The following is an 86,418-nucleotide window of genomic DNA, read 5'->3' as shown; positions in this document are numbered from 1 at the left end:
CTGCCGGCCCGCGCGGTGCGGGTGGGGCGGCAGCGGCGCCGGGCGGCGGCCGGTCAGGCGTCGGTGGAGCCGTCCAGGTTGACGTAGGCGTAGAAGACGCCGATGTCGTAGCCGTCCTTCTGGGTGTTGAAGGTGGCGGTGAGGTCGGTGTCCCCGTTGCGCAGGTACGGCGAGATGTCCCAGCGGTTGGAGTCGTAGCCGAAGTTGTTGCGGTTGTACGGGTTGCGGACGAACTGGTCCTCCGGGGTCAACTCCTCGATGGTGGAGTTGAAGGCGTCGTTCGGCGCGTGGTTGATGTCGGAGAACAGCGTCTCGGGCCCGTTGGTGGACTTGACCGACAGGGTGTCGCCGGTCCACTTGAGGTCGCCGTCGTAGACCACCCAGCCGAGCTTGCCGTGGAGCTGACCGCTCTGCGGCGTCTGCAGCCCCGCGAGCTTGATCTGCCGCGTCGGGCTGTCCGGCAGCTCGACCTGGAAGCCGTCCCACAGGTGGATGTGCCGCATCGGCTTGCAGTCGTTCTCGTACGCGACGACGATCGTCCAGCCGCCCCAGCTGTGCGGCTTCACCACCGAGTCCATGTTGGCGACGGTGTAGGTGCCGTTGCCGGCGTTCCTGACCAGGTCGGTGATGTCGGCGGAGGCCTGGTAGCTGCTCTCCACGTCGGTGGTGATGTAGCCGATGGACGGCTGGTCGTTGGCGATGTCCCGGTACTGCTTCTCGCCCGGGACCTTGAGGTACACCTCGTCGATCTGGTTCTCCGGCAGCACGGTGTCGCCGATGCCGCGGGTGCCGCCCCAGTACAGCCGGGCGTACTTGACCTTGGAGCCGTCGATCAGGCCGAGGTCGGCGGAGCTGGCGGAGTAGATCGGGTCACCGAGCGGGCCGATGGAGCCCGGGTCGATGTTGATGTACTTCATCTCGTACTTGTTGTTGATCGGCATGCTGCCGAGGCCCTTGCGGGCGTCCTCGCAGGGCGGCTGCTCCGGGTCGAGGGGTGCCTTGGTCTCGTCACAGGTCATCAGCGAGTTGCTGATCCTGGTGACGGAGCCGTGGAAGTCGCCCTGGAAGCGGGTGGTGAACGGCAGCGGGTTCTCGGAGATGGTCTCGGCGCGCGGGTGCGGGTTCGACGAGCCGGAGCCGGAGCCACGGGCGTCGGCGATCGGGGTGGCCAGCAGCTGGCTCGCGACGGCGGCGAGGGCGGCGCCCGCGACGACGGTCCGGCGGGCGAGCAGACGGGCCGCGGCGGCGCGGCTGACAGCGGAGGAGGGCATGGGATCCTCTCGGGACGGAACGGACGAGCACGCCCATCGGACCACAACCGTCCGTCACAGGATCTTCACATACCGCCATTGGGGAAACGATCCACCCGAGCGGACGGCCCGCTGTCATCCGATCGAACGACAGCGGGCCCGAAGGTGTTTGAGCCGCTCAGGCGCTCAGAGCACCTGGAGGTTCTTGCGCAGCTCGAACGGTGTCACCTCGGAGCGGTACTCCTCCCACTCCTGCCGCTTGTTGCGCAGGAAGAAGTCGAAGACGTGCTCGCCGAGGGTCTCGGCGACGAGCTCGCTGCGCTGCATCAGGTCGATCGCCTCGCCGAGGTTCTGCGGCATCGGCTGGATGCCGAGGGCGCGGCGCTCGGAGTCGGTCAGCGCCCAGACGTCGTCGTCGGCGCCCGGCGGGAGCTCGTAGCCCTCCTCGATGCCCTTGAGGCCGGCCGCGAGGGTGACGGCGTAGGCGAGGTACGGGTTGCAGCCGGTGTCCAGGGAGCGGACCTCGATCCGGGTGGAGCCCTGCTTGCCGGGCTTGTACATCGGCACCCGGATCAGCGCCGAGCGGTTGTTGTGGCCCCAGCAGATGTAGGACGGGGCCTCGCCGCCGGCGCCGGCGGTGCGCTGGGAGCCGCCCCAGATCCGCTTGTAGGAGTTCACCCACTGGTTGGTGACGGCGGCGGTCTCGGCGGCGTGCTTGAGCAGGCCGGCGATGAAGGAGCGGCCGACCTTGGAGAGCTGGTACTCGGCGCCGGTCTCGTGGAAGGCGTTGCGGTCGCCCTCGAACAGCGACAGGTGGGTGTGCATGCCCGAGCCGGGGTGGTCGGAGAACGGCTTGGGCATGAAGCTGGCGTGCACGCCCTGCTCCAGCGCGACCTCCTTCATGACCAGACGGAAGGTCATGATGTTGTCGGCGGTGGACAGCGCGTCGGCGTAGCGCAGGTCGATCTCCTGCTGACCGGGGGCGCCCTCGTGGTGGGAGAACTCCACCGAGATGCCCATCGACTCCAGCATGGTGATGGCCTGTCGACGGAAGTCGTGGCCGACCCCGCGCGGGGTGTGGTCGAAGTAGCCGGACTGGTCGGCGGGGATCGGCGGGGTGCCGTCGCCGGGCAGGTTCTTCAGCAGGAAGAACTCGATCTCGGGGTGGGTGTAGAAGGTGAAGCCCTGGGCGGAGGCCTTCTCCAGGGTGCGCTTGAGCACGAACCGGGGGTCGGCGTAGGACGGCGAGCCGTCGGGCATCAGGATGTCGCAGAACATCCGGGCGGTGCCGGGGGTCTCCGAGCGCCACGGCAGGATCTGGAAGGTGGTCGGGTCCGGCTTGGCGATCATGTCGGACTCGTAGACCCGGGCGAAGCCCTCGATCGCCGAGCCGTCGAAGCCGATGCCCTCCTCGAAGGCCTGCTCCAGTTCGGCCGGAGCCACCGCGACCGACTTCAGGAACCCGAGCACGTCGGTGAACCACAGCCGGACGAACCGGATGTCACGCTCCTCAAGCGTCCGAAGCACGAACTGCTGCTGCTTGCCCATGGGGACAGTCTCACCTCTGCTCTTTACGCTCGTGTTACGCCCGGAAGACCCCCGGACGCGACTGCCCCCATCATGGCCGATCACCGCGCGGGACGGCAGTCCGGACCCTGGTCCGACCCCCCGGACAGCACATTGCGTCAGTTCGACGATTACACTCGGGGGCATGCCCAATCTCCGTCTCGCCCTGAGCCAGATCGACCCCTGGGTCGGTGACATCGCCCGCAACAGCGATGAGGTGGTGCGCTGGACCAGGCAGGCCGTGGAGGCCGGCGCCCAGCTGGTCGCCTTCCCCGAGATGGCCCTGACCGGCTACCCCGTCGAGGACCTCGCCCTGCGCAGTTCCTTCGTCGAGGCGTCCCGGGGCGCGCTGGTCGAGCTGGCCGGGCGGCTGGCCGCCGACGGGCTGGGCGAGGTGCCGGTGGTGGTCGGCTACCTCGGGCGCTCCGAGCACGCCTCGCCGAGGTTCGGCCGCCCGGCCGGCTCCCCGCAGAACTGCGCCGCCGTGCTGCACCGGGGCGAGGTGGTGACCCGCTTCGCCAAGCACCACCTGCCCAACTACGGCGTGTTCGACGAGTACCGCTGGTTCGTCCCGGGCGAGCAGCTGCCGGTGCTGCGGCTGCACGGAGTGGACGTCGCGCTGGCCATCTGCGAGGACATCTGGCAGGACGGCGGCCGGGTCACCGCGGCCCGCGAGGCCGGGGCCGGGCTGCTGCTGGTGGTCAACGGCTCGCCGTACGAGCGGAACAAGGACGACCAGCGGCTGGAGCTGGTCCGGCGCCGGGCCGCCGAGGCGGGCTGCCCACTGGCCTACGTCAACATGGTCGGCGGCCAGGACGAGCTGGTCTTCGACGGCGACTCGATCGTGGTCGGCGCGGACGGCGAGGTGCTGGCCCGCTCCCCGCAGTTCGAGGAGCACCTGCTGGTGCTGGACCTCGACCTGCCGGCCGCCGGCGACGACCACACCGACGGCCTGCTGCTGAGCGACGGGCTGCACCTCGTCCGCACCGACCTGGGCGGCGAGCCGCAGGCCGCGCCCGCGCACGCCCCGGCCCCCGAGGTGGCGCCGCGGCTGTCCGACGAGGCGGAGATCTGGGCCGCGCTGGTCTCCGGCACCCGGGCGTACGTCACCAAGAACGGCTTCCGGTCGGTGCTGATCGGCCTCTCCGGCGGCATCGACTCGGCGCTGGTGGCGGCCATCGCGGTGGACGCGATCGGCGCCGAGAACGTGTACTGCGTCTCGATGCCGAGCCGCTACTCCTCGCAGCACTCCCGGGACGACGCGGCCGAGCTGGCCCGCCGGACCGGGCTGCACTACCGCACCGTCTCCATCGCCCCGATGTTCGACGCCTACCTGGGCGCGACCGAGCTGACCGGCCTGGCCGAGGAGAACCTGCAGTCCCGGCTGCGCGGCACCCTGCTGATGGCGATCTCCAACCAGGAGGGGCACATCGTGCTCGCGCCCGGCAACAAGAGCGAGCTGGCCGTCGGCTACTCGACCCTGTACGGCGACTCGGTGGGCGCGTTCGGGCCGATCAAGGACGTCTACAAGTCGCTGGTCTTCCGGCTGGCCCACTGGCGCAACGAGGAGGCCGGGCGGCGCGGCGAGGTGCCGCCGATCCCGGAGAACACCATCTCCAAGCCGCCGTCCGCCGAGCTGCGGCCGGACCAGAAGGACAGCGACTCGCTGCCCGACTACGACCTGCTGGACAGCGTGCTGGCCCGCTACATCGAGGGCGACGAGGGGCGGGACGCGATCGTCGCGGCCGGCTTCGACCCGGCCGTGGTGGACCGGGTGGTCCGGCTGGTCGACACGGCCGAGTACAAGCGGCGGCAGTACCCGCCGGGCCCCAAGATCTCGGTCAAGAACTTCGGCCGGGACCGCCGCCTGCCGATCACCAACCGCTGGCGGCGGGGCTGAGGGCCCCTAGTTGAACCGGTAGGTGGCGGCCACCGCGAGGTGGTCGCTGCCGTCCCGGGGCAGGGTGCGGGAGTCGACCGGCGCGAGGCCGCCCTTGCTCATGATCTGGTCGATCCGGGCCATCGGGAAGGACGCCGGCCAGCTGAAGCCGAAGCCGTCCCCGGCGGCGCCCTGGGCCGAGCGCATCTGCGAGGTGACCGGCGCCAGGCTGCGGTCGTTCATGGTGCCGTTGAGGTCGCCGAGCAGCAGGACCTTCTTCACCGGCTCGGCCTGGATCGCGTCGCCGAGCGCCTGCGCGCTGACGTCCCGCTGGTCGACGGTGAAGCCGCCCTCGGCCTTCAGCCGCACCGACGGCAGGTGCGCGACGTACACCGCGACCGGGCCCTGCGGGGTGGCGACCTGGGCCCGGAACGCCCTGGTCCAGCCCATCTTGAGGTCCACCGGCGAGACTCCGCTGATCGGGTACTTCGACCAGAGGCCGACCGTCCCTTCCACCTCGTGGTACGGGTACGCCTCGGCGAGCCCGCTCTCGTAGTCGCGCAGCGGCCTGCCGGCCAGTTCCTGGAGGGCGACGATCTGGGCGCCGGAGGCCACCAGGCCGCGGACGGTGCCCGGCACGTCGGGGTTGGCGGCGGCGACGTTGTGGCTGACCACCGTCCAGTCGCCGGTGCCGCCGCTCTTGTCGCTGAGCAGGCCGCCGAACAGGTTGAGCCAGATCGCGACGGGCAGCAGCAGCGCGATCAGCGCGGTGGCGGAGCGGCGCAGCAGCGCGGGGACCAGCAGCACCGGGACGGCCAGGCCGATCCAGGGCAGGAAGGTCTCCAGCAGGCTGCCGAGGTTGCCGGCGCTGTTGGGGACGTCGGCGTGGAGGGCCATCAGCAGGGCGGCGAGCACGGCCAGCACCGCGACGACCAGGCCGCGCCGCCAGGTGGTGGCGCCGCGGCCGTCCCGGCCCCAGTGCCGCAGGCCCAGGAATCCTCCGGGACGGCCCGCGGGGGCCGGGGCGCCCGCCTCGCCCCAGGGGCCGGCCGTGCTCCGGTCGGTCCTGTCCGCCTGCGTCATCCGTGGCTCCCGTTGTTCGTGCCGTCGCCGGTCCGGTGTCCGGCCCGTGCGGTACGGGCGGGTGCCGGACTGGTGCCGGTTTGATCGGATACCCGGCTCAGCCTATGCCGGGACAGACGCGGGGCCGTCGGAGCGGGTTCCGGCGTGGCCCGGTTTGGTGAGCCAGGCCACGCCGGGCGCGGGTCGGACACAGGTCGGTGCAGGTCGCTGCGGGCACGGGACCGGGGCGCGGGGTCCGGGGCGCGGGAGCGCGTTCAGCCGCGGGAGCCGGAGGCCGCGTGCGGCGCCAGGCCTTCGAGCAGCGAGTCGACCATCCGGCGGGCCAGGTCCGGGTCCTCCAGGTCGGAGTCGTCCCAGAGGATGCTGCGGTACAGGATCGGGCCCATCAGCATGTCGCCGAGGAGCTCGACGTCGAGGTCGGTCCGCAGCACGCCCTCGTCCATGGCGCGGCGGATCAGGGCGAGCCCCGCCTCCCTGCGGGGCTTGATCACCCGGTCGCGGTACGCGCTGTACAGGTCGGGCAGACTCTGCATCTGGCCGAGGGCGGCCTTGAGCACCCAGCGGGAGCGCTTGGCGAGGCCGCGCCGGCGCATGTAGTCGACCATCTCGATCAGGTGGTCCCGGGCGGTGCCGTCGGTCGGCGCGGGCATCGGGACTTCCAGCCGGCTGACCACGTCGACCAGCAGGGCCTCCTTGTTGGGCCAGCGCCGGTAGATGGTGGCCTTGCCGACGCCGGCCGCGGCGGCGATGCCCTCGATGGTGAGCTCGGACAGCGCGGTGCCGCCGGCCATCAGGTCCTCGACGGCGGCGAAGATGGCCTGCTCGGCGGCCTCGCTGCGCGGGCGGCCGCGGCGTACGGCGGCGCAGGGCTGTCCGGCCCCGGCGGCCGGGGTGTCCGTCTTCATCCCCGCTGTACTCCCTCGCTGTCCGCGTGGCGCACGAGCGCCGTTCCGTTTCCGATGGTGGTCCGTGGACCGGGTTCCGATGGTGGTCCGTGGACCGGGCCGGGTGGCGGCCGCCGTCCTGGACCTCGGCCCTGCCGCCCGGGGATCCACCCGGGTGACAGGGCCATTGTCGCTCAGCGCGATCGCGGGTCAGGCGTCCGCGGCCACGGCCTTGCGGCTCTGGTCGGGCTGCTCGGCGGCCTTCCCGGCCGGGCCGCCGGGGGCGGCCGACCGGCGCGGCAGCAGGAACCAGGCGATCAGCGCGCCGACCACCGTGATGCCCGCGGAGAGCGAGGCCACCACGTGCATGGCGCTGACGAAGGCGTCGTCGGCCGGGCCGATCAGCGCGGCGCCCTTGGGGCCCATCCGCTCGGCGATGGCCAGGGTGGCCTCCAGCGACTCGCCGGCCTTGCCGCGCAGGTCGTCGGGCAGCTGGTTGAGCGTGTCGGCCATGCCGTCGCGGTAGACGGTGGAGAGCACCGCGCCGAGCACGGCGACGCCGAGCGAGCCGCCGACCTGGCGGAAGGTGTTGTTGACGGCCGAGCCCGCGCCGGCCTTCTCGCGGGGCAGCGAGGCCATGATCGCGACGGTGACCGGCGGCATGACGTGCGCCATGCCGGTGCCCATCAGCAGGCCGAGCACGATCAGCACCCAGATCGGCGTGTCGACGCCCAGCAGGGTGTAGCCGACGAAGCCGACCGCGATCAGCAGCATGCCGACGGCGGCGGTGGCGGCGACGCCGAAGCGGTCGACCACCAGCCGGGCCCGCGGCGCGAACAGCAGCTGGGCGACGGCCAGCGGCAGCATCAGCAGGCCGGCCTGGAGCGCGCTGTAGCCGCGCACGCTCTGGATGTAGAAGACGCCGAAGAAGGAGACGCCCATCAGCGCGAAGAAGACCACGCCGACGACCACGACGGAGGCGCTGAACACCTTGTTGCGGAACCAGGTGACGTCCAGCGCGGGGAAGCGGGTGCGGCGCTCGAACCAGACGAAGGCGGCCAGCGCCAGCACGCCGATCAGCGTCGGCACCCAGGCCTCGGCGGCGGTGAAGTCGGCCAGCTCGCCGCCCTTGATGATGCCGTAGATCAGCGCGACCAGGCCGATGATCGACAGCAGCACGCCTATCGGGTCGAGCTTGCCGGGGTTCGGGTCCTTGGACTCGGGCACCAGGACGACCATCGCGATCACCGCGACGATCACGATCGGGACGTTGACCAGGAAGACCGAGCCCCACCAGAAGTGCTCGATCAGCAGGCCGCCGGTGATCGGGCCGATGGCGATGGCCAGGCCGACCGCGCCGGCCCAGATGCCGATCGCCTTGGGCTGCTCGGAGCGCTCGAACACGTTCATGATGATGGCCAGCGTGGCGGGCATCGCGAGCGCGGCACCGACACCCATCAGGGCGCGGTAGCCGACGAGTTCACCGGGCGAGGCGGCCAGCGCGGAGAGCAGCGAGGCGATGCCGAAGACCACCATGCCGCCGAGCAGCGCACGCTTGCGGCCGAAGCGGTCGCCGAGCAGGCCGGAGGTGAAGAGCAGCCCGGCGAACACCAGGGTGTAGGAGTTGATCGACCACTCCAGGTCGCTCTGGCTGGCGCCGAGCCCGACCGGCGCGGGGGTCGCGATGGTCTTCATCGCGACGTTGAGGATCGAGTTGTCGAGGACGACGACGAGCAGGGCGAGCACCAGGGTGCAGAGGATCGCCCAGCGGCGGCGGTGGATGGCTTCCGGCACGCGGGGTGGCGCGGCTGCGGTGGTCATTGGTCTTCCCGTCCGTGGTGGTGTGGCACTGGCGGGCAATTCCGAGCCATGGTCGTCTCGTAACCCCCCGGCACCAGGGTAGCGGCCATTTCGATACGAGACGAATCCGTTTCGTAAAAACGCGGCAAAGCCCGCCGGCCGGCGGCCGGTGTGCCACAGATCGCACCCGCGCGCCTGCACGCCCCTTTGCGCGCACGCCGGGGCGTGCAAGCATGGAGGTGATCCGGGGACGCCGTACGGCGCCACGAGACGACAACCCTTCAGGAGTCCGTTCGATGAACGCTTCTTCGCCTTCGCCTGCCCAGAACCAGGCGGCGACCGCCACCCTCTACGGCGGGGTCACCAACCGCCGCATCACCGTCCGCGACCTCGCCACCGCCAAGCAGCGCGGCGAGAAGTGGTCGATGCTCACCGCCTACGACGCCCTCACCGCCGGGGTGTTCGACGAGGCCGGCATCCCCGTCCTGCTGGTCGGCGACTCCGCCGGCAACTGCCACCTCGGCTACGAGACCACCGTGCCGGTGACCATGGATCAGATGGTGATGCTCTCCGCCGCCGTCGTCCGCGGCACCAAGCGCGCGATGATCGTCGCCGACCTGCCGTTCGGCTCCTACCAGGAGTCCCCCGCGCAGGCCATGCGCAACGCGGCCCGGCTGATGAAGGAGGCCGGGGTCGGCGCGGTCAAGCTGGAGGGCGGGGAGCGCAGCGCCCGCTCGATCGAGCTGCTGGTCGAGGCCGGCGTCCCGGTGATGGCGCACATCGGCCTCACCCCGCAGTCCGTGCACGCCTTCGGCGGCTACCCCGTGCAGGGCCGCGGCGACGAGGCGGCGCACCAGCTGCTGCGCGACGCCAAGGCCGTCCAGCAGTCGGGCGCCTTCGCGGTCGTGCTGGAGGCGGTGCCGGCCGAGCTGGCCGCCCAGGTCACCGAGCAGCTGACCATCCCGACCGTCGGCATCGGCGGCGGGCCCGACACCGACGCCCAGGTCCTGGTCTGGACCGACATGGCCGGCATGACGGCGGGCCGGGTGCCCAAGTTCGTCAAGCAGTACGCCGACCTGCGGACCGTCCTCGGCGACGCCGCCCGCGCGTTCGCCGAGGACGTCCGCGGCGGCGCCTTCCCGGCGGCGGAGCACAGCTTCCACTGACGGCCCCCGACGGCCCCGCTCCCCCGCCCGGGGAGCGGGGCCGCTGCCGTGCCCGCTCCCCCGGTGACAGCGGTCTGACAGCGCGGCGCCGGGCCCGCCCCCCTCATGACAGCCCGCTGACAGCAGGGCCGGACAGCCTGGGGGCATGACACGAATCGCCACCGCCCCGAACGACCGGGGTACCGCCGCGGGCAACGCCGTCGAAGTCCGCGGCATCGTCAAGCACTACGGCACCACCAAGGCCCTCGACGGGGTCGACCTCACCGTCCGCGAGGGCACCGTGCTCGGCGTGCTCGGCCCCAACGGCGCCGGCAAGACCACCCTGGTCCGGGTCCTCTCCACCCTGATCAAGCCCGACGCCGGCACCGCGTTCGTCGGCGGCTACGACGTCCTGCGCCAGCCCAAGCAGCTGCGCCGCACCATCGGCCTCACCGGGCAGTACGCCTCCGTCGACGAACTCCTCTCCGGGTACGAGAACCTCTACCTGATCGGCCGGCTGCTCGACCTCCCCCGCCGCGAGGCCAAGGCCCGGGCCACCGAACTGCTGGAGCGCTTCTCGCTCACCGAGGCCGCCAAGCGGACCGCCAAGACCTACTCCGGCGGCATGCGCCGCCGCCTCGACCTGGCCGCCAGCATGATCGGCCGCCCCAAGGTGCTCTACCTGGACGAGCCCACCACCGGCCTGGACCCGCGCACCCGCAACGAGGTCTGGGACGAGGTCCAGCGGATGGTCGCCGAGGGCAGCACCGTGCTGCTCACCACCCAGTACATGGAGGAGGCGGAGCAGCTCGCCGACGAGCTGACCGTCATCGACCGCGGCCGGGTGATCGCCAACGGCGGCGTGGCCGAGCTCAAGGCCAAGGTCGGCGGCCAGACCCTCCAGATCCGCGCCGCCCACCCGGCCGAGCTGCCCGAGATGGCCCGCTGCCTGCACGACCGCGGCATCACCAGCGCCACCGTCTCCACCGACACCGGCCTGCTCGCCGTGCCGATCACCGACGACGAGCAGCTGACCACCGTCATCGGGGTGCTCGGCGGCCGCGGCTTCGCGATAGCCGGCATCGACACCAAGGTGCCCAGCCTCGACGAGGTCTTCCTCGCCATCACCGGCAAGCCCGCCGACACCGCGGACGCCGCCCCCAGCCTCGCCAAGGAGCCCGTCGCATGACCACCGCCACCATCGCCCCCGCCCGGGTGGAGGACTCCCGGGTCGGCCTGTCCGGCACCTTCCGCCACGTCGGCGCGCTGACCCGGCGCAACCTGATGCGGATCAAGGCCGACCCGGAGTCGATGTTCGACGCCGTGCTGATGCCGGTCATCTTCACGGTGCTGTTCGTCTACGTCTTCGGCGGCGCCGTCTCCGGCAACCAGGACTCCTACAAGCAGTACATGATCCCCGGCCTGCTCGGGCAGACCGGCCTCACCCTCGCGATGGCCGTCGGCACCGGCCTGAACAGCGACTTCCAGACCGGCGTGATGGACCGCTTCCGGACCCTGCCGATCGGCCGGGCCTCCGTCCTGCTCTCCAAGATGGCCGCCGAGACCTGCCGGGCGCTGCTCTCCTTCGTGATCCTGATCGGCTTCGCGATGTGCATCGGCTTCGAGGTGAAGACCGGTCCGCTGGAGGTCGTGGCCGCGGTCGGCCTGTCGCTGGTGTTCGGCATGTCGATCGTCTGGGTCTCGATGCTGCTGGGCATGGCGCTGCGCAGCGCCCAGGCCGTCCAGGGCGTGGCCATGCTGGTCCTGATGCCGATGCAGTTCGGCAGCTCGATCTTCGCGCCGACCGACACCATGCCGGGCTGGCTCCAGGCCTTCACCAAGGTCAACCCGCTGTCGGCGCTCGCCGACGCCTCCCGCTCCCTGCTCAACGGCCAGGGGCCGCTGGCCCACCCGGTGATGGTCGTGCTGATCTGGTCGGTGGCCACCACCGCGATCTTCGCGCCGCTCGCCGTCGCCCGCTTCCGCAAGCGGACCTGAGAACGGCCGCCGGCCCTCCGCGGGGGAGGGCCGGGGGGCGACCGGCCGGCACCAGGGGACGGGGCCGGCCGACGGAACGGCTGACCGGTGACCAGGGACGGGCGTCGGTCAGCCGATCCACTCGTGTCGGCTGACCGGTGACCAGGGACGGACGCCGGTCAGCCGATCCACTCGTACATCCGCTCCCGGACCTGTTCCGGGGTCAGGCCCTCGCCGGCGGTGTGGGCGGCCTCGAACGCGGCGTCGCCCAGCAGGGCCCGCAGGGAGGCCGCCGCCCGGCCGCGCTCGACGCGGTCCAGGTAGCCGCCCTTCGGACCGTTCAGCATGTGGTGCGCCCCGTGCAGCACGGTGGCCTGCCGGGCCCGCTCCAGGTCGCCGTCGCGCTCGGCGAAGGAACGCAGCACGCCCACCACCGCGGGCACCACCATGACCGTCATCTGCTCGCCGAAGCCACTGGTGCTCGCCGTCTGACGGAGCAGCGTCCGCCCCTCGCGCAGCGCCGCGAGCCCCTCGTCCGGCCGGCCCGCCCGGGCGGTGATCCAGCCCCGGGTGGTGGTCAGCATCCCGGTCACGATCCCGGGGGCGAAGCTGCCGACGCTGGTCGCCTCCATCCGGTCCAGCTCGGCCAGCGCCTGCTCGTGCTCGCCTCGCAGCATGTGGACGCCGCAGAGTGTGAGGCCGCCGAACAGCAGCGCGCCGGTGGAGGAGTGGTCCGCGCTGTGGGAGTCCAGCCCGGCCAGCGCCTCCCGGATGATCCGCTCGCCGTGCTCCATGTCCTGCTCCAGCAGGGCGGAGCCGAGGTTCACCCGCAGCATCGGCACCTCGTGCGGTGTCCCCAGCTCCTCGGCCAGCTCGATCGCCCGCTCGTACGCTGCGGCGGCGGCCGCCGGATCGCCCCGGTTGGCCAGCGACTCGCCCTGGGCCGCCAGCGCCTGGGAGACCCCCCAGAGGTTGCCGGCCCGCTCGTACAGCTCCAGGGAGCGCGCGCCGTCCAGGATTCCCTGGTCGGCCCCGCCCGGCCAGTCGTTCAGCATCTTGGCCCGGAGCTGCAGGATGAACGCGAGGTCGTTCGGCCCGCCGTGCTCCTCGCAGCCGCGGACGGCGTCGTCCAGCAGGCTCTTCATCAGCTCCAGCCGGCCGGCCAGGAACGCCCCGAACACCCGTATCAGGCCCGGGAACCGGTAGGCCTGCGGCAGCTCCGGGGTGTAGACGTCCAGCAGCTGCTCCGCGACGGCGATCGCCACCGGGTTGCCGAGCACGTCCAGGTTCCCCTCGAACATGCCCATCAGCCGGTACATCGCGAGCAGTCGGCGGGCCTCCTCGACGACCCCTTCGGGCATCGGCAGGCCGTAGGAGAGCACGTCCCGCTCCAGCGGTACGGGCGGCTGCGGGCCGAACGGATCCGGCCCGAGCGCCGCGACGGCGTCGTACCAGCCGCGGGCCTCCATGCTGTAGCCGCGCAGCGACCAGTACCAGCTCATGCCGAGGGTGAGGACCAGCGACTGCTCCTCGTCCGCGAGGTCGATGGCGCGCCTCAGCGCGGCCCGGACGTTGTCCAGCTCGCGCTCCAGCACCGTCAGCCAGTGCAGCTGCTGGGGGCCGTGCATGTTCAGGAAGGCGGTGGCGACGACGCTCCGGAAGTGCGCCAGGTGGCGGGCCCCGGTCGCGTCGCGCTCCTCCTCGGACTCGGCGAGGCGCTCGGTCGCGTACTCGTGGATGGTCTCCAGCATCCGGTAGCGCGGCAGGCTGCCGTCGTCCAGGTCGGCGACCAGCAGGGACTTGTCGACCAGCGACAGCAGCAGGTCGGCGACCTCCCCGCCGACCACCTCGGTGCCGTCGGCGCAGATCGCCTCGGCGTCCTCCAGCTGCCAGCCGCCGGCGAACACCGAGAGCCGGCGCAGCACCGCCCGTTCGCGCTTGCCCAGCAGGTCCCAGCTCCAGTCGACCACCGCGCGCAGGGTCTGCTGGCGCGGCAGCAGGGTGCGGCTGCCCGCGGTGAGCAGGGCGAACCGGCCGTCCAGGCGGTCGGCGATCTGGCGCGCCGTCATCACCCGCAGCCGGGCGGCGGCGAGTTCGATGGCCAGCGGCAGGCCGTCCAGGCGGCGGCAGATCTCGGCGCAGGCCGCCGGGTCGGTGTCCGGGTCGAAGCCGGGGCGGGCGGCGGTGGCGCGCTCGGTGAGCAGGCGCAGCGCCACCGGGTCGGGCAGCGGCTCGACCGGCAGCACGGTCTCGCCGGGCACGCCGAGCGGCTCCCGGCTGGTGGCGAGCACGGTCAGTTCGGGGCACTCGGCGAGCAGGACGTCGGCGAGGTCGGCGGCGGCCTGGATCAGGTGCTCGCAGTTGTCCAGCACGAGCAGCATCCGGCGGTGGCCGCAGTGCTCGACCAGCCGGCGGACCGGGTCCTCGGCGCGCTTCTCGATCACCTCGGCGACCATGCCGCCGCTGTGCAGCACGATCTCGCGCAGGCCGAGCGCGGAGACGACGGCGGCGGGCACCGCGTCCGGGCTCTCCAGCGGGGCGAGTTCGGCCACCCAGACGCCGTCCGGCCAGTGCCCGGCGGACTGCTCGGCGCGGCCTGCCTCGATCGAGAGCCTGGTCTTGCCGGAGCCGCCGGGGCCGGTCAGGGTGATCAGCCGACTGTTCGTCAACGTTCCGCGCAGCGCGGCGAGATCGCCCTCGCGGCCGACGAAGCTGGTCAGCCGGCCGCGCAGGTTGCCGCCGACGCGCGGGGGCTGGAGCGCCCCGGACCGTTCGGCGGCCGGCGGGGCCGGTATGGGCTCCGGCGCGGGCACGGTCGCGGGCGCGGTCGGCGCGGGGGCCGGTTCGACCTCGGCCGGGGTCAGCAACGTGGCGTACAGGGCCTGGAGTTGGCGCCCCGGGTCGACGCCGAGCTCGTCGGCGAGGGCGCGCCTGGTCCGTTCGTAGTGGCGCAGCGCCTCGGCGGTGCGGCCGCTCTCGTGCAGCGCCCGGATCATCAGCTGTTGCAACGGCTCGTCCAGCGGCTGCCGTTCGCAGAGCTCGGTGAGTTCGGCGACCAGTTCGGCGGCCCGGCCGAGCCCGAGCTCGGCGGTGATCCGGTGGCGGCGGGCCTCCTCGCGCTGGGTCTCCAGCCGGGCGGCCGGGCCGCTGCGGTCCGGCAGGTCGGCCAGGGCGGGGCCGCGCCACAGCGCCAGGGCGGCGCGCAGCCGGTCGGCGGCGAGCGCGTGGTCCCCGGTGTCGAGGGCGCGGCGGCCTTCGGCGCCGAGCCGCTGGAACTCGGCGAGGTCGGTGGCCGGGTCGGTCAGCCAGTACCCGGCCGGGCCGGAGCCGATCTCGTCCCGGCCGACGGTCCGGCGCAGCCGGCCGACCAGGGTCTGGAGCGCGGCGGAGGAGTCCTGGGGCGGCTCGGCCTCCCACACCTCGTCCACCAGCAGGTCGGCGGGCACCGGGCGGCCCTGCCGGAGGGCGAGCGCGGTGAGCAGTGCCCGCAGCCGGGCGCCGCCTAGCGGCACCGGGGTGCCGTCGTCGTGGTGGGCCGTCGTGGTCCCGAGGATGCCGTAGTACACCGGTCCATTCTGGTCGATGGGCGGCGCTCGGGGCGCACAATTGTCCAGGGGCCCCTCACCGGCGGCGGAACCCGGACGGGGCCCTCGGACGTTCACCCGGGACGGCTTGTCCGGTCACCGGCCCGCCCGGCATGATCGATCCCCTGCCCGCTTTTCCTCGGACACCCGGAGCACCCACACCATGACCTTCGCCGCCACGCAGCGCTCACGCAGCGAGGACCGCCGGATCAGCCCGGTGTTCTGGGTGCTCCTCGCCGTCCTCGCCACCTCCGGCTGGGCGGTGTACTCGGGCTACGGGAACGCCTCGTTCGGCGTGTTCCTGTTCGTGGTGGCGGGCTGGATGGTCTCGCTGTGCCTGCACGAGTACGCGCACGCGCGCACCGCGCTGCACGGCGGCGACATCAGCGTCGGCGCCAAGGGCTACCTCACGCTCAACCCGCTGAAGTACACCAACGTGCTGCTCAGCTTCGTGCTGCCGATCGTGTTCGTGATCATGGGCGGCATCGGCCTGCCCGGCGGCTCGGTCTGGATCGAGCGGGACCGGATCCAGGGCCGGCTCAAGCACAGCCTGATCTCGGCGGCCGGGCCGCTGGTGAACGTGGTGTGCGCGGCCCTGCTGCTGGTCCCGATCGGCGCCGGCTGGCTGGACGACCCGGCGGTGCACGCGGTCTGGAACGGCTACGAGCTGAACGTCTCGCCGTTCGCGGCCGCGCTCGGCTTCCTCGGCCTGCTCCAGCTCAGCGCCGCCCTGCTGAACCTGCTGCCGGTGCCCGGCCTGGACGGCTACGGGATCGTCGAGCCCTGGCTGTCCTACAAGACCCGGCGCGCGGTCGAGCCGTTCGCGCCGTACGGGCTGCTGGCCGTGTTCGCGCTGCTGTGGCAGCCCGAGGTGAACTCGTTCTTCTTCGGGGTCATCCACGACCTGATGAGCCTGTTCGGCGTGGACCAGGACTACGCGACGCTCGGCCGGTACCTGTTCAGCTTCTGGAAGAACTAGCCGACTAGCCCTGCTCGGCTGCCGCAGCGGCGGCCGTGGCCTCGGCGATCTTCGCGCGGCGGCGGTTCATCCAGAGCACGTTGCTCGCCACACCGGCCATCGGGAGCCAGATCAGGCCCAGCCAGAAGCCCTGGGTCAGCGAGACCACGGCGGCCGCCAGCGCGAGGACGACGACGATCAGGGCGAAGAGGGACGTGCGGGGCATGGCGGGAGGCTCCTAGGGCCGGGTGCGGTCGGCCGGGTTGCGGCCGCACCCATTGTCGCCGACCTCACCTCCGGAACTGGTCCAGGGGTGAGGCCGACACGGCTCGACCGGATCTCGGAGCGGCCGGTCCCGAACGGTCCGGTCCCAGACCGTTCGCTCCCGGACCGTCCGATCTCAGACGGTCCGGTCTCAGACGTCCGTCACCCGCAGGCCCGCGTGGGCCTTGTAGCGGCGGTTGACCGAGATCAGGTTGGCCACCAGCGACTCCACCTGGTGCGCGTTGCGCAGTCGGCCCGCGAAGATCCCCCGCATGCCGGGGATCCGGCCGGCCAGCGCCTGCACGATGTCGGTGGCGGCCCGCTCCTCGCCGAGCACCATGACGTCGGTGTCGATCTGCTCCACCGACTCGTCCTGGAGCAGCACCGCCGAGAGGTGGTGGAAGGCGGCGGTGACCCGGGAGTCCGGCAGCAGCGCGGCGGCCTGCTGGGCGGCGCTGCCCTCCTCCGGCTTCAGCGCGTACGCGCCCTGCTTGTCGAAGCCGAGCGGGTTGACGCAGTCGACCACGATCTTGCCGGCCAGTTCCTCGCGCAGCGCGGTCAGGGTCGCGGCGTGCCCGTCCCAGGGCACCGCGACGATCACCACGTCGCTCTCCCGGGCGGCGGTGGCGTTGTCGGCGCCACGCACGCCGCGGCCCAGTTCGGCGGCGGAGGCCTCGGCCCGGGCCGCGTCGCGCGAGCCGATGATCACCTGCTGGCCGGACTTGGCCAGTCGCAGGGCCAGGCCGCGCCCCTGGTCGCCGGTGCCGCCGAGGACACCGATCACCAGCTGTGAGACGTCCGGCAGTTCGTGGGCCGGGTTTGTCGCTGAATCGAGGGAAGTCATGGGCCGATCCTGTCAAACCCCCGGCCGGACGCGACATTGTGGGCCGCATGGACGCGGTGAGAGTTTCGGCACTCCGGCAGCACCTGGCGGGCACCGGCTGGCTGGAGGCGGTCGGCGGCTTCGCCGGGTCGCTGCGGCGCTCGGTGTCGCGGCGCGGGGCCGGCGAGCTGCTGCTGGTCGGCACCGAGGCGTACGAGCCCTGGCATCTGGCCGCGCACCTGGCGGACGAGGCCGCCTGGTCGGCCGTCCCCCGACTGGTGCCCACCCTGCTGCGGCACGCTCCGCCGGCCGGCGCCCCGACGCACCTCGCGCACGGCCTGCGCCGGCTCACCGCGGCCGGGCGCGGCGCCACCGTCCTGGTGGTGGCGCCGGAGGCGGCCGGCCCGACACTGCTGGAACGGGTGCAGGACGCCCGCCGGCACGGCGCGACCGTGCTCGCACTGGACGGCGCCGCCCCCGCCGAGCCGGGCGACCTCGGCGGGCTCGCGCACGAGCGGCTCGCCGTCGGCACCGCCGACGAGGAGCCCTTCGACCTCGCCCAGCACCTGGTCAGCGCCGCCGCCGGGCGGTCCCCGGGCCGCCGCACCGCGCTGGACCGGCTCGCCGAACTCGCCGGCCGGCTGACCGTACCGCCCGCGATCAGCCGCTGGTAGTCCGGGCCGGGCCCGGCCCACCCCGGCCCACCCCGGCCCACCCCGGCCCGGCCGTGACGGCCGGACGCCGACCGTGACGGCCGTGTGCCGGGCTGAAAAACCCTTTGCGAACCCGGCGGCCCGCGTTCGAGGATGCTGGTTCGTGAACGACGACGAACCCCCGCATCCCCCCGGCACCTCCGGACGGTCTCGCACGCTGCTGCGCTCGCTCGCGCCCGACCTCTCGCCCTGGCGCGCCTCCCGCGACTTCCGCTTCCTCTGGCTCTCCGGCTGCGTCACCAGCTTCGGCAGCTACCTGACCTACGTCGCCGTACCGATGCAGATCAAGGAACTGACCGGTTCCTCCTTCGCGGTCGGCCTGATCGGCGCCTTCGAGCTCGTCCCGCTGATCGTCTTCGGCCTGTGGGGCGGCGCCCTCGCCGACGCCCTGGACCGCCGGAAGCTGGTGCTGCGCGCCGAGGCCGGGCTGGGCCTGCTCGCCGGCCTGCTGCTGCTCAACGCGCTGCTGCCGTCCCCGCTGCTCTGGCCGATCTACCTGGTCGCCGCGCTGGTCGCGGCCTGCGACGGGTTGCAGCGCCCGGCCCTGGACTCGCTCACCCCGCGGATCGTCCCGCACCAGCACCTGACCGCCGCGTTCGCGCTCAACTCCCTGTACCGCAACGCCGCTTCGGTGGCCGGGCCGGCGCTGGCCGGCGTCGTGGTGGCGTTCTCCGGGGTGGGGACGGCGTACGCGCTGGACGTGCTCACCTTCGCCGCCTCGCTGCTGCTGCTCGTCCGGATCCGGGCGGTGCCGCCGGCCACCGGCGCCGAGCGGCCGTCGGTGCGGGCGGTGCTCACCGGCATCCGGTACGCGTGGAGCCGCAAGGACCTGCTCGGCACCTACACGATCGACCTCTGCGCGATGCTGTTCGCCTTCCCGGTGGCCGTCTTCCCCTTCCTGGCCTCCGAGTTGGGCGCGGACTGGGCGCTCGGCCCGATGTACGCGGCCTCCGCGGCCGGCGCCCTGCTGGTCGGGGCGACCAGCGGCTGGACGTCCCGGATCCACCGGCACGGCCGACTGCTGGTGGTCGCCGCCGTCGGCTGGGGCGCGGCCATGGCCCTGGCCGGCCTGTCCGGGAGCATCTGGCTGGTGCTGCTCGGCCTGGCGCTGGCCGGCGGCGCCGACGAGATCAGCGGGCTGGCCCGCTCGACCATGTGGAACCAGTCCATCCCGGACGAGGTGCGCGGCCGGATGGCCGGCGTCGAACTGCTCAGCTACTCCGTCGGCCCCCAGCTCGGCCAGGTCCGGGCCGGCACCATGGCCGGGCTGGTCGGCGTCCGCGCCGCCGTCTGGAGCGGCGGTCTGATCTGCGTCGTCGCCGTCGTCGTGGTGGCCGCCGCGCTGCCCAAGCTGCTCGCCTACGACGACCGCACCGACCCGCACACCGCCGCCGTCCGCGCCGGGCACGAGCGCGCGGAGCGCGAGCGGGAACAGCAAGGCGAACGGGAGGCCGCCGCGGCGACGGACTGACGCCGACTTGCTGACGGCGCCGGCTTGACGGCAGAAAGCCGGACGCCGCCCCGGCCGCTACTCGCCGCCGCCGTCCTTCGGCGTGTCGTTCCAGCGCTCGTCCCCCTGCCGCCACTCCCGGTTGCGCTCGTCGGCGAGTTGCAGGGCGTGCGCGGCCTCCTCCGGGCTGTCGTACGGGCCGAGGCGGTCCTTGGCGGGGCACTCCGGCCCCTCCTCGACCTTGCCGTGCTTGATGCAGTAGAACCACTCGCCGGGCTTTCCGGTCGGCTTGCGGTGGAATCCCAGGGGCATGGTGCCCTCCCGTCGACGCGTTGGGGTCGTACCGATCATTCCCCGGCCGGGGCCTCCGCGCACACCGCCCGGGCGCGCCGGGGGCGGCCGTTAGACTCGCGGCCATGGCTCTCGTACCCGGCATCCAGTCCCCCACCCGCAAGGTCCCGGCGCACATCGCGCGCCCCGAGTACGTCGGGCGGCCCGCCCCGACGCCGTACACCGGGCCCGAGGTGCAGACCGCCGAGACGATCGAGAAGATGCGGATCGCGAGCCGGATCGCCGCCCAGGCGATGGCGGAGGCCGCCAAGCTGATCGCCCCCGGCGTCACCACCGACGCGCTGGACGCCGTCGCCCACACCTACATGTGCGACCACGACGCGTACCCGTCCGACCTCGGCTACCGCGGCTTCCCCAAGTCGGTCTGCACCTCGATCAACGAGGTGATCTGCCACGGCATCCCGGACTCGACCGTGCTCCAGGACGGCGACATCGTCAACATCGACGCCACCGCGTACATCCACGGGGTGCACGGCGACCTCAACGCCACCTACCTGGTCGGCGACGTCGACGAGGAGTCCCGGCTGCTGGTCGAGCGGACCCGCGAATCCCTCGACCGGGCGATCAAGGCCGTCAAGCCCGGCCGTCAGATCAACGTGATCGGGCGGGTCATCGAGTCCTACGCCAAGCGCTTCGACTACGGCGTGGTGCGGGACTTCACCGGGCACGGCATCAACACGTCGTTCCACTCCGGCCTGATCATCCCGCACTACGACAGCGAGCGGGCCACCGAGGTGATCAAGCCGGGGATGACCTTCACCATCGAGCCGATGCTCACCCTGGGCACCTACGACTACGAGATCTGGCCGGACGGCTGGACGGTCGTCACCAAGGACCGCAAGCGCACCGCCCAGTTCGAGCACACCCTGGTGGTCACGGCGGACGGCGCGGAGGTCCTCACCCTGCCGTGACCCCGGCCGGGCGCCGGGCGGCCCCTGGAAACCGCCGAGCCGCCGAGCCGCCGAGCCGTGGGGCGCCGGTTCAGCCGATGAGCCACTGCTCCTCGGCGACGGCGCCCACCTCGGTGCAGGCGTCGGTGAGCACGTCCAGGACGCGCAGCGGGTCCGGCAGCGGCTGCTCGGGCCCGCGCAGCCACCGCACCTGCGAGCCGTCCGGCAGCGCGGCCGGCGGCAGCAGGGTGTACGAGCCGCGGCAGTGCCAGCGCAGGCCGGGGTGCTCGGACATGGTGTCCGGGGTGGAGTCGAGGACGCTCGGCCACCACTCGTCCTCGTCCTGCGGGGTGCCCCGGGTGGCGGTGAAGAACAGGTAGCGGTCCTCGCCGACGGCGGCGACCGGGCCCTCGACGCCCCGCTCGGTCAGCCGTTCCAGGGCCAGCCGGCCGGCCTCGACCGGGACGTCCAGCACGTCGTGGGCGCGCCCGGTGGCGGTGATGAAGTTGGTCTGCGGATCGCGGGCGAGCCAGCGGGCGAGCTGCTCGGGATCGGTGGTGGCCTGGGTCTGCCAGGCGAAGGAGACCGGGTGCTGGGCGGGGGCCGGACAGGCCACCCGGTCGCAGGAACAGCGGTAGCCGGCCGGATGCGCGGCCGGCGCGAGCGGGAATCCGGCGCGCACCGCGCCGAGCAGCTGATCGAGTCGGGCGGCGGGGCCGTCCACGTCACCCGACCGGGCCCGCTGACGCTCACGCTTCTGCCACCAGGTCGTCCACCTGCCGCCGGCTTCCATCGGGCCCCTTCCGCGCACTGCCGTACCTGGTGCGGCACAGCGTTCGACGTACCACTCCGACGCAACGCACAGCGCCCCCCGCTGCTTCCCGGGGCGGTGCTCGGCCCTGCTGTCCACGCCCTGCCGACCGGGAACCGGGGTCACCGGAGGGCCGACGCCCGGGTCACGGTACGCAGTCGCGGCAGCACGCTGTCCGCGCCAGGTCGGCCGGAGGGCGCGCGGATCCGCGCCCCGCCCGGCCCGTACGGGGCCCGCTGACCCGGGTGAACCCCGGGGGCGTAACAGGAAGGATAAGGGTGCGCGGGGCCTCCGGATGACCGGGGGCGGTGCCTCTCCGGTCACACTCCCCGCACCCGGCAGGATCCGCCGGACGGGCCCCGGGCGTGTGCGCCGGTCACCCGTGCGGAGGTGAGACCCTGGTGGGGTGAAGAGCGCGGACACCGAATTCGTCGGCGGCCCCCTGGACGGCCGCATCCTCCCCATCCCGCTGGGGCCGATGTTCGGCGTGCCGAAGACCTACAAGGTGCCGGTCCCCGCGCACGGCGACTCCCCCGCGCGCACACTGGTGTACGTCCGGTCCAAGCAGGTGCGGGGCATCAGCTGGCACTGGCGCTACGAGTTCGACGAGGCGGCCACCGCCCGCGCGTCCGGCTGACGGCCGCGCCGCCCGCACCGGCCGCCGCCCCCAGCCTCCCCGGGAGGACGGCATGGCGAGAACGGCACGGCACCCCCGCAGCCGCCCCCAGGCGGTCGCGCACCACAACCGGCAGGTCGCCGGCGTCACCGGGGCGCTGCTGGTGGCGGTGTGCGTCTACACCGTGGCGATCGGCCCGAACGGCTGGCTCTGGTTCGGCTGGGCGGTGCTGCTGCTCGCCTGCGTGGCCCTGTTCACGGTCCACCCCTGAGCAGCCGCACCGCCTGTGCCCAGCCCCCCACGGCGGTCAGTCCTCCTCGGCGAGGATCAGGTAGAGCTTCTTGCGCGCCTCGGTGAGCACCGTCAGGCCCTTGGCGCGCTGCGCCTCGGTGCCCGTCGCCATCACCTGGCGGATCGCCTGGTCGACCGCGGCCAGCGCCTGGCCGACCTCCTGGACGGCCTCCCAGTCGACCTCCCGGCCGGCCTCCGCCCACGGCTCGGCGGGCCCCGCCTCGGCCTCGGCCCGGCCCGCCTCGGTGAGCGACACCAGCCGCTTGCCGCCGACCTCCTCCGCGGTGATCAGGCCCTCCTCCTCCAGCAGTTGGAGGTTGGGGTAGATCGAGCCCGGGCTCGGCCGCCAGGCCCCACCCGTCCGCTCGGAGATCTCGGCGATCATCTCGTAGCCGTGCATCGGCCGCTCCTTGAGCAGCGCCAGCAGCGAGGCCCTGACGTCCCCGCGCCGCGCCCGGCCGCCGCGCCGCCCGTGCGGACCGCCGCGGCGCCCGCCGTGCCCGCCGAAGCCGTGCCCGAACGGACCGCCCATCGGCCGCCCGGGCCCACCGCCGCCGAACGGCGGCGGGCCGAAGCCGCCGAAGGCCTCCCGGCCCTCGAACTCCCGCCCGTCGAAGTCCGGCCCCGGCCCGCGGCGCCAGCCACCGCGCGGGCCCTCGCCGCTGAACCGCATTCCCGGATTTCCTCGGTTTCCTGAGCGCATGGCGCTCACCTCCTCGTTCACCGAGCCAGTCGAGTTACTGTCTCGATAGCTCGACGATATATCGGCGACTGTCGCTCGTCAACGGATTCCGACACGAACGGCGCACCGGCGCCCCACCCCACCGCCCGGGCCCCGTCCGGCCGCTACGGTGACGGGCATGGCCGGTGAACGAGACCTCGCGAAGCTGCTGCACGGGATGCGCCCGCTGCTCAACCCGGGGCGGTACGTGTACTGCACGCTGCCCGCCAAGGTGCCCGCGGGCATGCGGCCGGTGGTGACCGTCGCCGAACCCGAAGGGGTCACGGTCGTCGTCGCCCAGGAGGAGGCCGACGCGCTCGGGCTGCGCTACGAGTACGTGGCGGCCTGGATCACCCTGCAGATCCACTCCGCCCTGGAGGCCGTCGGCCTCACCGCGGCCGTCGCCGGGCGCCTCGCCGAGGAGGGGATCAGCTGCAACGTGGTGGCCGGCTTCCACCACGACCACCTGTTCGTCACCGCCGACGACGCCGACCGCGCCGTCCGGGCCCTGGAGGAACTGGCCGGCCGCTCCGCCTGACGACGCCGCCGAGTGGCCGCCCCCGCACGGCCCTCCGACACTGGGAACGGCTGCCCGGCCACCCCGGCCGGCCGGCCCCCACCGGAAGGAGACGGCCGCCATGGCCACCTGCGTCACCTGCGGCAACGACTACTGGCTCGCCTTCGAGATCAAGACCATCACCGGCGACACCTACACCTTCGACAGCTTCGAGTGCGCGATGGAGAAGCTCGCGCCGCGCTGCGAGCAGTGCCAGGTCCGCATCGTCGGCCACGGCGTCGAAGTGGCCGGCCGCTTCTTCTGCTGCGCCAACTGCGCCCGCGTCAACGGCGGCCTCGGCGACCAGATCCGCGACGCCGTCGGCGCCCGCCCCGCGTAACGGCGGGAAGCGGAACAGTCGGCCTGTACCCCCGGTTCTGTCTCCCGAGCCGCTCGCGCGACCGGGGCGGCCCCACGACAAAGGCCCCCTGACCTGCGGCTTCGCAGATCAGGGGGCCTCAGTCAAGCTAGGGCGGCGGAAGAGTCGGCCTGTACGCCGGGTTCTGTCTCCCGGGGTGCTCGCGCGGCCCGGGGAGGCGGCCATCCATCTAGGACTGCCGTTGCCGACAGCCTCGTGCGGTCTACCCGCGGACTCGGGCGAGCAGCCCTCAGTCATCCGCGCACGGCGCCCGAGGGCGCCGATCTTGACCTTGCTCCAGGTGGGGTTTACCGAGCCGGCCGAGTCACCCCGGTCGCTGGTGGTCTCTTACACCACCGTTTCACCCTTACCCGCCGCCGAAGCGGTGGGCGGTCTGTTTTCTGTGGCACTGTCCCGCGGGTCACCCCGGGTGGGCGTTACCCACCACCCTGCTCTGTGGAGCCCGGACGTTCCTCGGCGGGTCAAGGACCCGTCGCGGCCGCCCGGCCGGCTCTTCCGCCGTAGTGGTCATCGTAGCCGCTCGGGTGGGGCCTCCCGTACACCGGAGCGGACCACGGGCGGCTCGCCGCCGAGGCGGGCGGCCACCCGGACGGCGGTCGCGGTCGCCCACGGGGTGGTGGTCGCCAGGCCGAGGAGGAGGATCGCGGCGCCCAGGCCCACCAGGATCCACCAGCCCGCGTGGCTGGCCGGGGCGAAGCCCGTCGCCACCGGGCCGACCACGGCCGAGGTGACGACCGTACCGATCACCGCCACCCCCAGCGACTGGCCGATCTGGCGGCTCGTCGAGGCGACCGCCGCGGCCACCCCCGCCTGGGCGCGCGGCATGCCGGAGACGGCCGCGTTGGTGATCGGCGCGTTGACCATGCCGAAGCCGAAGCCGAACAGCGCGTACGCCGCCAGCAGCAGCGCCGCCGGGGAGTCGGCGGCCAGCCTGGTCAGCAGCAGCCCGCTCGCGACCAGGCCCAGCCCGGCCGCCACCAGCGGGCCGCGCGGACCCCGACTGCCGACGATCCGGCCGGACAGCGGCGCACAGACCAGCATCATCGCGGCCATCGGCAGCGTCCACAGGCCCGCCTCGAACGGGTCGTAGTGCCGGACGTTCTGCAGGTAGAGCGTGTTGAGGAAGAGGAAGCCGCCCAGGGCCGAGAAGGCGCAGACCGCGGTGACGGTGGCGCCGGTGAACGGCGCGCTGGCGAAGAACCGCGGGTCCACCAGCGGCTCGGCCACCCTCCGCTCCCACAGCGGGAAGGCGACCAGCGCGGCCACGGCGGCGACCGCCAGGACGAGGATCAGCGGGGACGTCCAGCCGCTGCCCGGGCCCTCGATGATGGCCGCGGTGCCGCAGCCCAGCAGGACGATCATCAGCAGCTGCCCGACCGGGTCCAGCCGGCGCGGCCGGGGCGAGCGCGACTCCGGGACGTAACGGGCGGTCAGGAGCATCGCGACCACGGCGACCGGAACGTTGATCAGGAAGATCGACGGCCAGCCCGCGCCCTCCACCAGGAAGCCGCCCAGCAGCGGGCCGAGCGCCATCGAGATGCCGACCACACCGCCCCAGACGCCGATCGCCCGGGCCCGCTCCTTCGGGTCGGTGAAGGTGTTGGTGATGATCGACATCGCCACCGGGTTCAGCATCGAACCGCCGACCGCCTGCAACGCCCGGAACGCCACCAGCCACTCCAGGCTCGGCGCCAGACTGCACAGCAGCGAGCCGAGCGCGAAGCACAGCAGCCCGGTCTGGAACACCCGGCGGCGGCCGAAGCGGTCGGCCACCGAGCCGAACAGCATCAGCAGCGAGGCCAGGACCAGGGTGTAGGCGTCGATGATCCACTGCAGCCCGGACGCCGGGGCGTCCAGATCCCGCTGGATCGCCGGCAGGGCGATGTTCACCACGGTGTTGTCCAGGCCGACGATGAACAGGCTCAGGCAGCAGATCGCCAGGACGAGCAGTCGGCGGCGGCGCCCCGGGGCGACGGAGGGCTGGGCTTCGGGCACGGGACCGATCCTCCCACCTGGGCGGTGCTCGGGGGCCGTGTGACGGACCGTCCGGGTGGCGGCGCCGGGCGGGCGCCGGGGGCGTGTGGAAGCGGAGGGGGTCAGACGGCGGCGAAGCGGACGGTGCGGGTGAGCGGGTCGGCCTGCGTCAGCCGGACCCGGATCAGCCCGCCAAGCGGCAGCACCGCCCCGGGATCGGCGCCGTCGCAGCGGGCCCGGACGGCGGGCCGGCGCAGCTGCACCGTGCCGGCCGCGGGCCGCCGCTCGTCCACGTCGATCACCACGGCGGTGAAGTCCTCGCCCTCCCGGCCGGCCAGCAGCTCCGCCTCCACCAGGTCCACGCAGGCCCGTTCGACCTCGGCCGCGCGGCGGTCCCCGCTCGCCATCAGGCCCGGCACGGCGGGCAGCGCCTCCCGCGCCCAGTCCGGCACCTCCTCCCCCGCCGCCACAGCCGCGCACACCTCCTGCGCGAAGCGGTCGCCGAGCCTGCGCAGCGGCGCGGTGCAGTGCGCGTACGGCGCGGCGAGCGCGGCGTGGCCCGGGTCGGCCGGGGCGGGCAGGCCCCGGGACTCGTCGAAGGCGTGGTAGCCGGCGCCGCGCAGCAGGCCGGTGCACGCGTTGAGGAAGGCGGCGTCCATCGGCGCGTCCGGGTCCAGCGAGCGGATCAGCTCCGGGTACGGGAGCGCCTGCGGCCAGTCCACGTCCAGCGCGGCGGCGATCCGGCGCAGCCGCTCGTACGCGGCGGCGGGCGCGGCGGGCAGGGTGCGCAGCAGGCCGACGCCCGCGTCGAGCATCAGGTCGGCCGCGGCCAGGCCGGTGAGCAGCGAGATCTGCGCGTTCCAGCCGTCGGCGGGGCCGGGCGCGCGGTAGCCGAGGACGTAGCCGTGCAGGGTCTCCTCGACCTCCTGCTCGGGCACCGGGAGGCTGATCCCGCCCCGCGCGCGCTCCTGCTCCTCGCGCAGCCGGCCGACGGTGGCGAGCAGGGCGAGCTGTTCGTCGGCGCCGCCGAGGTCCACCGCGCGCTGGACGGCCGCGTAGTCGAGGCGGCGGTGCGAGCGGACCAGGGCGCGGCGCAGGTCGGCGAGCACCACGGCGCCGTCGGCGTCCAGGTCCAGCTGCCAGAGCAGGGCGGGCCGGGGCTCGCCGGGCAGCAGGCTGGCGGCGTCCTCGGAGATCCGGGCGGGGTGCAGCGGGACGCGGTGGTCCGGGAAGTACAGGGTCTCGACCCGGCGGCGGGCCTCGGCGTCGATGGCGCCGCCCGGGCGGACGAAGGCGGCGACGTCCGCGATGGCGTAGTACACCCGGTAGCCGCCGCCGGAACGGTGGAGCAGGTGCATGGCCTGGTCGAGGTCGCGCGAGCCGGGCGGGTCGACGGTGAACAGCGGCAGGTCGGTGGCGTCGTGCTCGGGCAGCCGGGGGCGCTCGGCCGCCTCCTCCGCCTCGGCCAGCACCGGCTCCGGCCACTCGGTGTGGATCTCCAGGCGGGCGCGGAGTTCGGTCAGTTCGGTGTTGATCCGGGCGGAGTCGGCGGCCTTGACGCGCAGTTTTCGGCGAGGCATGCAGGCAGCGTAGGGCGAATCGGGTGATTCCGGACGGATCACCCCGCCGGACGCGCCGGGCGGCCGGGCGGCCGGTGCTGCCGGTGCTGCCGGTACCACTGGGCGGCCGGTGCTGGTGGGCTCAGCGCCCCAGCAGCGACTTCAGGTCCTTGCCCGCGAGCACGACGGCGTCGTCGTAGCCGCCGGTGGCCAGCCGGAGCATGAAGGCCACCGCGTCGTCCGGGTGCGGGTCGGTGTACGGCTCGCCGTTGTAGTCCAGGAACAGCAGCATCGCCTCGAAGGCGGTGCGCTTGTTCCGGTCGATCAGCGGGTGGTTGCGGGACAGGCTCTGGCCGAGGGCGGCGGCCTTGGTCCACGGGTCCGGGTAGGCGTCCCCGCCGAACAGGCTCGCCTGCGGGCGGGCGATCGCCGAGAGCAGGCCGCCGAGGTCCCGGATGTTCTCCGGCCCGCCGGCCAGGTAGGTGACGTCCTCCAGGTCCAGGTACTCGGTCACAGGTCCTTGAGCCTCTCCAACGTCTCCGCGTTGGCGGCACGGATCCGGGCGACCATGGCGGCCCGGCGCTCGGACCGGCTCTGCTGGCCGGGCTCCTGCGACTGATCGGTGAGCGCGTCCGGCACCTCGGACTGGCGGACCTCGAAGGCCAGCTCGGCGGTGTCCGACCCGGCCGGGGCCTCGGTCACCCGCACCCGCCCGGCCATCACGGCCTCGGCGGCGGCCCGCACCGCGAACTCCAGGGCCTGCCGGGTCTCCGCCGGCAGGCCGGCGGGCAGGCGCACGGACAGGGACTCCTCCACGGCGTCGTCGTCGCCGGGCACCAGGTCCAGGGGTCGCAGGGTCATCTCGCTCACTCTCCTCGCTGCTCACCGTAGTGGCGAACGCCGGGCGGCCCCACCGGATTTCCACCCCCGGGCGGGGTGGGGTCCGGGTGTGAGCACTCGTAGGCTGGGGTCAAGTGGTCGTTCACGAAGGGGGTTCGGGCAATGGGTGCGGTGAAGGTGACCGGGGCGGCGGTGTCGGGGGTGTTGGCGGCGACGGGGGCGCTGCACGCGGTGTGGGCGGTGACGCCGTGGCCGCTGCGGACGCCGGAGGAGTTCGCGGACACCGTGGTCGGCGCGGGCGACGGACCACCGTCCCCGGCGGCCTGCGTCGCGGTGGCGGGGCTGCTCGGGACGGCCGCGTACCTGGTGGGGGCGGAGGCCGGGGTGCTGCCGGCGGTGGGACCGCGGCGGCTGCGGCGGGCCGGGGTGCGGGCGGTGGCCGGGGTGATGCTGGCGCGCGGCGCCGGCGGCCTGGTGCTGTTCGGGAGGGCCGTCGAGCGCTCGGAGCGGTTCAAGCGGCTGGACACCCGGTACTACTCGCCGCTCTGCCTGGCGCTGGCGGCCGGGACGGCCGTGGTCGCGGGGGCCGGCGGCGCCGAGTAGCCGCGGCCGGGGCAACCGTCTCGGGGCCGGACAGGCAGGACGGGCCGCCCGGGGCAGGCCGGTTTTGCGTAGGGTGGCGGGGTTCATCCGCCACAGAGTGTTGAGGAGTCCGCTGTGCTGGTGCTGTTGCCGCCTTCGGAGGGCAAGGCCGCGTCCGGGGACGGGGTGCCGGTGGCGCTCGACCGGCTGTCGCTGCCCGGGCTGACGGCCGCGCGCGGCGAGGTGCTGGACGCGCTGGTCGGTCTCTGCCGGGGTGACGAGGACACCGCCGCGGAGGTGCTGGGGCTCAGCCCCGGGCTGCGCGGCGAGATCGCCCGCAACGCCGGGCTGCCGGCGGCGGGTGCCCGTCCGGCGGGCGAGGTGTACACCGGGGTGCTGTTCGACAACCTGGGTCTGGCCACGCTGGACGCGGCCGCGTACGGCCGGGCCGAGCGGTCGCTGCTGGTCTTCTCCGGTCTGTGGGGCGCCGTACGGATCTCCGACCGGATCCCGCCCTACCGCTGCTCGATGGGCGTGAAACTGCCCGGCCCGGGGGCGCTCGGCGCGTACTGGCGGGGCGCGATGGCGTCCGTGCTGCCGGAGGCGGCGGACGGGCTGGTGCTGGACCTGCGCAGTTCGGCGTACGCGGCGGCGTGGAAGCCGGCCGGCGAGGTGGCGTCCCGGACGGCGACCGTCCGGGTGCTCCAGGAGCGCAACGGCAAGCGCACGGTCGTCAGCCACTTCAACAAGGCGACCAAGGGGCGCCTGGTGCGGGACCTGCTGGTCGCGGGGATCGAGCCGAAGACGCCGGGCGAGCTGCTGGACGCGTTGCGGGGCCTGGGGCACCGGGTGGAGCTCGCTGCCGAAGGCACGGCGCGCAAGCCGTGGCAGCTGGACGTGGTGGTCACCGAGGTGCACTGAGCCCGCTCCGGGGGGCGGTCCCCCGCACCGCTCCCCCGGAGCTAGGCGTTCAGCGCAGGTGCGAGGTGTCGTTGAGCAGCCGCAGCGAGGCGTTGCCGTCCGCGTAGTACTGGACGGCGCAGAACGAGGCGGCGGACAGCTCCATCCGGTACAGCGCGTCCGGCGGGGCGCCGAGCGCCAGCCGGACCAGCGTCTTGATCGGGCTGACGTGGGAGACCACCAGCACGGTCCTGCCGGGGTGCCGGGCGATGATCTTGTCCCGGGCGACGCCGGCCCGGTGGGTGAGCGTGGTGAAGCTCTCCGTGCTGCCGGTGGGCTTGGCCTTCGCCGAGCCGAGCCAGGCCGCCAGGTCCTCCGGGTGGCGCTCCTGCACCTCGGCGAAGGTCAGGCCCTCCCAGTCGCCGAAGTCGACCTCGCGCAGCCCGTCCTCGTACCGGACCTCCAGGCCGAGCCGGGCGGCGACGATCTCGGCGGTCTCCCGGGTGCGGCGCATCGGCGAGGCCACCACGACCTGGATGCTGCCGCGGGCGGCCAGTTCCTCGGCGGCCCGCGCGGCCTGCCAGCGGCCCTTGTCGGACAGTTCCGGGTCGCTGCCGCCGCTGCCGGAGAAGCGCTTCTGCGGGGTCAGCGCGGTCTCGCCGTGGCGGAGCAGGACGAAGGTGGTCGGGGTGCCGAGGTCGGCGGGGGCGGCCCAGCCCGCCTTGGGGGCGGCGGTCTCCAGCGGCGGCTCGTCCACCACCGCGGCGGCCCGCGGCCTGGGCTCCCACTGGCGGCCGGCCTTGCCCGCGTCCATCGCCTCGTTGGCGAGCCGGTCGGCGTCCTTGTTCCGCTCGCGCGGGATCCAGGTGTACGTCACCCGGGCGCGCGGGAGGATCGTGCGGGCCTCGGCGGCGAGCGGCTGCATGTCGGGGTGCTTGATCTTCCAGCGCCCGGACATCTGCTCGACGACCAGCTTGGAGTCCATCCGGACGTCCACCGAGGCGTCCGGGTCGAGCTCCCGGGCCGCCTTGAGGCCGGCGATCAGGCCCTTGTACTCGGCCACGTTGTTGGTGGCGTGGCCGATGAACTCGGCGGCCTCGGCGATGATCTGCCCGGTGTCGCCGTCCCGGACCACCGCGCCGTAGCCGGCCGGCCCCGGGTTGCCCCGGGACCCGCCGTCCGCCTCGACGATGAAGCGAGCCGCCACCGGGTCAGGCGCCCGAATCGGCGGTGCGGACCAGGATCCGCGAGCAGTTCTCGCAGCGGACCACCTTGTCGGCCGGCTCGGCCTTGATGGCGTTGAACTCGGTGATGGAGAACTCGGTGCGGCAGCCCTCGCAGCGGCGCTGGTAGAGGCGGGCCGCGCCGACGCCGCCCTGCGTCTGGCGCAGCTTGGTGTAGACCTTCAGCAGGTCGGCGGGGACGACGGCGGCGACGGTCTCGCGGTCCCGCTTGACCTTGTCGGCCTCGGTGTCGATCTCGGCGAAGGCGGCGTCCCGGCGGGTCTCGGCCTCGGTGAGGACGACGGTGGAGTGCTGCAGGCGCGCGGTCAGCTCGGTGACCCGGGTCTGGGCGCTCTCCAGCCGCTCCATGACCTCCAGCACGATCTCCTCCAGGTCGCCCTGGCGCTTGGCCAGCGAGCCGATCTCGTGCTGGAGGTTCTCCAGGTCCCTCGGCGAGGTGATCGCGCCGGAGTCCAGGCGCTGCTGGTTGCGGGCGGACCGGGCGCGGACCTGCTCCACGTCCTGCTCGGCCTTGGTCAGCTCACGCGTGGTGTCGCCCTGCTGGGCCTCGGCGGCGACCACCAGGTCCTTGAGCGCGGTGTGGTCGGCGGAGGCCTTCTCGATCTCGGCGTGCTCGGGCAGGCTCCGGCGCCGGTGGGCCAGCTGGTCGAGCTTCGAGTCGAAGGCCTGGAGGTCGAGCAGGCGGATCTGGTCGGCGGGCGCGGCGTTCAAGGGGAAGGCTCCTGTGAATCGGGTCAGGCGGTGAAGGACATGGGGGCGTGCGCGGTCCACGGGTCGGTGACCCGGTGGGAGACCTTGGTCTCCACGGCCCAGCCGCGCCGGTCGGCGGCGGTGTGCAGGGCCCGCTCGGCCAGGGCGAGCCAGGGCCACTCGGTGGCCCAGTGCGCGGCGTCGACCAGGGCGACCGGCGCCGCCTCGGCGGCCTCGGACGCGGGGTGGTGGCGCAGGTCGGCGGTGAGGTAGGCGTCCACCCCGGCCGCCCGCACCTCGGCGAGGAAGCTGTCGCCCGAGCCGCCGCACACCGCGACCCGGCTCACCAGCCGGTCCGGGTCGCCGGAGACCCGGACGCCCGCGGCGGTGGCCGGCAGGCCCTCGGCCACCTGCGCGGCGAAGGCCGACAGGGGCAGCGGGGGCTCCAGCAGGCCGATGCGGCCGGTGCCGCGGCGGCCCAGCGGGTCGGTCGGGTCCGGCACCAGCGGGCCGGTCACCCGCAGGCCCACCGCCTCGGCGAGCGCGTCAGAGACGCCGGGGTCGGCGTGGTCGGCGTTGGTGTGTGCGACGTGCAGGGCGATGCCGTTGCTGATCAGCGTGTGTACGACCCGGCCCTTGAAGGTGGTCGCGGCGACGCTGGTGGTGCCGCGCAGATAGAGGGGGTGGTGGGTGACCACCAGGTCGGCGCCCCACTCGACGGCCTCGTCGACGACCGTCTGCACGGGGTCGACGGCGAACAGCACGCGGCCGACCTCGGCCTGGGGGTCTCCGCAGACCAGGCCGACGGCGTCCCAGGCCTCCGCCCACTGCGGCGGGTAGACCTCTTCGAGCGCGGTGATGACGTCGGACAGTTTCGGCACCTGTCGAGACTACCGTGCGCGCGGGGGCGGTCGGGCCTCGGCCGTTCGGCGACCTGGGCGGCGGGGCGGCGGCAGCGGGGCGGCCGGTGCAGCGGGGATGCGGTGGCGGCGCGGTTCGGACACGGGTGCCGATGGCGTACGGACGCGCGTCAATCTGCGGTGGGGGCGCCCGGGAGGGGCCGGCGCCGGTCGCACGCGCCCGCGCGCCCGGCGCCCACTGCTCACACGGGAGCCCTCGCACGAATTCGAAACCGCTTCCTGATCACCCTTACGAGTGAAGTGACCGGCTCTACGTTGAGCCACTCCCGCCTCGAAAGTAACTTCAGTCCTGCGAACGGGAGTTGCCCCGACAGTTGCCCCGACCGGGGGTCGGGAAGGCGCTCCGCCGGACACGGGCCCTGGCGAGACCGGGCCCGGGGCGGGCACGGCCGGGGCTCCTGCCCCAGGCGCGGCACCGCCGTACCAGGGCGGTGCGCCGCACCGGGGCGGCACGCCACACCGAGGCGGCACTCCCGTTCAGGGGCGGCACTCCCGCTCCTTCCGAGGAAACCGATCAGGCCGGGCCGCACGCCCGGGTGCCGGAGCAGGTGGGCACCCGCGGGCGGCGGACGAGACGAAGGGATGTGGTGGCGAATGGCGGCGGGCACATCGCTGCGTACGGCCGGGGGCGGGGAATCGGCGGGCCACGGGCCGGATGCGGCCGGACCGTGGCCGGAGACGACGCGGGCGGCGCTGGCGGAGGCCGGCGGCCGGGGAGGCGGCGGCGACTGGGAGGTCGCCGCCGGGGGCTTCTGGTGCACGGCCAGGCCGCCCGCGTCGGTTCCACTCCCGGAGCAGGGCTGGAAGCTCCACGTCAGCGCGGCCTCGGCGGCGGGCGAAGCAGTGCTCGCGGCCGTCGTACGGGCTCTCGCCGACGACCCGTGCCCGTTCAAGTTCGCCGCCGGGGAGCAGCGGCTGCGCGAACTCAACTCCCGTAACAGCGATCGGGGTTCGGCGGGAAAGTTCATCACCGTCTACCCGGCCGACGACGCCCAGTTCCGGCGGCTGGCCGCCGGACTCGACCGGGCCACCGCCGGACTGCCCGGGCCCGTCGTACTCTCCGACCGCCCCTACCGGCCCGGCAGCCTGGTCCACTACCGGTACGGCGCCTTCGCGGCCCGCGCCGAGCTCGGCCACGACGGGGAGTACCGGTCCGTCCTGCACGGGCCGGACGGCGAACGGGCCGAGGACGTGCGCGGCGCCTCCTACCGGGCGCCGTCCTGGGCCAGCGACCCGCTGGAGACCGGTGCGGCCCGGCCGGAGGTGAAACGCGGCACGGGCGTGCTGCTCGCCGAGCGGTACGCGATCACCGCCGCCGTACGGCACAGCACCAAGGGCGGGGTCTTCCTCGGCCGGGAGGCCGCGAGCGGCGCCGAGGTCGTGGTCAAGCAGGCCCGCGCACACATCGAGATCGACCGGGCCGGCACCGACGCCCGCGACGCCCTGCGGCACGAGGCCGCCCTGCTGACCCGGCTGGACGGGCAGGGCCTGGCACCCCGCCCGATCGAACTGATCGAACGGGACGACTCCGTCTTCCTCGTGCAGGAACGAATCGCCGGACAGCCGCTCGGCGCGTGGGTCGCCGCCCGGCTGCGGCGCGACGGCAGCCCCGACGTCGACTGGGCCGACGCCGGACCGGTCGCGCACGCCCTCCTCGACCTCGTCGAACGGGTGCACGCCCAAGGACTCGTCCTGCGCGACCTCTCCCCCGGCAACGTGATGGTCCGCCCCGACGGCCGCCTCCGGCTCGTCGACCTCGAACTCGCCGCCGAAACCGGCCGCCCCGCCGGCTCCGCCGGCACCCCCGGCTACCGCGCCCCCGAACAGGGGCCCGGCCGGCTCGGCCTCGTCCACGACGGCACCTGCGTCGCCGACCCGGCCGTCGACCTGTACGCCCTCGGCGGCCTGCTCTTCCTCCTCGCCACCGGCCACGACCCGCTGCTCCCGGACGACCTGCCCCGGGCCCGCCCGGTCACCGAGCGCCTCGGCCGCTGGCTCGCCCTCGCCGCCCGCACCGGCACCACCGCCCGCCGCCTCGCCCCCGCCGTCCTCGGCCTCCGGGCCGAACAGCCGGGGCAGCGCTGGAGCCTCGCCCAGGTCAGGGCGGAACTCGCGGGCGAAGCCACTGCTGATGCCCGGCGCGGCGATGACACACGCCCGGGCGGGGCTCCCGGTGCCACGCACGGGCATGAGACCACCACCGCCGTCACCCCCCTGTGGCAGGCCCCGAACCGGCGGACCGCGCACACCGGGCACCCCGGCGGCCCCCATGCCACCGGCCCGACCGGCGACGCCGCCACCGCACCCCCGCAGCGAGCCGCCGACGGCAGTGCCGCGCCCGCCAGGGCCGGTGCCATGCGGGCCGCCGCCGCTCCGCCGTGGCGCGCTGCGGCCCACCGGGCCGCGCCCGCCGAGCACTCCGCCGACGCCCACGACGACCGTTCCGCGACCGACCCGACCGACCCGACCGCCGCGACCGGCGGCCCCCGGGCTGCCGTCCGACCCGACGGCGCCGCTGCGGACGCCGCCTGCCGCGCGTCGGCCGGCCTCCTCGACCGGGTGCTGTGCGACGGCCTGCGGCAGCTGGCCGTCACGGCCACGCCGCTGCGGCGGGACCGGTTGTGGCCGGTCGTGCCCGCCGGGGAGCGGACGGATCCGTGCAATGTGCAGCACGGCGCCGCCGGAGTGCTGGCGGTGCTGGCGCGGGCGGTGGCGGCGGAGGGCCTGCCGGGCGAGGTGCGCGCGGAGGCCGCGCGGACGGCACGGACGGCCGCCGGGTGGATCGAACAGCGCCTGGCCGCCGAGCCGGCGGTGCTGCCCGGGCTGCACTTCGGGCGGTCGGGGACGGCCTGGGCGCTGCTGGACGCCGCCCGGGCGCTGGGCGACGACGCGCTGGCCGTTCGGGCCGCCGCGCTCGCCCGGCGGATCCCCGTCGAGTGGCCCAACCCCGACGTCTGCCACGGCGCGGCCGGCTCCGGGTTCACCCAACTCCGCTTTGCGGCCGAAGGCTTCACCGCCGAAGCCGCCGGCGACCCGGCCTTCCTCGACCGCGCCGCCCACTGCGGCCACGCCCTGCTCGCCGCCGCCCGGCACGAGCCGTACGGGCGGGTGTGGCCGGTGCCGGCGGACTTCGACTCGGCGCTCGCCGGGATCACCCACCTCGGCTTCGCGCACGGCGTGGCCGGTGTGGGCGCCTTCCTGCTGGCCGCCGCCGAGGCGACCGGCGACCGCGACCTGCTCGCCGGCGCCGTCGAGGCCGGGCACACACTCGCCGCGACCGTCCGCTGGGACGCGCCGCGCGAGAGCGCCTGGTGGCCGCAGAGCGCGGACGATCCGGACCGCGTCAGGCTGGCGCACTGGTGCAGCGGCTCGTCCGGCGTGGGCACCTTCCTGCTGCGGCTCTGGCGGGCCACCGGCGACGCCACCGCGCACGGGCTGGCGCTGGCCGCCGGGCGGGCCGTACTGGCCGGGCGCTGGCACGGCGGGGTGAGCGCCTGCCACGGCCTGGCCGGCGACGGCGAGTACCTGCTCGACCTCGCCGAGGCCGCCGATGTCGCCGATGTCGCCGACGGGCAGGAATTCCGTTCCGGCGCCGAGGAGTTGGCGCAGCTGATCGCTGCCCGGTCGGCGCTGCGGGGCGGCCTGCTGGTGCTGCCGGACGAGACCGGGACGGGCTGCGCGGCCGGCTACGGCACCGGCGCGGCGGGAGCGTTGGCCTTCCTGCTGCGGCTGCGGCACGGCGGCCCCCGGCTCTGGGTGGATCCGGTGCCGCCCGCCGTACGCCGGTCCCAGGGTGCGGCAAGCGGGGTGAGCGGGGCATGAACGTGGCCACCCGGACCGTCGCGCAGGCGCTGCGCCGACTGAGTTTCACCTTCGCCGCCGACGGCGGTCACGCCGCCTGCCTCGCCTCGGCCGCCGACGGCGGCTGGTACGTGGAGAGTTGGCGGCTGCCGTCGGACGGCGGGCCGGCCACTCCGCTCGCGTTGCCGCTGCCCGGCAACCGGTCGGAGAGCCTGCGTTCGCAACTGGTCGCGCTGCCGGACGGCTCGGTGCTGGTCTGCCGGCACGACGGCGAGCGGCACGACCTGGTCCGCCTCTCGTACGGCGAGAACGGCGCCGTGGAACAGCAGGTGGCCACGATCCGGATGCCCGGGCTGCGGCTGCTGCCGATCCCGACGCCCCCCGGGGCCGGTCCTCGGACGCCGGTGGCGCTCGCCCTCGGGACGGACACCCGCCCGGCGACCACCGCCTGGCTGGTGCGGACGGACGGCAGCGAGCCCGAACGGGTCGCCGAGATCCCGGGGTTGCACGGCGGCGGCGCCTGGCTGGACCACGCCGGGGCGCTGCTGGCGCTGGACCGGGTGAACGCGGGGCTCGTCCGCACCGTGGTGCTGGACCTGCGCAGCGGCACGACCACCCCGCTGCTGGAGATCGGCGAGCGCAGCAACGACCGGCTGGTGCTGTTCGACCCGGACAGCCGGTTCGCGATGGTGCGCAGCGACGCACCGGGCACCGACCGGCTCGGCTGGGGCGTGCTGGGCGGCGGCGAACCGCTGCGGTTCCCGGAGTGCCTGCACGTCGCGGGCATGTTCCTGCGGCCGGTCGCGCTGCGGCGGACGGCGGACGGCCCGCAGGTGGCGGTGCAGGTCGACCACGGCGCCGGCTCCGCGCTCGCCCTGTGGCGGGCCGCCGCCGGCCGGCTGGACCAGCTGCCGGTACCGCCCGGCCGGCTCGGCGCGGTCGGCCACTGGGGCGGGGCGGCGCTGCGGCTCCCGTACTCCTCGCCCGACCACCCGGCGGCGCTGGCCGCCCTGGACGTGGACGCGCTGCTGGCACACGGCCCGGCGAAGCCCGGGTCCGGCCCGATGCCGATGCCGCTGCCACTGCAACTGGCGCCGCTGGGCTCCGGCCTGCCCGGCCCGTGGCGGGACACCGTGCTGCCCTGGCAGCCCGGCGGTCCGCGCACCCCCCGCACCCAGCCGCCGGGTTGGCGGGTGGACGGCAGCACCGCACCCGGGGACGGCGGCCGCTGGCAGCCCGCGCAGAGCCTCGAACTCGCCGGCCCGGCCGGGCCGTTGGAGGCCGTGGTGTACGGCGGGGACACCTGGCTGAGCAGCCCGCACCTGGTGCTGGCGCTGCACGGGGGCCCGGCGGACGCCTGGCGGCTGGAGTTCGACCCGGCCCTTCAGCGGATGGCCGCCGAGGGCCTGGCCGTGATCGCACCGAACCAGCGCGGCTCCACCGGCTACGGGGTGGCGCACGCGATGGCCATCCGGGGCGCCTGGGGCGGGCCCGACCTGGACGACGTGCTGTACCTGCTGGACGGCATCGCCGGCCAGCGCGCGGCGCTCGGGCTGGAGCCGCCGGCCCTGTTCGGGGTCAGCTACGGCGCGTTCCTGGCGCTGCTGGCGGCCGCGCACGCGCCGGCCGAGCAGGTGTCCCGCTGCGCGGTGGTCGCGCCGTTCCTGTCCGGCGCCCGGCTGCTGGCCGAAGCGGCGGCCCCCGTACGGGCGTTGACCACCCGGCTGGCCGGCGACGAGCCGATCACCGACGCCCGTGGCCCGCGCGACGTCCTCCAGCTGGCGCACCGGCTGAGCGCCCCGCTGCTGGTGGTGCACGGCAACCGGGACGAGGTCGTGCCGGTGAGCCAGTCCCGTTCGCTGCGGCACGAGTTGCTGCGGATCGGCCGGGTCGAGGGCGCGGACTTCCGGTACGTCGAGGCGGCCGGATCGGGCCACGAGGTGCTCGCCGAGGAGGGCGCGGCCGTGCTGCACGAGCTGCTGGCCGCCTTCCTGCGGACCGGCCGACCGGGCTGACCGGAGCCCCGACACCTCGGTACGTCGACACCTCGACTCCTCGACTCCTCAGGACGTCGGCACCTCGACATCTCAGGACGTCGACACCTCACCACACAGACTCCCGGGCCCGACGCGGCCCGGGGCACCACCCCGGCGCGGCGGACCGAGCCGCCCGGGGGCGACACCCGATGCCCGCAGGCAGATCGCGGCGGGCGTAGTTCCAGGGGAGGAACCCGATCATGGAGAACATGGTGGACTTCGAGACCGACCTCGCGGCGCTGCAGGACCTGCCGGAGACCGAGTCCGTCGAGCTGACCGGCCACGGCGCCGGCTGCCAGTACACCTGTCTCATCCTCACCTGCCTGATCTTCACCAACAGCTGATCCAGGCGGTGAGCCGTGGGTGCCGTCCCCGCCTGTCCGGACTGGCGGGGACGGCACCGTCCGTTTCCCTGCACGTGCCCGCCCGCCCCCCCTACCCAACGTTCTGACGTTCCGACGGGAGCTCCGACTTGCCCCGCCGCCCCACCGGCTGGACCCTCGCACTCGGCATCGCCCTGCCGGTCGAGGCCGCCACCACGCTCGCCCTGCCCGCCGCGCTCGCCGCGGCCGTCGACGCCACCCTCGGCCACCGGCCCGGGCCCGGCGCCTTCGTACGGCTCGCCCTCGTCCTGGGCGTGGCCGCCGCAGCCAATGCCACCGCCGCCGCGGCCGGCCCGGCCTGCTCCGCCGAGGCCACCGCCGCCCTGCGCGGGCGCCTCGTCCGCCACCTGCTCACCCTCGGACCCGGCGGCCGGCTCCGCCACGGACCACCGCCCGGCGACCTCGCCGCCCGCCTGCTGGGCTCGGCCGGCGACGCGGGCGGCCGACTGCCCGCCGTCCTCGGCGCGGCCACGGCGCTGCTCACCTCGGCGGGCGCGATCGTCGGGCTCGGGCTGCTGTCGCCGTGGCTGGCGCTCGCCTTCTTCGCGGGCGTCGTCCCCGGCGTGGTGCTGATCCGGCTCTTCCTGCGCGAGGCCGGGCCGGTGTTCGCCCGCTACCAGGAGGTCCAGGCCGACCTTGCCGCCCGGCTCAGCGGCGCCCTCACCGGACTGCGCAGCATCCACGCCGCCGGTGCCGAACAGCGCGAGGCGGCAAGGGTGTTGGCGCCGCTTCCGGAGCTTGCCGCCGCCGGGCGCGCGCTCTGGGCGGCGCAGCGGCGCACCGCCTGGCAGGCCACCCTGCTGATCGCAGTGGTCGAGGTCGCGGTGCTCGCCACCGCCGGGGCGCTCCTCGCCGACGGCGCCCTGGCCCCCGGCACTCCGTCCCCCGGCACCCTGGCCCCCGGGGCGCTCGCCGCCGCGGCCGGCTGGGCTGCCCTCGGCGCGGGACTCTTCGAGCAGGTCGAGGCGCTGGTCGCGGTGGCGCACGCCCGCGCCGGGCAGGCCCGGACCGACGAACTGCTGGCCGTCCGCCCGGCCGAACCCGGCCTGGCGGCCCTCCCCGTCGGCGGCTACGGGGAGGTCGTCCTGCGCGGCGTGGTGGTGCGCGACGGCGACCGGGTGCTGCTCGGCCCGCTCGATCTGACGATCCCCGGCGGCCGCACGGTCGCACTGGTGGGGCGCTCCGGCTCCGGCAAGTCGCTGCTGGCCGCGCTGCCCGGGCGGCTGCTCGACCCCGACGAGGGCGCCGTACTGATCGACGGTGTCCCGGTGGACGCGCTGGCCCCGTCCGAACTGCGGCACGCGGTCGGCTACGCCTTCGCCCGGCCCGCCCTGGTCGGCCGTACGGTCCGCGACGCGCTGGCCGGCGCCGGCCCAGCCGAGGCGGCGGCCGCCCGCGCGGACGGCTTCCTCCAGCGGCTGCCCCGGGGCTGGGACACCCCGCTCGACGAACTCCGGCTCTCCGGCGGCGAACTGCAACGCCTCGGCCTGGCCCGGCTCCTGGCCCGGCCCGCCCGGGTCGTCGTCCTCGACGACGCCACCTCGGGACTGGACCTCGCCACCGAGTACCAGGTCAGCGAGGCCCTCGACCGCGCCACCCTCGGCCGCACCCGGCTGGTGGTCGCCCACCGCGCCGGGGTCGCCGCCCGCGCCGACCTCGTCGCCTGGCTCGACGCCGGCCGCCTGCGCGCCCTCGCCCCGCACACCACCCTCCTCGCCGACCCCGACTACCGCGCCGCCCTGTCGGACACCGCCCTCCAGACGGCCTCCGCCTGATGGCCCGCCACCGCGCCCCGTCCGACGGCGGCGCAGGAAGTCGGCCCGATCGACTTCCCACGCAACCGCCCGCCCCGGCGCCCGGCACGAGAAGTCGGCATCGCCGACGGCCCGCAACGGCCGGGGCCCCGCGCCGGCCCGGCGCGGGCCGAATGCCCGGCACCGGAAGTCGGCGGCGCCGACTTCCCGCGTCCGCCTCCCCCGGATGGGCGCTGCTGTTCCGGCAACTGGCCGTCACGCGCGGGCCGCTGCTCCGCCTGCTCGGCTGGTCCGGGGTGGAGGCGCTGCCGCCGCTGCTGTCCGGGCTGTTCGTCTCGGCCGCCGTCGACCAGGGGTTCCTGGCCGGGCGGCCGGGGGCCGGGGTGGCCTGGCTGGCCGGGTTCGGCGCCGCGATGGCCGTCCGGGCCTACGCGGCGCGGGCCGGGTTCCCGCACCTGGCGGGGGTGGTGGAGCCGTTACGGGACGCCCTGGTCGAGCGGGTGGTCCACAGCGCGCTCGCCCGGCCGTCGGCGGATCCGGCCGAGGTCGCCCGGCTCGCCGAACAGGTGGAGTCCGCACGGCAGTTGACCGCCACTCTGCTACGCACCCTGCGCGGCGTCGGGGTCACCCTGGTCGCCGCCCTGGCCGGCCTGGCGCTGCTGGCGCCCGCCGTCCTGCCGCTGGTCCTGCTGCCGCTGCTCGCCGCCGGATTCCTCTTCTTCCGTCTGCTGCGCCCGCTGGTGGCGCGGCGGAGGGCGGTCGTGCTCGCCGAGGAGCGGCTGGCTGCCGAGGCGGGGCGGGCGCTGCACGGGTTGCGCGACGTGCAGGCCACGGGCACCCGGGAGCAGGTCGCCGAGGCGCTGACCGGGGCCGCCCGGGCGAGCGCCGCCGCCGCCCGCGCCCTGGGCCGGGCTTCGGCCCTGCGCGCGCTGGTCGTGGCCCTCGGCGGTCGGCTGCCCGTCCTGGCCGTTCTCGCCGCCGCGCCGTGGCTGCTCGCCCGCGAGGCCCTGACCCCCGGCGAACTGCTCGGCGTCGCGACCTATCTGCTGCAGCAACTCGACCCGGCGGTCAGGACGTTGGCGGGGACGGTCGGCGGCTGGCTGCTCAACCTCGCCGTCGTCCTGGACCGCCTGGCCGCCACCACGATCGACCCCCCGGCGGACGCCGCCCCCAGCACGCTGCCCGGGAGAGCCCCGGGGCAGGAGCCGGAGGTGCGGGTCAGCGGGTTGGGGTTCGGGCACGGCGGGGCCGGGGCGCCGGTGCTGGAGGGCCTGGAGTTCGGGTTCGGGCCCGGGGAGCACGTGGCCGTGGTGGGGGTGAGCGGGGCGGGGAAGTCGACGCTGGCGGCCCTGCTGGCCGGGGTGCTGGCGCCGGCGGGCGGGGCCGTGTCGGTGGGCGGGGTGCGGCCGGACGGGCTGGCGGGGGCGGCGCGGGCGCGGCTGGTGGCGCTGGTGCCGCAGGAGGCGTACGTGTTTCCGGGGCCGGTGCGGTCCAACCTGACCTGGCTCTCCCCGGAGGTCACGGAGGAGCAACTCGCCCGTGCCGTCAGCTTGCTGGGGGCCGATCGACTGGTCGCGCGGCTGGGCGGCCCGGAGGCCGTCCTGCGCGATCCGGGCGTGTTGTCGGGCGGGGAGCGGCAGTTGCTCGCGCTGGTGCGGACGTATCTGTCGCCGGCGCCGGTCGTGGTGCTGGACGAGGCGACCTGCCACCTGGACCCTCGTACGGAGGAGCGGGTCGAGCGGGCGTTCGCCGCCCGGCCCGGGACTCTCGTCGTGGTCGCGCACCGGATCAGCTCGGCCCTGCGCGCGGACCGGGTGCTGCTGCTGGACGGCGGGCGGGGGGTGCTCGCCCGGCACGGCGATCTTCAGGTGCTGTCCCCGCTGTACCGCGAGTTGGTCGGTCACTGGCTGGGTTCGACGGCAGGTCGCGCGTCATGATCTCGATAGGATCTCGTCCGTTCCGGCCGTTATGGTGGCCGGGGCACGGGCCGCGATCACCGGCTGTGGCGCGTACCGAGCGCCCGATCGGGGACCCGACCGCGCGCCGCCAAGCGCCGGCCGGGCGCCGATGACCTGCACCCTCCGCACGGAAAAGACGATTTCTGATGTCCGACACCCTCACCGACACCACCGGACCCACGGCCAACGGGACCGACGCCGACGAGAGCACCGCCTGGGACGCCTCGTCGCACGGCCGGCACCGGGGCCGGTCCGCCGCCGACGACAAGCCCGAGGCCGACCCGCACGGCCGGCACCGCGCCGCGGCGGACCGGGGCTGAGCACACCCACACCGGGAGGGCCCGTCGGGGGGAGCACCCCCCGGCGGGCCCTCGTCGCGTCCTGGGTCCTGGGTTCGGGGTCCCGGGTCCTGGGTCCTGGGTTCGGGGTCCCGGGTCCTGGGTCCTGGGTTCGGGGTCCCGGGTTCGGGGAGGGCGCGCGGCTCAGCGCCCCAGCGTCACGACCGTCCGCAGCGCCTCGCCGCTGCGCATCTGGGCGATCGCCTCGTTGACGTCCGACAGGTCGACGCGGTGGCTGATCATGCCGTCGAGGTCGATCCGCCCGGCCCGCCACAGGTCGACGACCAGGGCGATGGTGCGGGCCACCGGCGCCCCGCCGTAGAGCGAGGGCAGCAGGCGCTTCTCGTTGAAGAACAGCTCGCCCATGGTGAACTGCGCGAGGTCGTCCTGCGCGCCGGCGCCGATCACCACGACCGCGCCGCCGCGTCGGGCCGCGTCGTAGCCGGCCCGGACGGTCGCGGACCGGCCGACGGCCTCGAAGACGTAGTCGAAGCCGCCGCCGGGCAGGCCCTTCGCCGTCGCCTTGAGGTCCTCGGGGGCGATCGCCTCGGTCGCACCGAAGGCCAGTGCCCGCTCGCGGCGCGAGACGACCGGGTCGACGACGGTGATCCGGGCGGCGCCGCAGACCCGGGCGCCCTGCACGGCGGCGACCCCGACCCCGCCCGCGCCGATCACCGCGACGGAGGCGCCGGGTTCGACCCGGGCGGTGTTGACGGCGGCGCCGACGCCCGTGGTCACCCCGCAGCCGATCAGCGCGGCGGCCTCGTACGGCAGGTCGGCGGGCACCTTGATGACGGCGTCCGCGGCGACCACGACCTCCTCGGCGAACGCCCCGGTGCCGTAGAACCCGGAGGCCTCGACCGCCGCGCCGCCGTCCTCGAAGCGGAAGCCGGGCGCACCGAGCCGCCGCAGGCTGGCGATGCACAGGTGGCCGCGGCCCCGCTCGCAGTGCGCGCAGCGGCCGCAGGGCGCCATCCAGCAGAGCACCACGCGGTCGCCGGGGGCGAGGCCGGTCACGCCCTCACCGACCTCCACGACCTCCCCGGCACCCTCGTGCCCGGGGACGAACGGCGCGGGCTGCGGCAGGACGCCGCTCATCGCCGAGAGGTCGGAGTGGCAGAGGCTGGCGGCGCGCATCCGGACCCGTACGGCGCCCGGCCCGAAGCCGACGGCCGTCACGTCCTCCCGGACGTCGAGGGTCTCCTGGCCGGTCTTGTGCAGGACGGCTGCGCGCATGGGGCTGCTCCCGGTGTGCCTCGTGTGCTCGGTTTCCACGGTCGGGCCCGATTCTGACACGGGCGACCCGACCCGACTAGAACACGTTCCAGGGCCGCTGTGGTCCACCCCTCTACCGTCGAGTAGGGTCCGGGTCGAACGCGTTCGCGCACGTCCCGAGCCCGAGGAGCACCGTCATGTCCGACCTGCTGGAGAGTGTCCACCCGGCGGCCGAGGTGCTGGCGGCGTTCGAGGCGGCCACCGGGTTCATGCCGGTGGACGAGGGGCTGGCGCTGTACGCGGCGGCGGTGACGGCGGCGCGGCGCACCGGGCTGCCGCTGCTGGAGATCGGCACCTACTGCGGCCGCTCGGCGGTCCTGCTGGCGGCGGCCGCCCGGGAGGCCGGGACGACCGCGCTGACGGTGGACCACCACCGCGGCTCGGAGGAGCAGCAGCCCGGCTGGGAGTACCACGACCCGACGCTGGTGGACCCGGAGGTGGGGCTGATGGACACCCTGCCGCGGTTCCGCCGGACGCTGCACGCCGCCGGGCTGGAGGAGCACGTGGTGGCCCTGGTGGGCCGCTCGCCGCGGATCGCGGCGCTGTGGGGGCGGCCGCTGGCCCTGGTGTTCATCGACGGCGGGCACACCGACGAGCACGCGACCGGCGACTACGAGGGCTGGGCCCCGCACCTGGCGCCGGACGGGCTGCTGGTGGTGCACGACGTGTTCCCGGACCCGGCGGACGGCGGCCAGGCCCCGTACCGGGTGTACCTGCGGGCGCTGGCCGAGGGCTTCGAGGAGGTCTCGGTGACGGGCTCGCTGCGCGTCCTGCGCCGGACCGCCGCGAGCTAGCCGCCCGCCCTAGCCGCCCACCGCCCGATCCGCCGCCCGATCCGCCGCCCGATCCGCCGAGCGGCCCCACAGCCCTGCACGGATGCTCTAACGTCGTGCCGGAGCTGTCGGGCGGAGGTTCGAACGGTACGGTGTCCGCGCAGCACCAGGCAGAGCATCGGCGGACGGTGGGGGCTAACGGTGGGGGCTAGCGGCACATGACGGACCAGCACAACACCGCTCCGGCAGTCTGGGACCCCACCGCGCGCGGCGGCGCGGGCGGCTGGGTGCGCGGCCCGCAGCGACCCGCCGAGCCCACCCCGGCGCAGCCCACCCCCGCTCAGCCCACCCCCGCTCAGCCCGCCGCCGGCGCCGTCGGGGACCAGGGCCCGCCGCTGGGCGCCCGCCCGTACCTGGCCGCCCCGCAGCCGCCGTCCGTGCCGCCGCCGGCGCCGTTCCCCTCCCGCGCGTCCGCGCAGACCCCGGGCCCCGGCTACGTGTCCGGCGAGGCCCCCGGCCCCGGCTACGTGTACCCGCCGCAGCCGCCCGCCGGCCCGCAGCAGCCCCCGTACGTCCCGTACCAGGGACAGCCCGACTACCCCGCCGCTTACCCCGCCGACCACCCCGCCGACCACCCCGTCGGCTACGAGGACCTGGACGACGAGGACCGCCCGAGCAACCGGAAGGCGCCGCTGCTGATCGGCTTCGCGCTGCTCCTGGTGGTGGCGGTCGGCGGCGGCCTGCTGGTGGCCGCCCGGAACAGCGGCGACAAGAAGGACCAGGCCTCGCCCGCCCCGCCGTCCGCCTCCGCGACGTCCACCGGGAACCCGTCGGCGGGCCCGGCGCCCACCGGTACGGACGCCGCGCCGAACGGCGCCACCGACCCGGCCTCGTCCGCCGCGGCGCCGTCCCCGACCGCGAGCGGTGCCGGCGCCAACGCCAAGACGCAGGCGCAGGCCCTGGACGGCCTGCTCACCGAGGGCGAGAGCGCGAAGGCCCCGATCGGCAGCGCGGTCGCCAAGGTGAGCAGCTGCCCGGCGAAGGCCGACATCGAGAGCGCGGCGCAGGTGTTCGACAACGGCGCCAAGCAGCGCGACGGACTGCTGCGCAAGCTCGCCGGGCTGAGCGCCTCCGACGTGCCGGGCGGCGCGGACGCGATGGCGTCGCTGAAGTCCGCCTGGCAGCTGTCGGCCGACATCGACCGGGCGTACGCGAACTGGGCGCGGGCGGTCGCCGGCCAGGGCTGCTCGGGCTCGGCCCCGAACACCGCCGACAAGAAGCGGGCCGACGAGCTCAACCCGCAGGCCACCCAGGCGAAGAAGGACTTCGCGGGGAAGTGGAAGCCGATCGCCGACACGTACGGCCTCACCCCGCGCACCCAGGACAGGATCTGATCCACCCGTGACCGGCCCGAACTCCCGCCCGCCCCGCCGTTCCACCCTGCTGCGCGCCACCACGGCGGTGGGCGCGGCCGTTCCGCTCTGCCTGGCGAGCTGGCTGGGCTGGCAGTCCCTCGGCCACTCCGCCGCGGTGGGCGGCACCGCCGCACCGGCCACCTCCCCGACCGGAACCGCCACGCCGGGCACCACCGCACCGGAAGCCACCACCCCGGAAGCCACCGCACCGGAAGCCACCGCACCGGAAGCCACCGCACCGGGAACCACCACGCCGGGAACCCCCGCCCCAGCCCAGACGCCGAACACGCCCGCCCCGTCGGACACCCCGGTCTCCCCCACCGCGCTCGCCGGCCGCACCATCCTGCTCGACCCCGGCCACAACCCCGGCAACTCCGCGCACACCGCCGAGATCAACCGCCTGGTCGACATCGGCAACTCCCGCAAGCAGTGCGACACCACCGGCACCGAGACCAACTCCGGCTACACCGAGGCCGAGTACGCCCTGGACGTCTCCCACCGGGCCCGCGCCATCCTGGCCGCCCGCGGCGCGACGGTGGTGCTGGTGCAGGACGGCGACCGCCCGTGGGGCCCCTGCATCGACGAGCGCGCCCGGGCCGGCGCCGACGCGCACGCCGACGTGGCGCTGTCGGTGCACGGGGACGGCGGTCCGGCGGGCGGCAGCGGGTTCCACGTGATCCTCCCGGCGAAGGTGGCGGCCGGGAAGGCGGACAACGCGGCGATCGTCGAGCCCTCGCGCCGGCTCGGCCTGCTGCTGCGCGAGCACTTCCGCGCCGCGACGGGCGAGCCGTACGCGGACTACACCGCGAGCGACGGCCTGGACACCCGCTCCGACCTGGGCGGCCTGAACCTGTCCACGGTGCCGAAGGTGTTCATCGAGTGCGGTAACATGCGCAACCCGGTGGACGCCAAACGGATGACGGATCCTCAGTGGCGGCAGCGGGCGGCCCAGGGGATCGCCGACGCGCTGACGGCGTATCTGACCACCCGGTAAGGGAGTTGGGCCGGGGCGGCGGACGGCGTGCGCGCCGCCCGGGTCGCGCCTTTGGCAACGACTTCGCCCCATTCCCGGTCCCGCCGTGCACCGGCGGTGCGGTTGGGCCTAGGCTTCTGGTCCGTTCGGGAGTTTCGGCCGGTCAGCCCGACCGCACGAACCGCCGTCCACGACACGTCAACGAGGGGAACGTTAGTGAATCTGCGCGCTCTCACCAGGGGAGACGCCGCCGTCGCCGGCGCGGCCGTCCTGCTCTTCATCGCCTCCTTCCTGCCCTACTGGACGGTGGACTGCACCGGCCGGTACTGCGGCGACACGTCGCAGAACGCGTGGAGCACCCAGTTGTTCCCCATCCTGCCGTCGATCTACCTGCTCGGCATCGCCGCCGCGGTGCTGATCCTGCTGCACCGCTTCCAGGGCGAGGCCGCGGCCGGGCGCCAGGTGCTCGGCCTGCGGCTGGACCAGTGGGGCATCGCCTTCGCCGTCGTCGCGCTGTGGACGGCGCTGTGGTCGCTGGGCGGCGGCCCGGCCGGCGGCAGCTTCGGGCACGGCTTCGGCGCCTGGCTCGGCCTCATCGCGCTGATCGTGCTGGCCGGTGCGGCCGCGGCCGCACCGCTGGTGCCCGCGCTGAAGGCCCCGCTGGTCGCCGACCGTCCGGCGGCCGTCCCCTACCAGGGCGGCTACCCGGCCCCGGGCCAGCCCGGCCAGCCGGCGCAGCCCGGCCAGTACGGCTACCCGGCCCCGGGCCAGGACCCGAACCAGGCCCCGGCGTACGGCGCCCAGCCGGGTGGCTACGGCTACCCGGCGGCCGGCCAGGCCCAGCCGGTGCAGGCCGGTCAGCCGCAGGACACGGCCGCCGCCCCGCAGCCCGTCCCGGCCGCGCAGCCGCAGCCGACCCCGGCCGCCCCGGCGGCCGACTTCGCACCGTTCTGGTTCGCCGTCCCGGCCCCGCGCTCGCTGGCGTCGAAGGACAACCCGGCGGGCGCCCCCGTCGGCGAGCTGGTGCCCGGCACCTGGTACCTGGCGGTCGAGCAGCGCGGCAGCGCGCTGGTCGCCCAGCTGCAGGACGGCACCGTCGGCCTGCTGGCCGACACCTCGGGCATCCAGCGCGGCTGACGCCCCCGCCAGTACGACGAAGGGGTGGGACCGGATCTCTCCGGCCCCACCCCTTCGCGTTGCCCGTACGGGCCTCAACCGTCGTACGGGCCTCAGCCGTCCGTACCGGCATCGGCCACGGCTACGGGCCTCAGCAGCAGTCCTGGACCACCAGCCCGGCGGGCAGCTGCTCCCCGCCGAAGACCGCGACCGTCGCCGGGTCGCCGCCGAGCGCGGCGACCGCGAGCAGCAGTGCGCCGGCCGTCCAGGTGGTGCGCTCCTCCGGCCAGACGGCGTCGTCCTCGAAGACGTACCCGGTCCAGTAGGAGCCGTCCTCGTGCCGCAGGTGCTTCTGGATCCAGCGCAGGATCTCCACGGCGCGGTCGGAGCGGCCGATCGCCCAGAGCGCGAGGGCGAGTTCGGCGCTCTCGCCGCCGGTCACCCACGGGCGGTCGCTGACGCAGCGCACGCCGAGGCCGGGGACGACGAAGCGGTCCCAGTCCCGGTCGATCCGTTCCAGCGCCGCGTCGCCGCGCAGTCCGGTGCCGAGCACCGGGTAGTACCAGTCCATCGAGTAGCGGCCCTTGTCGAGGAACCGCTCGGGGTGGTGGGTGATGGCGTGCCCCAGCCGGCCGGCGGCGAGCTCCCAGTCGGGCTGCGGCTCCTCCAGGTACTCGGCGATGGCCAGCCCGCAGCGCAGCGCGTGCAGCATGCTGGACGAGCCGGTGAGCAGCGCCTCGTCGGTGGCGGTGCCGTCCTCGTCGAGGCGCCAGGCGATCGGGCCGCCGGGCAGCCGCTGGCCGACGATGAAGTCCAGGGCGCGCCGGACGACGGGCCAGATCCAGTCCAGGAAGGCGTCGTCGCCGGCGCTGAGGTGGTGGTGCCAGACGCCGACGGCCACGTAGGCGCAGAAGTTGGTCTCCTTGGCCCGGTCGGTGACGGCGCCGTCGGTGTAGGCGGCGTACCAGGAGCCGTCCGGGTTCTGGGTGGCGGCGAGCCAGCGGTAGGCGGCCTCGGCGGCGGCGTGCTCGCCGGCGGTGTCGAGGGCCATGGCGGCCTCGGTGTGGTCCCACGGGTCGAGGTGGTGGCCGGCGAACCAGGGTATGGCGCCGTCGGGGAGCTGTTCGGCCAGGATGCTGCGGACGGTGCCGGCGGCCTGCTCGGCGTCGAGCACCCCGTCGAGCAGCAGTGCCTCGGGGACGGCGGCGGTCATGCGTCCACGCGCCCGGGCTCGGTCCGCCGCGGCTTGGACGCGTAGGCGACGAAGCTCTTGCCGATGACCGGGTTGAGCGCCCGTTCGGCGGCCTTGGTGAGGGTGCTGATCACCGGGGTGCCGACGATGTCCCAGACCAGCAGCTGGTGGTAGGCCTTGACCGGCAGCGCCTTGTCGTTGTTCACGCCGACCGCGCACTTGATCCACCAGTACGGCGAGTGCAGCGCGTGCGCGTGGTGGGTGCCGTAGGGCTCCAGGCCGGCGTCCTTGAGCTTGCCGAGCAGTTCGTCGCCCCGGTAGATCCGGATGTGGCCGCCCTCGACCTCGTGGTACTCGTCGGACAGCGTCCAGCAGATCTTCTCGGGCAGCCAGCGCGGCACGGTGACGGCGAGCAGCCCGCCCGGCTTGAGCACCCGGAACATCTCGTTGAGCACGCCCTTGTCGTCCGGTATGTGCTCCATCACCTCGGAGATGATGATCTTGTCGAAGTAGTCGTCCTCGAACGGCAGCGCCAGCGCGTTGCCCTCCATCGCGACCGCCGACGCGCCCTCCGGGGCCTCGCCGGCCTGCTCCATCGCGGCGAACCACTTCTGGACCTCGGCGATCTCCTCGGCGTTCTGGTCGAGGGCGATCACGTTGGCGCCGCGGCGGTAGCACTCGAACGCGTGCCGGCCCCCGCCGCAGCCCAGGTCGAGCACCCGGTCGCCGGGGGCGAGCGGGAAGCGCGAGAAATCGACGGTCAGCACTGCAGGGCTCCCATTCCTTTTGCTACCAAGCGGACTTGACGCCGCGTCAGTTCGATCCGCTACCGCTCCGCACCGGGCGGCCGGGGCCGCCGGGCGGGCGCCGCGCAGGGCGGCCGGAGCGACTCAGGGCACGTACCGCCAGCCCGGCCCGGAGCGGGCCCGGGCGCCGGCCCCGGTGGCGATCGCCGCCCGGTAGGCGTCGGCGGTCAGCTCGGCGGCCCGCGCCCAGGTGAACCGGGCCAGCACCCGCTCCCGGCCGGCCGCGCCGAGCCGGGCGCGCAGCCGCGGGTCGTCCAGCAGCCGGCCGAGCGCCGCCGCCAGCCGGTCCGGCTCCCCCGGCGGCACGGCCAGGCAGGTCTCCCCGTCCGGCCCGGCCACCTCGGGGATCGCGCCGCCGGTGGTGGCGACCAGCGGGGTGCCGGTGGCCATCGCCTCGGCGGCGGGCAGCGAGAAGCCCTCGTACAGCGACGGCACGCAGGCCACCTCGGCCGAGCGGTAGAGGTCGACCAGCTCCTGGTCGGTCAGGCCGCTGCGGAACTCGATGTGGTCCGCCAGCCCGAAGCGGCGCACCGCCTCCGCCACCGGGCCGTCCTCCTTCTGCGGCTTGCCGACCACCACCAGGTGCGCGGGGCGCTCGGTGCGCACCTTCGCCAGCGCCTCGACCAGGAACACCAGGCCCTTGAGCGGGACGTCCGCGCTGGAGGTGGTGACGATCCGTCCGGGGACGCGGGCGATCTCCTCGGAGGGCGACCAGAGCCGGGTGTCGGCGCCGATCGGCACCACCGAGATCGCGCCCGGCGCGGCGCCCAGGTGCTCGGCGATCTCGCGCTGCGAGGTGCCGGAGACGGTGATCACGTGGTCCAGCCGGGCGGCGACCCGGCGCTGCATCCGGGTGAAGGCGTACCAGCGGCGCAGCGACAGCCGCTTGACCCGGGTGGTGGCCGCGTCCAGCTCCAACTGCCGGTCCACGGTGATCGGGTGATGGATCGTGGTGACCAGCGGGAAGCCGTGCCGGGCCAGGCCGAGCAGGCCGTAGCCGAGCGTCTGGTTGTCGTGCACCACGTCGTAGCGGCCCTTGTGCCGGGCCAGGTACTGGCGGGCGCGCAGCGAGAAGGTCAGCGGCTCGGGGAAGCCGCCGGTGCGCATGGTGGCGAACTCCAGCACGTCCACCGGACTGCGGAACTCGCCGCGGGCGGGCGTGCGGAACGGGTCCTCGGCGCGGTAGAGGTCCAGGCTGGGCAGCTCGACCAGGCGCACCGAACCGGGGCCGTCGACCTCGTCCAGCACCGGGTACGGCTGGGCACCGATCACGTCCACGTGGTGGCCGAGCCTGGCCAGCTCACGGGAGAGGTGGCGCACGTACACGCCCTGACCGCCGCAGAAGGGGTCCCCGCGGTACGACAGCAGGGCAATCCGCAGCGGCTGCGCGGTCATCCTCGGGCCCTCATCTCTAGCTGCTATTCCTGTGCTGCTGCTGTCTCTGCGTTGGCGACGGCGCTGCCGCCGGTCGCTAAAGTAGATCAGGTTTCAGTGGCTGTGGAACTCGTCATCGACCATGTGAACAATGAGAGACCTCGAAGATACCGGCCCGTAGCTTTCCCTCAGGAGCCAGGGCTGGTGATTCCCGCCACGCCGACCCTGCCGACCTTGTGGAGCACGCCGCCACCCCCGCGCCCCGGGAGCACTCCTTGCCGCCGCCGACCACCTCCACGAGCCCCACCACCCCGCCCCCCGCGCAGCCGGGCGAGCCGCCGCTGACCGCCCGCCAGGCCGAACGCCGGCGCCGGATCCTGCGGGCCGCCACCGCCCTGGCCGCCCGCGGCGGGTACGAGGCGGTGCAGATGCGGGAGGTCGCGGAGACCGCGCAGGTCGCCCTCGGCACGCTCTACCGGTACTTCCCGTCCAAGGTGCACCTGCTGGTCGCGGTCATGCTGGAGCAGTTGCAGGGCCTCCAGGAGCACATCCGGCGCCACCCGCCGACCGACCCCGAACCGGCCCCGCGGGTCGCCGACACGCTCACCCGCGCCTTCCACGCACTCCAGCGCGAACCGCTGCTCGCCGAGGCGATGGTCCGGGCGCTGTCCTTCGCGGACCGCTCCGTCGGCGCCGAGGTGGACCAGGTCAGCACCGCCACCGGCCAGCTCATCCTGGACGCCATCGGCCAGTCCGGGCCACCCAGTGAGAGCCAGCGCGCGGCCGTCCGGGTGATCGAGCACACCTGGCACTCCGCCCTGGTCGCCTGGCTCTCCGGCCGCGCCTCGATCGCCGAGGTCCGGGCCGACCTGCACACCGCGGCCCGGCTGCTCACCCTGCCCTGACCCCGCCCTGACTGGAACCTGTTCCTGCCCGGACAGGAGGGGCCGACCGCCCCCGGCGGTTAAAGTCGACGGACAGCACAACTTCATCCCGTCCCTCCCCCGGGGGAAGCCGGTGCGAATCCGGCGCTGACCCCGCAACCGTGAGCCCGGCCCCCGCGACGGCCCGGGCGAGTCGGACCGCCCGTGGAGGGGCGAGCGGCCAGCCCGGGCCCGCCACGCGCACCGCCCGGCACCGTCGAGGACTACGGAACGGCCCCGCCGGGCCACCACCGCTCACCGAAAGGCACACCTCCACCATGCTCACCGCCGCCCGCCTGGGCGCCGCCGCCCTGTCCGCCGCACTCCTCGCCGGCGCCACCGCCGGACCGGCCCTCGCCGACAGCCCCGCGCCCACCCCCGCCGCCGTCCCCGACGGCCTCTACGGCAAGGGCGACCCGACATACGACGGCGTCTGGCGGCAGTCCCTCGCGCTCACCGCGCTCGCGGCGGCCAAGACCACCCCGGCCGACTCCGCCGTCGGCTGGCTCACCGGACAGCAGTGCGAGGACGGCGGCTGGCCCTCCTTCCGGGCCGCCGGCGCCGCCTGCGACCCCAAGACCGAGGACAGCAACGCCACCGCCGTCGCCGTCCAGGCCCTCGTCGCCCTCGGCGGGCACCAGGAAGCCGTCGACAAGGGCGTCCAGTGGCTCAAGGCCACCCAGAACGCCGACGGCAGCTGGCCCTACAACCCCGGCAGCCCCGGCGACGCCAACTCCACCGGCCTCGCCGTGAACGCCCTCTTCGCCGCCAGGACCGACCCGGCCGGCGTCGCCAGGACGGGCAAGAACGCCTTCGACGGGCTCGCCCTCTTCCAGCTCGGCTGCGCCGCCCCCGCCGACCAGCGCGGCGCCTTCGCCTACCAGCCCGACCCGTCCTCCGGTGCGCTCGCCCCCAACACCCTCGCCAGCGCCCAGGCCTCGCTCGCCGCCGCCGGCGGCCACCTCCCGGTCGCCACCACCGCCCGCACCGACGCCGCCCCCAAGGCCCTCGGCTGCGACTCCGCCGCCACCTCCGCCACGGCTGCTCCGGTCGCGCACGCCGACTCCGGCGAGGCCGCCGGGGCGTACCTCACCGCCCAGCTCGCCGCGGGCGGCAACCACCTCACCCTCACCACCCCCGGCGCCGCCCCCACCCCCGACTACAACGCCACCGCCTGGGCCGCCCTCGGCCTCATCCAGAGCGGCCACCCCCAGCAGGCCGCCGGCGCCGTCGACTGGCTCGCCAAGGAAGGCGCCGGCTGGACCAAGGGCGGCACCGACGCCGCCGCCACCGCCAGCCTCCTGCTCGTCACCCAGGCCGCCCAGCGCGACACCGCCCCGCTGACCGCCCAGCTCACCGCCCTCGGCCCGGCACCCAAGGCCACCGCCAGCCCCGCCCCGACGACGGCGGCGTCCAAGAAGGACGACGGCATCGGCCAGTACTGGCCGATCATCGTCGGCCTCCTCATCGGCCTCGGCGGCGGCCTCCTCCTCAGCCTCCAGCGCAAGCGCGGCCAGAGGCTGTGACACCCCGCCCGGTCCGCCTGGCCCGCCGCGTTCTCGTCCCGCTGCTCGGTGCGGTGCTCCTGCTGGTCGCGGGGGCGCCGGCGGAGGCGGCGACGGGGTACCGGTACTGGTCGTTCTGGCGCGGGGCCGACGCCGGGTGGCTCTACCAGCAGCAGGGGCCGGCCGTCGCCGTGCCGCCGGACGGGGCCGTCGACGGGTGGCGGTTCGCGGTGAGTCCGGACGGCGGGCAGCAGGCCGCGCAGCCCCGGGCGGCGGGCGACTTCGCCGCCCTCTGCGCGGACACGCCCGCGCAGGCGGGCCGCAAGCGGGTCGCCGTCGTGCTGGACTTCGGCACCGCCGCCGACTCCGGCTCGGGCTCGGGCTCGGGTTCCGGTTCGGGCTCGGGTTCGGGCTCCGGCTCCGGCTCCGGCTCCGGTTCCGGTTCCGGTTCCACCGAGGCTCCGCCCGAGCAGCGGAGCGCGTGCGCCAGCGTCGTCTCGAACGCCACCTCGGCCGAGGTGCTGGCCGCCGTCGCCCCGCCGCTGCGCTACGACGCCAACGGCCTGCTCTGCGCCATCGCGGGCTTCCCGAAGGCCGGGTGCGCCGACCAGCTCGGGTCGGCGGCCAAGCCGGCCGGCCCGTCCGGCGGCGGCTCGGACTCCGGCCCGGACGTCGGCCTGATCGCCGGTGGCGCGCTGATCGCCGTGCTGGCCGGCGGTGCCGTCTGGCAGGCGCGCCGCCGCCGCACCTCCTGACGCCGCCTTCCCCCTTCCCATACCCCTCCGGACCCCTCCACCTGGACTGACCCATGAGCACCGCCCGCGCCACCCGCCCGCCCACCGGACCCCGGCAACTGCACCCCGGGGCCTGGTGGTTGTGGGCGCTCGGGCTGGGCGCGGCGGCGACCCGCACCACCAATCCGGTGATCCTGCTGCTGCTCGCCGCCGTCGCCGGGTACGTGGTCGCGGCCCGGCGCGGCGACGCGCCCTGGTCGCGTTCGTACGGCGCGTTCCTGCGGCTGGGCCTGCTGGTGCTGGGCATCCGGCTGGTGTTCGCGGTGCTGCTCGGCTCGCCGGTCCCGGGCACGCACGTGCTGTTCACGCTGCCCGAAGTGCCGCTCCCCGCCTGGGCGCAGGGAGTGCGGATCGGCGGCCGGGTGACCGTGGAGGGCCTGCTCGCGGCGCTGTACGACGGGCTGCGCCTGGCCACCCTGCTGGTCTGCGTGGGCGCCGCGAACGCGCTGGCCAGCCCGGCCCGCCTGCTGCGCGCCCTGCCCGGCGCGCTGTACGAGGCGGGCGTGGCGGTGGTGGTGGCGATGACCTTCGCGCCGAACCTGGTCGCGGACGTCCGCCGACTGCGAGCAGCCCGCCGCCTGCGCGGCCGCACCGACCGGGGGATCGCCGCCGTGCTGAGCGTCGGACTGCCCGTCCTGGAGGGCGCGTTGGAGCGTTCGGTGGCGCTGGCCGCGGCGATGGACACCCGCGGCTTCGGCCGCACCGCGGACGTCCCGCGCCGGCTCGCCCGCGCGACGGCCGCGCTCACCCTGGCCGGCCTGCTCGGAATCTGCCTGGCCGCGTACGGGCTGCTGACCGCCGGCGGCGCGGGCTGGGCGCCACCGGTGCTGCTGCTGGGCCTGGCCGCCGCCTTCGCCGGGCTACTGCTCGGAAGCCGACGATCCGTCAGAACCCGCTACCGGCCGGACCCTTGGGCGCTGCCCGAGTGGCTGACCGCCGGTTCGGGAGCCGCCGTCGCCGGGTTGACCATCTACCTGTCCACGCGTGACCCGGCCGCCTTCGCGCCCACCGTCGTCCCGCCGACCGTCCCCGCGCTGCCGCTGACCGCCGTACTGGCCGTACTGCTCGGCCTGGTGCCGGCGTTCGCCGCCCCGACCCCGCCCCGGAGGGCTTCGTGATCACCTTCGAGCAGGTCTCCGTCCGGTACGCGGACGCCGCCGCCCCCGCCGTCGCGGACGTCGACCTGACCGTCCCCGAAGGCGAACTCTGCCTGCTGGTGGGCCCGTCGGGCTCCGGCAAGTCCACCCTGCTGGGCGCGGTGAGCGGGCTCGTCCCGCACTTCACCGGCGGCACCCTGCACGGCCGGGTCACGGTCGGCGGCCGGGACACCCGCGAACACCGGCCGCGCGAACTCGCCGACCTGGTCGGCACGGTGGGCCAGGACCCGCTGGCGCACTTCGTCACCGACACCGTCGAGGACGAACTCGCCTACGGCATGGAGTCCCTGGGCCTGCCCGCCGACGTGATGCGGCGCCGGGTCGAGGAGACCCTCGACCTGCTCGGCCTCGCCGACCTGCGCGACCGCGCCCTCACCTCCCTCTCCGGCGGCCAGCAGCAGCGCGTCGCGATCGGCTCGGTGCTCACCGTGCACCCGCGCGTCCTGGTCCTCGACGAGCCCACCTCGGCCCTGGACCCGGGCGCCGCCGAGGAGGTGCTGGCCGTCCTCCAGCGGCTCGTGCACGACCTCGGCACCACCGTGCTGATGGCCGAGCACCGGCTGGAGCGCGTCGTCCAGTACGCCGACCAGGTGCTGCTGCTCACCCCGGGCGCCCCGCCCGTCCTCGGCGAGCCCGCCGAGGTGATGGCGCACTCGCCGGTGCACCCGCCGGTGGTCGGCCTCGGACGGCTCGCCGGCTGGCGGCCGCTGCCGCTGTCCGTCCGCGACGCCCGCCGCAAGGCCGCCGGGCTGCGCTCCCGGTTGGACGGCCTGCACCCGAGCGCGGCCTCTGCGGCTCCGACCGCCGCCCCTGCTTCGACCGCCGCCCCGACCGCCGCCCCGACCGCCGCCGCCGAGCGCCTCGCCGTCCGGCGCGGCCCCGTCCAGGCCCTGCGCGGCGTCGACCTGGCGCTGCACCCCGGCGAGATCACCGCGCTGATGGGCCGCAACGGCGCCGGCAAGTCCACCCTGCTGGGCAGCCTGGTCGGCCTGCACACCCCCGCCTCCGGCCGGGTGACGGTCGGCGGCCGCACCCCGCACCGCACCCGCCCGGCCGAACTGATCCGCCAGGTCGGCCTCGTCCCGCAGGACCCGCGCGACCTCCTCTACGGCGAGAGCGTCACCGCCGAATGCGCCGCCGCCGACACCGACGCGGACGCCACCCCCGGCACCTGCCGCGCCCTGGTCGAACGACTGCTGCCCGGCATCGCCGACACCGCCCACCCGCGCGACCTCTCCGAAGGCCAGCGGCTCACCCTCGCGCTCGCCGTCGTACTCACCGCCCGGCCCCCGCTGCTGCTGCTCGACGAGCCGACCCGCGGCCTCGACTACGCCGCCAAGGCCCGGCTGGTGGAGATCCTGCGCGACCTCGCGACGGAAGGCCACGCCGTCCTGCTGGCCACCCACGACGTCGAACTCGCCGCCGAACTCGCCCACCGCACGGTGATCCTGGCCGAGGGCGAGATCGTCGCCGACGGCCCGACGGCCGACGTCGTCGTCTCCTCCCCCGCGTTCGCCCCGCAGGTCGCCAAGGTGCTGGCACCCGGCCCGTGGCTCACCGTCCGCCAGGTCGCGGAGGCGCTGAGCGCATGAGCCGCCCTGTTCCTTCCGGTGTTCCTGCTGGTCGCCCCGTCCCGCTCGGCCGCCGATCCGTAGCGGCCCTGCTCCTGACCTCCCTCGTCGGCGTGACGGCCTTCGGCTGGCCGCTGCTCGCCTCCACCAAGTCCGCCCTGGTCGGCCACTCCACCGACGCCCCCTGGCTGTTCGCCCTGCTGCTGCCGCTGCTCCTCGCCGTCGTCATCGCCCAGATCTCCGAGGGCCGCACGGCGGGCGGCGGCGCGCCCGGCCTGGACGCCAAGTCCGTGGCCCTGCTCGGGGTGCTCGCGGCGGCGGGCGCGGCACTGCGGCCGCTCGGCGCGGGCACGGCAGGACTGGAGCCCATGTTCTTCCTCATGGTGCTGTCCGGCCGGGTGCTCGGGCCGGGCTTCGGCTTCGTCCTCGGTTCGCTCTCGATGTTCGCGTCCGCGCTGCTCACCGGCGGCGTCGGGCCCTGGCTGCCGTTCCAGATGCTCGCCATGGGCTGGGTCTGCCTCGGCGCCGGCCTGCTCCCGGGCTCCGCCCGCCTGCGCGGCCGGCGCGAACTCTGGCTGCTCGCGGGCTACGGCGCGCTGGCCTCCGTCCTCTACGGCACGATCATGAACCTCCAGGGCTGGCCGTACATCGCCGGGCTCTCCGGCTCCATCTCCTTCGTCCCCGGCGACCCGCTGCCCGCCAACCTGGTCCGCTTCGCCGCCTACTGCCTCACCACGTCGCTGGGCTGGGACCTCCCCCGCGCCGCCCTCACCGTCGTCCTCTGCCTCACCCTCGGCACCGCCGTCCTGCGCGCCCTGCGCCGCGCCACCCGACGGGCCGCCTTCGACGCACCGGTGACGTTCCGGCCGCCGGACTTCCGGCCGCCGGGCGGGTGAACTCCACCTCCCCGCCCCGGGGTCGACTACATCAAGGTCCGCGACACCCCCTGAGCCCGGCACTCCCCGCACACCTGCCCGACCCCGGCCACGGGCCGCCCGCACAAGCCGTCCCGCCCAGGGCACTCATGTCGGCGCGGCCCGCCGCTTGCCCTCGGAGTCAACGGGGCCAACGGGGTCAACGGAACGGGCGGCACCTTCGCCAACCTCCCCGCCAGCACCGCCCCCACGCTGTGCGTGACCCGCTCCGGCAAGGGCGCGGCCAGAATCCCCGCCAGCGCCTCCCCGCTCCACCCGCCAGCGAGCAACCCCTCCACCCGCGCGGCCTGATCGCACAGCGGCTTGCCCGCCAGCGCCATCTTGGGCTCCCTGCGCCCGAGTTCGAGCAGCAGCGCCATGCCCGCCGTCAACTTCTCGGGCGGAGGGACGGAAGGAACTTCCGCTTCCTTCACCCTCACCTTTCCGGAAGGGCTTCCCGCCTTCCCGGCGCACGCCACCCCAGCTCCGGGCCCACCGGCGGCCGGGGACACGGGAAGCGGCGGCAGGGCGTGAACCGCCTTGCCCGTCACCGGCACTTCGTGCACCGAGACGATCGTCCGCACCTGCCCCGTCACCGGATCCCGATGCGTCCACCGCACGTAATGCCCGGCCGCTTCCAGCTCACGGAGAGCCCGCGCCACCGCCGCCCGCCCCTCGACGCTCTTCGCCGCCAGCGTCCGGATGTCCTCCCGCGCACCGTCCGGCAGGCTGAGCAGGTAGCTGAGCAGCCCACGCGCCGCCCAACTCAGTGAGTGCTTCCGGACGACGTGGCCGTTGTCGAGGATCGTGTACCCGGGCGAGTGCTTCGGGATACGATGAATGTGCATTCGGGAGCCTTTCACTCCTAGTGCCATTCCCCGGGGTGTTCCTGCACCGCCGGGGCTCACTTTTGCCGCGCATAGGCCGTCCCTCCGAACGCCCGCGCCGACACAATGATCACCGTAATGTGCTAACCAAGCGTCAAACTCCCCACCACATCACCCAAACGGACGGCGCAAACGCGCACCCCCCAGCGCACGCCAGCCTCACAAGCCCGGGGCGCACTTCCCAACCCCTGCTGTCAGCCGATCACACAGTCCGGGCCATCCAGCCCCACCCGGTGCTCACCCGCGACGGTGTCGGCGCATTGCCCACAGTCGCCGACCGGGCCCGAAGCGGTGCCGCGATCCGCCTCCATCAGTTCCACCGGAACGCCCAATTCGCCCCACGCACACGGGCTTCCAGGTGCTCACGCCGCGCCGCCGGGTCCCAGCGGATGCCGTACCCGTGTGTCGCGGCCGGATCCAACTCCCGCACCGCCTGCCGCGACAGCCTGGCCGCCCTCGACTCAGCAATCGTCTCCGGCATGATGCCGGAGCGGCACTGCATGCTGCCCGGCCCCTGCTGCGCCGACCCATCCCCGTTCCCGAGCGACGGGCCGCGCTCTGGGTGGATTCCGCGCGGGCGTACAGCCAACAAGGCAGACTGGCCGAGGGATACAAAGCGCTCAGAATCGCGGAGAGCTGTGCGCCGGAAGACATCCGTCGGCGCCCCAGCGTGCTGGGGTTGGTTGGCGACATGGCCGCCCGCGACCGTCACGGCGCTGTCCCGGAACTTCGCCGCTTCTGCCAGGAATTGGGAGTCCAGGGTTGACCGACCAACGCGAACCGTTCCTCTACGTCGTCGTCTGCGCCTCGGGCATCGCGGACGACGTCGGCACCTTGATCAGCGCCGCCCACACCGAAGGCTGGAAGGTCGGCGTCATCGCCACCCCCCATGGGCTCGGGTTCATCGACGCGGAAGCCGTCGAACGCCAGACCGGCTACCCGATCCGCTCGGCTTGGCGCACCCCCGCAATCCCCCAGCCGCTTCCCCCGGCGGACGCCATCGCCGTGGCGCCCGCCACGTTCAACACCATCAACAAATGGGCCGCCGGGATATCCGACACCCTCGCGCTCGGCATCCTCTGCGAGGCGTACGGGCTCGGCATCCCCACTGCCGTTCAGCCCTACGTCAACTCGGCCCAAGCAGCTCACCCTGCGTACGGCGAGAGCCTGGAACGACTCCGCTCGATGGGCGTCCTGATCGGCGACTACATCCCCCACAAGCCGAAGTCCGGCGGAGGCCGCGACAAATACAACTGGACCCACGTCCTCGACCTGCTTCGCCCCGCACTGACCTCGATCACAGACCAGAACTGACAACGCGCCAAGCTCGCCGTCCGCCACGAAGTGACCGTACCGGTCGCAGCCATCGACGAGCGGCCATGACCACCTCGGTCATCGTTCGACGCCCGGCTCGTACAAAGGCAGGAAGTGGATGACCGGTTCCTCATACGGATGAGCCGCGCGCACTGCTCGCAGCACCGCCTCGGCCTGCTCGGCCTTCGGGGTCAGGACGAGCAGGCCCTTCCCGTTCGTCCACACGGCTCGCACGTCGAGGCTCCGCAGGCGCCGGCTCTCCACCCGCCTCACCCCGACCGACCCGTTTCTCGGCCCTCCATGTGATTCTCCACACCGGCCGATCTTCGGCCGAACCCCACCCCTCGTCACCGCAACGGTTGCCAACGTTACGTACTGTGCTGATAGGCGAGTTGACGTCAAGTCAGCCCGCCGATCGCAGGACGCCTAACGCCATACGAGGAGAGGGCCCGACATGTCCCGACCAGCACACATCGCCATGGTGAACATCCCGGCGCACGGCCACGTCAACCCCAGCCTGGAGGTGATGCGGGAGCTCGTCGCCCGCGGCCACCGGGTCAGCTATGTCAACGACCCGTCGTTCGCCGAGCAGATCGAGTCCACCGGCGCCCAACTCGTACCCCACGACACGACCTTGTCGATCGTCAAGGGCGGGGTCGACCCCAACATCGGGGCCGGCGTGCACACCATGATCTTCGAGGAGGCGCAGGCGATGCTGCCGCGACTGCGCGAGGCCTTCGACAACGACCGGCCCGACCTCGTCCTGTACGACTTCATGGCGTACGCGGGCCGGGCGCTGGCCGACGGCTGGGGCGTGCCGTCCATGCTGATCTCGCCGTCCATGATCATCCGGGAGGACTCCCACCTGGCGCGCTTCGAGATGGCGCGGGAGGCCTTGGAGGCGGACAAGATCCCGGAGCGGTTCGCGCAGTGGCTCGCCGACAACGGCGTGCCGGCGGGCGAACCGTTCGGGTACATGCTGCGCCCGGATCGCGGGCTGGCGCTCATCCCGCAGGTGCTCCAGCCCGAGATCGAGCTGGTCGATCCCCAGATCTTCTCCTTCGCCGGGCCCTGCCTCGGCGCCCGCGAGCACCAGGGCGGCTGGACCCGTCCGGAGGGCGCGCAGAAGGTGCTGCTGGTCTCGCTCGGCTCCACCTTCACCCACCAGCCCGACTTCTACCGCGCGTGCCTGGAGGCCTTCGGCGACCTGCCCGGCTGGCACGTCGTGCTCCAGGTCGGCCAGGCAACCGACCCGGCCGAACTGGGTACGATCCCGGCCAACATCGAAGTGCACCAGTGGGTGCCGCAGTTCGCCGTACTCCAGCAGGCCGACGCGTTCGTGACCCACGCCGGAATGGGCGGGTGCAGCGAGGGCCTGTACTGCGGGCTGCCGATGGTCGCGGTGCCGCAGGCCGCCGACCAGTTCGACAACGCGGACCGGCTGGTCGAACTCGGCGTCGCCCGCCGACTGGACACCGCGCAGGCCACCCCGGAGGCGCTGCGCTCCGCCGTACTGGAGCTGACCGGCGACCCGGCGGTGACCGCCCGGCTGGACGAGCTCAGCCGCGAGGTCCGCGCCGGCGGCAGCGCAGCCAGGGCCGCCGACCTGGTCGAGGCCGCCCTCGTCTGAACCACCCGTCCGCCACCGCCCCGCCGCCCGGGGCGGTGGCGGACACCCCACCGGCCGTCGCGGCGCGCACCGTCGTTCCCTCCTCCCCAGGAGACCCTGTTGACCGAGATCATCCTCATGTCCGACCCACAGGTGGCCGCCGTCCCCATCCAGGACTGCGGCGACCGCCTCCTGGACGTACGCGAGCACGAACTCCTGCTGGACAGCCGCAAGCGCGACGACACCGGGGCGTTCGCCCACCTGCGGTCCGGCGTACTCGACCGACTCCTCGAAGCCCAATCACACCTCCCGGACGGCCTGCGGCTGCTCTTCGTCGAGGGCTACCGCCCGCCGGCCCTCCAGAGCCGCTACTTCGACGAGTACGCCGCCGAGTTGCGCGCCGCACACCCCGGCTGGCCGGCCGCACAGCTCCGCTCGGCCGCGAGCCGCTACGTCTCCCCGCCCGAGATCGCACCGCACAGCGCCGGCGCCGCCGTCGACCTCACCCTGGCCGACGCCGACGGCCACGAACTCGACCTCGGCACCCGGGTCAACGCCAACCCGGAAGAAAGCGCCGGCGCCTGCTACACCGACGCCGCCGACCTCTCCCCCGAAGCCCGCACCAACCGGCAACTCCTCAGCCACACCCTCACCCGCGCCGGCCTCGTCAACTACCCCACCGAGTGGTGGCACTGGTCCTACGGCGACCGCTACTGGGCCCTCGCAACAGGAGCATCAGCCGCCCTCTACGGCCCCGAACACCTGTAACCCTCACGCAGCCGCCCTCCTACGCCCGCCGCAAGCTCCGCCCGACCCGCCGACGACATGACGGGCCACCCAGAGCGCCCCGGGGCTCGGAAGCCCCGGGGCGCATCGGTCACTCGGTGAGGCGTCAGGCCTTGGGGCCGGCGGACTGGACGACCTCGAAGGACCAGAGGGTGGAGCCGGAGGCAGCGGGGCGCTTGGGGGCCTCGCCCTCCGGGGCGGCGGGGCGGTGGGCGGCCTGCATGGGGCCCTCCATCCACGCCTTGAAGTCCTCCTCGCTGCGCCAGCGGGTGTAGACGAGGTACTGGTCGGTGCCCTCGACGGGGCGGAGGAGCTCGAACCACTCGAAGCCGTCCGAGTTCTCCACCGCGCCGGCGCGGGAGGCGAAGCGCTGCTCCAGGACCTCCCGCTGCTCGGCGGGAACCGTCAGTACGTTGATCTTGACGACGGACATGCCGCTCCTTCTGCTCCGCCGGGGCCGCGGGTGCGGCCGCCGGTCCGGTGACTGTCTGCGGTCAGCAGTCTCCTACACCTCACACCGCGCGGGTCGAGCGATCCGGGACCTGTCGATCGAGACGGCTTGCGGCAAAGGGCCCGAAGTGCAGGCGGAGAAGGTGCGTGCAAACCCGGTTGGAGAACCCGAAATCCAACCGAATGGGGCACAGCCATGGGTATCGGCGACAAGTTCCGGGACAACGCCGAGCAGCTGGAGGAGGAAGCGAAGGAGCGTCTCGACAGCAAGGCTGGACATGCGCCGTGAGGCGGGCTACGCCTCCGGCGGCACGCTATAGCGGCTCAGCGCGTCGTCCGCCGTGGACTTGTCCAGCAGGCGCAGTTCCCACGGCCCAGAGTTGACGTCGAAGTCCTTGCCGAAGCCAACCCACTTGCCGGCCATGCGGCGGCCGGTCGGGTCGACCAGCAACTGAATGGCACCGTGATACCTGGCCCCCTGGTAGTAGCCGTCCTGTGCGGTCTGTTCCACCCAGGAGCCCGTCACGATGTTCCGATCAACGGTGAGATCGAAGGACAGCGGCGAGTCGGGATTGGACGATGCACCGGGGAGGGATCGCCCCGTGATCCGGTTGCCGTTCTGGGACAGCACGACGTGGTGCAGGCCGGTGAACGTGTTCTCCCGACTGCTGCTGAAGAACTCGTAGTGGCTGACCCATACCCCCGAGTAGTCCTCACCCGTAGGAGCGGGCGCAGCCTGCACGGGCACGCCCGGTTCATCACTGGTCACGTCGTGCCCTCCCGTACCGTCCACGCTGACCCTTGGCGGCAACTGTGGCGACTCGAAGCCGAGGCGGTCAACAGGGAATCTTGGTGACAGCTTCAAGGGCTCGAACGTACACCGGACGGGGATACCTCACCTCTCCCGACTCCCAGCGCTGAACCAGGCGCTTGCTGGCGTCGTTCGGCTCTCCCTGATCCTCCCCGACTGCCCGCAGCCGCTTCGCGAACTCGTCCTGGCTGAGACGGAGCCCGAGGCGTACGGCCCGAAGGGTCTCATTCGGCGTAGTCATGGCTAGACGATAGGCCCAAACATCGCCCAACGACGCCGAAATGACGTCTTGCCAGGACTCCGGAATGACGCCCTCGCGCCGTCGCAATGGCCCACAAGGTCGGGGCACGATCAGCCTGCTGACAGTCGGAGGACCACAGAACCGGAGTCGGAGAGCGGTGACGATGACACGCGAGGACCACGAGGCCGATCGACACAGGCGACCGCCCGGCAAACGCGCCAGCCCGGCCTTGATCGCCGCTTGCCGCGCCGACTACCACGAGGCCAAGGCGGACGACGATCGGCGTCCCCCGGACCCCTTCAAGTACGCCCCGCTGGGATGGGAGGACGTGACCAGTGGCGCCGCCTGACAGCCGGCCGAGGTGCGCCGTGTGCGCGTCCTTCGACAAGATCGCCCGCGCGTTCGCGGAGTCGCCCCAGCTTCCGGATCGGTCGGTGCTGCGCGAGATCGAGCTTCGCCGCCTGGCACACGAACTCACCTGTAATGCGGTGGCGCGTGTCGCTTCGTGAGATCGCCCGGCGGGCACCGGACACGCCCGCCCCGGACATTGACCAGTGCCCCGGCTGCCGGTACTTCGACTCCGCGCAAGCGCATTACCCCGCCGAGGACTTCCCCACGATCGCACGGAACTTGGCGCGCAGACAGGCGCAGCACATCACGGACGGCGAATGCCTGGTGATGCACGATGCCGACGAGTGAGCCGGAGTACCTGCCGCCGGATTGGACGAGTTTCCTGGGCGGGCCGGTGCCGTATCCGGTTGATCAGGACGACCAGGGCGGCACCGAGAAGGACACCGTGCCGCCCTTGGAACCCGTCCCCGACTCGCCGACCATGGCCCGCCTCAGGATCGCGGCGGCGATCGCCAACGCCCGCTCCCGCTGGGGGATTTGATACTCCCATCCCAAGGGGTGGGGACCGCAAGGAAGATCGAGAGAGAGGACAGTGCAATGACCGCCCGTCCCGAATTCGAGTTCGTCACCATCGCGGCGTGCCAGAACACGGTGCGCAAGGCGTGCCCGCAGGTGGCCACCAACATCCCCGGCGTCGTCGCCTTGCGCGACAGCGAGCGGCCCGGTGAGGTGGTCACCATGACCCGCGAGGCGTGGGCGGAGTTCACCGACGCCGTCAAGTGCGGGGAGTTCGACCTGAGCGCGTAGGAGACCTGTGGACTGTCAGCTGTGTGATCAGCCCATCGCGTTCGACCCGGAGACAGGCCAAGGCTTCTGCTTCCGGTGCGACCAGTGGGCGACCGTCTACCCGGATCAACCGGACCCGTACCGGTACACGCCCAAGAATCGGCCCTACCGGCCGAGGAGGCACGGGCCGAACGACCACCCGGGTAGCAACGGTGGGCAGTCCACGCCCGCATGACCCCGAAGACGGCCCCGTCCATGCATCGTCCCCCGTGACGCATGGGCGGGGCTTCGCCGTCCGGCGGCAGTTCCTACGACGGCCGATCAGCGCTTATGTGAGTGACTTGACACATTCGTTGATCTTGACGACGGACATGCCGCCCCTTCTGCTCCGCCGGGGCCGCGGGTGCGGCCGCCGGTCCGGTGACTGTCTGCGGTCAGCGGTTTCCTACGCCTCACACCGCGCGGGTCGGGCGATCCGGGGCCTGTCGATCGTGACGCTCCGCGGCAACTTGCCCGAAGTGCAGGCGGAGAGGGGGCGTGCAAGCCTGGTTGGAGAACCCGAAATCCAACCGAATGGGGCACAGCCATGGGTATCGGCGACAAGTTCCGGGACAAGGCCGAGCAGTTGGAGGAGGAGGCGAAGTCGCGCCTCGGCAACAAGCCCCCGAAGGCGGACGACGCCCAACAGAAGGCCGCCCAGACCCAGCAGCAGGGCCAACAGCAGGGCCAGCAGAACCTGGACGACCTACCGGACGACATCGACGACCGGAAGTAGCGGCCAAGACCGGGCGGGGACGGCCGAGGCAGATCCTCGACCGTCCCCGTACTCATGTCCGGACCGCTTCGCGGGTCAGGCGATCCACGGCGGGAGGAGGCGCTCGGCGTCGCGGGGGGCGAGGCCGCAGGCGCCTTCGGGGGTGACGGCGTCGGGGTTGTAGGCGTGGGCGGGGGACGGGCCGGCGACGATGGCGGTGAAGCCGTCGGCGGTGGTGATCCGGCGGGCGAGGTCGGCGGGGAGGACGAGGGTGTCGCCGGCGGTGAGGGGCACCGGGCCGTCGGGGAGGGTGACGGTGCCGGTGCCGGTGAGCAGTGTCCAGATCTGTTCGACGTCCATGGCGTGGAGCGGGCCGCTCTTGCCCGCCGCCATGTCGACCTGCCACAGGGCGAGGGTGGTTGAGCCCTGGGTGGGTGAGGCGTAGGTGGTCATGACGGCGTTCGGCGTCTCGGTGCGGCGGGCTTCGGCGTGGCGGATCACGGGCATGGCGAGGGAACCCCCTAAGATGGTCAATGGCGTTGTCTATATGGTCAATGAGGTTGTCTACCCATGTCAAGCGAGCCCGTGAGCACACCCACGAGCACACCCACGAGCGAACCCGCCCCGCCCGGCTTCGAGTTGCCGCTGCGCCTGCTGCTCACCTTCCGGACGATCATCGACGAGCTGCACGAGCGCATCGCCCGCGAGGGCCACCCCGACCTGCGGCCCATGCACGGCTTCGTCTTCCAGGCGATCGGACCGCACGGCACCACCGCCGTCGAACTCGGCCGCCGGCTCGGCGTCTCCAAGCAGGCCGCTGGCAAGACCATCGAGAACCTGGAGCAGCTCGGCTACGTCGAACGCGGCGGCGACCCGGCCGACGCCCGCCGCAAGGTCGTCCGACTGACCGCCCGCGGGGTGGACTGCCTGGTCCGGTCGGCCCGGATCTTCGACGAGCTGCGCGCCGAGTGGTCCGCCACCCTGGGCGAGGAGCGCCTGCGCGAGGTGGAGACGGCCCTGCGCCTGCTCGCCCCCGGCGACCCGTTCCGCCTCGATACCCCTCGCTGGTTCGGCGGCCCGTGAGGAAGAATCAGGAGCGGAACGAACCACAGGGGGAAGCGGATGAGACGGCTGGGACGGACGGTCGCAACGGCGGCCGTACTGGTGCTCGCGGCGTGCTCCTCGCCGGTTCCAGGGTCGCCGCTCCCCGAGCACATGTCCCCCGAGGCCCGCGGCTACCTCTCGGAGGCCCTGGACCTCATCCAGCAGAAGTCCCTGAACACCGCGAAGGTGGACTGGCCGAAGCTCCGCACCCAGGCCTTCGCCCAGGCGGCCACGGCCCGCACCCCGGCCGACACCCACACCGCGATCAGGGCCGCCGTCACCGCCCTCGACGACCACCACAGCCGTTTCTACCCGCCCGACCAGGCGGCGAAGGTCGACGCCGACCCGGAGGCCGTGAACACCCCGACCGCCCGGCAACTCACCGGCCGCATCGCCCAGTTGACCCTCCCGGCGGTGAACGGATCGGAGCGCACCTACGCCGGGTACGTCGCCCGCGGCCGTGCCGCCGTCGCCGAAGTGAGCGCCTGCGGCTGGGTGGTGGACCTGCGGGGCGAGACCGGGGGCGGGATGTGGGCCCCGCTGGCCGTCGCGGCGCCGATCCTCGGCGACGGCCCGCTGGGCGCCTTCGTCACCGCGGACGGCACCCGCAGCACCTGGTCGGTCCGCGACGGCGTGCCGTACCTGGACGACGCCCCGCAGGCCTCCCCCGCCGCCCACCACGACGAGGCGCCCGCCCACCACGACAACACGCCCGAAACGCCCGTCGCCGTCCTCACCGGCCGCGCGACCGGCAGCGCGGGCGAGGCGGTCGCCATCGCCTTCATCGGCCGCCCGGCCACCCGCAGCTTCGGCCGGCCCACCTACGGGGTGCCCACCGGCAACGCCGCCCACCGGCTGTCGGACGGCGCCGTCCTGCTGCTCACCGGCGCCGCCGAGGCCGACCGCACCGGCCGGGTCCACGAGGGCCCGATCGAGCCGGACGAGGCGGTCGAAACGGCCGACCCCCGCAAGGACGACGACCCCGCGCTCGCCGCCGCCGTCGCCTGGCTCTCCAATCAGACCCCCTGCAAGGCAAGCTAGAACGACCGCCCCTCGCCCCGGTACGGCGGCTCGTGGGCGGGCCGGTCCGGGCGGTCGCGCCGGTCGGCGCAGAGGGTGGAGCTGAGGCGGGTGAGCAGGTCGGCGAGGTCGGCGTACTGCTGCTCGTCCCAGTCGCCGAGCAGGTCGGCGAGTTGCGAGCGCCGGGCGGCGACCAGCTTGACGGCCGCCTCCGCCCCCGGTTCGGTGAGCCGTAGCGGCAGCCCGCCGCTGCGGGCGGCGAGGCCGCGGCCCTCGACTTCCCGGACGGCGCTTTCGATGACGGCGATCGGGATGATCCGCCGCTCGGCGAGTTCGGCCGGCTCGACCGAGCCGTGGTGGTGCATCTGCAACAGCAGCCAGCTGGAGGCGGGTTGGAGGTCCAGACCGGCCCCCTCGGTGATCCGCCGGAAGAGGTCGCGCCGGGCCTCGCGGGTGCTCAGCACCGAGAGCGCGCGGGCGATCTCGTCCAGCGACGAGCGTTGGACGGGGTTGAGGCCGATGGATTCGCTCAGGTCGGGTGCGGTGACGGTGGAGCGCAGCTTCTGTTCGCGCAGGAACAGCGACAGCACGAAGGCGACCAGCGCGACGGGCACCGCGTACAGGAACACCCGGGTGATCGACTCGGCGTACGCGTGGTGGACGGCTTCCTGGACGACGGCGGGCAGCCGGGTGATCACCCGCGGGTCGGAGGTGATGGCCTCGGGGTGGAAGCCGGGTGGCAGCGGCAGGCCGGTGAGGGCGTCGGCGAGCCGGTCGCGCAGCCCGCTGGCGAACAGGCTGCCGAAGATGGAGACGCCGAAGGAGGCGCCGATGGAGCGGAAGAAGGTGGCGCCGGCGGTGGCGACGCCGAGGTCCTGGTAACCGACGGAGTTCTGCACGATCAGCACCAGCACCTGCATGACCAGGCCCAGCCCGAGGCCGAAGACCAGGAAGTAGAGGCTCATCTCGGTGGTGCTGCTGTGCTCGTCGAGCCGGGAGAGCAGCAGCAGGCCGACGGTGGTGACGGCCGTCCCGGCGATCGGGAAGATCCGGTAGTGGCCGGTGCGGGCGACGATCTGGCCGGAGCCGATCGAGGTGAGCAGCATGCCGAGCACCATCGGCAGCATGTGGATGCCGGACAGGGTGGGCGAGACCTGCTTGACGACCTGAAGGAAGGTCGGCAGGTAGGTGAGGGCGCCGAACATCGCGAAGCCGACCACGAAGGAGATCACCGCGACCAGGCTGAACGTCCGGGAGCGGAACAGCCGCAGCGGCAGCACCGGTTCGCCGGCCGTCCGCTCGACCAGGACGAAGGCGAGCAGCAGCACCAGGCTGAGCACGCCGAGCCCGACGATCTGCCAGGAGGTCCAGCCCCAGGTGGTGCCGCCGAGGGAGGTCATCAGCACCAGGCAGGTGGCGACGGCGGCGATCAGCACGGTGCCGAGGTAGTCGATCCGGTGCTGGCGCCTGGCCTCCTGCCCGGGCAGGACGGCGGCGATCACCACCAGGGCGACGATGCCGATCGGCAGGTTGATGTAGAAGACCCAGCGCCAGCTGAGGTTGTCGACGAACAGGCCGCCGAGCAGCGGGCCGAGGACGCTGGTCACGCCGAAGACGGCACCGAAGAGGCCCTGGTACTTGCCGCGGTCCCGGGGGGAGACGAGGTCGCCGACGATGGCCTGGGTGAGCACGATCAGCCCGCCGCCGCCCAGGCCCTGCAGCGCGCGGAAGGCGATGAGTTCGCCCATGTTCTGGGCGATGCCGCAGAGTACGGAGCCGAGCAGGAAGATCACGATGGAGGCCTGGAAGAAGCGCTTCCGGCCGTACATGTCGCCGAGCTTGCCCCAGAGCGGGGTGGCGGCGGTGGAGGCCAGCAGGTAGGCGGTGACCACCCAGGAGATGTGGTCCAGGCCGCCGAGGTCGCTGACGATGGTGGGCAGCGCGGTGGAGACGATGGTCTGGTCGAGGGCGGCGAGCAGCATCGCCAGCAGCAGGGCGCCGATCGGCACCCAGAGGTTGGGGACGGTGACCTCCGGCGGGCCGGGCTCGTACGCCGGGCTGCGGTCGGACGCGGCGCGCGAGTCCGTCATGGCGGCTCCGTAGGGTCGCGGGCCCCGGCCGAGGCGGCGGGCCCGTGCGGATGATCACTCCCAGCTCACCATGCTGTCAGAAATGCCCCGGTTTGCTCCCTCGGATTGAGCCGAACGTAGCCGCCGGGCCCACCGACCCAGGACACACCGCACCGACCCGACCGCCGGCACCGGGGACATCCGCCGCTCCCCGACCGTTCCTCGGGAAACAACCGCCACCAACCGGCACAACACCCCCGCCCGGGTCCGGACGCCCCTGTCCCCCCTCCGGGACGTCCTGCATAATCAGGCGCGATCGTGAGCCCGGGAACCGCCCCGGGGCACGCAGACCGCCCGAGAACCGAGGAGGACCGGCCGATGCCGGACCAGCACTGCCCGACGTGCGGCACCGCACGCTCCACCGGGTGCGGCTGCGTCCCGGACCCGAGCCTCACCGAGACGGCCGTCCTCCCGCACCTCGAAGGCCCGCCACTGGTCCGCCCGTACGTGCCGCAGGCGGTCGGCCAGGTCGCCGAGGAGCCCGTGGCGGACGTCCCCGCCGTCGACCCGTTCGCGACCACCGTCCTGCCGCCGGTCGCCCCGGGGCAGCCGGCCCCCGTCCACCCCGCCCCGCCCGTGGTGCCCCCGCTGGGGCCGGACGCCGACGCCTACGCCACCACCGTGCTGCCGCCGGTGCCCGCCTCCGGGCCGGGCGCGTACGCGGCGGCGACGGCCCCGCAGGCCGCGTCCGGCGGCGACCTCGGGGTCTTCCCCTTCGACCACGCGACGCCCGGGCCCGAGCCGGAGCCCGTCGGCGGCCGGGCCGCGCGCCGAGCCGCCGAGCAGGCCGCGCAGAACCCGCTGGCCCGGCACAAGCTGCTGCTGGCCGGGGTGGGCGCCGGCCTGGTCGCGCTCACCATCGGCATCGCGTACGCGGTGACGCCCTCGCCCGCGCCGACGACCCGGCAGGCGCAGCCGCTGCCCACCACCCTGGCGCCCGCGCCGGTGGAGCCGACCGCCCCGGCACCGACGGACCCGGCCACGCCACCGCCGCCGACCAGCGAGGCACCGAGCCCGACGTCGCCCCCCAGCCGCAAGCCGAGCCCGACGAAGACGGCCACCCCGGCGCCGACGCCGACCACCCAGGCCCCGGTCGCCGCTCCCCCGGCCCCCGCTTCCGCCCCGACCGCGCCCCCGACGCCCACGCCCACCCCCACCACCGCGACGCCCACGCCGACCCCGACCCCCACTCCGACCCCGACCACCCGGGTGCTCCAGATGGGGATGACCGGCGCCGACGTCAAGGACATGCAGCAGCGGCTGTGGGCGGCCGAGTGCGGATACGTCGACAAGTCGATGATCACCGGGACCTTCGACTTCTGGACCCGGTCGGTGCTCGGCGACTACCAGACCAGCAACCGGATCAAGGGCGAGACCTTCGTCTACGGCCCGAAGACCCGGGCCGCCCTGGAGGCCGACCCGGGCTGCTGAGCCCCGCGGACAAGGGGTCAGCCGGTGATCGCCCCGAAGATGCTGATGCCCGCCAGCACCACCATGATCGCCGCCGCGACCCGGATGATCAGCTTCATCGGCACGTACTTGAGCAGCTTCTGCCCGCCCACGATGGCGAGCCCGCCGACCGCGCACAGCGCCAGCCACGCGCCGAGGCCGACGGCCAGCGGATCGGCGTACTTGGCGGCCAGGTTGGCGGTCATGATCTGGGTCAGGTCGCCGAACTCGGCGACCGCGACGACCAAGAAGCTGGCCCCGGCCACCTTCCAGAAGCTGTTCGAGGACGGCTCCTTGGCGGCGTGCCCTTCCTCGTCGTCGCCCCCGCCGTGGAAGAGCAGCATGGCCGCACCGGCCAGGAACAGCACGCCGGTGACGCCCTCGACCCAGCGGTGCGGCAGCAGCGAGAGCAGGTGCCCGGCGGCGAGGGCGAGGACGACCTGAACGCCCATCGCCGCGGCGACACCCGCGAAGACGTAGCTGGCACGGTACTTGGTGCCGAGTACGAGGCTGGCCAGCGCGGTCTTGTCCGGCAGTTCGGCCAGGAAGATGATGCCGAACGTCAGCGCGGCCACGGTCAAACTCATCAGAAAGGGTCCCTCGGTCGGGCTGCCCGGCCTCCGCAGGTCCGTCAGGGGACGCTTCGGCCCGACAGCACTGGTCATGGTCACAGCACTGCGGCCGAAGGTCTCGCCGGCACTGACCCCGGAGGATCGGGTGCCCCGGGCGCCGGGCCCGTGAGGGCCAGTATGTCGACGGTCCGGTGGAGGGCTACTCCCCTTCAACGTGCTCAAGGGTACCCGACCGCGTCCAGTCCCCAAGGCGGCCCGGTACCCGCCCCCGTCCGGTACCCGCCCCGGCCCGGTCCCCAGCGCTCACCAGCCCCCGCGCTCACCGGCCCGCGCTCACCAGCCCCCGGCCGACCAGCTCCAGCACCACCACGATCGCCACCGACTCCACCGCCAGCAGCCCGACCAGCACGAACAACTGCACCGCCCCCGCCTGGACGGGCGAGGCGCCGCCGAGCAGCATGCCGACGAAGGCGCCGGGGAGGGTGACCAGGCCGACCGTCCGGGTCTGGTCGAGAGCGGGCACCAGCGAGGTCGCGGCGGCGGTGCGGCAGATCTCCAGCCGGGCGTCGCGGTCCTCGAAGCCGAGCGCCAGGGCCGCCTCCACCTCGCCGCGGCGCTGCCGCAGTTCGTCGAGGGCGCGCCGCCCGGCCAGCGAGGTGGCGGTGAGCGCGCCGCCGATCAGGATGCCGGCGACGGGGATGACGGACAGGCCCTTGGCCGGCAGCAGTCCGACGGCCAGCAGCAGGGCGAGCACCGGCAGCACGCCGGCGCCGATCGGCGCGGCCGCCCAGACCCAGTCGGGGCCGGGGGTCATCCGCCGCCCGGCGGTGCGCACCGCGACGGTGAACATCAGCAGCACGAACAGCGCCGACCACCAGAGCGAGCCGACCACCCAGCTGATCACCGCGGCGACGGCGGCCAGTTGCACCACCGCGCGCAGTCCGGCCCGCAGCACCGCGTGCCCGTGGCCGAGCAGGCCCCGGCCGGCCACCGCGACGGCGGCCAGCAGCAGGACGGCGGTGACCACCCCGAGCATCGGGGTGACGGGCAGCAGCTGACCGCCCGCGGCGGACAGGGGCACCGGTGTCAGATCCAGCTGGTGAACCACATCCGGTCCTGCCAGGACGTCATCGGGATCACCTCCGCCGTGTACAGCGGGTAGAAGAAGGCGAAGCAGGCGACGATGGCGAGCACGATCAGCCCGGCGCCGGCCGCGCCGATCCGGCGGCGTTCGGGGCTGCACCCGGCCGGGCCGAGGATCACCCCGAGCATCTGCGCGACGGCCAGGCACAGGAACGGCACCAGGACGACCATGTAGAAGGAGAAGACGGTCCGCTCCTGGTACTGGAACCAGGGCAGGTAGATCCCGGCGACGGCGCACAGCACGGCGCCCGAGCGCCAGTCCCGGCGGAAGAACCACCGCCACAGCAGGTAGACCAGGGCGAAGCAGGCCGTCCACCAGAGCAGCGGGGTGCCGAGGCCGAGGATCTGGGACGCGCAGCCGCCGGTGGCGGTGCAGCCGTGCTGCCCGTTCGGGACCTGCTCCCAGTACATGGAGACGGGGCGGCCGACGACCAGCCAGCTGAAGGGGTTGGACTGGTAGGTGTGCGGGGTGCTCAGCCCGGTGTTGAAGTCGTACATCTGCGAGTGGTAGTGCCACAGGCTGCGCAGCGACGCGGGCACCCAGCTCATCGACACCTGCGGCAGCGGGACGCCGAGGAAGGTGTCCGGGGACAGGCCGGGGCGGCCGTCGGCCCAGTGCCGGTCGTACCCGCCCTCGCCGTTGCCGCCGCTGGCGAGCCAGCCGGCCCAGGCGCCGACGTACACCACCAGGGCGGAACCGACCATGGCGAGGAAGGCGGGGACGGCGTCGCGGCGCAGCATCGAGCGCCAGGGGCGGCGGGCGCCGGCCCCGCGGCGGCCGGACTGGTCCCACAGGACGGTCAGCAGGCCGAAGGCGGCGAGGATCATCGCGCCGTTCCACTTGACGGCGCAGGCAGCTCCGAGGAGCACCCCGGCGGCGATCCGCCAGGGGCGCAGGCCGAGCCGGGCGCGGTCACCGTCGGTGACGCCGGCCAGCCGGGCGCGGACGTGGTCGCGGTCGATCAGGAGGCTGCCGAAGGCGGCGAGCACGAAGAACATCTGGATGCCGTCGAGCAGCCCGACCCGACTCATCACCAGTTGGAGGCCGTCGACGGCCATCAGCAGGGCCGCGGTGCAGCCGATCAGGGTGGAGCCGAAGAGCCGGCGGCCGATCCGGGCGAGCATCAGCACGGTGACGGTGCCGAGCAGGGCGGTCATGAACCGCCAGCCGAAGGGGTGCATGCCGAACAGTTGTTCGCCGATCGCCATCACCCATTTGCCGAGCGGCGGGTGGGCGATGAACTCGGGCGCGGAGGTGAGCGGGATGTGCTGCGGGACGGCCAGGATGTCGGTGTTGGCGTGGTCCGGCCAGCTGCCCTCGTAGCCCTGCCGCAGCAGCGACCAGGCGTCCTTGGGGTAGTACGTCTCGTCGAAGACGAAGGCGTTGGGGTAGCCGAGGTTCCAGAACCGCAGCAGGCCGGCGAAGAGCGCGACGCCGATCGGCCCGAGCCAGCCGGACCAGTCGGCCGACAGGCGGAGCAGCCGGCCCCGGGCCGGTGCCGGGGCGGCGGGGGCCGGGGCCTGGGCCGCCGGGGGGTGCGTGAGCGCCGCTTGCGTCATTGCCTCGCCGATTCGCCTGTCTCCTGTGCCGGCCGGGTCTCCTGTACCGACCGGGCCGGGCGGCCAACAGCCACTGACACTATGTGGCGGTGGTCGCGAAGCCAAGCGCGACGGGCGCCGGCCAGGTGACCCGGTCGGCGCCCGTCGGCACGCCTGTTCGATCGGCGGTCACGCCGCCGTCCGCAACTCCTCGTCGGCGGTCACGCCGCCGTCCGCAGCCCCCCGTCGGCGGTCACGCCGCCGTCTGCAGCTCCCGGACGACCGTGGTGCGGACCACGGCCGGGGCCGCGTTGTCCTGCTCCGGCGTGAGGTACGGGCGCAGCCGCAGCGCCAGGACGACGACCAGCAACGTGGAGCCCGCCATGGCCGCGAGGTAGAGCGGCCAGGTGCCGGAGCCGACCAGCAGCACGCCGACGGCGGGGCCGACCGCGATGGCGATCTGCTTCACCAGGGCGTACCCGGAGTTGTAGGTGCCGAGCAGCCGGGCCGGGGCGAGGTCGGCGACGATCGGGCCCATGGTGGGCGCGAGCAGCGACTCACCGACACCGAACAGGGCGTAGATCGAGACGATCGCGACCGTGGCGGCCATGGTCTCGGTCCGGATCAGGCCGGCCACCAGGGCCATCGCCCAGGCGCCGAGCCAGACCACGCCGGCCGCGGCCATCGCGGTGGTGCGGCGGCGGCGCGCGGTGATCCGCACCATGAACATCTGCAGGACGACGATGGTCAGCGCGTTGGCGCCGATCGCGAAGCCCAGGGTGGAGGGCGGCGTGCCGACGGTGTCGGTGGCGAAGGCCGCGACGCCGGACTCGAACTGGCCGTAGCAGGTGAAGAAGATCAGCCCGGCGAGCGCGCAGAGCCGCAGCATCGCCTTGTCGGCGACCAGCGCGCGCAGGCCGGTCGGGCCGTCGCTCTTCTCCTGGAGGGGGATCAGCGGGTTGGCCGGCATCCGGGCGGTGCCGGTGACCAGGGCCAGGCCGAGGAAGGTCGCCGCCTCGATGGTGAACAGCCGGGTGAGGCTGGCCGGGTCGGCGACGTTCACGATCTGGCCGCCGACCAGGGCGCCGATGCCCATGCCCAGGTTGACCAGGGTGAACTGGAGCGCGAAGGCGTGCGAGCGGGTCGCGGCCGTCGAGCAGCGGACGATCATCGTGGCGAGCGCCGGCTGGCAGGTGGTGACACCCGCGCCGAACAGGAAGGAGGAGACCAGCAGGGCCGGGGTGCCGGTGGCGTGACCGAAGGCGAACGCGCCGGTGGCGGCGAGCGCCGTGCCGGCCAGCAGGACCGGGCGGGGCCCGTACCTGTCGATGCCGCGACCGGTGAACGGGAGGACGGCGAGCGCCGCCAGCGCGAAGACGGTGAACACCATCCCGGCCGCCAGCGAACCCAGCCCGCGCACCTGGTCCACGTACACGAACATGTACGGCATCGTGAAGCCGCTGCCGAACGCGCTGAGCGCGTTGCCGATCTGGACGCGGCGCAGCGGGCCGCCCGCCCCGCGTCGCTGCCGCCTCTGCTGCTTCACCGTGCCGGTCACCGTGCACATCCCTTCCTGGATTCAACTGGATACTCTTAAGGTCCAGAAGATTTCAGAGCTAAAGTTTGACAAGATAAAGTCTTAGCACCGGAAGAGTGTCGAGTCAAAGGCTTAAGGGATTCACGCCTCCGTGCGACACTGGTCCGCATGACTACGGACAAGCCCGCGCCGGCCACCGCCAGGGAGCTCGGCATCGCCGAGCAGGTGGCCGTCTACCAGCGGGAATTCCCCACCGTGGACCCCCAGGTGGAGACCATCGTGCAGACCCTGTCCCGGGTCGCCCGACGGATGGGCGTGGCCTACGACCGGCAGCTGACTGTGCTGGGAATCACGGCCGCCGAGTGGGAGGTGCTCAAGGCACTGGTGGTCTCCGGCAGCCCGTACCAGCTCGGACCGGGCGAGCTGGCCAAGCGGCTCGGACTCACCCCGGCCGCGATGACGCACCGGATCGACCGGATGGTGGCCGAGGACCTGGTCACCCGGGAGCGCGACGAGACCAACCGGGTCCGGGTGATCATCGAGCTCACCGACAACGGCCGCGACAAGTGGCTGGAGTCGATGCGGATGGCGGCGGTGTTCGAGGAGGAGCTGCTCCAGGACGTCACGGGCGAGGAGCGGGCCGTGCTGTCCGCGATGCTGGCGCGGATGCTGCGGCGGATCGAGGAGAGCCGGCCGGACGCGCTCGGGCGCACCGCCGACCCGGCCTGAGTCGCGCGCAAAGCCGACGAGCGCGCGCGACGCGCCCCCGGCCCGCCCCTGCGGCGCGCCCCCGAAACGCAACGAGTCCGGCCCGCCGGGGGTGCTCCCCCGGCGGGCCGGACTGCTTGGTTCAGGTGCTGCGAAGGTCCGTCAGGCCCTCAGCTCATGCCGCCCGAAGGGTCAGCAGGCGCCGTTGTCGGTCCAGACGCCCCACTGGCCGCCCTGGCTCGGGTCGTCGCCCTTGGTCCACCACTTGTTGGTGTAGTAGTGGCCCTTCCACGAGACCTTGGTGCCGCCGGCCGCGTAGGTGGTGTTGGCGTCCCAGCTCGGGGCGGCCGGGCAGCCGGCCGGCGAGGTCGGGGTGCCGGTGGGGGTACCGGTCGGGGTACCCGTGGGAGTGCCGGTCGGCGTGCCCGTGGGCGTGCCGGTCGGGGTCTGGGTCGGGGTCGCCGTGCTGCTCGGGGTGCCGGTCGGCGGGGCCGGGCAACCGGCGGCGGAGCCGTTGGTGGCGTTCACCATCGTGTCGAACAGGCCGGTCTTGGTGCCCAGGTCGTACAGCGAGAAGGCGAAGGAGCCGCCGAGGCCGTTGCAGTGCGCGTAGTCGAGCTTGGCCTGGATCGACCGGGTGTCCTCACCGCTCCAGAAGGTGTTGCCGTCGTAGAAGTACGTGGCCTTGGCGTCGTCGTCCCAGAAGGTCTTGGACGGGTTGTCGACGAAGCCCGCGAGCTCCTTGTACATCTGGATGCCGGGGACGTTGCCGGACATCGCCGCGCCGGTCGCCGGGCTGGCGGCGGGCTGGAACAGGCCGTTCTTGCCGTTGTTCTGGACGCCGGTCCAGCCGCGGTAGTAGAACGGCACACCCATGTTGATCTTGTTCGCGGGGAAGCCGCCGGGGATCCCGTAGTCCGCGTCGCCGACCGTCCACGCCTTGATCGCGTTGTCGATCGAGTACTTGCCGTGGCCCGGCTTGACCGGGGTCGACGGGTCGTTCGGGCCCGCGTAGAGCGCGGCCTGGTGGTTGGTCGGCCCCTGGGCGTCCCAGCCGCCGTGCATGTCGTAGGTCATGACGTCGAGGAAGGTGAGGTACTGACCGATCTTGTCGGTCTCGACGTTCATGATCTTGTCCTGGCCGGCGCCGACCGCCGCCGACAGGGCGTAGGTCTTGTTGTCGGCCTTGCCCTGAGCGTCCAGCTGGGTGCGGAACTCCTTCAGCAGCGCCGTGAAGTTCTGCTTGTCGGCCGGGCTGGAGATGTTGCCGGTGTGGCCGCCGCCGCCCGGGTACTCCCAGTCGATGTCGATGCCGTCGAAGACACCGGCGCCGGTGCCCGGGCCGCCGTAGCCGGCGTCGCTCGGGAGGTTGCCCTTGATGAACATGTCGAGGCAGGACGACACCAGGTGCTTGCGCGAGGCGTCCGTGGCGGCCGCCGGCGAGAAGTACTTGGAGTAGGTCCAACCACCCAGCGAGAGCAGGATCTTGAGGTTGGGGTTCTTCGCCTTCAGCTTCTTCAGCTGGTTGAAGTTGCCCGCGATCGGCTGGTTCCAGACGTCGCCGACGCCGTCGACCGAGATGTCCGCGCCGAAGCTCTTCTGGTAGTCGGCGAACGCGTCGGCCGCGCCGTCACCCGCGTTGGGGTTGTTGTCGTTCGTGTCGGCGGCCTTGGTCGCCTCGAAACAGCCCAGGTCGGTCGGGTGGATGTTCCCGAAGTCGTAGATCAGGTAGTCGAGCTTCCCGGCCACGCCGGTGTCCTGGATCGTCTTCGGGTAGTACGCGTTGGCGTAGACCGACCACTGGTCGTAGTAGGCGACCTTGATGCCGCCGCTGGTGGCGGCCGCGCCGGTGGTGTTGGTGGTCGCGGCGTTGGCCGCGGCGCCGCCGGTCAGCGCGAGGCCCGCGCCGAGCAGCACGGAGGCGGCGGTGCCGGCCGCGACGGCGGCCAGGCTCTTCGGGCGGCGACGACGGCCGCCCGTCGGAGCCGGGGTCCCGGCCCTTTCAATGCGTGAACGCAGCATGGGTGCGTGACTCCTGGTTGTGGGGGTTTGCGTCGTCCCGTGGGGATGCGCCCGAGGTGGGGTCGGGCGACCGGGACATGACAGCTCAGTGCGGGGAATCGTGCGGGGAATCGTGCGGGGAATCGTGCGGGGAATCGTGCGGGGAATCGAGCGGGATCAGCGGGATCGGGCCTGGACGGACACCGGGATGTGCCGAACCGGCGCCCGCGGCACGAGGCCGTTGACGCCGGTTCAGGGGCTCCCTGCACCTGGGCAATAAAAATGGACTAGACCAACTCCCCCGTCAAGGGGTCCCGTTGGGCCTTGAGCCGCGCTTAAGGTTCGGCCCCCGCCGGACACCCGCGCTGACCTGCGCGCCAGTAGCGGGGAGTCAGTAGCGCAGCGCGTTCGCCACCACGGCCTTCAGGCTGCCCGAGAGGTCCCGGTTGCTGCGCGCGGTGGCCTGGGCGCTCCGGCCGGCCGCCACGTCCTGGACCGTCACCGCGGTCGCGTCCTGCACCGAGCCGGAGTCGTCGGTGAAGTCGACCTGGATCACGTACCGGTACGACTGCTGCCCGTGGTTGGTGACGGTCAGCTCCACCTGCGCCCTGCCGTCCGAGCCGGTGCTCACCGCCCCGACGGCCACGTCCCCCTTGGCGTCCAGCCCGCCCTTGATCCCGGAGACCGCCGAGGAGGCCGCCGACACCGCCGCCGAGGCCCGCGCCTCCGCCGAGGCGATCACCGCCCCCGCCCCGCCCGCCACCGAGGCCAGCGCCGAGGCGGCGGACGCGGCGGCCGAGGCGCCCCGCTCGATCGCGGCGGAGGCCGAGGTGGCCACGCTGCTCGCGCTCTTTCCGGAGGAGCAGCCCGCCAGCGCCACCGCGGCGACCATGGTGGCGGCCAACACCCCGGCCACCGACCGGCGTTGGCGGCGCACCGGCGGCGCGTCCAGGTGCCGTGCGGTGACCCGCGGCCTCGAACCGATCCGGGTGAGCGGCTGGCGGTCCATGCGGTCCAGGCGGTCCATGCGGTCCCTCGTTTCTGCCTCGGCGCCGGGCTGCCCGGCACGCCTCCCCGCCCACCCTCCGAGGGCCGCCCGGGGGCCGCCAGCAGGACTGGTGCCTCCGGGTGACCCGGGCGAGCAGGCCGGCGCGGGCCGCCCCCGGACAGGACCTGGGGCCGCCGGCGCGTCAGGACAGCCCCGAACCCTCCTGCGCGTCCGCCTCCATCGCGGCCCGCTCCTCGCGCAGCCGCACCACGTGCCGGCGCCGCGCCACCACGCCGTACGCCCCGGCGACGGACCCCGCGAAGGCCGCCAGGCCCATCCACGGCCGGTCGAGGACGTGGCAGGTCAGGTGGTCCAGCGAGTACCGCCCCGGACCGGCCAGGCCGAGCGCCAACCCGGCCGCGCCGAGGAAGGCCGGGTACTCGTAGCCGCCGGAGGTCGCGAAGAAGCCCCCGGGGGCGTGCACCGCCACCGCGCCGGCCATCGTCCCGGCCACCACCGCGCCGGCCGCCCCGGTGGCCAGCCCGGCGACCAGCAGCACGCCGCCGCCCGCCTCACCGGCGCCCGCCGCGATGGCGCTCTGCCGACCGGGGTGGAAGCCCATGTGCTCCATCGCCTGGGCGGTGCCCTCCAGGCCGCCGCCGCCGAACCAGCCGAACAGCTTCTGGGTGCCGTGCGCGATCAGCACCCCGCCGACCGCGCCGCGCAGGGCCAGCAGGCCCAGGTCCTTACGGTTCAGACACATGTCGCATCCTCGCTCCCGGGCAGGTGATCCGACTTCCATGGGAGCCGAGAGCGCGCACCCGTTCGAGCCGGGACGGCCATCCGGGCGAATTCGCCGGCGACCGGGAATGAACCGCCCCCCGACGAGATTCACGCCACGCCCGACCGCGGGGCGTGGCGTGGCGGAGCGGCCGCACCAGCCGCCGCGGTCATGCTTGGCGCATGTTCGTCTTCAATCTGAGCAGCGCCTTCATCACCTTCTTCGCCGTGGTCGGACCGCCCAAGGTCCTGCTGGCCTTCGCCCGGCTGGCCTCCACCCGGAGCACCCGGGAACTGCGGCGGCTGGCGGCGTGGAGCACGGTCATCTCGGCGGTGATCGGCCTGGTGCTCGGCTTCACCGCGGACGAGGTCACCACGCTCTTCCACATCAGCGACCAGTCGCTGCAGCTCGCCGGCGGGGCGATCTTCTTCATCTACGCGGTCGCGCTGGTCTTCGGCGTCCACCTCGGCGGCGAGAGCGAGGACGGCGACCACCTGCCGAACCCGATGGTGGACGGCATCCGCGAACTGCTGCTGCCGTACATCGCCAGCCCGCTCGCGGTCACCGCCGTGCTGGTCGCCTCGCTCGCCCGCAACGACTGGGGCTGGAAGGCCACCATCGGCGGGGCCTACCTCGCGGTCGTGGTGATCAACTACGTCTGCGTGGCCCTGCTGGCGCCGCTGATGCAGCGCACCCACCGCACCTCGCTGGAGGTGCTCTCCCGGCTGCTCGGGCTGCTGCTCGCGGCGGTCGGCGTGGAGCTGTTCCTGACCGGCCTGGCCGGGCTCGGGGTGCACATGCCCGAAGGGCACTGAGCCAGGCCGCCGCCCGTCAGACCGCCGCCCGCCAGGCCGCCGCCCGTCAGACCGCGGCGGCCGCCAGCCGGGCCAGCACCTCGCCGATCCGCTCCCGCACCAGCGGATCGGCGACCAGCCCGTCCGGGCCGACCGCCCCGCGGTCCAGCGGGATGCGGACGCAGGCCCCGTCCACCACGGCCGCGCCGGTGTAACCGAGGACGGTGCGCAGGGTGGCCTCCGCGCCCTGACCCCGGCCCGGGCCGGCCGCGTTGATCCAGCCGGCGGGCTTGTCCGCGATCTCCGTCCCGCCGACCGTCCAGTCCAGCAGGTTCTTGAAGGAGCCGGGCAGCGTCCCGGCGTACTCGGGGGTGCAGACCAGCAGCGCGTCGGCGGCCTCGACGGCGGCGCGCAGGGCGGCCACCGGTCCGGGCAGCGGGTCGGTGTCGTGGTCCGGGTTGAAGTGCGGCAGGCCGGCCAGCCCGGCGTAGTAGGTGGCCCGCAGGCCCGGGGTGGCGGCGGCCACGGCGGCGGCGGTGCGCAGCACGGTCTCGTTGGTGGAACCGGCCCGCAGGCTCCCGGGCAGCAGCAGGATGTGACGCTCGTTCGGCATGCCGAGGAACCTACCGTTCCGGCCCCGGGCCGCTCGGCGGCCGTGCCGGCGCCATGGCGCCACGCCGGGGCGACGGCGCTACGGCTCCACGGCGCTACGCCCCGGCGGGCGCGACCACCGGCCGCCAGGGCACCGGGCTGGAGAGGATCATCGAGCTGGACGGCTGGCCGTAGCCGCCGAGCCGGTCGCACAGGGCCTCGAAATCGGCCATCGTGGGCACCGCGACCAGCAGCGCGCAGCAGGCCCCGCCGGTGACCCGGTGCAGCTGGAGCACCTCCGGCCAGGCGGCCACCTGGGGGTCGCGCAGCACGCAGCGCGGGCCGTAGCACTGGATCTGGACCAGCGCGGTGATCGGCAGTCCGGCCCGGCTGAGGTCCACGTGGGCGTGGTACCCGGTGATCACGCCGTCGGACTCCAGTCGGCGGACCCGTTCGGCCACCGCGGGTGCGGACAGGCTCACCCGGCGGGAGAGTTCGTTGTAGGAGAGCCTGGCGTCGGTCTGCAACTCGGCCAGCAGGCGGCGGTCGACGGCGTCCATGGCGGCTCCCGGAGTGACTGGAATGGGTGGTTTCGCGATCGTAAAGCGAATCGGCCGAACGCCTCGCGAACGACAGCCCGGATCGCGGTTGCGGTGTCCGTCGACCATTCAACCGGGGGGTCGCACCGCCGCACAATGGGCACCCCGGTGGAACCAGGCCGTCCGTCTGGTCGCCGGTCCGGGCGACGGGCCCGGGTGGATCAGGAGGAATCGGGATGGGGCACGACACGGTGGAGACGCCCAGCCTGTCGTTCGGTCGGCGCGGGGAGCCGGATCGGGGCACCCCGTACGCCCGCTACGTGTGCCTGGACGAGCTGCACAGCCTGCAGCACCCGCGCAGCAAGGTGCCGGCCGAGCTGTCGTTCATCGTCACCACGCAGGTGATGGAGCTGCTGTTCGACCTGCTGCGGCACGAGTGGACGCTCGCCCAGCGCGCGCTGCGCGAGGACGACCTGCCCACCGCGCTGGCCGCGCTGCGGCGCGGCACCCACGCGCAGGACGTGCTGGTGGAGTCCTGGGACCTGCTGGCCACCATGACGCCGCAGGAGTTCAACGGCTTCCGCGCGGAGTTCGGCCAGGCCTCCGGCTTCCAGTCCGCGGCCTTCCTGCACCTGGAGTTCCTGCTCGGCAACAAGAACGCCGCACTGCTCGCGATGTACGACGGGATGCCGCGGACGCAGGCCGAGCTGACCGAGGCCCTGCGCTCCCCCGGCCTGTACGACGACGCGCTGGCCCTGCTGGCCCGGCACGGCCTGCCGCTGCACCCGGAGCCCTCCGAGCAGCGCTACCGCGCCAGCGACGAGGTCGCCGCGGCCTGGCGCCTGGTCTACACCGACCCGGAGCACGCCGACCTGCAGCCGCTCGCCGAGGCGCTGCTGGACGTCGCCGAGCGGGTCACCCGCTGGCGCCAGCGCCACCTGTCCGCGGTCAAGCGGACCATGGGCGGCAAGCCCGGCTCGGGCGGCTCCAGCGGGCTGAGCTGGCTGCGCAGGTCCGCCGAGCAGGACGTCTTCCCGGAGCTGTGGACGATCCGGGACGAGCTGTGAACGAGGGGATGGGCATGGTCACACGCGAGGAGTGCGCGGCGCTGGACGCCGTCGACCCGCTGGCGGCGTTCCGCAAGGAGTTCGCCCTGCCGGACGGGGTGGTCTACCTGGACGGGAACTCGCTCGGCGCGCTGCCGGTACGCACCGCGGAGCGGGTGCGGCAGGTGGTCGAGGAGGAGTGGGGCCGGGAGCTGATCCGCAGCTGGAACGACGCCGGCTGGTTCGAGCAGCCCTACCGGCTGGGGCGGCGGATCGCCCCGCTGGTCGGGGCCGGCCCGGAGGAGGTGGTGGTCTGCGACACCACCTCGGTGAACCTGTTCAAGGTGCTCGTCGCCGCGCTGCGGCTGCGCCCCGGGCGGCGCACGGTGCTGGGCGACGGCGAGGCGTTCCCGACCGACCTGTACATCGCCGAGGGCGCCACCGGCCTGGTCGAGGGCGCGCGCAGCGTGCTGGTCCGGCCGGAGGAGCTGGACCGGCACCTGGACGACGACGTCGCCGCGGTCGTCCTCTCGCACGTGGACTACCGCACCGGCGAGCTGCTGGACCTGCCCGGGATCACCGCCCGGGTGCAGGCCGCGGGCGCGCTGATGATCTGGGACGTCTGCCACTCGGTGGGCGCGCTGCCGGTCGAACTCGGCGCCGCGGGCGCGGACTTCGCGGTCGGCTGCACCTACAAATACCTGAACGGCGGCCCCGGTTCGCCGGCCTTCCTGTACGCCGCCGAGCGGCACCTGGCGGCCGGCCCGCGGCAGCCGCTGAGCGGCTGGTTCGGGCACGCCCGCCCGTTCGCCTTCGAACCCGGGTACGACCCCAAGCCGGGCATCGGGCGCTTCCTGACCAGTTCGCCGTCACTGCTCGGGCAGGCCGCACTGGGCGCGAGCCTGGACGTCTGGGAGCGCGCCGACCCGGCCGCCGTCCGGGCGAAGAGCCTGGCCCTGACCGACCTGTTCATCGGACTGGTCGAGGGTCTGGACGGGATCGAGGTGGTGACCCCGCGCGAGCACGCCCGGCGGGGCAGCCAGGTCGCGCTGCGGCACGCCGACGGCTACCCGGTGGTGCAGGCGCTGATCGCGCGCGGCGTGATCGGTGACTTCCGTGCGCCCGACCTCATGCGGTTCGGCTTCACCCCGCTGTACCTCTCGTACACCGACGTCTGGGACGCGGCCCGGGAGCTGGCCGAGGTGCTGGCCGGCGGGGAGTGGCGGGAGGAGCGGTTCTCCCGCCGGGGCGAGGTGACCTGAGGCCCGGCGGCGCGGTCGGGGTCCGGCGCGGTCCGGGCCTGGCGTCGGCGGACAGTCCGTCACGGGACAGTGACGCAGGTCATGTTCAGGTAAAGTTCGACCCCCATCATCCTTGGGAAGCCTTCCGGTTGACTCACCGTCAGCCGCAAAGGGAGGTTTGCATGAACATCGAACTCGGACCGCTTGAGCCCGAACCCTTCATGCTGGCCCTGGGGTTGACCCTGCTCTTCCTGATCACGTGGACGCTGGGCCACCGCCTCCTCCCCCGCGTCGAGCGGGCCCAGGCCGAGCGGTGGGACGCGACCGGGGGCCGCACCGAACGCGCCGACGCCATCCGCGCCGAAGCCGAGGCCGGCCGGGTGGTCGGCGAACCGGTGCACGCCGTAGCCGCCGGCCGCCGCACGGTGGACCGCTTCTTCCGCTCCCGCTGAGCCGCCGTCGGCCCCTCGCCCGCGCTGGGCGAGGGGC

At 74.0% G+C, this 86,418-nt stretch carries 81 protein-coding genes, 1 other RNA gene, 2 pseudogenes and 1 riboswitch; of the genes and pseudogenes, 46 read left to right on the top strand and 38 right to left on the bottom strand.

Annotation, left to right across the window (positions count from 1 at the left end; genetic code table 11):
* Positions 1-53: 53 nt before the first annotated feature.
* The gene (locus tag ACFVX9_RS22605; protein ID WP_063347344.1) at positions 54-1,271 is read right to left on the bottom strand and encodes a hypothetical protein; all 1,218 of its coding nucleotides are present in this window, start codon (positions 1,269-1,271) and stop codon (positions 54-56) included.
* Between the two features lie 165 nt (positions 1,272-1,436).
* Positions 1,437-2,798, bottom strand: a complete 1,362-nt coding sequence (gene glnA / locus ACFVX9_RS22600; RefSeq protein WP_063347345.1) for a type I glutamate--ammonia ligase — start codon at positions 2,796-2,798, stop codon at positions 1,437-1,439.
* Positions 2,799-2,961: 163 nt separating this feature from the next.
* Between glnA and ACFVX9_RS22595 the strand changes: the two genes are divergently transcribed.
* The gene (locus ACFVX9_RS22595) at positions 2,962-4,716 is read left to right on the top strand and encodes an NAD+ synthase (RefSeq protein ID WP_380370598.1); all 1,755 of its coding nucleotides are present in this window, start codon (positions 2,962-2,964) and stop codon (positions 4,714-4,716) included.
* 6 nt (positions 4,717-4,722) lie between these two features.
* Here the strand turns inward: ACFVX9_RS22595 and ACFVX9_RS22590 are convergent, their stop codons facing one another.
* The 3 genes from ACFVX9_RS22590 to ACFVX9_RS22580 form a co-directional block, all read right to left on the bottom strand.
* Positions 4,723-5,778 (bottom strand): endonuclease/exonuclease/phosphatase family protein, encoded by a 1,056-nt coding sequence (locus ACFVX9_RS22590; protein WP_387983176.1) that lies wholly within the window; start codon positions 5,776-5,778, stop codon positions 4,723-4,725.
* A 254-nt stretch (positions 5,779-6,032) separates the two neighbouring features.
* On the bottom strand, positions 6,033-6,683 hold the full coding sequence (locus ACFVX9_RS22585; RefSeq protein ID WP_380482142.1) for a TetR/AcrR family transcriptional regulator: 651 nt from the start codon (positions 6,681-6,683) through the stop codon (positions 6,033-6,035).
* Between the two features lie 189 nt (positions 6,684-6,872).
* Positions 6,873-8,483, bottom strand: coding sequence for an MFS transporter (locus ACFVX9_RS22580; protein ID WP_063347351.1), 1,611 nt, complete (start codon positions 8,481-8,483; stop codon positions 6,873-6,875).
* A 275-nt stretch (positions 8,484-8,758) separates the two neighbouring features.
* On the opposite strand from ACFVX9_RS22580, the gene panB reads away from it, so the two are divergent.
* The 3 genes from panB (at position 8,759) to ACFVX9_RS22565 (ending at position 11,605) form a co-directional block, all read left to right on the top strand.
* The gene (panB, locus tag ACFVX9_RS22575; protein ID WP_063347352.1) at positions 8,759-9,628 is read left to right on the top strand and encodes a 3-methyl-2-oxobutanoate hydroxymethyltransferase; all 870 of its coding nucleotides are present in this window, start codon (positions 8,759-8,761) and stop codon (positions 9,626-9,628) included.
* A 145-nt stretch (positions 9,629-9,773) separates the two neighbouring features.
* Positions 9,774-10,796 carry an ATP-binding cassette domain-containing protein gene (locus ACFVX9_RS22570; protein WP_387983175.1) on the top strand — a complete coding sequence of 341 codons (1,023 nt, stop codon included), beginning with the start codon at positions 9,774-9,776 and terminating at the stop codon, positions 10,794-10,796.
* Positions 10,793-11,605, top strand: coding sequence for an ABC transporter permease (locus tag ACFVX9_RS22565; protein WP_363372188.1), 813 nt, complete (start codon positions 10,793-10,795; stop codon positions 11,603-11,605). The genes ACFVX9_RS22570 and ACFVX9_RS22565 overlap by 4 nt, the downstream gene beginning before the upstream one ends.
* Before the next feature lie 158 nt (positions 11,606-11,763).
* On the opposite strand, the gene ACFVX9_RS22560 is transcribed toward ACFVX9_RS22565, so the two are convergent.
* Positions 11,764-15,150: a BTAD domain-containing putative transcriptional regulator gene (locus ACFVX9_RS22560; protein WP_387983173.1), complete on the bottom strand. Its 3,387-nt coding sequence runs from the start codon at positions 15,148-15,150 to the stop codon at positions 11,764-11,766.
* Between the two features lie 181 nt (positions 15,151-15,331).
* Between ACFVX9_RS22560 and ACFVX9_RS22555 the strand changes: the two genes are divergently transcribed.
* On the top strand, positions 15,332-16,147 hold the full coding sequence (locus tag ACFVX9_RS22555; protein WP_380482135.1) for a site-2 protease family protein: 816 nt from the start codon (positions 15,332-15,334) through the stop codon (positions 16,145-16,147).
* A 4-nt stretch (positions 16,148-16,151) separates the two neighbouring features.
* Here ACFVX9_RS22555 and ACFVX9_RS22550 read toward each other — a convergent pair whose 3' ends face one another.
* Entirely contained in the window at positions 16,152-16,352 is a 201-nt protein-coding gene (locus ACFVX9_RS22550; RefSeq protein ID WP_363372195.1) for a hypothetical protein, read from the bottom strand.
* Positions 16,353-16,541: 189 nt separating this feature from the next.
* Positions 16,542-17,234, bottom strand: a complete 693-nt coding sequence (gene npdG, locus ACFVX9_RS22545; RefSeq protein ID WP_380370587.1) for an NADPH-dependent F420 reductase — start codon at positions 17,232-17,234, stop codon at positions 16,542-16,544.
* Between the two features lie 47 nt (positions 17,235-17,281).
* Between npdG and ACFVX9_RS22540 the strand changes: the two genes are divergently transcribed.
* Entirely contained in the window at positions 17,282-17,887 is a 606-nt protein-coding gene (locus tag ACFVX9_RS22540; protein ID WP_387983171.1) for a hypothetical protein, read from the top strand.
* A gap of 142 nt (positions 17,888-18,029) precedes the next feature.
* Complete coding sequence (locus tag ACFVX9_RS22535) at positions 18,030-19,397, top strand: MFS transporter (RefSeq protein ID WP_387983170.1); 1,368 nt, start codon at positions 18,030-18,032, stop codon at positions 19,395-19,397.
* 57 nt (positions 19,398-19,454) lie between these two features.
* On the opposite strand, the gene ACFVX9_RS22530 is transcribed toward ACFVX9_RS22535, so the two are convergent.
* Complete coding sequence (locus tag ACFVX9_RS22530; protein WP_063347360.1) at positions 19,455-19,688, bottom strand: hypothetical protein; 234 nt, start codon at positions 19,686-19,688, stop codon at positions 19,455-19,457.
* A gap of 104 nt (positions 19,689-19,792) precedes the next feature.
* On the opposite strand from ACFVX9_RS22530, the gene map reads away from it, so the two are divergent.
* Positions 19,793-20,638: a type I methionyl aminopeptidase gene (map, locus tag ACFVX9_RS22525; RefSeq protein ID WP_380370577.1), complete on the top strand. Its 846-nt coding sequence runs from the start codon at positions 19,793-19,795 to the stop codon at positions 20,636-20,638.
* 70 nt (positions 20,639-20,708) lie between these two features.
* On the opposite strand, the gene ACFVX9_RS22520 is transcribed toward map, so the two are convergent.
* Positions 20,709-21,410, bottom strand: coding sequence for a bifunctional DNA primase/polymerase (locus ACFVX9_RS22520; protein WP_063347362.1), 702 nt, complete (start codon positions 21,408-21,410; stop codon positions 20,709-20,711).
* Positions 21,411-21,834: 424 nt separating this feature from the next.
* Between ACFVX9_RS22520 and ACFVX9_RS22515 the strand changes: the two genes are divergently transcribed.
* Positions 21,835-22,065, top strand: a complete 231-nt coding sequence (locus tag ACFVX9_RS22515) for a hypothetical protein (RefSeq protein ID WP_063347363.1) — start codon at positions 21,835-21,837, stop codon at positions 22,063-22,065.
* 52 nt (positions 22,066-22,117) lie between these two features.
* The gene (locus ACFVX9_RS22510; RefSeq protein ID WP_387983169.1) at positions 22,118-22,315 is read left to right on the top strand and encodes a hypothetical protein; all 198 of its coding nucleotides are present in this window, start codon (positions 22,118-22,120) and stop codon (positions 22,313-22,315) included.
* Positions 22,316-22,351: 36 nt separating this feature from the next.
* Here ACFVX9_RS22510 and ACFVX9_RS22505 read toward each other — a convergent pair whose 3' ends face one another.
* On the bottom strand, positions 22,352-23,008 hold the full coding sequence (locus ACFVX9_RS22505; RefSeq protein WP_387983168.1) for a PadR family transcriptional regulator: 657 nt from the start codon (positions 23,006-23,008) through the stop codon (positions 22,352-22,354).
* Between the two features lie 187 nt (positions 23,009-23,195).
* On the opposite strand from ACFVX9_RS22505, the gene ACFVX9_RS22500 reads away from it, so the two are divergent.
* Both ACFVX9_RS22500 and ACFVX9_RS22495 read left to right on the top strand, forming a co-directional pair.
* Positions 23,196-23,594: an ACT domain-containing protein gene (locus ACFVX9_RS22500; protein WP_063347366.1), complete on the top strand. Its 399-nt coding sequence runs from the start codon at positions 23,196-23,198 to the stop codon at positions 23,592-23,594.
* Positions 23,595-23,694: 100 nt separating this feature from the next.
* Positions 23,695-23,952, top strand: coding sequence for a hypothetical protein (locus ACFVX9_RS22495; protein ID WP_063347367.1), 258 nt, complete (start codon positions 23,695-23,697; stop codon positions 23,950-23,952).
* Positions 23,953-24,088: 136 nt separating this feature from the next.
* Here ACFVX9_RS22495 and rnpB read toward each other — a convergent pair.
* The 5 genes from rnpB to ACFVX9_RS22470 all read right to left on the bottom strand — a co-directional run bounded on the left by rnpB (position 24,089) and on the right by ACFVX9_RS22470 (position 28,385).
* An RNA gene (gene rnpB / locus ACFVX9_RS22490) (RNase P RNA component class A) lies at positions 24,089-24,485 on the bottom strand.
* A gap of 13 nt (positions 24,486-24,498) precedes the next feature.
* Positions 24,499-25,986 (bottom strand): MFS transporter, encoded by a 1,488-nt coding sequence (locus tag ACFVX9_RS22485; protein WP_387983166.1) that lies wholly within the window; start codon positions 25,984-25,986, stop codon positions 24,499-24,501.
* 101 nt (positions 25,987-26,087) lie between these two features.
* Positions 26,088-27,545, bottom strand: coding sequence for an RNB domain-containing ribonuclease (locus tag ACFVX9_RS22480; protein WP_380560412.1), 1,458 nt, complete (start codon positions 27,543-27,545; stop codon positions 26,088-26,090).
* Positions 27,546-27,666: 121 nt separating this feature from the next.
* Positions 27,667-28,038 (bottom strand): type II toxin-antitoxin system death-on-curing family toxin, encoded by a 372-nt coding sequence (locus ACFVX9_RS22475; RefSeq protein WP_063347370.1) that lies wholly within the window; start codon positions 28,036-28,038, stop codon positions 27,667-27,669.
* Entirely contained in the window at positions 28,035-28,385 is a 351-nt protein-coding gene (locus ACFVX9_RS22470) for a hypothetical protein (protein WP_380560413.1), read from the bottom strand. Before ACFVX9_RS22470 ends, ACFVX9_RS22475 begins: the two co-directional genes overlap by 4 nt.
* 141 nt (positions 28,386-28,526) lie before the next feature.
* On the opposite strand from ACFVX9_RS22470, the gene ACFVX9_RS22465 reads away from it, so the two are divergent.
* Positions 28,527-28,967 (top strand): DUF3995 domain-containing protein, encoded by a 441-nt coding sequence (locus ACFVX9_RS22465; protein WP_079135552.1) that lies wholly within the window; start codon positions 28,527-28,529, stop codon positions 28,965-28,967.
* Between the two features lie 114 nt (positions 28,968-29,081).
* Entirely contained in the window at positions 29,082-29,867 is a 786-nt protein-coding gene (yaaA, locus tag ACFVX9_RS22460) for a peroxide stress protein YaaA (protein WP_380370563.1), read from the top strand.
* A gap of 49 nt (positions 29,868-29,916) precedes the next feature.
* On the opposite strand, the gene ACFVX9_RS22455 is transcribed toward yaaA, so the two are convergent.
* Genes ACFVX9_RS22455 through ACFVX9_RS22445 form a run of 3 tightly spaced genes read right to left on the bottom strand, consistent with a single transcriptional unit; the run spans position 29,917 to position 32,661 of the window.
* Positions 29,917-31,053: a bifunctional RNase H/acid phosphatase gene (locus ACFVX9_RS22455; RefSeq protein ID WP_387983162.1), complete on the bottom strand. Its 1,137-nt coding sequence runs from the start codon at positions 31,051-31,053 to the stop codon at positions 29,917-29,919.
* 4 nt (positions 31,054-31,057) lie between these two features.
* On the bottom strand, positions 31,058-31,801 hold the full coding sequence (locus ACFVX9_RS22450; RefSeq protein WP_063347374.1) for a zinc ribbon domain-containing protein: 744 nt from the start codon (positions 31,799-31,801) through the stop codon (positions 31,058-31,060).
* A gap of 23 nt (positions 31,802-31,824) precedes the next feature.
* Positions 31,825-32,661, bottom strand: a complete 837-nt coding sequence (locus ACFVX9_RS22445; RefSeq protein WP_387983160.1) for a Nif3-like dinuclear metal center hexameric protein — start codon at positions 32,659-32,661, stop codon at positions 31,825-31,827.
* A 633-nt stretch (positions 32,662-33,294) separates the two neighbouring features.
* On the opposite strand from ACFVX9_RS22445, the gene ACFVX9_RS22440 reads away from it, so the two are divergent.
* The 6 genes from ACFVX9_RS22440 (at position 33,295) to ACFVX9_RS22415 (ending at position 42,952) form a co-directional block, all read left to right on the top strand.
* On the top strand, positions 33,295-36,522 hold the full coding sequence (locus ACFVX9_RS22440) for a lanthionine synthetase LanC family protein (RefSeq protein ID WP_387983158.1): 3,228 nt from the start codon (positions 33,295-33,297) through the stop codon (positions 36,520-36,522).
* Positions 36,519-38,516: an alpha/beta hydrolase family protein gene (locus ACFVX9_RS22435; protein WP_387983157.1), complete on the top strand. Its 1,998-nt coding sequence runs from the start codon at positions 36,519-36,521 to the stop codon at positions 38,514-38,516. Before ACFVX9_RS22440 ends, ACFVX9_RS22435 begins: the two co-directional genes overlap by 4 nt.
* Before the next feature lie 221 nt (positions 38,517-38,737).
* On the top strand, positions 38,738-38,881 hold the full coding sequence (locus ACFVX9_RS22430; RefSeq protein ID WP_159398410.1) for a VenA family class IV lanthipeptide: 144 nt from the start codon (positions 38,738-38,740) through the stop codon (positions 38,879-38,881).
* A 128-nt stretch (positions 38,882-39,009) separates the two neighbouring features.
* Complete coding sequence (locus ACFVX9_RS22425) at positions 39,010-40,695, top strand: ATP-binding cassette domain-containing protein (RefSeq protein ID WP_387983155.1); 1,686 nt, start codon at positions 39,010-39,012, stop codon at positions 40,693-40,695.
* Positions 40,696-40,847: 152 nt separating this feature from the next.
* Positions 40,848-42,611, top strand: a complete 1,764-nt coding sequence (locus ACFVX9_RS22420) for an ATP-binding cassette domain-containing protein (protein WP_387983153.1) — start codon at positions 40,848-40,850, stop codon at positions 42,609-42,611.
* A 167-nt stretch (positions 42,612-42,778) separates the two neighbouring features.
* Positions 42,779-42,952 carry a hypothetical protein gene (locus ACFVX9_RS22415; protein WP_363372238.1) on the top strand — a complete coding sequence of 58 codons (174 nt, stop codon included), beginning with the start codon at positions 42,779-42,781 and terminating at the stop codon, positions 42,950-42,952.
* Between the two features lie 162 nt (positions 42,953-43,114).
* On the opposite strand, the gene ACFVX9_RS22410 is transcribed toward ACFVX9_RS22415, so the two are convergent.
* Positions 43,115-44,206, bottom strand: a complete 1,092-nt coding sequence (locus ACFVX9_RS22410) for an alcohol dehydrogenase catalytic domain-containing protein (protein ID WP_387983152.1) — start codon at positions 44,204-44,206, stop codon at positions 43,115-43,117.
* 176 nt (positions 44,207-44,382) lie between these two features.
* Here ACFVX9_RS22410 and ACFVX9_RS22405 point away from each other — a divergent pair, with 176 nt between their 5' ends.
* From ACFVX9_RS22405 to ACFVX9_RS22390, 4 genes are all read left to right on the top strand, one after another.
* Positions 44,383-45,039 carry a class I SAM-dependent methyltransferase gene (locus tag ACFVX9_RS22405; RefSeq protein ID WP_387983150.1) on the top strand — a complete coding sequence of 219 codons (657 nt, stop codon included), beginning with the start codon at positions 44,383-44,385 and terminating at the stop codon, positions 45,037-45,039.
* 197 nt (positions 45,040-45,236) lie between these two features.
* Complete coding sequence (locus ACFVX9_RS22400) at positions 45,237-46,412, top strand: hypothetical protein (protein ID WP_387983148.1); 1,176 nt, start codon at positions 45,237-45,239, stop codon at positions 46,410-46,412.
* A 7-nt stretch (positions 46,413-46,419) separates the two neighbouring features.
* Positions 46,420-47,427 (top strand): N-acetylmuramoyl-L-alanine amidase, encoded by a 1,008-nt coding sequence (locus tag ACFVX9_RS22395; protein ID WP_387983147.1) that lies wholly within the window; start codon positions 46,420-46,422, stop codon positions 47,425-47,427.
* A 195-nt stretch (positions 47,428-47,622) separates the two neighbouring features.
* On the top strand, positions 47,623-48,543 hold the full coding sequence (locus ACFVX9_RS22390) for a hypothetical protein (RefSeq protein WP_380337482.1): 921 nt from the start codon (positions 47,623-47,625) through the stop codon (positions 48,541-48,543).
* 130 nt (positions 48,544-48,673) lie between these two features.
* Here ACFVX9_RS22390 and ACFVX9_RS22385 read toward each other — a convergent pair whose 3' ends face one another.
* From ACFVX9_RS22385 to ACFVX9_RS22375, 3 genes are all read right to left on the bottom strand, one after another.
* Positions 48,674-49,735, bottom strand: coding sequence for a hypothetical protein (locus ACFVX9_RS22385; RefSeq protein WP_063347384.1), 1,062 nt, complete (start codon positions 49,733-49,735; stop codon positions 48,674-48,676).
* Complete coding sequence (locus tag ACFVX9_RS22380; protein WP_363372252.1) at positions 49,732-50,481, bottom strand: methyltransferase domain-containing protein; 750 nt, start codon at positions 50,479-50,481, stop codon at positions 49,732-49,734. The genes ACFVX9_RS22385 and ACFVX9_RS22380 overlap by 4 nt, the downstream gene beginning before the upstream one ends.
* A gap of 123 nt (positions 50,482-50,604) precedes the next feature.
* Positions 50,605-51,915 (bottom strand): glycosyltransferase family 4 protein, encoded by a 1,311-nt coding sequence (locus tag ACFVX9_RS22375; RefSeq protein WP_079135554.1) that lies wholly within the window; start codon positions 51,913-51,915, stop codon positions 50,605-50,607.
* Between the two features lie 254 nt (positions 51,916-52,169).
* Between ACFVX9_RS22375 and ACFVX9_RS22370 the strand changes: the two genes are divergently transcribed.
* The 6 genes from ACFVX9_RS22370 (at position 52,170) to ACFVX9_RS22345 (ending at position 58,740) form a co-directional block, all read left to right on the top strand.
* Positions 52,170-52,799 carry a TetR family transcriptional regulator gene (locus ACFVX9_RS22370; protein WP_063351068.1) on the top strand — a complete coding sequence of 210 codons (630 nt, stop codon included), beginning with the start codon at positions 52,170-52,172 and terminating at the stop codon, positions 52,797-52,799.
* A 103-nt stretch (positions 52,800-52,902) separates the two neighbouring features.
* A riboswitch (cobalamin riboswitch) is annotated at positions 52,903-52,978 on the top strand.
* 117 nt (positions 52,979-53,095) lie between these two features.
* Entirely contained in the window at positions 53,096-54,343 is a 1,248-nt protein-coding gene (locus tag ACFVX9_RS22365) for a prenyltransferase/squalene oxidase repeat-containing protein (protein ID WP_387983144.1), read from the top strand.
* Positions 54,340-55,077: an SCO2322 family protein gene (locus ACFVX9_RS22360; protein WP_387983143.1), complete on the top strand. Its 738-nt coding sequence runs from the start codon at positions 54,340-54,342 to the stop codon at positions 55,075-55,077. The genes ACFVX9_RS22365 and ACFVX9_RS22360 overlap by 4 nt, the downstream gene beginning before the upstream one ends.
* Before the next feature lie 53 nt (positions 55,078-55,130).
* The gene (locus ACFVX9_RS22355; protein ID WP_387983142.1) at positions 55,131-56,234 is read left to right on the top strand and encodes a CbiQ family ECF transporter T component; all 1,104 of its coding nucleotides are present in this window, start codon (positions 55,131-55,133) and stop codon (positions 56,232-56,234) included.
* Entirely contained in the window at positions 56,231-57,865 is a 1,635-nt protein-coding gene (locus ACFVX9_RS22350) for an ABC transporter ATP-binding protein (protein ID WP_387983140.1), read from the top strand. The genes ACFVX9_RS22355 and ACFVX9_RS22350 overlap by 4 nt, the downstream gene beginning before the upstream one ends.
* Positions 57,862-58,740: an ECF transporter S component gene (locus ACFVX9_RS22345; RefSeq protein ID WP_380560427.1), complete on the top strand. Its 879-nt coding sequence runs from the start codon at positions 57,862-57,864 to the stop codon at positions 58,738-58,740. The genes ACFVX9_RS22350 and ACFVX9_RS22345 overlap by 4 nt, the downstream gene beginning before the upstream one ends.
* 26 nt (positions 58,741-58,766) lie before the next feature.
* Here ACFVX9_RS22345 and ACFVX9_RS22340 read toward each other — a convergent pair whose 3' ends face one another.
* Positions 58,767-59,606 (bottom strand): hypothetical protein, encoded by an 840-nt coding sequence (locus ACFVX9_RS22340; RefSeq protein WP_387983139.1) that lies wholly within the window; start codon positions 59,604-59,606, stop codon positions 58,767-58,769.
* 520 nt (positions 59,607-60,126) lie between these two features.
* Between ACFVX9_RS22340 and ACFVX9_RS22335 the strand changes: the two are divergent.
* Positions 60,127-60,411: pseudogene (locus tag ACFVX9_RS22335) on the top strand (transcriptional regulator); the annotation flags it as partial.
* Positions 60,408-60,959 carry a flavoprotein gene (locus ACFVX9_RS22330; protein ID WP_387983138.1) on the top strand — a complete coding sequence of 184 codons (552 nt, stop codon included), beginning with the start codon at positions 60,408-60,410 and terminating at the stop codon, positions 60,957-60,959. The pseudogene ACFVX9_RS22335 and the gene ACFVX9_RS22330, both read left to right, overlap by 4 nt.
* 78 nt (positions 60,960-61,037) lie before the next feature.
* Here the strand turns inward: ACFVX9_RS22330 and ACFVX9_RS22325 are convergent, their stop codons facing one another.
* Positions 61,038-61,223, bottom strand: coding sequence for a hypothetical protein (locus ACFVX9_RS22325; protein WP_387983136.1), 186 nt, complete (start codon positions 61,221-61,223; stop codon positions 61,038-61,040).
* Positions 61,224-61,413: 190 nt separating this feature from the next.
* Between ACFVX9_RS22325 and ACFVX9_RS22320 the strand changes: the two genes are divergently transcribed.
* Positions 61,414-62,589 (top strand): macrolide family glycosyltransferase, encoded by a 1,176-nt coding sequence (locus ACFVX9_RS22320; protein WP_387983134.1) that lies wholly within the window; start codon positions 61,414-61,416, stop codon positions 62,587-62,589.
* 99 nt (positions 62,590-62,688) lie between these two features.
* Positions 62,689-63,336 (top strand): M15 family metallopeptidase, encoded by a 648-nt coding sequence (locus tag ACFVX9_RS22315; RefSeq protein WP_387983132.1) that lies wholly within the window; start codon positions 62,689-62,691, stop codon positions 63,334-63,336.
* 124 nt (positions 63,337-63,460) lie between these two features.
* On the opposite strand, the gene ACFVX9_RS22310 is transcribed toward ACFVX9_RS22315, so the two are convergent.
* A complete protein-coding gene (locus ACFVX9_RS22310) occupies positions 63,461-63,787 on the bottom strand; it encodes an antibiotic biosynthesis monooxygenase (RefSeq protein ID WP_363580788.1) in 327 nt (108 codons plus the stop codon).
* Positions 63,788-64,099: 312 nt separating this feature from the next.
* Positions 64,100-64,856, bottom strand: a pseudogene (locus tag ACFVX9_RS22305) (helix-turn-helix domain-containing protein).
* Positions 64,857-65,351: 495 nt separating this feature from the next.
* Here ACFVX9_RS22305 and ACFVX9_RS22300 point away from each other — a divergent pair.
* From ACFVX9_RS22300 to ACFVX9_RS22285, 4 genes are all read left to right on the top strand, one after another.
* A complete protein-coding gene (locus tag ACFVX9_RS22300) occupies positions 65,352-65,555 on the top strand; it encodes a hypothetical protein (RefSeq protein WP_387983130.1) in 204 nt (67 codons plus the stop codon).
* On the top strand, positions 65,542-65,748 hold the full coding sequence (locus ACFVX9_RS22295; RefSeq protein ID WP_380370487.1) for a hypothetical protein: 207 nt from the start codon (positions 65,542-65,544) through the stop codon (positions 65,746-65,748). The genes ACFVX9_RS22300 and ACFVX9_RS22295 overlap by 14 nt, the downstream gene beginning before the upstream one ends.
* Before the next feature lie 56 nt (positions 65,749-65,804).
* Positions 65,805-66,014, top strand: coding sequence for a DUF397 domain-containing protein (locus ACFVX9_RS22290; protein ID WP_380370485.1), 210 nt, complete (start codon positions 65,805-65,807; stop codon positions 66,012-66,014).
* 565 nt (positions 66,015-66,579) lie between these two features.
* Complete coding sequence (locus ACFVX9_RS22285) at positions 66,580-66,768, top strand: hypothetical protein (protein ID WP_063347404.1); 189 nt, start codon at positions 66,580-66,582, stop codon at positions 66,766-66,768.
* A gap of 75 nt (positions 66,769-66,843) precedes the next feature.
* On the opposite strand, the gene ACFVX9_RS22280 is transcribed toward ACFVX9_RS22285, so the two are convergent.
* The gene (locus ACFVX9_RS22280) at positions 66,844-67,254 is read right to left on the bottom strand and encodes a cupin (protein WP_380370480.1); all 411 of its coding nucleotides are present in this window, start codon (positions 67,252-67,254) and stop codon (positions 66,844-66,846) included.
* Positions 67,255-67,332: 78 nt separating this feature from the next.
* Here ACFVX9_RS22280 and ACFVX9_RS22275 point away from each other — a divergent pair, with 78 nt between their 5' ends.
* Together ACFVX9_RS22275 and ACFVX9_RS22270 are read left to right on the top strand one after the other, a co-directional pair.
* A complete protein-coding gene (locus ACFVX9_RS22275) occupies positions 67,333-67,830 on the top strand; it encodes a MarR family winged helix-turn-helix transcriptional regulator (RefSeq protein ID WP_387983128.1) in 498 nt (165 codons plus the stop codon).
* Positions 67,831-67,869: 39 nt separating this feature from the next.
* Positions 67,870-68,892: a S41 family peptidase gene (locus ACFVX9_RS22270; protein WP_387983126.1), complete on the top strand. Its 1,023-nt coding sequence runs from the start codon at positions 67,870-67,872 to the stop codon at positions 68,890-68,892.
* Here ACFVX9_RS22270 and ACFVX9_RS22265 read toward each other — a convergent pair.
* The gene (locus ACFVX9_RS22265) at positions 68,889-70,961 is read right to left on the bottom strand and encodes an MFS transporter (RefSeq protein ID WP_387983125.1); all 2,073 of its coding nucleotides are present in this window, start codon (positions 70,959-70,961) and stop codon (positions 68,889-68,891) included. The genes ACFVX9_RS22270 and ACFVX9_RS22265 overlap by 4 nt on opposite strands.
* 357 nt (positions 70,962-71,318) lie before the next feature.
* Here ACFVX9_RS22265 and ACFVX9_RS22260 point away from each other — a divergent pair, with 357 nt between their 5' ends.
* Positions 71,319-72,431: a peptidoglycan-binding protein gene (locus ACFVX9_RS22260; RefSeq protein ID WP_387983123.1), complete on the top strand. Its 1,113-nt coding sequence runs from the start codon at positions 71,319-71,321 to the stop codon at positions 72,429-72,431.
* Positions 72,432-72,448: 17 nt separating this feature from the next.
* On the opposite strand, the gene ACFVX9_RS22255 is transcribed toward ACFVX9_RS22260, so the two are convergent.
* The 4 genes from ACFVX9_RS22255 to ACFVX9_RS22240 all read right to left on the bottom strand — a co-directional run bounded on the left by ACFVX9_RS22255 (position 72,449) and on the right by ACFVX9_RS22240 (position 77,261).
* Complete coding sequence (locus ACFVX9_RS22255; protein ID WP_063351072.1) at positions 72,449-73,039, bottom strand: TMEM165/GDT1 family protein; 591 nt, start codon at positions 73,037-73,039, stop codon at positions 72,449-72,451.
* Positions 73,040-73,340: 301 nt separating this feature from the next.
* Positions 73,341-74,057, bottom strand: coding sequence for an ABC transporter permease (locus ACFVX9_RS22250; protein ID WP_380370612.1), 717 nt, complete (start codon positions 74,055-74,057; stop codon positions 73,341-73,343).
* A gap of 50 nt (positions 74,058-74,107) precedes the next feature.
* On the bottom strand, positions 74,108-75,724 hold the full coding sequence (locus ACFVX9_RS22245) for a dolichyl-phosphate-mannose--protein mannosyltransferase (protein ID WP_387983121.1): 1,617 nt from the start codon (positions 75,722-75,724) through the stop codon (positions 74,108-74,110).
* 232 nt (positions 75,725-75,956) lie between these two features.
* A complete protein-coding gene (locus tag ACFVX9_RS22240) occupies positions 75,957-77,261 on the bottom strand; it encodes an MFS transporter (RefSeq protein WP_363372327.1) in 1,305 nt (434 codons plus the stop codon).
* Positions 77,262-77,408: 147 nt separating this feature from the next.
* On the opposite strand from ACFVX9_RS22240, the gene ACFVX9_RS22235 reads away from it, so the two are divergent.
* Positions 77,409-77,969 (top strand): MarR family winged helix-turn-helix transcriptional regulator, encoded by a 561-nt coding sequence (locus ACFVX9_RS22235; protein WP_380491006.1) that lies wholly within the window; start codon positions 77,409-77,411, stop codon positions 77,967-77,969.
* A gap of 171 nt (positions 77,970-78,140) precedes the next feature.
* On the opposite strand, the gene ACFVX9_RS22230 is transcribed toward ACFVX9_RS22235, so the two are convergent.
* The 3 genes from ACFVX9_RS22230 to ACFVX9_RS22220 all read right to left on the bottom strand — a co-directional run bounded on the left by ACFVX9_RS22230 (position 78,141) and on the right by ACFVX9_RS22220 (position 81,700).
* On the bottom strand, positions 78,141-79,970 hold the full coding sequence (locus ACFVX9_RS22230; RefSeq protein ID WP_079135560.1) for a glycosyl hydrolase family 18 protein: 1,830 nt from the start codon (positions 79,968-79,970) through the stop codon (positions 78,141-78,143).
* Positions 79,971-80,340: 370 nt separating this feature from the next.
* A complete protein-coding gene (locus ACFVX9_RS22225) occupies positions 80,341-80,976 on the bottom strand; it encodes a hypothetical protein (protein ID WP_380370460.1) in 636 nt (211 codons plus the stop codon).
* Positions 80,977-81,139: 163 nt separating this feature from the next.
* Entirely contained in the window at positions 81,140-81,700 is a 561-nt protein-coding gene (locus tag ACFVX9_RS22220) for a DoxX family protein (protein ID WP_063347410.1), read from the bottom strand.
* 200 nt (positions 81,701-81,900) lie between these two features.
* Here ACFVX9_RS22220 and ACFVX9_RS22215 point away from each other — a divergent pair, with 200 nt between their 5' ends.
* Positions 81,901-82,533: a MarC family protein gene (locus ACFVX9_RS22215; RefSeq protein ID WP_063347411.1), complete on the top strand. Its 633-nt coding sequence runs from the start codon at positions 81,901-81,903 to the stop codon at positions 82,531-82,533.
* A 46-nt stretch (positions 82,534-82,579) separates the two neighbouring features.
* On the opposite strand, the gene ACFVX9_RS22210 is transcribed toward ACFVX9_RS22215, so the two are convergent.
* Both ACFVX9_RS22210 and ACFVX9_RS22205 read right to left on the bottom strand, forming a co-directional pair.
* Positions 82,580-83,125: an NADPH-dependent FMN reductase gene (locus ACFVX9_RS22210; RefSeq protein WP_380370457.1), complete on the bottom strand. Its 546-nt coding sequence runs from the start codon at positions 83,123-83,125 to the stop codon at positions 82,580-82,582.
* A 94-nt stretch (positions 83,126-83,219) separates the two neighbouring features.
* Positions 83,220-83,663 (bottom strand): Lrp/AsnC family transcriptional regulator, encoded by a 444-nt coding sequence (locus tag ACFVX9_RS22205; RefSeq protein ID WP_063347413.1) that lies wholly within the window; start codon positions 83,661-83,663, stop codon positions 83,220-83,222.
* 215 nt (positions 83,664-83,878) lie between these two features.
* On the opposite strand from ACFVX9_RS22205, the gene ACFVX9_RS22200 reads away from it, so the two are divergent.
* From ACFVX9_RS22200 to ACFVX9_RS22190, 3 genes are all read left to right on the top strand, one after another.
* Positions 83,879-84,709 carry a tryptophan 2,3-dioxygenase gene (locus ACFVX9_RS22200; protein ID WP_380482067.1) on the top strand — a complete coding sequence of 277 codons (831 nt, stop codon included), beginning with the start codon at positions 83,879-83,881 and terminating at the stop codon, positions 84,707-84,709.
* A gap of 14 nt (positions 84,710-84,723) precedes the next feature.
* On the top strand, positions 84,724-85,950 hold the full coding sequence (gene kynU, locus ACFVX9_RS22195) for a kynureninase (protein WP_387983118.1): 1,227 nt from the start codon (positions 84,724-84,726) through the stop codon (positions 85,948-85,950).
* A 161-nt stretch (positions 85,951-86,111) separates the two neighbouring features.
* Positions 86,112-86,381 carry a hypothetical protein gene (locus tag ACFVX9_RS22190; protein ID WP_380370449.1) on the top strand — a complete coding sequence of 90 codons (270 nt, stop codon included), beginning with the start codon at positions 86,112-86,114 and terminating at the stop codon, positions 86,379-86,381.
* The last annotated feature ends 37 nt before the right edge of the window (positions 86,382-86,418 follow it).

It is taken from the genome of Kitasatospora sp. NPDC058243, from assembly GCF_042882025.1.
Taxonomy (GTDB): domain Bacteria; phylum Actinomycetota; class Actinomycetes; order Streptomycetales; family Streptomycetaceae; genus Kitasatospora.
The sequence above is the reverse complement of the archived record's forward strand: the minus strand, read 5'-3'. Positions and strand labels throughout refer to the sequence as shown.

Excerpts from the sequence above, each read along its gene's own strand:
- ACFVX9_RS22550 (WP_363372195.1), bottom strand. The coding sequence starts at position 16,352 with ATGCCCCGCACGTCCCTCTTCGCCCTGATCGTCGTCGTCCTCGCGCTG.
- ACFVX9_RS22590 (WP_387983176.1), bottom strand. The coding sequence starts at position 5,778 with ATGACGCAGGCGGACAGGACCGACCGGAGCACGGCCGGCCCCTGGGGC.
- ACFVX9_RS22190 (WP_380370449.1), top strand. The coding sequence starts at position 86,112 with ATGAACATCGAACTCGGACCGCTTGAGCCCGAACCCTTCATGCTGGCC.
- ACFVX9_RS22530 (WP_063347360.1), bottom strand. The coding sequence starts at position 19,688 with ATGCCCCTGGGATTCCACCGCAAGCCGACCGGAAAGCCCGGCGAGTGG.
- ACFVX9_RS22285 (WP_063347404.1), top strand. The coding sequence starts at position 66,580 with ATGGGTATCGGCGACAAGTTCCGGGACAAGGCCGAGCAGTTGGAGGAG.
- ACFVX9_RS22225 (WP_380370460.1), bottom strand. The coding sequence starts at position 80,976 with ATGGACCGCCTGGACCGCATGGACCGCCAGCCGCTCACCCGGATCGGT.
- ACFVX9_RS22430 (WP_159398410.1), top strand. The coding sequence starts at position 38,738 with ATGGAGAACATGGTGGACTTCGAGACCGACCTCGCGGCGCTGCAGGAC.
- ACFVX9_RS22280 (WP_380370480.1), bottom strand. The coding sequence starts at position 67,254 with ATGCCCGTGATCCGCCACGCCGAAGCCCGCCGCACCGAGACGCCGAAC.
- ACFVX9_RS22440 (WP_387983158.1), top strand. The coding sequence starts at position 33,295 with ATGGCGGCGGGCACATCGCTGCGTACGGCCGGGGGCGGGGAATCGGCG.
- map (WP_380370577.1), top strand. The coding sequence starts at position 19,793 with ATGGCTCTCGTACCCGGCATCCAGTCCCCCACCCGCAAGGTCCCGGCG.
- ACFVX9_RS22570 (WP_387983175.1), top strand. The coding sequence starts at position 9,774 with ATGACACGAATCGCCACCGCCCCGAACGACCGGGGTACCGCCGCGGGC.
- npdG (WP_380370587.1), bottom strand. The coding sequence starts at position 17,234 with ATGACTTCCCTCGATTCAGCGACAAACCCGGCCCACGAACTGCCGGAC.
- ACFVX9_RS22320 (WP_387983134.1), top strand. The coding sequence starts at position 61,414 with ATGTCCCGACCAGCACACATCGCCATGGTGAACATCCCGGCGCACGGC.
- ACFVX9_RS22260 (WP_387983123.1), top strand. The coding sequence starts at position 71,319 with ATGCCGGACCAGCACTGCCCGACGTGCGGCACCGCACGCTCCACCGGG.
- ACFVX9_RS22265 (WP_387983125.1), bottom strand. The coding sequence starts at position 70,961 with ATGACGGACTCGCGCGCCGCGTCCGACCGCAGCCCGGCGTACGAGCCC.
- ACFVX9_RS22605 (WP_063347344.1), bottom strand. The coding sequence starts at position 1,271 with ATGCCCTCCTCCGCTGTCAGCCGCGCCGCCGCGGCCCGTCTGCTCGCC.
- ACFVX9_RS22375 (WP_079135554.1), bottom strand. The coding sequence starts at position 51,915 with ATGACCGCGCAGCCGCTGCGGATTGCCCTGCTGTCGTACCGCGGGGAC.
- kynU (WP_387983118.1), top strand. The coding sequence starts at position 84,724 with ATGGTCACACGCGAGGAGTGCGCGGCGCTGGACGCCGTCGACCCGCTG.
- ACFVX9_RS22210 (WP_380370457.1), bottom strand. The coding sequence starts at position 83,125 with ATGCCGAACGAGCGTCACATCCTGCTGCTGCCCGGGAGCCTGCGGGCC.
- ACFVX9_RS22435 (WP_387983157.1), top strand. The coding sequence starts at position 36,519 with ATGAACGTGGCCACCCGGACCGTCGCGCAGGCGCTGCGCCGACTGAGT.
- glnA (WP_063347345.1), bottom strand. The coding sequence starts at position 2,798 with ATGGGCAAGCAGCAGCAGTTCGTGCTTCGGACGCTTGAGGAGCGTGAC.
- ACFVX9_RS22235 (WP_380491006.1), top strand. The coding sequence starts at position 77,409 with ATGACTACGGACAAGCCCGCGCCGGCCACCGCCAGGGAGCTCGGCATC.
- ACFVX9_RS22200 (WP_380482067.1), top strand. The coding sequence starts at position 83,879 with ATGGGGCACGACACGGTGGAGACGCCCAGCCTGTCGTTCGGTCGGCGC.
- panB (WP_063347352.1), top strand. The coding sequence starts at position 8,759 with ATGAACGCTTCTTCGCCTTCGCCTGCCCAGAACCAGGCGGCGACCGCC.
- ACFVX9_RS22420 (WP_387983153.1), top strand. The coding sequence starts at position 40,848 with ATGCCCGGCACCGGAAGTCGGCGGCGCCGACTTCCCGCGTCCGCCTCC.
- ACFVX9_RS22215 (WP_063347411.1), top strand. The coding sequence starts at position 81,901 with ATGTTCGTCTTCAATCTGAGCAGCGCCTTCATCACCTTCTTCGCCGTG.
- ACFVX9_RS22250 (WP_380370612.1), bottom strand. The coding sequence starts at position 74,057 with ATGCTCGGGGTGGTCACCGCCGTCCTGCTGCTGGCCGCCGTCGCGGTG.
- ACFVX9_RS22310 (WP_363580788.1), bottom strand. The coding sequence starts at position 63,787 with ATGTCCGTCGTCAAGATCAACGTACTGACGGTTCCCGCCGAGCAGCGG.
- ACFVX9_RS22580 (WP_063347351.1), bottom strand. The coding sequence starts at position 8,483 with ATGACCACCGCAGCCGCGCCACCCCGCGTGCCGGAAGCCATCCACCGC.
- ACFVX9_RS22465 (WP_079135552.1), top strand. The coding sequence starts at position 28,527 with ATGGGTGCGGTGAAGGTGACCGGGGCGGCGGTGTCGGGGGTGTTGGCG.
- ACFVX9_RS22355 (WP_387983142.1), top strand. The coding sequence starts at position 55,131 with ATGAGCACCGCCCGCGCCACCCGCCCGCCCACCGGACCCCGGCAACTG.
- ACFVX9_RS22495 (WP_063347367.1), top strand. The coding sequence starts at position 23,695 with ATGGCCACCTGCGTCACCTGCGGCAACGACTACTGGCTCGCCTTCGAG.
- ACFVX9_RS22505 (WP_387983168.1), bottom strand. The coding sequence starts at position 23,008 with ATGCGGTTCAGCGGCGAGGGCCCGCGCGGTGGCTGGCGCCGCGGGCCG.
- ACFVX9_RS22415 (WP_363372238.1), top strand. The coding sequence starts at position 42,779 with ATGTCCGACACCCTCACCGACACCACCGGACCCACGGCCAACGGGACC.
- ACFVX9_RS22400 (WP_387983148.1), top strand. The coding sequence starts at position 45,237 with ATGACGGACCAGCACAACACCGCTCCGGCAGTCTGGGACCCCACCGCG.
- ACFVX9_RS22565 (WP_363372188.1), top strand. The coding sequence starts at position 10,793 with ATGACCACCGCCACCATCGCCCCCGCCCGGGTGGAGGACTCCCGGGTC.
- ACFVX9_RS22345 (WP_380560427.1), top strand. The coding sequence starts at position 57,862 with ATGAGCCGCCCTGTTCCTTCCGGTGTTCCTGCTGGTCGCCCCGTCCCG.
- ACFVX9_RS22555 (WP_380482135.1), top strand. The coding sequence starts at position 15,332 with ATGACCTTCGCCGCCACGCAGCGCTCACGCAGCGAGGACCGCCGGATC.
- ACFVX9_RS22365 (WP_387983144.1), top strand. The coding sequence starts at position 53,096 with ATGCTCACCGCCGCCCGCCTGGGCGCCGCCGCCCTGTCCGCCGCACTC.
- ACFVX9_RS22500 (WP_063347366.1), top strand. The coding sequence starts at position 23,196 with ATGGCCGGTGAACGAGACCTCGCGAAGCTGCTGCACGGGATGCGCCCG.
- ACFVX9_RS22385 (WP_063347384.1), bottom strand. The coding sequence starts at position 49,735 with ATGACCGCCGCCGTCCCCGAGGCACTGCTGCTCGACGGGGTGCTCGAC.
- ACFVX9_RS22585 (WP_380482142.1), bottom strand. The coding sequence starts at position 6,683 with ATGAAGACGGACACCCCGGCCGCCGGGGCCGGACAGCCCTGCGCCGCC.
- ACFVX9_RS22270 (WP_387983126.1), top strand. The coding sequence starts at position 67,870 with ATGAGACGGCTGGGACGGACGGTCGCAACGGCGGCCGTACTGGTGCTC.
- ACFVX9_RS22480 (WP_380560412.1), bottom strand. The coding sequence starts at position 27,545 with ATGCCTCGCCGAAAACTGCGCGTCAAGGCCGCCGACTCCGCCCGGATC.
- ACFVX9_RS22340 (WP_387983139.1), bottom strand. The coding sequence starts at position 59,606 with ATGCACATTCATCGTATCCCGAAGCACTCGCCCGGGTACACGATCCTC.
- ACFVX9_RS22520 (WP_063347362.1), bottom strand. The coding sequence starts at position 21,410 with ATGGAAGCCGGCGGCAGGTGGACGACCTGGTGGCAGAAGCGTGAGCGT.
- ACFVX9_RS22220 (WP_063347410.1), bottom strand. The coding sequence starts at position 81,700 with ATGTGTCTGAACCGTAAGGACCTGGGCCTGCTGGCCCTGCGCGGCGCG.
- ACFVX9_RS22410 (WP_387983152.1), bottom strand. The coding sequence starts at position 44,206 with ATGCGCGCAGCCGTCCTGCACAAGACCGGCCAGGAGACCCTCGACGTC.
- ACFVX9_RS22470 (WP_380560413.1), bottom strand. The coding sequence starts at position 28,385 with ATGACCCTGCGACCCCTGGACCTGGTGCCCGGCGACGACGACGCCGTG.
- ACFVX9_RS22245 (WP_387983121.1), bottom strand. The coding sequence starts at position 75,724 with ATGACGCAAGCGGCGCTCACGCACCCCCCGGCGGCCCAGGCCCCGGCC.
- ACFVX9_RS22290 (WP_380370485.1), top strand. The coding sequence starts at position 65,805 with ATGACCGCCCGTCCCGAATTCGAGTTCGTCACCATCGCGGCGTGCCAG.
- ACFVX9_RS22595 (WP_380370598.1), top strand. The coding sequence starts at position 2,962 with ATGCCCAATCTCCGTCTCGCCCTGAGCCAGATCGACCCCTGGGTCGGT.
- ACFVX9_RS22230 (WP_079135560.1), bottom strand. The coding sequence starts at position 79,970 with ATGCTGCGTTCACGCATTGAAAGGGCCGGGACCCCGGCTCCGACGGGC.
- ACFVX9_RS22405 (WP_387983150.1), top strand. The coding sequence starts at position 44,383 with ATGTCCGACCTGCTGGAGAGTGTCCACCCGGCGGCCGAGGTGCTGGCG.
- ACFVX9_RS22540 (WP_387983171.1), top strand. The coding sequence starts at position 17,282 with ATGGACGCGGTGAGAGTTTCGGCACTCCGGCAGCACCTGGCGGGCACC.
- ACFVX9_RS22510 (WP_387983169.1), top strand. The coding sequence starts at position 22,118 with ATGGCGAGAACGGCACGGCACCCCCGCAGCCGCCCCCAGGCGGTCGCG.
- ACFVX9_RS22295 (WP_380370487.1), top strand. The coding sequence starts at position 65,542 with ATGCCGACGAGTGAGCCGGAGTACCTGCCGCCGGATTGGACGAGTTTC.
- ACFVX9_RS22205 (WP_063347413.1), bottom strand. The coding sequence starts at position 83,663 with ATGGACGCCGTCGACCGCCGCCTGCTGGCCGAGTTGCAGACCGACGCC.